The 115,343-nt window shown below is 42.4% G+C and carries 94 protein-coding genes, 1 tRNA gene and 1 pseudogene (1 of these 96 running past the window's edge); 47 read left to right on the top strand and 49 right to left on the bottom strand.

Annotated elements, in window-relative coordinates:
- Positions 1-135: 135 nt before the first annotated feature.
- From KXD93_RS24135 to KXD93_RS24145, 3 genes are read left to right on the top strand one after another with little or no spacing between them, the layout of a single operon-like run.
- Positions 136-3,621, top strand: a complete 3,486-nt coding sequence (locus KXD93_RS24135) for a SusC/RagA family TonB-linked outer membrane protein (protein ID WP_258139975.1) — start codon at positions 136-138, stop codon at positions 3,619-3,621.
- A 1-nt stretch (position 3,622) separates the two neighbouring features.
- On the top strand, positions 3,623-5,011 hold the full coding sequence (locus tag KXD93_RS24140; protein WP_258139976.1) for a RagB/SusD family nutrient uptake outer membrane protein: 1,389 nt from the start codon (positions 3,623-3,625) through the stop codon (positions 5,009-5,011).
- A 1-nt stretch (position 5,012) separates the two neighbouring features.
- A complete protein-coding gene (locus KXD93_RS24145; RefSeq protein ID WP_258139977.1) occupies positions 5,013-6,452 on the top strand; it encodes a TlpA family protein disulfide reductase in 1,440 nt (479 codons plus the stop codon).
- A 39-nt stretch (positions 6,453-6,491) separates the two neighbouring features.
- Here the strand turns inward: KXD93_RS24145 and KXD93_RS24150 are convergent, their stop codons facing one another.
- From KXD93_RS24150 to KXD93_RS24185, 8 genes are all read right to left on the bottom strand, one after another.
- The gene (locus KXD93_RS24150; RefSeq protein ID WP_258139978.1) at positions 6,492-6,791 is read right to left on the bottom strand and encodes a DUF6520 family protein; all 300 of its coding nucleotides are present in this window, start codon (positions 6,789-6,791) and stop codon (positions 6,492-6,494) included.
- A 112-nt stretch (positions 6,792-6,903) separates the two neighbouring features.
- On the bottom strand, positions 6,904-7,380 hold the full coding sequence (locus tag KXD93_RS24155; protein WP_258139979.1) for a DoxX family protein: 477 nt from the start codon (positions 7,378-7,380) through the stop codon (positions 6,904-6,906).
- Positions 7,381-7,391: 11 nt separating this feature from the next.
- Positions 7,392-10,010 carry a lanthionine synthetase LanC family protein gene (locus KXD93_RS24160; protein WP_258139981.1) on the bottom strand — a complete coding sequence of 873 codons (2,619 nt, stop codon included), beginning with the start codon at positions 10,008-10,010 and terminating at the stop codon, positions 7,392-7,394.
- Positions 10,011-10,255: 245 nt separating this feature from the next.
- Positions 10,256-12,202: a conjugal transfer protein MobC gene (gene mobC, locus KXD93_RS24165; RefSeq protein WP_258139982.1), complete on the bottom strand. Its 1,947-nt coding sequence runs from the start codon at positions 12,200-12,202 to the stop codon at positions 10,256-10,258.
- Between the two features lie 9 nt (positions 12,203-12,211).
- The gene (locus KXD93_RS24170) at positions 12,212-13,453 is read right to left on the bottom strand and encodes a relaxase/mobilization nuclease domain-containing protein (protein WP_258139983.1); all 1,242 of its coding nucleotides are present in this window, start codon (positions 13,451-13,453) and stop codon (positions 12,212-12,214) included.
- On the bottom strand, positions 13,420-13,830 hold the full coding sequence (locus KXD93_RS24175) for a plasmid mobilization protein (protein WP_258139984.1): 411 nt from the start codon (positions 13,828-13,830) through the stop codon (positions 13,420-13,422). The genes KXD93_RS24170 and KXD93_RS24175 overlap by 34 nt, the downstream gene beginning before the upstream one ends.
- A 215-nt stretch (positions 13,831-14,045) precedes the next feature.
- Positions 14,046-14,309: a hypothetical protein gene (locus KXD93_RS24180; RefSeq protein ID WP_258139985.1), complete on the bottom strand. Its 264-nt coding sequence runs from the start codon at positions 14,307-14,309 to the stop codon at positions 14,046-14,048.
- A gap of 117 nt (positions 14,310-14,426) precedes the next feature.
- Positions 14,427-15,032, bottom strand: coding sequence for an AAA family ATPase (locus KXD93_RS24185; protein WP_258139986.1), 606 nt, complete (start codon positions 15,030-15,032; stop codon positions 14,427-14,429).
- 184 nt (positions 15,033-15,216) lie between these two features.
- Between KXD93_RS24185 and KXD93_RS24190 the strand changes: the two genes are divergently transcribed.
- Positions 15,217-16,839, top strand: coding sequence for a hypothetical protein (locus KXD93_RS24190; RefSeq protein ID WP_258139987.1), 1,623 nt, complete (start codon positions 15,217-15,219; stop codon positions 16,837-16,839).
- 657 nt (positions 16,840-17,496) lie between these two features.
- On the opposite strand, the gene adhP is transcribed toward KXD93_RS24190, so the two are convergent.
- The 6 genes from adhP to KXD93_RS24220 form a co-directional block, all read right to left on the bottom strand.
- A complete protein-coding gene (adhP, locus tag KXD93_RS24195; RefSeq protein ID WP_258139988.1) occupies positions 17,497-18,531 on the bottom strand; it encodes an alcohol dehydrogenase AdhP in 1,035 nt (344 codons plus the stop codon).
- A 304-nt stretch (positions 18,532-18,835) separates the two neighbouring features.
- Positions 18,836-20,239, bottom strand: coding sequence for an NAD-dependent succinate-semialdehyde dehydrogenase (locus KXD93_RS24200; RefSeq protein WP_258139989.1), 1,404 nt, complete (start codon positions 20,237-20,239; stop codon positions 18,836-18,838).
- A gap of 363 nt (positions 20,240-20,602) precedes the next feature.
- Positions 20,603-21,571: a DUF542 domain-containing protein gene (locus tag KXD93_RS24205; RefSeq protein WP_258139990.1), complete on the bottom strand. Its 969-nt coding sequence runs from the start codon at positions 21,569-21,571 to the stop codon at positions 20,603-20,605.
- Between the two features lie 269 nt (positions 21,572-21,840).
- Positions 21,841-22,266 (bottom strand): Rossmann-fold NAD(P)-binding domain-containing protein, encoded by a 426-nt coding sequence (locus tag KXD93_RS24210; protein WP_258139991.1) that lies wholly within the window; start codon positions 22,264-22,266, stop codon positions 21,841-21,843.
- An 81-nt stretch (positions 22,267-22,347) separates the two neighbouring features.
- Positions 22,348-23,400, bottom strand: coding sequence for a response regulator (locus KXD93_RS24215; protein WP_258139992.1), 1,053 nt, complete (start codon positions 23,398-23,400; stop codon positions 22,348-22,350).
- On the bottom strand, positions 23,397-24,584 hold the full coding sequence (locus tag KXD93_RS24220; protein ID WP_258139993.1) for a PAS domain-containing sensor histidine kinase: 1,188 nt from the start codon (positions 24,582-24,584) through the stop codon (positions 23,397-23,399). Before KXD93_RS24220 ends, KXD93_RS24215 begins: the two co-directional genes overlap by 4 nt.
- Positions 24,585-24,942: 358 nt before the next feature.
- Between KXD93_RS24220 and KXD93_RS24225 the strand changes: the two genes are divergently transcribed.
- From KXD93_RS24225 to KXD93_RS24235, 3 genes are all read left to right on the top strand, one after another.
- Positions 24,943-26,670, top strand: a complete 1,728-nt coding sequence (locus KXD93_RS24225) for a glycosyltransferase family protein (protein WP_258139994.1) — start codon at positions 24,943-24,945, stop codon at positions 26,668-26,670.
- Positions 26,671-26,860: 190 nt separating this feature from the next.
- Positions 26,861-27,580, top strand: a complete 720-nt coding sequence (locus KXD93_RS24230) for an LOG family protein (protein WP_258139995.1) — start codon at positions 26,861-26,863, stop codon at positions 27,578-27,580.
- A gap of 38 nt (positions 27,581-27,618) precedes the next feature.
- Positions 27,619-28,845 (top strand): PAS domain-containing sensor histidine kinase, encoded by a 1,227-nt coding sequence (locus tag KXD93_RS24235; protein WP_258139996.1) that lies wholly within the window; start codon positions 27,619-27,621, stop codon positions 28,843-28,845.
- 9 nt (positions 28,846-28,854) lie between these two features.
- On the opposite strand, the gene KXD93_RS24240 is transcribed toward KXD93_RS24235, so the two are convergent.
- Positions 28,855-30,279, bottom strand: a complete 1,425-nt coding sequence (locus tag KXD93_RS24240; protein ID WP_258139997.1) for an MBL fold metallo-hydrolase RNA specificity domain-containing protein — start codon at positions 30,277-30,279, stop codon at positions 28,855-28,857.
- A gap of 142 nt (positions 30,280-30,421) precedes the next feature.
- Between KXD93_RS24240 and KXD93_RS24245 the strand changes: the two genes are divergently transcribed.
- The 4 genes from KXD93_RS24245 to KXD93_RS24260 all read left to right on the top strand — a co-directional run bounded on the left by KXD93_RS24245 (position 30,422) and on the right by KXD93_RS24260 (position 35,550).
- Entirely contained in the window at positions 30,422-30,850 is a 429-nt protein-coding gene (locus KXD93_RS24245) for an Hsp20/alpha crystallin family protein (RefSeq protein ID WP_258139998.1), read from the top strand.
- A 91-nt stretch (positions 30,851-30,941) separates the two neighbouring features.
- Complete coding sequence (ppsA, locus tag KXD93_RS24250) at positions 30,942-33,356, top strand: phosphoenolpyruvate synthase (RefSeq protein ID WP_258140000.1); 2,415 nt, start codon at positions 30,942-30,944, stop codon at positions 33,354-33,356.
- 64 nt (positions 33,357-33,420) lie between these two features.
- Positions 33,421-33,993 carry an HdeD family acid-resistance protein gene (locus KXD93_RS24255; protein WP_258140001.1) on the top strand — a complete coding sequence of 191 codons (573 nt, stop codon included), beginning with the start codon at positions 33,421-33,423 and terminating at the stop codon, positions 33,991-33,993.
- A gap of 66 nt (positions 33,994-34,059) precedes the next feature.
- Entirely contained in the window at positions 34,060-35,550 is a 1,491-nt protein-coding gene (locus tag KXD93_RS24260; protein ID WP_258140002.1) for a PAS domain-containing sensor histidine kinase, read from the top strand.
- A 116-nt stretch (positions 35,551-35,666) separates the two neighbouring features.
- On the opposite strand, the gene KXD93_RS24265 is transcribed toward KXD93_RS24260, so the two are convergent.
- Complete coding sequence (locus tag KXD93_RS24265) at positions 35,667-36,125, bottom strand: BON domain-containing protein (RefSeq protein WP_258140003.1); 459 nt, start codon at positions 36,123-36,125, stop codon at positions 35,667-35,669.
- A gap of 272 nt (positions 36,126-36,397) precedes the next feature.
- On the opposite strand from KXD93_RS24265, the gene KXD93_RS24270 reads away from it, so the two are divergent.
- The 3 genes from KXD93_RS24270 to KXD93_RS24280 are packed head-to-tail and all read left to right on the top strand — an operon-like array spanning position 36,398 to position 38,951.
- Positions 36,398-37,168, top strand: coding sequence for an MlaE family ABC transporter permease (locus KXD93_RS24270; RefSeq protein WP_258140004.1), 771 nt, complete (start codon positions 36,398-36,400; stop codon positions 37,166-37,168).
- Positions 37,169-37,174: 6 nt separating this feature from the next.
- Positions 37,175-37,954, top strand: a complete 780-nt coding sequence (locus tag KXD93_RS24275) for an ABC transporter ATP-binding protein (RefSeq protein WP_258140005.1) — start codon at positions 37,175-37,177, stop codon at positions 37,952-37,954.
- A gap of 4 nt (positions 37,955-37,958) precedes the next feature.
- Positions 37,959-38,951 (top strand): MlaD family protein, encoded by a 993-nt coding sequence (locus KXD93_RS24280; RefSeq protein ID WP_258140006.1) that lies wholly within the window; start codon positions 37,959-37,961, stop codon positions 38,949-38,951.
- A gap of 29 nt (positions 38,952-38,980) precedes the next feature.
- Here the strand turns inward: KXD93_RS24280 and KXD93_RS24285 are convergent, their stop codons facing one another.
- From KXD93_RS24285 to KXD93_RS24315, 7 genes are all read right to left on the bottom strand, one after another.
- On the bottom strand, positions 38,981-40,102 hold the full coding sequence (locus KXD93_RS24285) for an ABC transporter permease (RefSeq protein WP_258140007.1): 1,122 nt from the start codon (positions 40,100-40,102) through the stop codon (positions 38,981-38,983).
- A complete protein-coding gene (locus tag KXD93_RS24290) occupies positions 40,099-41,205 on the bottom strand; it encodes an ABC transporter permease (RefSeq protein WP_258140008.1) in 1,107 nt (368 codons plus the stop codon). Before KXD93_RS24290 ends, KXD93_RS24285 begins: the two co-directional genes overlap by 4 nt.
- A gap of 10 nt (positions 41,206-41,215) precedes the next feature.
- Entirely contained in the window at positions 41,216-41,965 is a 750-nt protein-coding gene (locus KXD93_RS24295) for an ABC transporter ATP-binding protein (protein ID WP_258140009.1), read from the bottom strand.
- Entirely contained in the window at positions 41,965-42,888 is a 924-nt protein-coding gene (locus KXD93_RS24300) for an ABC transporter ATP-binding protein (RefSeq protein ID WP_258140011.1), read from the bottom strand. Before KXD93_RS24300 ends, KXD93_RS24295 begins: the two co-directional genes overlap by 1 nt.
- Entirely contained in the window at positions 42,889-43,830 is a 942-nt protein-coding gene (locus tag KXD93_RS24305; RefSeq protein WP_258140012.1) for an HlyD family secretion protein, read from the bottom strand.
- Positions 43,830-45,122 carry a TolC family protein gene (locus KXD93_RS24310; protein WP_258140013.1) on the bottom strand — a complete coding sequence of 431 codons (1,293 nt, stop codon included), beginning with the start codon at positions 45,120-45,122 and terminating at the stop codon, positions 43,830-43,832. The genes KXD93_RS24305 and KXD93_RS24310 overlap by 1 nt, the downstream gene beginning before the upstream one ends.
- 213 nt (positions 45,123-45,335) lie before the next feature.
- Entirely contained in the window at positions 45,336-45,716 is a 381-nt protein-coding gene (locus KXD93_RS24315) for a hypothetical protein (RefSeq protein WP_258140014.1), read from the bottom strand.
- Between the two features lie 288 nt (positions 45,717-46,004).
- Here KXD93_RS24315 and KXD93_RS24320 point away from each other — a divergent pair.
- The 4 genes and pseudogenes from KXD93_RS24320 to KXD93_RS24335 all read left to right on the top strand — a co-directional run.
- Positions 46,005-48,380 (top strand): annotated as a pseudogene (locus tag KXD93_RS24320) (phosphoketolase family protein); the annotation flags it as partial.
- A gap of 85 nt (positions 48,381-48,465) precedes the next feature.
- Entirely contained in the window at positions 48,466-49,287 is an 822-nt protein-coding gene (locus KXD93_RS24325; protein WP_258140017.1) for a hypothetical protein, read from the top strand.
- A gap of 13 nt (positions 49,288-49,300) precedes the next feature.
- Positions 49,301-51,853 carry a magnesium-translocating P-type ATPase gene (mgtA, locus tag KXD93_RS24330; protein ID WP_258140018.1) on the top strand — a complete coding sequence of 851 codons (2,553 nt, stop codon included), beginning with the start codon at positions 49,301-49,303 and terminating at the stop codon, positions 51,851-51,853.
- Positions 51,854-51,989: 136 nt separating this feature from the next.
- Positions 51,990-52,862 carry a universal stress protein gene (locus tag KXD93_RS24335; RefSeq protein WP_258140019.1) on the top strand — a complete coding sequence of 291 codons (873 nt, stop codon included), beginning with the start codon at positions 51,990-51,992 and terminating at the stop codon, positions 52,860-52,862.
- Positions 52,863-53,112: 250 nt separating this feature from the next.
- Here KXD93_RS24335 and KXD93_RS24340 read toward each other — a convergent pair whose 3' ends face one another.
- Complete coding sequence (locus KXD93_RS24340) at positions 53,113-55,620, bottom strand: cation-translocating P-type ATPase (RefSeq protein WP_258140020.1); 2,508 nt, start codon at positions 55,618-55,620, stop codon at positions 53,113-53,115.
- A gap of 346 nt (positions 55,621-55,966) precedes the next feature.
- On the opposite strand from KXD93_RS24340, the gene KXD93_RS24345 reads away from it, so the two are divergent.
- The 5 genes from KXD93_RS24345 (at position 55,967) to KXD93_RS24365 (ending at position 60,588) form a co-directional block, all read left to right on the top strand.
- A complete protein-coding gene (locus tag KXD93_RS24345) occupies positions 55,967-57,418 on the top strand; it encodes a L,D-transpeptidase scaffold domain-containing protein (RefSeq protein ID WP_258140022.1) in 1,452 nt (483 codons plus the stop codon).
- A 20-nt stretch (positions 57,419-57,438) separates the two neighbouring features.
- Positions 57,439-58,317 (top strand): universal stress protein, encoded by an 879-nt coding sequence (locus KXD93_RS24350; protein ID WP_258140023.1) that lies wholly within the window; start codon positions 57,439-57,441, stop codon positions 58,315-58,317.
- A gap of 56 nt (positions 58,318-58,373) precedes the next feature.
- A complete protein-coding gene (locus KXD93_RS24355) occupies positions 58,374-59,387 on the top strand; it encodes a zinc-dependent alcohol dehydrogenase family protein (RefSeq protein WP_258140024.1) in 1,014 nt (337 codons plus the stop codon).
- Between the two features lie 84 nt (positions 59,388-59,471).
- A complete protein-coding gene (locus KXD93_RS24360) occupies positions 59,472-60,359 on the top strand; it encodes a universal stress protein (RefSeq protein WP_258140025.1) in 888 nt (295 codons plus the stop codon).
- A gap of 4 nt (positions 60,360-60,363) precedes the next feature.
- A complete protein-coding gene (locus KXD93_RS24365; protein ID WP_258140026.1) occupies positions 60,364-60,588 on the top strand; it encodes a hypothetical protein in 225 nt (74 codons plus the stop codon).
- A 92-nt stretch (positions 60,589-60,680) separates the two neighbouring features.
- Here the strand turns inward: KXD93_RS24365 and KXD93_RS24370 are convergent, their stop codons facing one another.
- Both KXD93_RS24370 and KXD93_RS24375 read right to left on the bottom strand, forming a co-directional pair.
- Entirely contained in the window at positions 60,681-61,520 is an 840-nt protein-coding gene (locus tag KXD93_RS24370; protein ID WP_258140028.1) for a universal stress protein, read from the bottom strand.
- Between the two features lie 82 nt (positions 61,521-61,602).
- Positions 61,603-63,237, bottom strand: a complete 1,635-nt coding sequence (locus KXD93_RS24375; protein ID WP_258140029.1) for a L,D-transpeptidase family protein — start codon at positions 63,235-63,237, stop codon at positions 61,603-61,605.
- A 158-nt stretch (positions 63,238-63,395) separates the two neighbouring features.
- On the opposite strand from KXD93_RS24375, the gene KXD93_RS24380 reads away from it, so the two are divergent.
- The gene (locus KXD93_RS24380; protein WP_258140030.1) at positions 63,396-63,608 is read left to right on the top strand and encodes an SHOCT domain-containing protein; all 213 of its coding nucleotides are present in this window, start codon (positions 63,396-63,398) and stop codon (positions 63,606-63,608) included.
- A gap of 138 nt (positions 63,609-63,746) precedes the next feature.
- On the opposite strand, the gene KXD93_RS24385 is transcribed toward KXD93_RS24380, so the two are convergent.
- The 4 genes from KXD93_RS24385 to KXD93_RS24400 all read right to left on the bottom strand — a co-directional run bounded on the left by KXD93_RS24385 (position 63,747) and on the right by KXD93_RS24400 (position 67,610).
- A complete protein-coding gene (locus tag KXD93_RS24385) occupies positions 63,747-64,121 on the bottom strand; it encodes a response regulator transcription factor (RefSeq protein WP_258140031.1) in 375 nt (124 codons plus the stop codon).
- 369 nt (positions 64,122-64,490) lie between these two features.
- Positions 64,491-65,396, bottom strand: coding sequence for an alpha/beta hydrolase (locus KXD93_RS24390; protein ID WP_258140032.1), 906 nt, complete (start codon positions 65,394-65,396; stop codon positions 64,491-64,493).
- A gap of 71 nt (positions 65,397-65,467) precedes the next feature.
- Positions 65,468-66,541, bottom strand: a complete 1,074-nt coding sequence (locus KXD93_RS24395) for an alkene reductase (RefSeq protein WP_258140033.1) — start codon at positions 66,539-66,541, stop codon at positions 65,468-65,470.
- 85 nt (positions 66,542-66,626) lie between these two features.
- Complete coding sequence (locus tag KXD93_RS24400) at positions 66,627-67,610, bottom strand: helix-turn-helix transcriptional regulator (RefSeq protein WP_258140034.1); 984 nt, start codon at positions 67,608-67,610, stop codon at positions 66,627-66,629.
- Between the two features lie 227 nt (positions 67,611-67,837).
- Between KXD93_RS24400 and gltX the strand changes: the two genes are divergently transcribed.
- Positions 67,838-69,358, top strand: a complete 1,521-nt coding sequence (gene gltX, locus KXD93_RS24405) for a glutamate--tRNA ligase (RefSeq protein WP_258140035.1) — start codon at positions 67,838-67,840, stop codon at positions 69,356-69,358.
- A gap of 152 nt (positions 69,359-69,510) precedes the next feature.
- Here gltX and KXD93_RS24410 read toward each other — a convergent pair whose 3' ends face one another.
- The 3 genes from KXD93_RS24410 to rsfS all read right to left on the bottom strand — a co-directional run bounded on the left by KXD93_RS24410 (position 69,511) and on the right by rsfS (position 72,836).
- On the bottom strand, positions 69,511-70,149 hold the full coding sequence (locus KXD93_RS24410; RefSeq protein WP_258140037.1) for a LutC/YkgG family protein: 639 nt from the start codon (positions 70,147-70,149) through the stop codon (positions 69,511-69,513).
- 109 nt (positions 70,150-70,258) lie between these two features.
- A complete protein-coding gene (gene ftsH / locus KXD93_RS24415; protein WP_258140039.1) occupies positions 70,259-72,376 on the bottom strand; it encodes an ATP-dependent zinc metalloprotease FtsH in 2,118 nt (705 codons plus the stop codon).
- Positions 72,377-72,461: 85 nt separating this feature from the next.
- Complete coding sequence (rsfS, locus tag KXD93_RS24420; protein ID WP_258140041.1) at positions 72,462-72,836, bottom strand: ribosome silencing factor; 375 nt, start codon at positions 72,834-72,836, stop codon at positions 72,462-72,464.
- Between the two features lie 47 nt (positions 72,837-72,883).
- Between rsfS and KXD93_RS24425 the strand changes: the two genes are divergently transcribed.
- From KXD93_RS24425 to pfkA, 5 genes are all read left to right on the top strand, one after another.
- Positions 72,884-73,654 (top strand): biotin--[acetyl-CoA-carboxylase] ligase, encoded by a 771-nt coding sequence (locus tag KXD93_RS24425; RefSeq protein ID WP_258140042.1) that lies wholly within the window; start codon positions 72,884-72,886, stop codon positions 73,652-73,654.
- A 90-nt stretch (positions 73,655-73,744) separates the two neighbouring features.
- Positions 73,745-74,197 (top strand): protein-disulfide reductase DsbD domain-containing protein, encoded by a 453-nt coding sequence (locus KXD93_RS24430; RefSeq protein ID WP_258140044.1) that lies wholly within the window; start codon positions 73,745-73,747, stop codon positions 74,195-74,197.
- Between the two features lie 12 nt (positions 74,198-74,209).
- Complete coding sequence (locus KXD93_RS24435; protein WP_258140045.1) at positions 74,210-74,662, top strand: protein-disulfide reductase DsbD domain-containing protein; 453 nt, start codon at positions 74,210-74,212, stop codon at positions 74,660-74,662.
- Positions 74,663-74,669: 7 nt separating this feature from the next.
- Positions 74,670-76,385, top strand: coding sequence for a protein-disulfide reductase DsbD family protein (locus KXD93_RS24440; protein WP_258140046.1), 1,716 nt, complete (start codon positions 74,670-74,672; stop codon positions 76,383-76,385).
- A gap of 230 nt (positions 76,386-76,615) precedes the next feature.
- Entirely contained in the window at positions 76,616-77,593 is a 978-nt protein-coding gene (gene pfkA / locus KXD93_RS24445) for a 6-phosphofructokinase (RefSeq protein ID WP_258140048.1), read from the top strand.
- 155 nt (positions 77,594-77,748) lie between these two features.
- On the opposite strand, the gene KXD93_RS24450 is transcribed toward pfkA, so the two are convergent.
- Entirely contained in the window at positions 77,749-78,894 is a 1,146-nt protein-coding gene (locus tag KXD93_RS24450) for an NAD(P)/FAD-dependent oxidoreductase (RefSeq protein ID WP_258140050.1), read from the bottom strand.
- Positions 78,895-79,018: 124 nt separating this feature from the next.
- On the opposite strand from KXD93_RS24450, the gene KXD93_RS24455 reads away from it, so the two are divergent.
- The gene (locus tag KXD93_RS24455; RefSeq protein ID WP_258140052.1) at positions 79,019-79,750 is read left to right on the top strand and encodes a zinc metallopeptidase; all 732 of its coding nucleotides are present in this window, start codon (positions 79,019-79,021) and stop codon (positions 79,748-79,750) included.
- A gap of 121 nt (positions 79,751-79,871) precedes the next feature.
- Positions 79,872-80,789 carry an alpha/beta hydrolase gene (locus KXD93_RS24460; protein WP_258140053.1) on the top strand — a complete coding sequence of 306 codons (918 nt, stop codon included), beginning with the start codon at positions 79,872-79,874 and terminating at the stop codon, positions 80,787-80,789.
- 60 nt (positions 80,790-80,849) lie between these two features.
- Here the strand turns inward: KXD93_RS24460 and KXD93_RS24465 are convergent, their stop codons facing one another.
- Positions 80,850-81,713: a transglutaminase-like domain-containing protein gene (locus KXD93_RS24465; RefSeq protein ID WP_258140055.1), complete on the bottom strand. Its 864-nt coding sequence runs from the start codon at positions 81,711-81,713 to the stop codon at positions 80,850-80,852.
- A 43-nt stretch (positions 81,714-81,756) separates the two neighbouring features.
- On the opposite strand from KXD93_RS24465, the gene KXD93_RS24470 reads away from it, so the two are divergent.
- On the top strand, positions 81,757-82,542 hold the full coding sequence (locus KXD93_RS24470) for an O-methyltransferase (protein WP_258140056.1): 786 nt from the start codon (positions 81,757-81,759) through the stop codon (positions 82,540-82,542).
- An 8-nt stretch (positions 82,543-82,550) separates the two neighbouring features.
- Entirely contained in the window at positions 82,551-83,024 is a 474-nt protein-coding gene (locus KXD93_RS24475) for an exonuclease domain-containing protein (RefSeq protein ID WP_258140058.1), read from the top strand.
- Positions 83,025-83,049: 25 nt separating this feature from the next.
- Here KXD93_RS24475 and KXD93_RS24480 read toward each other — a convergent pair whose 3' ends face one another.
- Positions 83,050-84,189, bottom strand: coding sequence for a BamA/TamA family outer membrane protein (locus KXD93_RS24480; RefSeq protein WP_258140059.1), 1,140 nt, complete (start codon positions 84,187-84,189; stop codon positions 83,050-83,052).
- 113 nt (positions 84,190-84,302) lie between these two features.
- On the opposite strand from KXD93_RS24480, the gene KXD93_RS24485 reads away from it, so the two are divergent.
- A complete protein-coding gene (locus KXD93_RS24485) occupies positions 84,303-85,406 on the top strand; it encodes a mechanosensitive ion channel family protein (protein ID WP_258140060.1) in 1,104 nt (367 codons plus the stop codon).
- 100 nt (positions 85,407-85,506) lie between these two features.
- Here the strand turns inward: KXD93_RS24485 and KXD93_RS24490 are convergent, their stop codons facing one another.
- The 7 genes from KXD93_RS24490 to acpA all read right to left on the bottom strand — a co-directional run bounded on the left by KXD93_RS24490 (position 85,507) and on the right by acpA (position 94,349).
- Positions 85,507-85,728 carry a hypothetical protein gene (locus KXD93_RS24490; RefSeq protein WP_258140062.1) on the bottom strand — a complete coding sequence of 74 codons (222 nt, stop codon included), beginning with the start codon at positions 85,726-85,728 and terminating at the stop codon, positions 85,507-85,509.
- A 276-nt stretch (positions 85,729-86,004) separates the two neighbouring features.
- The gene (locus KXD93_RS24495; RefSeq protein WP_258140064.1) at positions 86,005-86,520 is read right to left on the bottom strand and encodes a glutathione peroxidase; all 516 of its coding nucleotides are present in this window, start codon (positions 86,518-86,520) and stop codon (positions 86,005-86,007) included.
- Between the two features lie 87 nt (positions 86,521-86,607).
- Entirely contained in the window at positions 86,608-87,039 is a 432-nt protein-coding gene (ybeY, locus tag KXD93_RS24500) for an rRNA maturation RNase YbeY (RefSeq protein WP_258140066.1), read from the bottom strand.
- Complete coding sequence (locus KXD93_RS24505; protein WP_258140067.1) at positions 87,039-87,461, bottom strand: ATP-binding protein; 423 nt, start codon at positions 87,459-87,461, stop codon at positions 87,039-87,041. Before KXD93_RS24505 ends, ybeY begins: the two co-directional genes overlap by 1 nt.
- Position 87,462: 1 nt before the next feature.
- On the bottom strand, positions 87,463-90,798 hold the full coding sequence (locus KXD93_RS24510; RefSeq protein ID WP_258140068.1) for a DUF4175 family protein: 3,336 nt from the start codon (positions 90,796-90,798) through the stop codon (positions 87,463-87,465).
- A 234-nt stretch (positions 90,799-91,032) separates the two neighbouring features.
- A complete protein-coding gene (locus KXD93_RS24515; protein WP_258140069.1) occupies positions 91,033-92,820 on the bottom strand; it encodes a cytochrome c peroxidase in 1,788 nt (595 codons plus the stop codon).
- A gap of 89 nt (positions 92,821-92,909) precedes the next feature.
- A complete protein-coding gene (gene acpA / locus KXD93_RS24520) occupies positions 92,910-94,349 on the bottom strand; it encodes an acid phosphatase (RefSeq protein WP_258140070.1) in 1,440 nt (479 codons plus the stop codon).
- Positions 94,350-94,578: 229 nt separating this feature from the next.
- On the opposite strand from acpA, the gene KXD93_RS24525 reads away from it, so the two are divergent.
- From KXD93_RS24525 to KXD93_RS24540, 4 genes are all read left to right on the top strand, one after another.
- Positions 94,579-95,016: a MarR family winged helix-turn-helix transcriptional regulator gene (locus KXD93_RS24525; RefSeq protein ID WP_258140071.1), complete on the top strand. Its 438-nt coding sequence runs from the start codon at positions 94,579-94,581 to the stop codon at positions 95,014-95,016.
- A gap of 205 nt (positions 95,017-95,221) precedes the next feature.
- Positions 95,222-96,502 (top strand): MFS transporter, encoded by a 1,281-nt coding sequence (locus KXD93_RS24530; protein WP_258140072.1) that lies wholly within the window; start codon positions 95,222-95,224, stop codon positions 96,500-96,502.
- 91 nt (positions 96,503-96,593) lie between these two features.
- Positions 96,594-97,181, top strand: coding sequence for an RNA polymerase sigma factor (locus tag KXD93_RS24535; RefSeq protein WP_258140074.1), 588 nt, complete (start codon positions 96,594-96,596; stop codon positions 97,179-97,181).
- Positions 97,178-98,512 (top strand): porin family protein, encoded by a 1,335-nt coding sequence (locus tag KXD93_RS24540; RefSeq protein WP_258140076.1) that lies wholly within the window; start codon positions 97,178-97,180, stop codon positions 98,510-98,512. The genes KXD93_RS24535 and KXD93_RS24540 overlap by 4 nt, the downstream gene beginning before the upstream one ends.
- Here KXD93_RS24540 and KXD93_RS24545 read toward each other — a convergent pair.
- The 3 genes from KXD93_RS24545 to KXD93_RS24555 all read right to left on the bottom strand — a co-directional run bounded on the left by KXD93_RS24545 (position 98,509) and on the right by KXD93_RS24555 (position 100,015).
- Entirely contained in the window at positions 98,509-99,198 is a 690-nt protein-coding gene (locus KXD93_RS24545) for an FkbM family methyltransferase (RefSeq protein ID WP_258140078.1), read from the bottom strand. The genes KXD93_RS24540 and KXD93_RS24545 overlap by 4 nt on opposite strands.
- Positions 99,199-99,300: 102 nt before the next feature.
- A complete protein-coding gene (locus tag KXD93_RS24550) occupies positions 99,301-99,690 on the bottom strand; it encodes a hypothetical protein (protein WP_258140079.1) in 390 nt (129 codons plus the stop codon).
- A 142-nt stretch (positions 99,691-99,832) separates the two neighbouring features.
- Positions 99,833-100,015, bottom strand: a complete 183-nt coding sequence (locus tag KXD93_RS24555; RefSeq protein WP_258140080.1) for a hypothetical protein — start codon at positions 100,013-100,015, stop codon at positions 99,833-99,835.
- A gap of 568 nt (positions 100,016-100,583) precedes the next feature.
- On the opposite strand from KXD93_RS24555, the gene KXD93_RS24560 reads away from it, so the two are divergent.
- Both KXD93_RS24560 and KXD93_RS24565 read left to right on the top strand, forming a co-directional pair.
- Positions 100,584-101,126 (top strand): DUF420 domain-containing protein, encoded by a 543-nt coding sequence (locus KXD93_RS24560; RefSeq protein WP_258140081.1) that lies wholly within the window; start codon positions 100,584-100,586, stop codon positions 101,124-101,126.
- A gap of 245 nt (positions 101,127-101,371) precedes the next feature.
- Positions 101,372-102,184, top strand: coding sequence for a hypothetical protein (locus KXD93_RS24565; RefSeq protein WP_258140082.1), 813 nt, complete (start codon positions 101,372-101,374; stop codon positions 102,182-102,184).
- Between the two features lie 467 nt (positions 102,185-102,651).
- Here the strand turns inward: KXD93_RS24565 and KXD93_RS24570 are convergent, their stop codons facing one another.
- Positions 102,652-103,011, bottom strand: coding sequence for a DoxX family protein (locus KXD93_RS24570; protein ID WP_258140083.1), 360 nt, complete (start codon positions 103,009-103,011; stop codon positions 102,652-102,654).
- Positions 103,012-103,350: 339 nt separating this feature from the next.
- On the opposite strand from KXD93_RS24570, the gene KXD93_RS24575 reads away from it, so the two are divergent.
- From KXD93_RS24575 to KXD93_RS24590, 4 genes are all read left to right on the top strand, one after another.
- Positions 103,351-104,739 carry a DNA/RNA non-specific endonuclease gene (locus KXD93_RS24575; protein ID WP_258140084.1) on the top strand — a complete coding sequence of 463 codons (1,389 nt, stop codon included), beginning with the start codon at positions 103,351-103,353 and terminating at the stop codon, positions 104,737-104,739.
- Positions 104,740-105,089: 350 nt separating this feature from the next.
- On the top strand, positions 105,090-106,877 hold the full coding sequence (locus KXD93_RS24580; RefSeq protein WP_258140085.1) for a DUF6119 family protein: 1,788 nt from the start codon (positions 105,090-105,092) through the stop codon (positions 106,875-106,877).
- Between the two features lie 152 nt (positions 106,878-107,029).
- A complete protein-coding gene (locus KXD93_RS24585; protein WP_258140086.1) occupies positions 107,030-107,644 on the top strand; it encodes a hypothetical protein in 615 nt (204 codons plus the stop codon).
- Positions 107,645-108,014: 370 nt separating this feature from the next.
- Complete coding sequence (locus tag KXD93_RS24590; RefSeq protein ID WP_258140087.1) at positions 108,015-108,926, top strand: hypothetical protein; 912 nt, start codon at positions 108,015-108,017, stop codon at positions 108,924-108,926.
- Positions 108,927-109,285: 359 nt separating this feature from the next.
- Here KXD93_RS24590 and KXD93_RS24595 read toward each other — a convergent pair whose 3' ends face one another.
- Positions 109,286-110,992, bottom strand: a complete 1,707-nt coding sequence (locus tag KXD93_RS24595; RefSeq protein WP_258140089.1) for a hypothetical protein — start codon at positions 110,990-110,992, stop codon at positions 109,286-109,288.
- Between the two features lie 599 nt (positions 110,993-111,591).
- On the opposite strand from KXD93_RS24595, the gene KXD93_RS24600 reads away from it, so the two are divergent.
- Positions 111,592-111,665: transfer RNA gene (locus KXD93_RS24600), tRNA-Pro, on the top strand.
- A 334-nt stretch (positions 111,666-111,999) separates the two neighbouring features.
- Positions 112,000-114,327 carry a glycoside hydrolase family 31 protein gene (locus KXD93_RS24605; RefSeq protein WP_258140090.1) on the top strand — a complete coding sequence of 776 codons (2,328 nt, stop codon included), beginning with the start codon at positions 112,000-112,002 and terminating at the stop codon, positions 114,325-114,327.
- A gap of 432 nt (positions 114,328-114,759) precedes the next feature.
- On the opposite strand, the gene ppk1 is transcribed toward KXD93_RS24605, so the two are convergent.
- On the bottom strand, positions 114,760-115,343 hold the 3' end of the coding sequence (ppk1, locus tag KXD93_RS24610) for a polyphosphate kinase 1 (RefSeq protein ID WP_258140092.1). 1,495 nt of this gene lie beyond the right edge of the window; only the last 584 of its 2,079 coding nucleotides appear in the window; its start codon lies off the right edge, out of view; its stop codon occupies positions 114,760-114,762.

The raw sequence follows: 115,343 nt of genomic DNA on the forward strand, positions 1-115,343 counted from the left end.
TAACGAACCGCGAAGTGCCCCCGCATCTTGGAAAATGAATGGCACGACGCATAACCATGCTCAAAACAAATGTACAATTTTTACCCAAAAAAATTGGTGCAGCTTCCCGGCTGTGCCTCTAATATCCTGTTGATTATGAAGCTAACGACCCTCATTTTAGTCACGGCGATTCTCCAGGTTAGTGCAAACGCTTTTTCTCAAAAGATCACCTTGTCTGAAAAGAATTCCCCCTTGAACAAAGTCTTTGAAAAGATCAGTGAACAAACCGGTTATGATTTTCTGGTATCTACGGAGAACCTCAAACAAGCAAAATCAGTAACCATCCATGTACAGGAAGAAGATTTAAAAGCTGCGCTCGATATCATATTTTCAGATCAGCCACTATCCTTCGTCATCCAGGAGAAAATGGTGGTCGTCACCAAAAAGGCCCCGGCTTCCGCCGCAAAAAACAAAAATGATGCCGGCCTGCCAATCAAAATAAAAGGCAGGGTAATGGACACAGCAGGCACACCTTTGCCAGGGGCTACTATCAAAATCAAAAATTCTGCTAAAACTTCTTTTACCGATGCAGATGGCCACTTCGAGATAGCGGCAATAAAAGGTGATGAAGTGGAGGTTACGTTTATAGGATATGCCTCATTTACATTTATTGCAGAAAAGGACGAATCCTTCCTGCAGGTCACTTTGAGCTCAAGTACTGCTAAACTAAAAGAGATCAGCGTAATTTCCACAGGCTATCAAACCATACCAAAGGACAGAGCTACCGGTAGTTTTGCAACAGTAGATAATGAATTACTGAATCGCCGTGTGAGCCCCGATCTGCTGAGTCGGCTTGAGGGAGTAGTCCCTGGTTTGCTATTTAACCGTAATACGGCGAATAGTTCACAGGGGCTGGCAGATATAAGCATAAGGGGTAACAGCACTTTGTTTGCGAATAGTCAACCGTTGGTAGTATTGGACGGCTTTCCATATGATGGTGATCTCAGCACTATCAATCCAAACAACGTAGAAAACATTACTGTCCTGAAAGATGCGGCAGCTGCATCTATATGGGGCGTTCGTTCGGGAAACGGTGTAATAGTTATCACAACAAAAAAAGGTTCACGGAACCAATCCCTGAAAGCAGAGTTCAACGCCAATATCACCCTAAGCACCAATCCCGATCTTAAATACAATCCGAATTATTTGCCATCCAGTACGTTCATCTCCATTGAACGAAACCTTTTTAATGCAGGATATTATGATGGCGACTTGAGCAGGATAGCGCCGGTCTCACCAGTCGTTCAACTTCTGGCGGACGAGCGTGCCGGTACATTGAACAAGGCTGCCGGAGAAGCTCAAATAGCGTCGCTTGCTCAGAATGATGTCCGAAGCGATCTCAGCAAATATTTCTATCGCAAATCGGTCAGTCAGCAATATGCTTTAAGTCTAAAGGGCGGCGGAGCTAACGATGATTATTATATCAGCGTTGGGTATGATAAGGGCTTAAGCAATTTAATTAAAAATCAAAATGACAGGAAGACGATCAGCACGACTTATAATTATTATGTTTTGCCCGGTCTTACACTTTCTTCAAACATTAACTATGTCCAATCCTCATCCACAAATGACAACACTATCGGTCAGCTGACCTTCGGTAGCCACAACACCATTTACCCGTACGCAAAGCTGGCTGACGCCAGCGGCAATCCTTTAGCCATCATTCACAAATATCCTCAATCATTTCTCGATTCAGTTGGATCAGGAAAACTGCTGGATTGGAGTTATAAACCTGTAGATGAATTAAACGATGCAGACAATACCGTAAAGACGAACAGTGCAAGATTGCAATTCGGGGCAAAATATGACTTCCTGAAATACTTAAGCGCCTCAATCAACTACCAGTATTTAAGGGAAAGCAGCCACGCCGAAAATGATTACAGCCTGAATACGTATTACGCACGCAGCCTCATCAACCAATTTACACAAATCGGCAGCGGCGGTAACCTGACATACCCAATCCCTGCCGACGGCATATTGGAGCAGGGAAATAGTTTGCTGCGTACCAACACCGTGCGGGGGCAAATCAATTACCACCAAACATTTAACCCCGGTAACGAGTTGACTGCCATTTTAGGTGCTGAAATCCGCAGTACGGTGTTATCCGGGAATGGTAATACCATATATGGCTACGAGGCCACAACAGCGGCCAGTAACCAATCGATTGACTATACCACAAATTACAATTTTACTGATGGCGGTGGCGGAAAGATACCCACGATCTTATCGCTTTCACAGACAACGAACCGCTATATATCTTACTATGCCAATGCTGCCTATACCTATCTCGGCAGATATACACTATCGGCGAGTGGACGTATTGATAAATCGAATCTTTTCGGCGTAAACACCAACCAGAAGGCCGTACCGCTTTATTCCGGCGGCTTTTCCTGGAACCTGAGCAAAGAGCCTTTTTATAAGGTTGAGGCCCTGCCATATTTAAAAATCAGAAGCACCTACGGGCTGAATGGCAATGTGAATACAAATGCCACAGCTCAAACAACTATCCGGGAGTTTTACAACCTGAATCCTTATTCACCCATACCATTTGACCTGATCATCAATCCGGGTAACCCTGAATTACGATTTGAAAAGATCAGGATGATCAATCTCGGACTGGACTTCTCCTTAAAAAACAATATCATCAGCGGAGCCCTGGAATATTACCTGAAAAAAGGGAATGATCTTTTCGGATACAGCCCGCTCGCACCTTCTACAGGTCTAACTTCCTTCTTTGGGAATAATGCAGATATTGAAGGCCACGGCTTTGATATCCAGATCAATGCAAACCTAAAAAAAGGCTCATTCGGCTGGAACGCGTCATTCCTGTTCAGCCATGCTACCGATAAAGTAACCGGATATGGCACTGAGATGAGTGGTAATGACTATGTCGTTACGGGCAATGCCAGCAGCGTTACCCCGCTGCAAGGAAAAAGTTTATTTGGGATCTACAGCTATCGCTGGGGAGGATTAACGCACGACACCGGAAATCCGCAGGGCTATGATGCTACTGGGAAATTAACCACTGATTATAATGCCATTATCAATGGAACGACCCTCAGCAATATGGTGTATAACGGTTCTGCGCGCCCGTTATATTTTGGTTCGTTTCGTAATACCTTCAGTTATGGGCAATTATCCTTATCACTGAATTTTACCTACAAACTGGATTATTATTTTAGAAGACAATCCTATACCTCGTCTGCCTTGCCCTACGATGGGAACAAAGATTATTTTAAACGCTGGCAGAAACCAGGAGATGAGGTAAATACCAATGTTCCATCCTACCAACCTCCTCCGTTCGATAACTCCCGTGATGACTTCTACTACTATTCATCTGCGCTTATTGACAGGGGTGATCACATCAGGTTTCAGGACCTTACCCTGAGCTACGGTTGGGATAAAGCCAGCGTAAAGCACTTGCCTTTTTCTCATTTGCAGCTATACAGCTATATCAACAACATAGGCATTATATGGCGGGCGAACCATGATGGTTTGGATCCGGACCTCCTGGTCGGATCATATCTATCGCAGTATCCTTTACCAACTACATTTTCCATTGGATTTAAAATAACCCCTTAAAATGAAAAACTCAAGTAATATTTCTATCAAATATATTTTGGTTTTCGCGGGTTGGCTTTTAACCCTAACGGCCTGCAAGAAAGAAGATCGCTTCCTTGCCGCGAAACCTGATCAGCAACTCTTTATACCAAACACGTTGACCGATCTGGTTAACCTCATACACAACGAACAGGTTTTTAATACAACAGATCCCGGCTTGGGGGAAATAGGAACAGATGATTTCTTTGTTACAGACGCGGTTTGGACCGGATTATCGACAACAATTGACAGGAATGGCTATATCTGGGCAAAAAATGTTTATGACGCCGGGCAAAACGTATCAGATTGGAGCCTGACTTATTCGCAGGTATATTATGCAAATACCGTGTTAGACAACCTGCCTCTTATTTCCGTTTCCAAGGACCAGCAAACTCAGGCTGACGAATTAAAAGGAGATGCGTTATTCTTCCGCGGTAAAGCGTTTTATACCCTTTTACAAACCTTTTCTTTACCATATGATAGTAAGACCGCCGGGTCAGACCTCGGCATCCCGTTGCGACTGACATCAGACCTCAACCAGAAATCCGTCAGGTCCAGTATCCAGGAAGGCTATAATCAGGCGATTTCCGACCTGCAGGCATCCGTTAATTTACTGCCGGTTACAACGCCGTTTAAAACACAACCCTCACAGGCTGCTGCCAACGGTTTTCTATCACGGGTATACCTCGCTTTAGGTAATTATCAAAAGGCCCTCGATTGTGCGAACCTTGCCCTGAACCAGTATTCAACCCTGATGGATTTTAACGTCCTCAGGCCCGGCGCGTATAATATCAGTTCCACGTACCTACCGGAAGATATTTTTCATTGCGTACTGCAAAGCCATTCCGTTACTACCATCAGTTATCTGTCAATTACCGACACGCCTTTGTATCACTCTTACGCGCCTAATGATCTCCGTAAATCGGTCTTCTACCGTATCAAAAACGGCTCACCCTATTTTCGCGGCAATTATGATTATAAGTACTTCAACTATAGCGGGATCGCTACGGATGAACTATACCTGAATAAGGCAGAATGCCAGGCGAGGCTTGGTAATCCGGATGATGCGATGAATACGCTGAACTCCCTTATGGTGGCCCGCTGGGCGAAAGGGACATTTATTCCATTTACAGCAAGTTCTTCAGACGATGCCTTGATTCAGATTTTAAACGAGCGGCGAAAAGAACTGCTTTACCGCGGGCTGAGATGGACGGATTTAAGAAGGCTGAACAAAGACCCAAGGTTCGCCACCACCCTTAAAAGGATTATTAACGGGGTGACGTACACGCTGCCACCCAATGACAACCGATATGCCTGGCCCATTCCTGACAATGAAATCGCCTTAACCAATATGCCTCAAAATGAAAGATAATATGAAAAAGACACTTTACACTGTTGCCTGCTGCTTACTTATGCTGCAAGCGTCAGCTCAACAACAATATGCCACGATTACCTGTAAATTATACAGCTTAAACAGTGATGAAGCCGTAAACCTTGTAAGTGATAAATACGGAACACCGATAATTCCCGGAATTCAGCGGATCTACGCACAAAAACTGGTTAATCATGTGGCCCGATTCAAAATACCGGTGGGCAATTTCCCTATGCGGTTTCATGTAAAACTCAACCGGATTGATCTCCCACTGAGTCTCGATGTATATCGTAGGATGAATTATAATTATTATTTAGAGGCCGGTGATAACATTGTATTGACCGAATCGAACGGCAAACTGAATTTCTCCGGGAAAGGATCTTTTAAATTTAAAGTCGCCGATCACATTGATGCCCTATACTTCAAATATGATGTCCCAATCAGTCACGCAAGTTCAAATGGTTTTTGTAGCTATGCCTTTAAAGCGGATACGGCTTATTTGGAAAAAATAAAATATTTAAGGAACAACAAAACTTTGGTTAGTCCCGCCATGGCAAGGATGTTTGAAGCTGATATCTTGGGCGATTATCTCGCCAGGTTTTATGTTCTGCACTACAGTTCCAGCGAGATAATCAGACAAGTTATAGATAGCCTTCAAAATTGCCATCCAGATCTTCCTGAGAACGTAATTGATCGTAAAAGTTTATATGCGTTTAACGAATCAGCATATAGTTTCAATCTGGCATTTGGAATTAATGCACAGTACACTTATGACTCCTGTTATAGCGCCAGTAAACCAATCAATTTACTAAAAGCATACAATGATATCAAAGCCACTTATAAAGGCTTACTTAGAGAGCGCCTGGTTGTCCAGCTGCTTTATCAAAACACGAAGTCTACAACTGATTTTACCGGACTCGCCGAAGATGCGCTAAGCTATGTGAAAGCGGCTGATCTTCATGCAGCATTACAAAAACTGATTGCCAACCACCAAGTCGGAAAACAGGCTTTCAATTTTGAGCTGCCCGATACAAATGGAAGGATGCATCGCCTATCCGACTACAAGGGAAAAGTGATCCTGCTGGACTTTTGGTTTAATGGCTGCGGCAATTGTCGGGATATTGAGCCTTACCTTAAAACTATAGAAAATAAGTTTGAAGGCAAGCCGGTCATTTTTATCAGCATTAATGTCGATAAAGAAAAAGAACGCTGGTTGAGAGGAATACGATCCGGACTCTATACCACGAAGGGAGGACTTGATCTCTACACAACAGGCCGCGGTGATCAGGATGCGACTATACGCAACTTTGATGTAACGGCTTCAGGCTACCCAACCTTAATCATCATTGATAAAGATGGCAAAATGATGCGTAATCCAAAGGACCCGAGAGGCGATAACGGGGGCGACCTGACCGATTTAATCGAATCTGCTATCAGGTAAGAAGAAGTGGTTGCCTGCGGGCAACCACTTCTTTTGTTATCAATTGTATGCATCCGGCGCAGGATTTGTTTTAGTGAATTGCGCAGGATAGGTATCATCCGGCAAACTGGTGACACCACTGCTGGTTGAGGTGATGGTACAATTTAACTTTTGCGTTGGCGTATTACAAGCCACGCCTGGTCCGGACGGATGTACCGCCGTCCATTTGGCATGGGCGCCAGTAGTTTGAATGGCGTAATACGTTGTTCCAGCATTGTGTTTGGGTGCATTAAATGCAAAAGCACTGCCGATACCAGTAACTGAGACCATGGCCATCAGGCCGATTTTTAACTTTTTCATAAAATTATGGTTTTAAATTTAATCTGCCGGTTGTTACCCAGGTGCCGGTTCAAACCTGATTTCGCGCGTGAAATATCTTGTCAAGCATACTTTAGATGCATATGGTAAGTGTTCAACTATTTTTATGTTCACCAGTTGTTAATTTGAGAGACCTTGCAACTTCGATTTTATGACTGATTGCGCCGTTTTTTAAGCGGTAAAGCCCGAATGCTGCCAGGAACACAAATACTAAATTGAATACGAGGTGCTGCCACCAGCCGAGTAATTGGATAACACCGCCGCAGGTACATGGCACATAAGGAAAGAAATGAAGTAGAATAGCGCCGATGTAAAGCGAGAATGCGCTCATGAGTCCGATGAACAAATAATACCCCAACAACCTCGTCTTTTCAAAAACAAGCATTGCCGAAACGGCGATTTCTGTCGCAGGGAGCGTCCAAACAATTAATGTCGCAAACCATTTTGGGAAAGGTTGATTCTGCATCGAATGCACAAACGCGGCTATATTAACCAGCTTGCTGAAGCTGGCATATAGGAATAATAAGATCATTAGTGCTGTGATTACCTCAATTAATACTTCTTTTTTCATGACTCAATTTATTAAACTTGTAATAGCGGGAAACTAAATTTGTCCGGATCTGACTGGCGTATTAAAAAGTGCAATATGCCCGCATGTCCGTCGCAAAGGCCAACCTTTTGTTCGAGGTAATCGTCAGGATGCCAATAGTGAAAACCGTTTTTAGACCTGTTGCCTGTATGATGGAAAAACAATGCGATTTGGTTTGCCCGTTCCCGCCATTCCGTTTCGTTAAATACCAGGCCAGCTTCGATATATACCTCGCCAAGACCGGCTAAGCCGTTGGAAAAACTTGCAAAATAGCTTGAAATAAATGTCGGGTGTGCCAGCAGCGCTTCACTCGCGATTTCTTTGTACAAAGGGTCCTGAAAATATCGGTAAGCCTGAATGAAAACATAGGCAATTCCCGTAAACCCACATTCCACCCAGGGATTAGCGTTCGAAACGTTTGGGTTTACCGTCCATATATGATGTCCATTTTGCAGCGTTCTGGCTCCTGCCAGGTATGACAGCGCTTTCCGGGCAGCTTCGCCTGCTTTATGATGATCCAGTTTAGCCGCACAGGAAAACAAAAAAAGAGCAATACCTGCAATGCCGTGAAATAAGCCCGGCACCTTTACCCGAGAGTTCCTCGTATCCTCGTCATCCAGTAGCCAGGACCCGTCGGCCTCTTGCCGAGCTAATATTGTTTGAATGATATCGTTCAACCGACCATAGGCCTCGCGTGAGTTTATGTCATGCAGGTAATTTAAAATAGTCAGCCCCTGACCAGATAAGCCATTCTTTAACCCCAGGTAAATTGGTGACACATCTAATAAATCAAGCGCCGATTCAGTAGTATAATTTCCAGGCAATAATTTTGCCACTGAAAGTGCTGCAGTGGACACTATTAAGTCAATCTTACCGGGAAAGAAATTGCCCTGAACCTCGTTCTTTTTTAAATTTTCTAACTGCAGCATTTCGCGCAGGTGATGTCGCACCATACTTTCATCTTCACTGTCAAACAGGTCAGTCCTTGCATATTTAGCAAGGGCATACATCATACCCCACCGGCCTTCAGCTAAACCAAAACTTTCTGATAGCCAGTGTAATTTATCGTCAATGAAAAGCGGTGTGGCCAAAGCTTTGACGGCTTCCTTTATGGTTTGCGTACTTATGTATTGGTCAATTGAGGGCAGAGGTGAACTTCCTGCTGAACTTACATCTGATTGAAACGATTCAATCGTTTTATTAATGAAATATAATGTAGGCCTTTCTGTAGGATCCGGGTGCAGGCATGCTTCGATCAAACGACAAATCGCTTTATTGGGGAAGAAATGTTTAAGTTGTTCTGCCAAATACCAGGTGTTTTGCGTACTGAACTTTAAAGGTGGCAAGCCTGTAAATATTTTGATTAAAATCCCTCCCAGGCTGTATATGTCATCACTGTATTGCGGGGGCAAAGAATTCTGTTGCTGAGGAGAAATATATCCGGGTGTTCCAAGTAAAAATGGTGGACTGGGAAGTTGAAGTGCTATTGAGTAGCACAATTCCAGATCTGTGAGATACACTTTTCCATTAGGTAAAACAATAAAATTATCCGGATTCAAATCCCGATGCAAAAACTCCTGTCGATGGAGATTCGCAATGATGTCTATGACCTTCGTCGTCAGGGACAATAATTCGAATTGTTGGCGAGCTTCCTGATTAATCCAGTTTTTGCCTGAGAAGATCGAGGTTACGATATCGCTCAATGAAGTTCCTTCAAGAAACTCCATTGATAAATAAGTTCTATGGTCATACTCAAAAATCTCCTTTATTTGAGGCAAGGGCACCGCTCGAATTAGTTTTTTCTGCGCCTCGAACTGCCAATTCAGCCTATCCCGGATGTCCCGCCCTGAATCGTCAAAGCATTGGTGTGGATTGCCTTGTTTCAACAAACACAATTCACTATTATAAATCAGGTTTAGTTTAATGCATTTCCAAACTGATCCTTTGGGGTCATTTTTAATTTGCTGCAGGGGCAGATAACGGCGTGCTATGAGTCGGGTGGTCTTTTCTTTTTTTAGAGGCAACAGGTCATTGAAAGGCCAGTCAATTTTTCGCGCCTTTAAATGATCAATAAGAATATTTGTACCACTGACCGGTATACCTCTCCTGATTCTTAATTTTGATTCCCCGGGGATTAATGTTCCATAAGAAAGATAAACACAAGCAGAAATGCCGGCCGCATCAAGAACTTCCGGACCCTTTAAATCATTCGTCAACCCGATTAAAGTTTTGGTAAGATGTTTTACCTGGTTTACATCCATAGATATTACCGATATCACCTTACCTACAAGATCTAATCCCCTTCGGCCGTCAAGAATTTCGTTATGCAGTAACGAACCAGACGGCATGAGAAACGATACCTGAGCATTCAATAATTCACTGATAATTTGAGGGGCAGCAAGCATAAATTGCTGGCGGACGATTGAGACATGAATCAGCCAGCCTTCTTTGAGTGTATGCTTGCCAACTACGATATAAGGTTTAGTAAAACAATAGGTTATGCCTTGGTTAACAATTATTAACTCATAATCAAAAAACTCCTCAGTTTTAAGACTTGCTGGTGACGTAGTATAAACTGATACATCGCTGTCCTGATTTACTTCCCTTTTCATATGTAGGTATTCGCTTATGTTTATGACTTACACAGCATAAACTTTAAATGAATTATATGAAGTAAAATAACGCCATATATTATGACCGAAACAGGGACAAAAGGGTAGTAGAAATTTATGGGTATTAACTATTGATTAATCAGCACTTACGCATAGCGTAAGGAGAAAAAATTCATAAATGCAGTTATTTCAACTAAGCGGCCATTAAAATTATCGCAACCCTTTACTCCCTGAAGTTGTATAAACTAGGCTCGCGGCTCTTTTGAAGTAAGTTCCTGAATCACGATGTTTTGGATATCATTTTTTATACTCAAGTAATTGGCCATGAGCATATCACTATCCGTTTTTCTAATCTCCGGTATGCTCATATATCCATTCTCCTCAGTCTTAATGGCGTCATGATCATTAATGATCGAACTATGAAAAACCTTCAAGTCTATTTTGTTATCAGGGTTATCAGCAACGAGCCCGACAAATTCTCCCGACGATAACGTAGCTATCTTTGAAGCAGGTATGGCAAAATCCAGTTGTGTTGATTTACTAATTGAAGTATCCTGACTATTAATGGTTACACTTTGACGCTCCTGCATAATCTTTCCAAACCGTTCACTCAATTGTTTTGCGGTATCACCTGTAACCTGGCCTGATATAATATTGCCGACTATATTCATGATCACCTCCGCCTGTTCGCGACCATAGTCCTTTTTGAGCTGGCTATAATCTTGTACGGCGAGCGTGGTAGCAACCTTATTAGAACGTGCCGTAGCGATAAGGCTATCCATATTGTTAAAGTATATGGTAGGAAACTCATCAAAAACCAAGTTGCACTTCAGCTTGTTTTTTTGATTTACCAGCTTTATCGTTCTTGAAATATAGAGAGATAATACCGCACCGTAAACTTGCTGTTTCATTGGGTTATTACCCATGCAAATGATTTTTGGATCTTCCGGGTTATTTAGATCCAGGTTGAAATCATTTCCCGACAACACGTAATATAGTGCCGGCGAAACCAGGCGGGCCATGCTGATCTTTGCGCTGGCTACCTGCCCCTCCAACTGATCATACGCCTCGTTTTGCCAGGCAGATATAAATGGATTGATCAACACTTCAATTTCAGGTTCCATTTTCAGCAACGCAAACAGGTATTTATAATCTACCTGAGCTAATTCAATCGCGTGAGGTAGCGTACAATATTTACCATCCTGATACTTTTTCAAAAACCAAATAAGTGCAGTGACAAAATTGATCGGAGATTCTACGAAGAAGTCACCTTGCTTTTTGATCCATTCGCGATTCAACCCGAGCATAAAAGTACGGGATGATTCCATGGCATCTGTGATGTCTGTCATGCTTCCCGGCTCCAATGGATTGCAGCGGTGTTTGATCTTATCAAAATCGATAAACCAAATACTGGGCTTTTTCTTATAATTTCCTGCATGCTTTAGTAAGGCATTATAGGCAATGATTGAGAGATCAGGGAATTTAAAATCATAGATCAGCATGCTAAAACCCTTTTTAATATGCTGTGTAATTACATGCCGAATTACAAAATACGATTTGCCCGCTCCTGGTCCCCCGCAAACCAGCAGTGATCTGAACGGGTTGATTAGGTTTATCCAGCTCCGCCTTTTCTTATTTTTGAGATTATATTCAGCAGGCAGGTTTACCGAATATTCATTTTCCAGCAGGCGCTCCTCCTGTGGAAACGTTTCGTTTTCCTTATTAAAAATGTCTCCCGTTAAATTGACATTAATGATCCTGAACAATAGGCTGACCCCAGAAATGAAAAGAAGGAACCCGAGGCTTGTCACGCTGATATAAATGGCCCCAATTGCCAAAATCGACAAACGTAGACTGAATAGAATGCCGCTTAAATAATAAAACAATAAGCCGAGTATTATATAGGTTATTGCATTGGCTAAACGAACACTTTGATCTTTCTTCCCTCTACTACCAATCAGCGAGGCAATCAAAAAGACGATAGCAAGCGATTTTGTCAGCATTGAATTTCTAAAAACAGGAAGCTTATAAATGTTGACTAATATTCGATTGACAATCGGGTATGTCAAGTGCATTTGTTCAATTGCACCATAACAGCTGAAATAAAAATGAAGGATCAATATCAGTATACCTAAATATCTGGTAAAGTCCATGATCTTTCTGAGCGCTTGTTCATTTTCACCTGTTTGCATAACTTTTAATTAAAGATTTATCTTCCTACGTTTTTTCTTTTTCCGGCGTTCGAATAGGTTTTCGCTGCCAGATAGATCCGTTGGGCTAAGCAGCTCGTCCAAAATTGATCGTGAGAATTTGCTATTTGATTCAAGTGTATTTTCAATTTGAAGATCTTTTCCTTGATCGCCAATGCTTCCATAATATTGGCTGTTTGTTTCGGCGTTATTTTGTACCGTGTTAATAGTAGAAGCGGCACTGTAATTCTTACCAAGCTCACTGCCGTTAAAAACGACCTTGTTTTCAAGGTCAACATAAGTCACACCATAAATCCTGCCTTCTGCATTTTCGCGGAACATACCTTTAATACCGCGCTTTTTCAATTCATCAATGAATTGATCTTTAGTGGATGCCTTCGAAATGGCATTGTCAATTCTGGACTTGACCTTATCTTTAAAGGGCTTTCTCAAATATTCTCCTAACAGGAACCGCTCTTCCAATAATCTAAGCGTTGGTTTGCTATAAATTGCACTTGCTTTAATAGGCACACCCACCCTTTTTGCTTGGTTATCTAAAGCCCAATAACGCAACCCCGCCTTGTCGTACATGACAGATTCTTTGGCTCCGCGGTCAGCCTCTATATTGTATAGTTTCAATACCGCGTTGAACTCAGGCAGGCTCGTGAATTTGTATTGATGAATTACTTCGTTCACAATATTTGTCATCGTTCTTTTGGTATCAGTTGAACCATATACTAATGGTTTTACTTGAGCTGGGTCGATTTGCTTATTAAGATTTTTTTTGGACTCGGCCTGGATCAACCCAAATTCTAACTCTATTTCCTTTCTTGCAGGTTCTGAAACTAAGCGGCCGATATTATGCAGACTGATGCGGTTTGCATCGGCTTCAATGTTTGTCGTAACAATATGTATGTGCGGATGACCGGCATCGAAATGTTTATAGATCAAATATGGCTGGCATTCAAATCCGATCTTTTTCATATATACATCGGCTATGGCTGTCAACTTATCATCATCAATTTGCTCGCTTATATCAAAGTTTAGTGAAAGATGGACCGTATTTGTTTTAGTCCGGAAATTCCTTCCGGCTAGGTCTGTAAGCCGGAAAAGTTTATCATAAAATGATAGCTTCTCGTGACTTTTAACATAGCCGCTCACGGCAATCAATTTTGCTTTTCCGGCTTTGACCTTATTTTCATTATAGTTCAAAGCGCCGATCAGGCTCTTTCCACTTTTAATTTTTGCGACCATAGGTCAGAATATTTATTCATACGTTCTTTAATTTCGCTGATTGATGGTTCCAGTTTTCCGTTAATTATCGTTAATAAATTCATCCATAAACGTGTATCTGGGAAACCATGCGCACTATTAATATTCCGGACAGCCTGGTTTAAATTGTTGCCGATAGCGTTTAATTCACGTCTTAGCAAAGCCAGTTCCTCCAACATTTCATCCATTGATTTGTCCCGGTGAATAACAGTTACCGGCTTACCCAGGATCATCGCTCTGCCGAACTCGCTCAAATTTTGAAAAGTGGATTTTTTAAAGCTTTTATTTAGCTGTTCTTCTTCACTTGGTTTCAGGCGAACCTTGATCCACTTTGAACGATTTTCATTACCTTCTTCCATATTAAAAAGTTTAAACAAACCGACTTCGGAGGGTTTGACGATGGTCCCGAAACGACTTCGGAGTAGAGGGCAAGATTCGTTTGTGGTACAAACGTACATCTTGCTAACTGCAAAAAGACAGCAGTTTAAGTCCTCGGAAAGGTCATCAGCCCTTATCAAATCCTCCATTATTAACTAATTAAGATCCTGTCCAAATGCGCATATCGCAATGGTTTTCAAGTTCCAACCTGCGGTGCTTTTGCATCGAGAAAGAATTTAAGGGCGAGTATGTTGATGTCCTTTAAAGATAGATCTTGATCGATGCCATAGGACTTCATCCGCTTTAGCAAGCCTTTCGGTATCCATGTATTTAGCTGGGCCTCTTCTTCCTTTTCCACCTCTCTCAGTTTTACTGGGTGCACTTCCTGAATAGGCGTTTTAGGCGTATCCGACTTTAATTTGGTGGCCAGGTTACCCAACTTGTTTTTATATTCTTCCATGACTAAGCGACTATGATGTAATTACATATTTGCAATAAACCGTAAATACACAATTACATAAATCTGTATTTACATAAATGCAGAAACTTGAAATTGCATAAAACTGTCTTTATGTATTTATGCACTGATATAGTCAACGATCTCTTCCGCAAGGGAAGTGATTTCTTCTTTTGCTTTAACATCCGCTGATTGGAGGATACCGGATGTCATTGAGGAGCGCGTGATGCTTACCCGGTCATGAACCATCGTTTTTAAAAGCGGGGTTCCAAGGCTCTGCAGCAGCTCCTTTATATCTTTGGTAATAGCAGATCGTGGTTTGATCATGTTCAATACAATGCCTGCTTTTAACTGTGGATTTTTTGCCTGCGAAAATTTGATCAGGGTGAGCGTTGACCGGACTGCCATGACATCAAAAAAGCCGGCCTTCGTAGGAACCAATACAAAATCCGAAAATTGAAATAACTCGGTTAATTTGTTTGACAAGTAAGGAGGGGTGTCCACTATTATCAGGTCATAGTCTAAATTAGGAATGTCGCTGATCTGCTCAGCGGATAAAATCGCTAATCCCGGAAAATCGTCTTTTACATGATAAATACTTCCCTGTAAATCTGAATCAACTAGGGCCACCCTTAATTGATCCTGAAAGCACAATGCCAGATTAAGGGCCATCGTGCTTTTTCCTACGCCACCCTTTTGGTGCGCTACTGTGATGATCTTTGCCATATTACATAAATCTAAATCGCTGTAAATACATATTTCTGTAATTCTGTATTTTGAGAATTACATAGCAAAGGTGGCAGTAAGGTATCGCAAAAGACTCCGATGTTATCCGAGTCGGAGGCGGTTTTTTTTTGCATAAAAGAGATTTCTCAAATTGAATTTCATTTTTAAAAGCAGATATTGTTAGATGCTTCAAATCACATCCGACAAACGGTTATTTATTACTTATGGCCAAAGATCACGGGAGATTTTTTCAGGTCAACTTTATGGTTTAGTGACGGATAAATACGGTACTGGAACATTTAATGAACAACACCTGACTGCTGAAATTCTTAATTTCTGTTACGATTGGACTGCTGATAAGTTTATTCAAATCATAGTCGCAAATCAGGACACAAGATTTCTCTATTATCTTTTTGAAAATCATGAATCATCGATCCATTTATATTATAGGACGGCCGAAAAAAATTTTGATAAAGAAAAAATCAATGAAAATACGTTATCGTTAAATCGTCGCATTTTGAAACTTGCTCTTGAACAAACCTGTGACATTGATTATATAACTAATAAAGAACCTTTAACCCGCCAAGTCGTTACATCATTTGTATTGATAGTCGAAGATTTATTGTATTTGGGAGAGCGACTATTCGCATACTCTGAGCATCTCGCGGAACAGCGTATGATGGAAAACCCCATTGAAATTGTTGTAGCACCTTCTGAAGTGAAAGTGCAGCGCAACTATCATTACGATCAGGTTTACCGTATTATGGAAAAGTTTTTTCAGGAGGGATTTAAAGAGGGCCTTGTAGACAGTCAAGTTATTAAAGAGCTTAGGGCTCAGTTGGAAATTTGTATGGGAATTAACTATGATTTTGCAGGAGGGCAAATATTTCAGATGAAAAGACATCATGCGCCTGATTACCCGCTGTATCAAACAATTCAGCCGGAAGCCCTTATTCAGAATCTTATACATAATGGGGTTGATGAACAATCTGCCAGGAACTTCTATGCAGGTTTAACTATTTCCAGACATAATAAGTTAACCATTAAAAACTCAGTTTACCTGTCGGGATCTTTTCACCGATATATGTTCAGGCCTATTTTGATTTTAAAAAAGGATGGTGAAGAGAGGGCTTGGGTGGGTGACGAAAAATGGCAGGAAAGCATATTGGTAATGGCAACAAATGGTTTTCAATGGCAACTTGCACCTGAAGAATGGAAGCTAAATGACTGTTTTTTAAATTACCTATCGTCTAAACACGATGAACATGATAAGATACTTGAAAAGGAGGTTATTAAGATTTTAGATAAAAGGAAAGTATGTTACGACTATCACATAGAAAAGTTAATAAATAGCAAAGGTGTAACGATTGATATCATCGCTAACCCAGGTGAGATTGACTTCATCATTGTCGATTCTGCTGTCAAGAAAATATTAGTTACAGACTGCAAATATCATCGTGCGCGATATGAAATGACCGGATTTTCCAACGATTTCTCACATTTCAAAAAATATGAGAAGCAAATGAAAAGGAAATTAAGATACGTAGCAGATAATCTTAGTTTGATCCAGGAGCATTTCCAAAGGCTATGTAAACTACCTGACCTGGATTTGTCAGCATACAAAATAGATGGATTATTTATAGTTAATACGCCTACATTTTACATCTTCAACGGGACGGTAAAAACCATAACTATTGGACATTTGGAAGAATTTATGGAAGATGGTTATGAATTTGGCGATATTACTTTAAAAGATAAGGACAACAATAGCAAGACTATAAAACATCCCTATTTCACCATTCAATAAGAAAGGCTGATTACCTTTTGTAATTACATAATTATAGATTTATGCAATTACATATGCGACAAAAAATTAAAAATCTGTCGCACAACGAAGAATTGCGACAGATTTAGAAATTATGTGACAGATTTGAGTTATCCACTATTTAAGTCGCATGTGTTTTAAAGGATATGTAATTATGTACATATAGAATTACATAAGCAGTACGACTACTTGATCACGTAAAAAGAATCAGGAAAAATTGAAATAATGACTGAAAGTTCGGTTCCTTTTTTTGTATATTTGATCTGTAAAAGTTCTTTAAAACAACGCAAACTACCTCAAGTTATCCGGTGACTATCTCGGTGACTAATAGTTTTTAGATATTATAAATACCTGGTATTTAATGCATTAACGAAATGGTTCGGGTCCCGTCCATTCCGCTAAAAGAGCCGCAAGGCTTCGTAAAACGCTTAAATCATTTGGTTTAAGCGTTTTTTTTGCTCAAAAAATCGCATAACTACTCAGGTTTGATGGATCAGTCCGAAAGGTTGGGCCACTTTAAATCTGTAATTAAAGTATATCCGTTTAGGCAAATTTAGTCCGGGCACGGTCCCTCCGGATGCTATAGCAGACTTTTATATACCTATTGCTATCATAAGTTAACTTTTGAATAGCCCTTAGTTATGGTTTGGCTATTTCAAGCACCATCCTGCCACTTATATCTCCTTTTTTCATATCATCAAACACCGTATTGATGTCTTCCAGTTTAACAGGATTAACAGTGGCCTTAACTTTCCCCTCCAATGCAAAGGAAATGGCTTCTTCCATGTCCTTTCGTGTTCCGACGATGGAGCCTTTAATGGTTGTGCCGTTAATGACCGTGTTAAAAATAGAGAGATCAAAAGTTCCGGCAGGCAACCCGTTCAGCGAAAGTACCCCTTTACGCCTTAGCGCGCTTAATCCCTGGTTAAAGGCAATCGGCGATGGCGCAGTTACCAGTACACCATGCATACCACCTGTTTCCTTTTTAAGGTACGCGCCCGGATCTTTTTCTTTGGCATTCACGGTAAGGTCTGCACCCAGATCTTTTGCCAGCTTCAGTTTATCACCGGCAATGTCGATTGCTGCAACATGCAGCCCCATTGCCTTCGCGTACTGAACGGCCAGGTGTCCCAAACCACCAATACCGGAAATAGCGACCCACTCTCCGGGTCTGGCTGCAGTTTCTTTTAAGCCTTTGTAAACGGTGACGCCGGCGCAAATAATCGGCGCCATTTCCGTGAAATTTATATTTGGAGGAAAATGTGCAACATACCTGGAGTCTGCAACCACGTATTCCGCAAAGCCGCCGTCAACACTATAGCCGCCATTCTGCTGCGCCTCGCAAAGCGTCTCCCATCCGGTATAACAGTAATCGCAACAGCCGCAAGCACTATATAGCCAGGGCACTCCTACGATATCACCTTCCTTAATTTTTTGTACGCTGCGACCCAAAGCAACAACATAACCAATGGCCTCATGTCCCGGAATTAAAGGCATTTTCGGCTTTGCAGGCCAGTCTCCCTGGCAAGCATGTAAATCGGTATGGCAAACGCCACAGACAATTACCTTAACCAGGATCTCATTTTCACCGGGTTCCCTTACCGGCATTTCTTCAATATGCAATGGCTCTCCAAACGCGTGAATCACTGCTGCCTTCATTTTTTTAGGTATCATAAGTTTTATTTAATAGTACACAGTTATTGTATTCATTATTTATCCCGGCAATAGAAAATAGCCTCATGAATGCACAGATATAACGCTATGATCCAATCAGTTTGCCAGTACGCCGTAAAGGTCATCCATTAACAAATAATAGCGCTGACGTACATCATAGTATCAAATGATTTACATCATTAATTCTTTCTACCGTGGGGATTCCAGTCGCGGTTTACGCATCTGATAATTAAGCGGCCCTCTTAAAACAAGAAGACCCGCTGTTTGTTGCGGGTCTTCGTATTATAAACTAACCTCAGTTTAATTAATAGGCATTATCCGCCGTGGTTACACGGATCAGTTTAGCATTAACGAATTCGTATATGGCAGCAGGCGATTGCTCCCGCCCATATCCCGAATGTTTGGTGCCACCAAAGGGCAGTTCAGGCGCAATACCGGTTACATGATTGATGTATACCATGCCTGTATCAATCTGCCTGGCCACATTAATGGCCCTGTCATTATTGGAGCTGAATACGCTGCCTCCCAAACCGTAGTCTGTGGCATTTGCCAGGTCAATGGCTGCCTGCTCGTCTTTTACTCTGTAAAACATGAATACCGGGCCGAATATCTCTTCCTGGAAGGCGGCGGTTCCGGGCTGGATGTCGCAAAGAATGGTCGGCTCCATAAAGGCGCCCGGCCGATCGATACGGTGCCCGCCCGCTATCACGGTCGCACCTTGTTCAACTGCTTTTTGCACCTGTTTGATCACGTCTTCAACCGCTTTTTCACTGCTTAAAGGCGCCAGGTCGGTTTGCTCATCCATAGGGTCGCCTACCTTTAACGAGGCGAATTTAGTCTTTACTTTTTCCAGGAATACATCAGCAATGCCCTCCTCCACAATCACTCTTTTAGGCGATACACAAACTTGCCCTGCATTCCAGATGCGGCCGCGCACGGCCGCCTCTGCTGCTTGTTCCGCGTCAGCGTCATCCAGCACTACAAAGGCGTCACTGCCGCCAAGTTCCAATGTAGATTTTTTAATGTATTTTCCGGCTGCTGCTGCAATGGAAGAACCCGCAGGCTCACTTCCGGTAAGCGTTACGGCCTTAATTCTTTTATCGGCTACCAGGGCATCTATTTTGTTGCCCGGAATAAATAAGTTCTGGTAAACACCCAGAGGGAAACCCGCTTCCAGGAAAATATCCTCCATGACCTGCGCACATTGCGGCACATTTGAGGCATGTTTCAGCAGCATGGTATTACCTGCCATCAAATGAGGCGCCGCCGAACGGGTGATCTGGTAGAACGGAAAGTTCCAGGGTTGTATGCTAAGCAAAACACCAATGGGCTCATAGCTCAGAAAGGCAGAACCCTGGGGCGTTTCCAGGGGCTGATCGGCCAAAAACTTTTCACCGTTATTTGCATAATAGTCAAAAATTGCGGCACAAAGCTCCACTTCTGCGCGACTCTCTTTTACCAGCTTTCCCATTTCCAGCGTAGCCAGTTCTTCCAATTGGTTTATCCGGATGCGCATAAGGTGAGCCACCCGGCGCAAAAGCTGTGCGCGCCCCGCTTTAGGTGTTTTTCTCCATGTTTGAAAAGTGTCATCGGCCAGAGCGATCTTTAATTCGATCTGCTCATCACTCATTACTTCAAAAGATTTGACAAGTTCATTATTAAATGGGTTCACCGTTTTTATCGGTGATGTTTTAGTTACTGTTTCCATTTTATGGCTTTTTAAAGGTTAATCAAAGTTAGGAACAGCCTGTCCGGCAGAAATGACACAGAACAATTATATCAGTGAGCTTCCTCATTTGTTATTATGTTGTATCCCAATAAATTTGGTATAGATTATTAAATAAGTTACCATGAGTAAAGAACTAATGGAGTTTTCGGGTCAGATAGATGAATTATTTGACCAGATTAGCGTTGAGGCGGACGATTTCTGGGAACAGTTGACACACATGTTTATCTGATTGGAAGCTCTGAGTGGGTATTGACCGACAATTCCGCGCAGCAAATTCATCAAATAGCGCAAAACAGATTACTAAACAGATACGAAAAATGATTCAATAAGCCCGACAAGCCTTTATTGGATACGTTTTTTCTCCCGCATTTCATTTTCTATTTCAATAGCTTTGGGGAAGAGGATATTATTTTCCAGGTGCAAGTGCAGGTAAATGTCATCTTCGTACTCCTGCAACATTTTATAGAGTATCCCGTAACTATGCGGAACATACGGTGGCAGCTGGTAATTTCTTGTCAGGGTACGAAGCATCCTGAAATCTTCGGTAAGGTTTTCATGCTCCGCTTCCAGGAGGTAAACCGAAAAAGAAAGAGGGCCAAATGCAGCCTCTTTAATAACACTGCCACTCTTATACGCTTCGTTTAATGTTATGATATAGGGGAAAATATTTTGCTCTTCCTTATCCATACTTCGCATCAATAGTTTACTAATCTTCTCAAAAATCGCAACTACTTCTATAATCTCCGGGTATTTTTCACCATAGGTTTTACTTATTTTTTTTGAGAGTTCCTGAATAAACGGCGTATTGCTCTTTAAATACAAGTGGTGCAGTTTAACCATGTATTTGCACATAAACCCAATATCCCAACTTTGAAAATCCATGTCAGGCGTCAACAAGGGCTGCGTTTCGGCGGCTAACATAAGGGACAATTCGCTTGCAGCCAATCCATGTTGTTTACATACCTCTTCGATTGTTCGTTTGCCACCGCAACTAAAATCAATCCCTAAGTTTTTAAAAATCGCTGCCTTGCCGTAATCCCGGGCGACTATCTCACCAATGGTCTCTTCATCGTGTTTTTGCAATCCTTTTACAATTTTTATCTGCCAAACCAATGGCTCCTTTTTAACTGGTTCCCATCTAAATGTTTGTCCGCACTTCGCCAATAAATACTCATATAAAGGTTTGGGATCATCATCAATGCGGATAATAATTGATGATCCTGGCCTGAGTGCGTCAAACTTTTTAAATATTACAGAATGCTTTAAACCTCGTTCAATAAGGGCAACATCAACAATCTCCGGTACTTCCATTTCAAGAATTTGGTCGCAAAGCTAAGTCTGCAAACAAGCCTGGCAAATGACGAAGGTCACTTATTGCGTCATTAGTTGATATATATTTTCTGAAACCCCACTTAAAAACACTTACCGCCGGATGATTCTTTTCCGGTTGAGCGGGCCAAATCAACAAGTATTAAAATAAAAGCGGCGGGGATATTAAATTGAATAGCGCATGGTGGAATAATTGGTGTGACTGGGGATGCCACGTAATATTTGACGCTTAAATGGTCAGGGTAGCATAATTACAAGAGGCTGATTGTTCGCGGAGATGCTGGTTTTGAAGTACTCATATTTTGCTGCCATAAGTCAAGGTTTCTGATTGTTTGATCGGCAATTTCCTGCAAAGCATGGTTGCTTTTTTCTTGTAACAGATCAGATGAAATAGTTGAGATTTTAATCCCATCGATTACTGTTGCTTCCCGGTCAATAATGTTCTTTTCAGCGCAGCGTGTGACGATGTATTTTATACCCAGACCGGCCAGTTTTTCCATAACCGAAGCAGAAATACCATCATTAGTAAAAACAATAACGGCGTCTTTTCCCGCTGCGAAATTGATGGTAGCATCGCTTAAAGGATTCGCTATAAGCGTAATATCATGTTTTTTTTGATTGGCCCGCGCCAGGAATTCCTTTTCGAATGGTTCTATATCGTACGCTACTGCTTTCATTACCTATATATTTATCCGGTAAAAATACAGCTAATAGATAATGCAGGTTATGAGCGGTATCAGTAAGAAAAATGATCTGAGTCAGTTTTTCATTTTAGACAGGCGTGCCAAATCAAGTATAGTAATGGCACTGCCTTTTTTGTCAATCAGGCCTTCGTCTCTGAAATCAGATAACGTCCGGCTAACGGTTTCGGTGGCCATGCCTGCCATAGCAGCCAGGTCTTCACGGGTTATCTTGAAACTTTCATTTTCATTAGTTTGCTGGCGCGACAAACGCAGCATGGCCTCTGCCATTCTTTTTCTTACGGAATGGTAAGCCAGCTGCATCAACTGTTCTTCTTTTTCCCTGATATCATTTGCCAACAGTTTAATAAATTCCCTGGCAACCTCGGGATAAAGATGGAGTAGCTGTTCTAGTTGGTCCCGGGGTATAAGGCATAAGATACTATCTTCCAGCGCAGTTGCTGTGTCGGAATAGGGCTCATTAGCCAATAGGGCGTTAATACCAAGGTATTCATCATTGGCATAAATACCGGTCATCAGTTCCCGGCCGTCTTCAGCGAGCCTGATTGTTTTAACCTTCCCGCTGATAACGAGGTAAAGCCCGGTTCCCTTATCACCATCGTAATAAATAACCTGGTTCTTTTTAAATTGGCGCGCTTTGCGTTCCTGGATGATTTTTTTTAATTCAGCAAGGCCGTCATTCTTGCCAATCAGGTTATTTAAGCGATCTAATGACTTACTGTAGAAATTTTGCTGCAGTTCTTTTTTCTTTAGCCTGCTTTCAACGGCGTTGAGCAGCTCCATATCGTCAAAAGGTTTGGTCAGGTAATCATCGGCCCCCATTTCCATTCCCTTTCTTAGATCTACCCGCTCGGCCTTTGCTGTTAAAAACACAAAAGGCGTGGCAGTCGTTTCCGGATTTTTATTCAGCATATACAAAACGCCGTAACCATCAAGCTCGGGCATCATGATATCGCATAAAATAATGTCAGGCAGATTTTTTAAGGCGAGATCGACACCTGTTTTACCATTATTGGCCCCGAACACCTGGTATCCGGCCAGTTCAAGAATTTCCACCACGTTTTCGCGGATGTCATTGTTATCTTCGATGATCAATACTTTTTTACTCATGATATTGGAAATGTGATTGTAAAGATAGTTCCCTGGTTTATATTGCTTTCAAATTTAATCCGGCCGTTCATCAAACTGGCATAACGGGCTACGATATTTAATCCTAAGCCAGTACCTGGAATATTGCCGGTATTATGCGCCCGGAAGAATGCTTCAAACATGTGCTTCTGATCAGCATCCGGAATGCCTATCCCATTATCCTTAACGGTAATAATACAATGCTCGCTATCTAACTCTGTTAAAAATTCAATAAAAGTGTCTTCACCGGAATATTTGATGGCATTGGTGATGAGGTTGATCACACAGTTCTTCAGCAGGTTCTGGTCTAAGTTAACAATACTGCCGGTTCCGGTATGCTGATAAAGGATACTTTGGTTTTGTTTGGCTACCATCTGCAGCTCTTCTGTAATTTCTTCTGATAGCTTTACCAGGTCGAACGGTACGCAGGTTGGTTCTACCTTCCCGGCTTCCAGTTTTTCGAGCGAAAGAAAATCATTTAAGATCGCTGTCAGGTTGCCAACCGAGTTCTTGATCTTGGCCACATGCTTGTGAATATTGGCATTCTCATAAGGTAACGCATACTTCTCAATTAACGAGGCCGACAGCTGAATGGCGCTTAAAGGTGTACGGAATTCATGAGATGCCATCGAAACAAACCTGCTTTTTAACATCCCCAGTTCCTTTTCCTTCTCCAGGGAAAAACTAACCTCTTCTTTTGCGAGCCGTAGCGCTTGCACTGTTTCTTTAAGCGAATGGGTGCGGTTTTCAACCAGCTCTTCCAAATGAGCAGCGTACTCCTGTAGCTGTTGCTCTGCCTCTTTTTCCCTCGACAGGTCATGGATAAAACCCGCATAAACTTTCCGGCTGGCAAAAGGGACTTCGCTCACACCTAACCGGAAGGGAAATGTAGTACCATCTGTCCTCAGGCCGGTCACCTCCCGCCCTATGCCTATAATATGGGGTACTCCCGTACGCTGGTAGCGATGAATATATTCATCATGTTGTTGCCTATCCGGTGGCGGCATTAAAGTGGATATATTTTTTCCGATGACCGCTTCAGGGGTACATAAAAAAAGTTTGCATGCCGAAGGATTGATGGATTCAACGATGCCATGGTCATCAATCGTAATGATGCCATCTATGGCATTATCAATTATAGCTTTTAAAAGGGCCGCATTCTCCATAAACTGGTTTTATCGTTAATTGATAATCATCACAAATAACAACAATCAGTATCATATTAAAAATAATTTTTTTCACGCAAAAATGTGACCATGGTCATTTTTTTAAAGATTTTGTAGTTAAATTAGTTTCCGAAGAAGCCGCTTTCCTGATATTAGCTTTATAACGATACACCGTCGCCTACCAGATAGTGCTCTTACGTCACAAAATTCTGTAACAGTCATCATTTTATGATCAAACCAGATTCAGGAACTTTATCTCAAAATACCCCACCGCGGAATTTAACCTGAATACAGGGATCCTGTTATTAAAAACAAGGTATCAGCCCGTAATAGAGGAAAACGTTATTGATTGTCGCCTATGAAGATTGGCAGGACTCTTTACAAAATTAAAACTAACTGGCATGCGGCGTTTGGGTTTACCTTCTTAGCCCTGGCCATAATATTTTGTTTGCTTTTTTTGTTTACTGGCTACAACCAGCTCTCCCATTGGTACATAGCCGGCAGCCCGGGGTTTTACCGGCAGGATTTCTGGGGAAAAGCGTTTTTTACCCAAAGGACCAAAGCGTACGGAAATTTGTTTTGTATTGGAGGGCTCCTGGCTTCCTCTACCTTATGTTTTCTTTTGGCCAGGAATCAGCATAAGGAAAAAATCAGCATCCGGCTTAATTTCAGGGCCTGGGTCCCTATTTGTTTTTTACCGATTTGTGGAACGTTAGCCTGGCTGTGGGGAAATAGTCTGGTAAGGCCTGCTTTTGATGAGGCTTTTTCTGCCATTAATTGCGCAGGACTTCCGCCCTTTTATACTGTCTCTTACTATATGCTCCCGAATAACCATATCCTTTTTAATTTTATAAATGGGCTGGTTTTTCATTTTGCAACGGACAAAGTTTTTACCGGGCGATTAATTTCCCTTGTTTGTTACCTGTGCATTATTTTAATAATGTACAACTGGCTGGTAAGCTTACTGAAAAACAATTTCGTAGCGGTGATGATTACCCTGGTACTAATGCTCCAGTTCCCTACGTGGGGCTTTTCATTCCAGGCAAGAGGGTATGAGTTTTGTTCACTAGCTGCGTGGCTTGCCTTTTTCGCACTTAGTCAATATCGCTTATTTGGTAATGGCAGGTGGCTGAAACTTTACGTTATTGCCTGCGCGGCGGGCTATTGGTGTATTCCGGTCTTTTTATATTTCCATGTTGCCTGTACTATACTTATCATTGTTAGTGCAAATCAAAAAGAGAATGCTGCGGCAAACTTTTGGAAGGCACAATTGGTGATTGCATTAGTAGTGTTTCTGCTTTACCTCCCTGCTCTTTGTTTTTCGGGCCTGCCCGCATTGATAGCGAATAAATATGTCAGCGTGCAAACACAATCGCTGCAGACGTTTAGCAATAACTTGCTAATTACATTTAAAAGCTACCTGGAGGGTTTTTCAGGTAATTTCAATTCTGAAAACCATTTAGGTGCCGGGTTACTTTTTTTCATGCCGCTAACTTTATTCTGTTTTTACACTAACAAATGTGCATTATTGTTGGGCAAGTTTTTCATTTCTATATGGGTAGCGTGGTTGCTGGTAACGGGCATAATCCGCATATTTCCGCCGGATAGAATTATGGCGGCACAACTGAGCATCAGCCTGGCTATTAGTTGTTATACACTATGTTTGTTGGCAGAAGCTGTCATCAGAAAAACCCGGTTACGCATCCCGATTTTGATCATTGCTTTCGGCCTGCTTGCTTATTACTTTATTAGGTCTGATCAGGACAATGTAAATTACCGCCTTTATCAAAATGACATTAATGCGAATTTTACACGCATTCGCCGGGCCCTGGAATTGATACCTCCAGGCAAAAGCATCGATTTTTCAGACGAATGCTTTTACTGGCGTTACCTTTACCAAAAAAGGACAGGAACCTTAGCCAGAACAACGCCGGAATTGCCCCAGTTCTATATTCGTTCGAAAAATGATTCGTTACCACCCCGGTACCGGCGTTACCGGCTTAAATCGATTGCAGGAGAATATGAGGTTTACAAAAAGCCAGCGCCAAGGTCCACACAGACTGTCATAGATCATAAAATTCACTGACCGCCGCTAAGAGTGATCTCCATCACTTAAAATATTGACAAATACCATCTTGCATAAAATTCAAATGTGACCTCCATCATTGATTTAGAATAAAGCAAAAGCAATTTTTGTAAAGCTCATTTTGGTTTATGGAAATGCATATTCCTGGAGATCCTTCAACCACATGCTTTTACGATTTAGAAAGAATAAAATGAACAGATCGGAAATTGTTTTTTTAGATGGCCCTCAATCCAGGTGGAAGGAGTTAAAGTTTACATTTCAAACAATGACGCAGTTGATCCACGGCTTTCGGGCGCTGCATTTTATTGGTCCTTGCATTACGATCTTCGGATCGGCCAGGTTCAAAGAAGATCACCCTTATTATGCGCTCACACGTAAAGCTGCCGCTGCATTTGCCCAACTGGGTTTTACCATTTTAACCGGTGGCGGACCGGGCTTGATGGAAGCAGCCAACCGGGGTGCAAAAGATGTGGGTGGAAGATCAGTTGGCTGTAACATTCAGCTGCCAATAGAGCAACAGCCCAATCCTTACCTAGACAAATGGGTCTATATGAAACAGTTCTTCCTGCGCAAAGTACTCCTGGTTAAATACTCCTTCGCTTTCGTGGTTATGCCCGGAGGATACGGAACTTTAGATGAATACTTTGAAGCGCTTACTTTAATACAAACCCATAAGATCAAAAATTTCCCAATTATCATTTTTGGAAAAGAATATCACAAAGACCTGCTCGAACATATTGAACAGATGAGCAAAAGCGCCACAATAAGTAATGACGACGCACACTTGTTTCTCGTCACCGATAATATTGATGAGGCGGTTAAATTAATTATTGAAAAAAGTATAAAGCAATATGGCCTTAAGCCTGAAAATAAGATCAAACCATTTAAATGGCTTTTTGAACACAAATAAATCTTCCTCTCTTAACTCAACCGCAATCATTTTCAGCTATGTACAGTGCCGACTTATTAAAAGCCATTATTGAAAATGTAATAGATGGTATCCTCGTTATTGATCAGGACGGCATTATTCTGATGGCCAATCCTTCAGCCTGCAACTTGTTCGGATATCCTGTTAACGAATTATATGGCCATAATATAAATATGCTTATGCCTTCCCCGGACAGGGACCAGCACGATAAATATCTCAAACGTCATGCGTCCACCCGGGAGTCCCATATCATCGGTATCGGCCGGGAGATAATCGGACTAAAAAAAAATGGAATAGTTTTTCCCGCAAGGCTGGCTGTCAGCGAGGTTAAATATAACGGCAGGAACCTGTATACAAGTGTGATACATGACCTGACGCAGGAAAAGAAGACCGAAGAAAAATTACGGCAACATGCTGATGAATTAGAAACCGTTGTTGAGGAAAGAACCCATTTTCTGAAAAATATTGTAAAAACGCTGGAACAGGCAAAAGACGAGGTTAATACCTCTCTTTTGAAGGAAAAGGAAGTTAACCAGCTAAAAACCCGCTTTGTTTCCATGGCCTCCCATGAATTCAGAACGCCGTTGAGCAGCATTCAGCTTTCTGCCTCATTAATTGAGCATTATTATGACCGCCTGGATAAACAGAAAATATTTAGCCACCTGGGTAAAATTAAAATGGCTGTGGGAAGCCTGACCGCTATTTTAAATGATTTCTTATCCGTCGAAAAAATCGAGCAGGGAAAAGTTAACGTAGTATATCGGGAATTTGATTTAAGTGCGCTTTGCGGGGAGATTGTAGATGCCATGAGAATGCAGTTAAAAGCCGGTCAGAAAATTATCTATATGCACTCTGGCGATACTACAACTGTAATGCTTGACAGCGACCTCCTGCAGAATACCCTGCTCAACCTTGTCTCTAATTCCATAAAATATTCAAATAACGATGGATTTATTGAGGTAAAATCGGAGATCACAGCGTCCGCCTGCATAATTTCCATTAAAGATAATGGCATAGGCATCCCGCAGGAAGACCAGTGCCATTTATTTGAAGCTTTCTTTCGGGCACAGAACACGCAGGACATCCAGGGAACCGGGTTAGGACTGAATATTGTTAAGCGTTATACCGAACTTATGAATGGCTCCGTAAGTTTTGAAAGCGATGTGCAATCCGGAACAACTTTCACGCTAATATTCCCTATTAAGGATCTAAGTGTGTTTAATTTCAGTAACTCGCTAACCGCGTAACAGCTATGTTCAAACCATATTAGTTTCGATATCAAAAAGAAATTCTTTTTGATCCTGTTTAAGTATTATAGGGTTGATATGTAATTCATCCTTGATTTTCACACGTAATGCTTCCTGCGCGCATGGCTCACCATGAACAAGATAAATATGCGGGGGAACAACCTCAAAATCTCTTAACCAAGTTAGCAATTCTGCCTGGTCGGCATGAGCAGATAACCCGCCTATTTCTTTTACCCGGGCTTTTACTGCATAATACTGCCCATGAATTTTTATTTCATGTGTTTGATTCAACAATGCCCTCCCCCGTGTTCCTTCAGCCTGGTAGCCAATGATTAAAATCGTGTTTTTAGGGTCGGTAATATAATGTTTAAGATATTCCAGTACCCGTCCGCCGGTGAGCATACCACTGGCTGCCAGCACGATTTTACTTCCCTTCCGCTTAATTATTTTCTCCGTTCCCTCGTAATCCTGGTTAATCGTCAGGCCGCTGAACATCCGGCTGACTTCCTTCGGAGCTATGGTTATCCACTCCGGGTATTTCACTAAAGTTTTACTTGCCGATGCTGCCATTGGGCTATCCAGGAAAACGGGGATTTCGACAGGAATATCCTTTTGAAATTTAAGCTTGTACAAAAGATGCATCACTTCCTGCGCCCTCCCAACCGCAAAACAGGGGATAAGCATACTTCCCTTGTTAAAAATGGTGTCTTTTATAATAAAAGCCAGTTCAGCGCCGGTATTTCCTGCTCCATGCAGCCGGTCGCCATATGTTGATTCCATGATTACAAAGTCTGCTTTGGCAGCATGAACCGGAAGCGGGAAAAGTTCAGAATGGTAACGACCAATATCCCCGGAAAAAACAATTGTTTTATGATAACAATCAATTGCAACTGAACAGGCGCCCGGAATATGGCCGCCGGGATATAACTGAAATTGAATATGATCACTAAGCCGGTATGGTTTTCCCGCATCCACCGGCTCAAAATACCGCAATGCAGCCTCTACATCGGCGGTTGTATACAATGGTTTCGCGGGACTGTGCCGCGTATAACCATGTTTATTGGCTTTATGAGCATCTTCTTCCTGTAATTTTGCGCTATCCCTTAAGATCAGTTCGGTTAGGTCGCGTGTCGGCTTGCTCATGTATATTTTACCCCGGTACCCGTTTTTAACCAGCAAGGGAATATACCCGCAATGATCGAGGTGGGCGTGGGTCAGGATCATTGCACCAATTGAAGACGGATCAACAGGTAATGGCTCCCAGTTCTTTTCGCGCATGGACTTAATTCCCTGGAACAATCCGCAATCAATTAACAAGTTTAATTCCGGTGTCTTTAACAGGTGCTTAGAGCCGGTTACGGTTTCCGCGGCCCCCAACGATAACAAATAAACAGCCCGGTTATCGTTTTCTGCAAATTGATCGATCTTCATCATTATGAGGATTATATAGTTTGATATAAAGTTAAAGCGGCAATAGGTCTTAGTTTTGATATACATCACTATTTCAATTGATTGGCATCATAGTATAACTCAAGCGCGGAACAGAGATTTGTGTTAGAAAAAAAATTAAATCATTATGTCACACTTAGTAAAATCACATCGCTCTCCATCATTAAGGTCAATGATGGAGGATTTCTGGAGCACAGACAGGTTTTTTGATAAACCCTTTAACGGTGAATTATTGCCTGCGGTAAATATTCGCGAGACTAAAAATCATTACAAACTGGATGTATCAGTTCCGGGTTTTAAAAAAGATGATTTTAAGATCACCACGGAAGACGGCTTGCTGACTATAAGCGCCGAAACCAGCAATGAGCAAAATGAAGAAAAAGAAAATTATACCAGGAGGGAATTTTCTTCTTCGTCCTTCACACGCACATTTCACCTGCCTGAAAATGTAGAGGAAGATAATATCAGCGCCAACTATCAAAATGGACTGCTGGAGATCGAACTTAAAAAATCCGGAAAAAGCTCGACAGCAAAAAAGGAAATAAAAGTAGCCTAGAGAAAATCAAAACAGTACCTGCAGGAACCTAACCGCGGGTACTGTTTTATTGGCGTCCTGATCTTTTATTTACACCATAAACAACAATGAGATGGAAAGATTTATAAAAAAATTCAGCGAAACAGGTATCAGTGATATTCTTGAAGTGGGTGGTAAAAATGCTTCCCTGGGTGAAATGTTTACGCATTTAACTACAAAGGGAATACAGGTACCCAACGGGTTTTCCATTACCGCTGCAGCCTTCCGGTATTTTATCAGCTTTAACAGGTTGGAGGAAAAATTGGAAACGCTGATGAGTGGCCTGGACCGAAAGGATTTTCTGAATTTGAATAAAACAGGAGCCAAAGCCCGGGAACTGATCATGGGCGGCGTGATGCCGAATGATTTACGGATGGCCATAATAGATGCCTATGATTATCTTTTTGATAATGCAGACCAGGAAGTGGCGGTACGCAGCAGTGCAACTGCTGAAGACCTGCCCGATGCCAGTTTTGCGGGGCAGCACGAATCTTACTTAAATATCAGTGGGCATAACGCCTTGCTTTTGGCAGTGAGACGCTGTTTTGCATCTCTGTATACAGACAGGGCCATTAAATACAGGGAGGATAAAGGATTTGATCACAGCAAAGTTTTTCTCTCGGTGGGTGTACAGCAAATGGTGCGTTCAGACATTGGCTGCTCGGGCGTAGGGTTTACACTTGAGCCTGAATCCGGATTTAAAGATGTAGTGCACATAGCAGGTGTTTGGGGTTTGGGAGAAAATATGGTTCAAGGTACGGTTACGCCCGATGAGTTTCTTGTTTTTAAACCTTCCCTAAAGAGAAAATTAAAATCCATCATTCAAAAAAACCTGGGCAGCAAATGCAAAATGATGGTTTATGCCAAAAAAAACGATGAAACAAATGTAACTATTAACAAAGACACCCCCTGGGAGCTGCGTGAAAAGTTTGTTTTACAGGACAGGGAAATTGAGCAGATAGCTAATTGGGCGCTGATCATTGAGGATCATTACCAGAAGGCGATGGATTTTGAATGGGCCAAAGACGGCATCAATCACCAGCTATATATTATACAAGCCCGCCCAGAAACGGTACATAGCCGAAAAAAAACAATACAGGTAAAATCTTGCCAGATCATTGAAAAAGGCGAAGAAATGACCCATGGTGAAGCCATTGGCAGTATGATCACTGCTGGCTTTGCTAAAGTTTTATCCTCGCCGGAAGAAGCTGGCAAGCTAAAGGAAGGCGATATTTTAGTCACAGACACAACCAGCCCGGATTGGGATCCGATCCTAAAAAAGGTAGCGGGCATCGTTACCAATAAGGGGGGACGAACCAGCCACGCCGCTATTATTGCGCGTGAACTGGGCGTTGTTGCAATTGTAGGTACTGAAGATGCAACAACAGCTATCAGGGATGGCGACCAAATCACACTGAACTGTGCCGAAGGTAAAATTGGGTACGTTTACCGCGGGAAATTAAACTGGAAGGAAACGGTCACCACCGTAAGCCATGTGCATCTTCCGGAAAATGTTAAAGCACAGTTGATTATTGGCGAACCGGAAAAAGCATTTCCGTTGTCCTTTTTTCCAAACGATGGCGTGGGGTTAATGCGGCTGGAATTTATCATAAACAACTACGTACAGATCCATCCAATGGCGCTGGTAAAATTTGACCAGGTTAAAGATGAAATTGACAGGGTAAAAATTCAAAACCTGACCCACAGTTATCCGCATAAGGAACAATATTTTATTGACAGGCTATCGCAGGGGGTGGCCACTATTGCTGCGGCCTTTTATCCTAAGGAGGTTATCGTCAGGATGAGCGATTTCAAAACGAATGAATACGCCGGATTGATCGGAGGCAAATATTTCGAACCAGAGGAAGCAAACCCTATGATCGGGTTCAGGGGGGCATCAAGATATTACAATAAACGCTACCAGGAAGGGTTCAGGCTGGAGTGCGAAGCCATGAAGGTGGTAAGGGATGAGATGGGCCTGACCAATGTTAAACTGATGATCCCATTTTGCCGTACAGTGGACGAAGGAAAAAAAGTTGTTGCCCTTATGGAAACCTATGGACTTAAAAGAGGTGAAAATGGCCTCCAGATTTTTGTTATGGCGGAGATCCCCAGCAACGTATTGCTGGCTGAGGAATTTGCTGAAATATTCGATGGTTTCTCTATTGGCTCAAATGATCTTACCCAATTAACATTGGGAATTGACCGCGATTCGGCCCTGATCGCCGATTTGTTTGATGAACAAAATGCGGCCAGCAAACAACTGATTGTCTCCATGATCAAAAAAGCCAATAAACTTCATAAGAAGGTAGGATTATGCGGCCAGGCACCGAGTGACTCTGCTGCATTTACCCGCTTGTTGGTAGAAACAGGTATCGATAGCATCGCATTTAATCCCGATGCACTGCTTAGGGGAATTGAAAATATAAACCAGGCACTCATAACAGATAAAAATGTCCTTTCTGAAAGGCATTCCACTTACCATTGAAAATTTAATAACAAAGAAAGTCTTGTATAGCAAAACAAAAAATCAACATAAGTAAATGGAAACAATGGCCTTTAAAACAATGCGTAATAATATTAATCACTGGTGGTTAATATTAGTGGCAGGAATCCTGCTGCTGGGCGTAGGTGCGTGGGTCATCAAATCGCCATTTCAGTCTTATCTGTCCTTAAGCTGGGTGTTTGCAATAGGCCTTGTTGGAACCGGTATTTTTGAAATTGGCTTTGCTCTTATAAACCACCATAACCTGCGTGGCTGGGTATGGCGGCTAATCGCCGGAATATTTGATATCATTATTGGTGTTTACCTTTTTAACAATACGTTAATTACCATCGCATTTTTGCCCTTGATTATTTCCCTATGGGCCATTTTCAGGGGGCTCACGGCTGTTGGAGATGCCTTTCATATTCGGGCATACGGCTTGGGTGACTGGAGGCGCTTATTGTTTACCGCCTTTATCATTATTGCTATGGCGGCCCTGATTCTGGCTTGCCCGTCTATCGGAATCGAAAATATTTTCCTCTATAGTGGCTTTGCCATTATGGCTGCAGGCGCTTTTCGGATCTATTTAGCTTTTAAACTTCGCAAAATAAAGCAGATTTATCAGGAACTTTTCGATTGACCACAATAGTATTAATTGCTAAAGGTTGGCCTATCAATCAGTTTATAACCGTTTGTTTCAATTTATATGAATAATACAAAAGCGGGTTTAAAAGAATCCATATCAATAAATTTAATTAACCATTTCCCTGGGATATATTATCGTTACAAGCCCGGTGATAAAGCAACTGTGATATATATCAGTCAAGGCTGTTTTGATATTACCGGTTATCCGCCGGAAAGCTACCTTTATAATCAACGGATAAATTACACCGATTTAGTTTACGAGAAAGATCGCGAATACATTCAGCAAAAACGTCAAATAAAAGCAGGCGTAGACTTCGAATTAACCGAGGAATATAGAATAAGGCGGGCTGACGGTAAAATAAAGTGGGTGAAGGAGATTGCCAGAGGCCTATATAATAAAAAATCGGAGCTTAAATATATTGAGAGTTGCGTCCTGGACATTGATGCCGAGCGGACCGGAAGCCTGGCCGTTAATTCGTTAACAGCTTATCAAAAGGCGGTAAATACAGCTGCCATCGTTTCAATTACCGACTCAAAGGGACGTATTATATTTGCGAACGATTTTTTTTGCGAGATATCAAAATTTACCAGAGAAGAACTTATCGGAAAAACCCACCAGCTTATTAACAGCAAATATCATAAAAAGGAGTTTTTTGCCGGATTGTGGAAGGTTATTACGTCGGGCAACATATGGCACGGAGAAATTAAAAACAAAACGAAAGATGGCACCTACTATTGGGTCGACACTACCATTTCTCCAATCTTCAATAATGATGGTGCTATTATTCAATATCTATCCATTAGAAGTTTGATCACCGAGCGTAAAAACCTGGAGCAGGAGCGCGAGAACCTGATTAGTGAGTTAACCCATAAGTATAATGAATTGATGCAGTTCAATTATATCGTTTCTCATAATCTTCGGGCACCGATAGCCAATATGATATCGTTGACAAGATTATTATCCGAAGAAGGAAATGGTTGTGCACCGGAAGTTAAAATGTTAATTGAGTACTTGTCAAAATCTGTACTATCTGTCGATGATGTTATCCGCGATCTTTCACAAATATTGTCAGCCCGAAATCCTATACACCAAAAAGTAGAGGCGGTTAACCTTATTGATATTATTGAATCTGTTGAAAACAATCTGGAAAAACAGATCACAGAATCCGGCACCAAAATCATCGTCGATATCAATAGCAAGGCGGCACATTTTAAATCAATAAAAAGCTACATCCAAAGTATTATCTACAACCTCGTGAGTAATGCAATTAAATACAGCAATGAACAGATTCAACCGGTAATCATTATCAAAGGGGAAAGGAGCAACCGAAGGTTACGACTTTCTGTTAACGACAATGGCATCGGGATGGATTTAAACAAAGTTGGCCCACAGCTTTTTGGCCTGTATAAAAAGTTCAATTTTGATAAGGAAGGACGCGGCTTGGGTTTGCATATGACCAAAACCCAGGTTGAATCGCTTGGTGGCAAAATTGAGGTTAGGAGTAAAGAGGGTATCGGCAGCTCGTTTACGATAACATTACCGGTATGGTAAACAAGTTATATAAAAAAGGAATACGTTCAATTTCAGCCCTACAAACTCCGTAGCATAATGAAATAAGAATAACCAAAAGAACGTGAATCATCCACCTCGATAAAGAATATGTTATTTTAAGTATGTTTCCGGCGGCCAGACCCAATAAGAATGTTGTTCTGTATCAATATTATTCCCGGAAGGTGCAAAATTGCATTAAATGCAGTTTCGGCCATGTACTTAAACGGTAATTCCCCGTTCAGTGAAACACAACCTTTATCTACAGTAACCTGTATGCTGTTTTCGGGTATTGAGCTATGCCATGCCAAGGTCTCCAATATGTTTTTCAAAATCGCCTCATCTGAAGGTTTATATTTACCAGGCAACGCTACAAGAATATTGTTTGTAATCGATTTTATATCCTTTACCCGAAACGCAGCTCGCTGTGCGGTAAATTTCTCCGCATAATTATCCGCGTTGCCGGTTAAAGTAACCTCGCCGTTTTGCACGGAAACTGTAATTGAGGCGGCATGGAGGAGCGGTTCCCACCTGATTTGTTCCATTACTTCGTCTTTGATTTGCTGGTCAGTTTTCATCGCATCTTATTAAAAATTATAAATAAAAGTGCTGAAAGTCTGCAGTGTTAAAAATGACCGTTAACATCCTGTTAACTGATAGCGCGCATAATTAACCTGGCAACGATGACACTATATGAGCGCAATATTGTGATGAAAATCATTTCTTTCGATGCGTCCTGTCATTCAATAAAACCACGGAACAGGATATTTTTATACAAAATACGCCGGAAATATCAGGGCTGGATAAAGTTGTTAAACGACAACATGAACCGCAGTTAGAAATAAACAATATGGCTTTAACAGGAAGTATAAGGGAATTTTTTGATGAAACCGGTAGTGTCGCAAGGTTTACCGGGCGTTTTTTTTCAACCGGCATGAAGCCCAGGTTTGAAATTAAGGAGTTGCTTAGCCAGTGCTATATTATTGGTTATAAATCCTTGCCGTTGGTAGCCCTTACCGGCTTTATAATGGGATTGGTATTAACAATGCAACTTCGGCCATCCCTGGTTGATTACGGCGTTGAATCACAATTGCCTGTTATGGTGGGCATCGCTATCGTCAGAGAAATCGGACCTGTAATTACAGCTTTGATTTTTGCTGGAAAAATAGCGAGCAGCATTGGGGCAGAACTGGGCTCGATGAAGGTAACGGAGCAAATAGACGCCATGGAAGTGAGCGGCACTAACCCTTTTAAGTATTTAGTTGCAACAAGGGTTTTGGCAACCACTTTAATGTTGCCCGTGCTGACGATGATGGGTGATGCCATATCCTTATTTGGTGCTTATATAGGCGTAAATATCAGGTCGGTAACAAGTTTCCACTTATTTTTCACCCAGGTATTTCACAGCCTCAGTTTCGGCGACTTTTCACCAGCGTTCATCAAAACTTTTTTCTTTGGCTTTGCAGTAGGCATGATTGGCTGCTATAAAGGCTACAATTCCAGTAAGGGCACCCGTGGCGTAGGTAACTCTGCCAATTCCGCGGTGGTATTAGCCTCCGTATTGATATTTATTATTGATCTCCTGGCGGTACAGCTTACCGATTTACTTGGACTAAATTAATCTCAGATGGCAACGGCAACCAACACAGTTTCAAAAGACGTTCCTGATAATTCAAAAGACAGTCCGGTGATTGTTGTGGAACATGTATATAAACAATTTGGAAGTAATTTGGTATTGCGGGATTTTAACCTCGTTGTAAATAAAGAAGAAAACGTAGTTGTTTTAGGTAAGTCAGGTTCCGGAAAATCTGTATTGATAAAATGTATCATCGGGCTGTTAAAACCCGATAGTGGTAATATAATGGTCTTTGGAGAAAATGTCTCCGAATTGAATCACGACGACCTGGACAAGATACGAACAAAAATAGGGTTCCTTTTTCAGGGCAATGCCCTATATGATTCCATGACAGTGCGCGAGAACCTGGAGTTTCCGCTGCGCCGCCATTGGATTGGTTATTCACAAAAGCAAGTTGATGCCTTGGTAATCGAGGCGTTGGAAAATGTGGGTTTAGCACATACCGTTAATATGATGCCAGAGGAACTGTCAGGCGGGATGCTAAAGCGTGTAGCGCTGGCCAGGACAATGATTTTAAAGCCGGATGTGATTTTATATGATGAGCCAACAACCGGTCTTGATCCCGTAACTGCCCGGGAAATAGATAACCTGATCATCAAGCTTCAGAAGAAATACCATACCTCATCTATTATTATTACCCACGATATGCACTGCGTAAAAAACACTGCTGACCGGGTAGCACTACTGCTCGACGGGAAATGCTACAGCGAAGGTAAATATGAAGATTTTGAAAACTCAACCGACAAAAATATAAAACAATTTTTTGAATAATAACATGGCAAACCAGGGAGGAAATAATATTAAACTTGGCGTATTTGTACTTGCAGGACTGTTTGTACTTATACTTTCATTCTATATGATCGGTAAAAATCACAACCTGTTTGGAAGCGACTTCAGGATTAAAGCCCGCTTTTCAAACTTAAATGGATTAATGGAGGGAAATAACGTACTGTTTGCAGGAATACAGGCCGGTACCGTAAAAAGCATAGAGCTGATCAATGACACTACAATTGAAGTTACCTTGCTGATCGATAACAAAGTAAGGTCGTACATTCATAAGAATGCAGTGGCTGCTATTGGCACGGAGGGCTTAATGGGAAATAAAATTGTAAATATCCTGCCTTCAAAAACCATCAGTCCTAAAGTAGAAGAAGGCGATTTGCTTGCCGCGCAAAAAATGGTGAATACGGATGAAATGCTGCAAACCCTGTCTAAAACAAACAACAATATTGCGATCATCTCGGACGCTATAAAGGGTACCGTTTTGCGTATTAATAGCAGCGCTCTGCTGGATCTGCTCAACGATAAGTCTATTGGAGTAAGCTTAAAATCTTCATTAAAAAACATAAACAAGGCCACTGCAAATGCTAATGAAATAACCTATGGATTGAATAATATGGTTACACAAATAAAAAAAGGAAAGGGCGGCGCTGGAGTCTTACTTTCAGACACCGCCTTTGCCGGAAATCTGCAGGATGCGGTTCTAAAAATCAAGTTAGCCAGTGGCAACGCCAACAAGCTAACGCTTCAGTTAAATAGCCTTGTAGGTAATTTAAACCAGGAATTAATACATGGTAAGGGGCCGCTAAACACATTATTGAGAGACTCGGTGATGGCTAATAACCTTAAAGGCAGCATGGACAATATTCAAAAGGGAACCGATGGCTTCAATCAGAATATGGAAGCGCTGAAGCACAATTTTTTATTCCGGGGTTATTTCAAAAACCTGGAAAAGGCACAGAAAAAGAAAAACGCTGTGTCTCAGTAGTTTCCTTTCACGGGACAACCACGCCGTTGTTATCCCGATCTTTTTCTATAGTTCAATATGGCCCAACTGTTAAAAAAAACGGCAAAACCAACCAAAGCCAATATTTGATATTTTATATCTGCCAGCCCGCTGCCTTTTAGCATAACCATACGCATCACTTCAATAAAATACGACACAGGATTAAACCTGGTGATCATCTGCGCCCATGCAGGCATGCTTTCAATGGGGGTATACAGGCCGCTTAGCAGGTTGAATATCATTGTAACAAAAAAGGATACCAGCATTGATTGCTGCTGGGTTTGCGCATAGGTAGATAATAGCAACCCTAAGCCCAATATGGCCAGCAGGTAAATTGTTGCAAAAATATAAATGGTTATATAGTGGCCGAGCGGCACAATACCATAAACAAACCGGGCAATAAGCAGGCCTACTGTCAAGACTACTAGTGCAAGCATCCAGAAGGGAATCAACTTGCCCAAAATAAATTGCATTTTTTTTATCGGGCTCACATTAATCTGTTCAATTGTTCCCATTTCCTTTTCGCGAACAATATTATTTGAAGCAAAGGAGGATCCGATCATTGTTACCAGCATGACTAATATTCCCGGCACCATAAATACCCGGTAGTTCATGTTGGGGTTATACCAGTCGGCTGTAGTAACCTCAATAACCGGTTGCGGATTTAAGCGTTGCTCAGGCATCCATTGTGTTCGGATGTCTTGATTATCTCCCTGTATGATGCGCTGGATGTAAGCACCGCCCAACCCGGCTTTAACACCGTTCACAGCATCCACAGCCACAAAAAGCGAAGCCTGGTTTTCTTTAACAAGATCCCTTTCAAAATGGGGTGGTATTTCCAGGATAAGGTCCGTTTTATCCGATTCAATTGCTTTTAATCCTTGCTGAAAAGTCGGGCTATAATCCTTTAGCCTGAAGTAACCGGACGATACAACTTTATTAACCAGTTTGCGCGAGTATTCCGTATGGTCATGATCCACAACACCAAGATTGATGTTTTTAATCTCATAATCAGCTGCGAGCGGTAATATGAGTAACTGGATCATTGGCATGATAAATAATATCATGATAATTGAGGGATCACGATAGATCTGGATCAACTCCTTCCACAACAAAAATTTCAACATCCTCATGCCAGCCTGATTTTAAATTTATAAATACTTACACCAAGCAGTGCAGCTGTCATAGCGATTAAGATCATTGTTTCCTTCCATACAGCAGCAAACCCTAATCCTTTTATCATCACTTCCTTAACGATGATGAAATACCATTTCGCCGGTACTATATTGGATATGATCTGTAGCGGAACAGGCATATTTTCTATAGGAAACATAAAGCCGCTAAATAATAATGTTGGTAAAAACAGGCTCATCATTGAAGTGAACATGGCTGTTTGCTGCGTTTTTGCCGTATTGGAAATGAGTATGCCTACAGAAAGGGAAGTAATGGTAAATAAAATACTTTCGGCTATTAATAAACCTAAATTACCGGCTATTGGCACATCAAGCGCATAAACACTCAATAAAAGTATGCTTGCTATATTAAGCATGGATACCAACAGATAGGGAATGGTTTTGGCAATAATAATACGGAAAGGTTTTAATGGCGATACCAGGATGACTTCCATGGTTCCCATTTCCTTTTCCTTGACGATGGCAATGGATGTCATCATCGCACAAACCAGCATCAATACCAGCGCCATTACACCCGGAACGAAATTATAGGCGCCCTTTAATTCAGGATTATACAACATGCGGACTTGTGTTTTGATAGTATAGGGCAGGCCTTCGCCCGGATTTAAGGTTTGCTGGTAGTCATTGATAATAGATGTGGCATAATTGGTAAGGGTATTGGCTGTATTGGGATCAGAAGCATCGGCAATTAGCTGTATTTGAGCATGATTACTATGCAAAAGATCATACCTGAACCCACGGGGGAACACAATGGCCATCCTGATCTCGCCCTTGCGGAAAGTGGCTTCAATATCCTTGTAGGAGTAAACATTTTTTACCAGGTTGAAATACCGGCTTGCGGCAATTTTATCTGAAATATTAACAGTGGCTTCGTCTTTAGATTGATCAAAAATGGCAATTTTCGAATTCTTTACCTCATTTGTAAGTGCAAAGCCATACAATATGATCTGTATAATTGGCATAAACAGCAGGATGAACAGTGTTCGCCGGTCCCGCCAGATATGGAGCCATTCTTTTTTAACAAAAATCAAAAACTGTTTCATTTTCTATAGTTTAATCCCCTGTCCGTACTGCTTTCCTGGCCAACTGCAAAAACACACCGTCCATTGAAGTTGCTGCATATTGTTTCATCAGGTTAGCCGGCGTGTCCAGTGCGTCAATCCGACCGTCAACCATAATAGAAACACGGTTGCAGTATTCCGCTTCATCCATATAATGGGTTGTTACAAAAATGGTAATGCCCCTTGCAGATGCCTCATAGATCAGGCTCCAAAACTCCCGCCTGGTGATGGGGTCGACGCCACCTGTTGGTTCATCTAAAAAAACGATGGCAGGGTCATGAACAATGGCAATAGAAAAAGCGAGCTTTTGCTTCCATCCCAGGGGCAAAGCTCTAACCAATGTTTTATCCTGGCCTTCCATACGCAGTTGCCTTAGCAGTTTAGCCGTTTTTTCCTTTATTTGTTCCTCATCCAGGCCATATATCCCCGCATAAAACCGGATGTTTTCGCGAATAGTCAGATCTTCATAAAGGGAAAACTTTTGGCTCATGTAGCCGATATGTTTTTTGATCTGCTCGTTTTGTTTGTATACATCAAATCCGGCAACCGTAGCGAGCCCTGAAGTTGGTAACGACAAGCCGCATAACATCCGCATGGCCGTTGTTTTACCGGCGCCATTGGCGCCTATAAAGCCAAATATTTCCCCCTTTTGTACGTCGAAGGTGATTTTATCTACAGCCGTAAACGCCCCAAACCGTTTGGTTAATTCTTTGGCGCTTATAACTTTTTCTGTTTCCATCATTATGCCTGCATTAATGCCATAAAACAATCCTCAATATTGGGCTCAATCAAATTTATCTCTACCTCGCTGTAATTCCCTGTATATGCTATACGTTCCAGTTCTTCCTTACTGTTTTCCTGTGTTTTGAAAACCACATGATGTACCTGGCCAAATGGGTAGCAGCTTTCTACTGACGCGTCTTTTTTGATATCATTCATCAGCCTGAACATATCATTTGCTTTTACAGACCACAGTGGCTTTTTAAATTCGCCGGTAATACCTTTTGGTGTATTGACCGATAATAATTCTCCCTTTTGTATCAATGCAACCCTGTCGCACAGGCTCGCTTCATCCATATATGGGGTTGATACCAGCATAGTGATGCCTTGAACCTTCAAGCGGTACAGCATCTCCCAAAATTCCTTGCGCGATACGGCGTCAACTCCGGTTGTAGGTTCATCCAGGAACAAAACTGACGGCTTATGTATGAGTGCACAGCAAAGCGCCAGTTTCTGTTTCATCCCACCGGACAGCTGCCCGGCTTTGCGTGTTTTAAACGGTTCAATTTGCTGGTATATCTCTTTTACCAGGTCATAATTTTCTTTAATGGTCGTGTTAAAAATTGTCGCAAAGAATTCCAGGTTTTCCTGCACGGACAAATCCTGGTATAAGGAGAATTTCCCGGGCATATAACCAACGCGTTTGCGGATCTGTTTATAATCACTTATCACATCAAAACCGTCTATAGAAGCGCTGCCGCTGTCAGCCAGCAACAACGTGGTCAGGATTCGGAACAACGAAGTTTTACCTGCGCCATCCGGCCCGATCAGGCCAAATATTTCTCCTTTATCTACCGCAAATGAAATCCCTTTCAAAGCCGTTACCACTCCGTTTTTCGCAGGATAGGTTTTTACGATATTCTCGACGGTTATAGGCTTCATCATTCATTTAAATTTAACTTCCCCGTACATCCCGATCTTCAGGTTGCCATCGTTCTTTACATGAATTTTTATAGCATACACCAGGTTTGCCCGTTCATCCTTAGTCTGGATAGTTTTGGGTGTAAATTCTGCCTTGTCCGAGATCCATGTAATAATCCCCGGGTAATTTCTATATGTTGATGAAGTACTGTCAACCAATACCTTAACCCGTTGATTTAGCTTAACCTGTGCAATTTGTGTCCCGGTTATATAGGCCCGCAGGGTGATTACGGATAAATCTCCTATTTTATACAATGCCTTTCCTGCAGCCGTAACCTCACCCGCCATGGCGTATTTGGTAAGCACTGTTCCGTTGACCGGATTGGTAATATTGGTTCGCTTTAACTGATCATCAATTTGAGCTACCGATTTACGCAGTGGCTTATACTCGCTCAAAACTGTACTGTTTTGCGTGCCGGTTGTGGTTTTCTGCACTTTTATCTGTTGCTCATTAACAGCAATTTGTTTTTGGAGTACGTCAATCTGCATGTTCCAGTCATCCAGTTGCTTAGTAGTAGCGGCATCCGCTTTAATCAGCCTTTCAGTGCGGCCCTTTTCATGTAATGCGTTGGCCAATTGCGTCTTCAATATGGCTACCTGGTCTTTGAGCATCTGCACCTGGGGGCCAACATCCATTGTTTTTTGATGTAATGAATTAATAGTAGCCTCAACCTGTGCCTTCTGCAATGCAAGCGGAACAGAGTCAATAACTCCCACCACGCTATCTTTTTTAAGAACAGAGCCCTCGTTAAGGTTTAGGGATATGATTTTTCCCGGTACTTCTGAAGAAACGATCACTTCATCAACCTCAAATGTTCCGGATGCATCCGGTAAATGATCATTAAAATTGCAGGCGGTAATTCCAATTGCCAGGAGCGTGGCATATATGTATATCCGTGTTTTCATTACTGGTTCATTTGTTTTTGAAGGTTTCCGGTAGTATTCTGATAGCTGTACTGTTCCTGTAAAAGCTGTATTTTGTGAAGTATGAGGCTTTGCCGGGCCTCGTTTTCGGCATTAACTTCGGTAATGTAATCATGGGCGCTGAGTACGCCATTTTCCAATTGAGCGCTTGCTGCCTTTTTTACAGATTCGCGCAGCGCGATTATCGCATCATCTGTCTTAAACAGTTCGGTATATTTTTCGATGCCTGCCAGCTGTTGCTTTTGCGAAATCCTTATGTTAAACAGAAATGTTTCCTTCTGTATATCCAGCGTCGCCCTGTTTATGTTTAGTAACTTCTTTTGGTTTTTTAAGGTATATAAACTGCCCAGGTTCCAGCTTAATTTTAATCCGCCAATATAATACCAGGCAAAATCATTGCTGAGCTGATTTATGCCGGGGCGACCGTACCCCTCTTGTGCAAAAAACCCAAGTTTGGGCCGAAGCTGTACTTTCAAAAGCCGCTCCTGCAGGTCGTCCATTTTCTTCTGCTCTTCATAAAACAATAATTCGGGCCTGTTAATATTATCTGAAATAAGAGGAACAGGCGGTTTTTCAAGAACTGAATTTTCATTAAGAGGAGTATTAATAAACAAGCTTAGCATATTCAGATAGGCCTTCTTTGTAGCATGTAGCTCAATCCGCGATTGTTCAGCCTGCAAAAGCTGTGCTGACAACTCATCGACGCTGCTTCTATATGCAGTCCCATTTGCTACCAGGGCCTTTGCCTTATCTATCCCATTTTGAATATCTTGTTTTAAAAGACTATTTTGTTTTAACTGTTCATCGATTAATACTGATCCAAAGAATAACTGATCAACGCGATCATATAAGGCATATAATTCAACCTGCAGGTTTTGCTGCTGAATGATCGCGTTTGTTTCGGCAGTTTGTTTTTGATTTTTTATAACTCCGCCATCATAGATCACCTGGTCTATTTCACCGTAAATCTTATACTGGTCCCTGCTGTACTTTGGCAACGAAAAGCCGGGAATTGGGAGACTAAAAGGGAAACTTGTTACAGTAGACTGGTAAGTAGCCTGACCGTTTACAGATAGTACAGGCAAATAGCCTTTTGCGGCATTTGAAATTGAATATTCTGCTGTCTTTGAAATCAGGTTAACTTGCTTGATTAGCGGATAATTATTCTGCGCCAACTGATATGCCTGTTGTATGTTGAGCGTTGTTATCTCCTGCCCATATACTTTAAGGGCCGCTAAAAGCATTACAATCACTATTCCGATAATAATAATCATCGCAAGCGCTCTATTTAGCCAGTTAGTTAATTTGCTCGTGTTTGCCATCAATATCGAATTATTTGTTAATCGATGTTTACCCTAGCTCAGGCTGTAGGAAGAGGCGCGTTAGGCCAAGATTATCCCATCATAAGTTTAGATCAGTATTTATGACGGGATAATCTTGAACTTTGTTAAATCCTAAGGTAACTTACGGTTGAAAAGACCTATCCCTCACATCCAAACAGCCGCAAAGCGGTTAAATTCATGCCGCAGCTCATTAAATATTTTTTCCTCGTCCATGTACTGCTCATGTATCCGCTTGTGTTCGGCGACTATGTTTTCGGAAACAAATGCACCCGTTTTGAGAAGCTCATCCTCGATACTTTTATCATTGACATGAATCTCATGTTTTAACCCATCCAGGTAATTCCCATGGATCAGGAACTGATTTTGAAAATGTTCGATCTTTTCCCGGACTTCCCTGGCAGTATTATCCGTAGAAATTTCTTCCAGCCGTTCCTGCAGAAAACCCAGTTCCTGCTTATAAAATTCGATACCTCTTAAACAATCGTTGTTCAGGTTCTTAATGTATTTGATATTTATCTGACTCATAATGAAACAATTTTACCATTAAATCCTTGCCTCTTAAATGACAGGGAACATTCAAAAATATGATGATGGTCATGTTGTAAAATTGTGTCAAGGATGATAGGGTTTACGGCTAAACAGTATGTTCGCTATTCATTATTTTTTCGATTATCTGCGTTAATGATCTTTATCATTTTTTATTACTGATCTCATCATTTTCTTGCCCTGCCGGCAAGCCTATTTTTGTTCAAATCATTAAAATCAACGAGGTCCGGAGTTACTGAACGCTAATAAACACTAACCATTATAATTATGGAAACAGCATTGATTGCAACTGAAACTGAAGTCATATCGCCCGAATTGCTTGAAAAAATGGACGCTTATTGGCGCGCGGCAAACTACCTGTCGGTAGGGCAGCTTTACCTGCGGTATAACCCCTTACTAAAGGAACCCTTGAAATTGGAGCATGTCAAAAACATGCTGCTTGGCCACTGGGGAACAACACCGGGACAGAACTTTATCTACACGCATCTAAACAGGATCATTAATAAATTTGATCTGAATATGATCTATGTTTCCGGCCCGGGGCATGGAGGGCCGGCAGTTGTCGGCAGCACTTACCTGGAAGGTACTTATACGGAAGTTTATCCTGATATTACACAGGATGAGGATGGGCTAAGGAAACTGTTCACCCAGTTCTCACATCCGGGCGGCATTTCCAGCCATGCTTCACCACAAACACCCGGCTCTATTCATGAAGGAGGCGAACTGGGTTATTCATTGAGCCATTCGTTTGGCGCAGTGCTGGATAATCCTGATTTAATTGTAGCCTGTGTAGTTGGCGACGGTGAAGCCGAAACCGGGCCTTTAGCTACCGCATGGCATTCCAATAAATTTTTGAACCCGCTTACCGATGGAACGGTATTGCCGATCCTGCACCTAAATGGCTATAAGATTTCAAATCCCACCGTTTTGGCACGGATCAGTCACCAGGAGTTGGAGCAGCTATTTCGAGGTTATGGCTGGAACCCTATTTTCGTAGAGGGTGATGAACCCGAACAAATGCACCGGGACATGGCTGTTGCACTGGATTATGCGATTGACCGGATCAAACAGGTAAAGTACGATGCTGAGCACCTTAGCGGGACTCGCCCACACTGGCCGATGATCGTCCTCAGGTCCCCTAAAGGCTGGACTGGGCCTAAAGAAGTTGACGGTTACAAGATTGAGGGAAATTTCAGGTCGCACCAGATACCGCTGGCTGTTTCTGCAACTACACCGCCGGAACATTTGCAAATGCTGGAAAACTGGATGAAAAGCTACAAACCCGAAGAGCTTTTTGATGAAAAGGGGAAATTCAAAGCGGAATTGGCAGAACTGGCTCCCAGGGGAGAAAGACGAATGGGTGCAAATCCTCATACCAACGGCGGCCAGTTATTACACGATCTGCGAATGCCCGATTTTCGAAATTATGCAGTCACTGTTCCCTTTCGCGGTGCGGGGGGTGAAGGCGACACTTATACATGCGGTCGTTTTCTGCGCGACGTGATCAAGGAAAACCGCGAAAAGCGAAATTTCAGAATCTTCGGGCCTGATGAAACAGTATCAAACCGGCTGGACCTTGTATTTGAAGCGACTAACCGGCAATGGAACGCCCCTGTCGATCCGCATGACGAATTTCTTTCTACTGATGGTAGCGTTATGGAGATGCTGAGCGAACATCAGTGTGAAGGTTGGCTGGAGGGTTACCTGCTGACCGGCAGGCACGGCTTGTTTAACTGTTACGAAGCCTTTATCCATATTATCGATTCCATGTTTAACCAACATGCCAAATGGTTAAAGGCGAGCAAGGAACTTCCCTGGCGGCGAAATATCGCCTCTTTAAATATTTTACTGACTTCTACCGTCTGGCGGCAGGATCACAACGGGTTTACCCACCAGGACCCCGGATTTATTGACCATGTAGTGAACAAAAAGGCCGGGATTGTAAGGGTTTACCTTCCACCGGATGCCAATTGCCTGTTATCGGTAACTGATCATTGCCTGCGCAGCTACCATTATGTAAATGTAATTGTCGCCGGAAAGCACCCTGCACCGCAATGGTTGAGTATGGATGAAGCGATAGCGCACTGTACCCGCGGCATTGGGATTTGGGACTGGGCCAGCAATGACCAGGATTGCGAGCCGGATGTGGTTATGGCCTGTAGTGGAGACGTACCCACGCTTGAAACACTTGCCGCAGTGACCATATTGCGGGAGCATTTACCCGAACTCAAGATCAGGGTGGTTAATGTTGTGGATCTGTTTAAACTCGAAAAAAACACGGAACATACCCATGGCTTGTGCGACAAGGATTTCGATGCTTTGTTTACAACCGATAAACCTGTGATCTTCGCGTTTCACGGATACCCATGGCTGGTACACCGCTTAACCTATAATCGTGCAAATAACACGAACATGCATGTACGTGGCTATAAGGAAGAAGGAACAATTACAACTTCTTTTGATATGACCGTGCTGAATGAAATGGACCGGTTCCACCTGGTTATGGATGTGATCGATCGCCTGCCGCAAACCGGCAGCAAGGGAGTTTATCTTAAACAACAGCTGACGGATAAACTAACCGAACACAAACAATATATCAAAGCCAATGGTAAGGATATGCCCGAAATACTGAACTGGAAATGGGAGAGTAAACTAAAGGATGAGGACAGGCCAAGCTAACAACTGTTGAGCAATTTCCAGGCTTTACTATGAATTTAATCCTTAGTCGATGAAAACGATACTTGTTATTAACGACAACTCTGCCGGGGTAGTCAACGCTGCGAAACTTGCGTTTTTTATTGCCCAGGAAACGCATGCGAATATCGTGTTGGCGAATACCTTTAAGCTAAATAATCCTTTTGCTGAAAAAGCGATTGCAGGAAATACCGCCAGCGGGCAAGACGACCTGTTGATGACCAACCTGGGCGAATATTTAGACGCTTTGAACGACAGGCCGAATGATTTTGAGCCAGCAATCGATGAGATGGATACTTCCGCCATGGATGTCCATCAACTGGCACAAATGATCAATCAACGGGATATCTGGATGATAGTGAAAGGAGCGGCAGAGCCGTTATCATCAGAGTCCTATATAAATTTTAACACCCTACTTACCCGGGTAAGATGCCCCCTGCTCCTTGTCCCGGAAACATGGTCGTTAAAAAACATAGAACGCCTTGTATACCTTGCCGACCTGCCATATTGCCGTTTGCAAATTGTACGATACCTGGCCGGGCTGGCAAAATTATGGCATGCGGACCTGTCCATTGCCCACCTTTCTAAAGAGGAGCTGGTGGGTATGGATAAAGATTTTGACGATGAAGTCCCCGATGATGAAATCCGCAATAAGGTAAGTTATGATCAGCTCTTTTTTAATAATATACCGGAAGGGAATTTAAACACTGCGGTTGATGTGTTGATCAATGGAATGCATAATGATTTCCTGGTTATGGCTCAACATCATTTTCGTTGCATGGGCCTTGTGGGGCCATATGTAGCAGGCGGCTTGCCACCGCATATTACTGTCCCTTTACTCATTTTCCCATCTTAACAAATTTTGTTTCATGTCAAAAAGCGAAGGCGCTATCGATACCAGTTTTTGGCAATTCAGCAAAGAGCAGGCTCTTCTGCATTTGTCAGCAAGTGAGGATGGCCTTAGCAACAAGGACGCCGCAAAAAGAATAAAAGAATACGGGCCGAATAAGATAAGGACGAACGCGAATAATTCGGCTATTCTTCTATTCCTGTCACAATTTAAAAGCCCGGTAACCATCCTGCTGATCGCAGCAGCCCTGTTGTCGGCTGGTTTGGGTGACGTGGCCGATACAGCCATTATTTTAACAATCGTACTGATCAGCAGCATGCTGGGTTTCTGGCAGGAAAGAGGCGCAGCAAACGCAGTAGCCGAATTGTTAAAAATGGTATCGTTGCATTGTTCCATACTCCGCGACGGGAAAGCGCAGGAATTACCGCTGGATGCTGTAGTGCCGGGCGATATTGTGCTCCTGTCGGCAGGCGATGTCATCCCAGCCGATAGCCTGATCCTGGAATCGCATGAACTTTTCGTTGATGAGGCCGCTTTTACGGGCGAAACCTACCCTGTAGAAAAAGATGCAGGTGTTTTGCCGGCTGACACACCTTTGGCCAAAAGGACCAATGCGCTCTTTATGGGCAGCCACGTAATAAGTGGGAAAGCCAGCGTATTGGTGGTAAAAACTGGCCTTGAATCCCAGTTTGGGAAAATCTCGGCTGGCCTGCAGACCAAAGCGCCGGAAACCGATTTTGAAAGGGGTATCCGCAAATTCGGCTACATGCTGATGGAGATCACACTGGTGCTGGTGCTCGTCATATTCGCGATCAATGTGTTCCTTCACAAACCCGTGCTGGATTCTTTTTTGTTTTCCCTGGCGCTGGCTGTGGGATTAACGCCCCAATTGCTGCCTGCCATTATCAGCGTCAACCTTGCCACCGGGGCCCGACGGATGGCTAAACAGCAAGTGATCGTCAAACGTTTATCTTCTATCCAAAACTTTGGCAGCATGGATATCCTATGTTCAGACAAAACCGGCACGATCACCGCGGGTGAGGTCAACCTGAAGGATACGCTCGATAGCAGCGGGCAGCACAGCGACAAAGTATTGCAATACGCCTGGCTGAATGCTTTGCTGCAGCAGGGCTTCCACAACCCGATCGATGCGGCAATCTGCCTAGGGTATAAAGGAGCAAAGCCCGCCTATACGGTTCAGACTGAGATCCCCTATGATTTTATCCGAAAAAGACTAACCATACAAGTAAAAAACGCGAAAGAGAACTTTGCCATTACCAAAGGCGCGCTGACCGTCATCCTAAAAATTTGCAGCCAGGTTGAAGGCCGTGATGGAAAGCTAAGTGATATAACCGCTCACAAAGCCGGCCTGCTGAAACAATACGAAGCATTAAGCGAGGCCGGCTTCCGAACTTTAGGTGTGGCTTATAAGTCCGCCAGCTCTGCTAAAGATTTTACCAGGGAAGATGAAAAGGACATGGTTTTCCTTGGCTTCATTACCTTGTTTGACCCGCCAAAGGCCGGAGTGGCTGCTACGCTGGTCAAACTGAATAACCTTGGTGTCAAACTCAAGATCATCACGGGCGACAATTCACTGGTAGCGAAAAGCCTGGCGCTTCAGATCGGTATCGCCAAACCTGTTATTTTAACCGGTTCAGCAATACAAAAAATGAGCAACGCCGCTTTGATGCACCAGGCGCCGCTGACCGACATTTTTGCGGAGGTGGAGCCGAATCAAAAGGAACGCATCATTATCATTTTGAAAAAAGCTGGGCATGTCGTCGGCTTTATGGGCGACGGGATCAATGATGCGCCCGCATTGCATACAGCAGATGTTGGCATATCTGTAGATACTGCAGTGGACGTAGCCAAGGAAGCGGCTGATATCGTGCTCTTGAGCCGCGATCTGGATGTTCTGATCGACGGAATAATTGAAGGCCGCAAAACGTTTGCCAATACCATGAAATACATTTTTATGGCCACAAGCGCCAATTTCGGCAATATGTTCAGCATGGCCGGGGCATCTCTTTTTCTTCCATTTTTACCTTTGCTGCCTAAGCAAATATTACTAACCAATCTTTTGACCGACTTCCCGGAAATGGCTATAGCAACAGACAAAGTGGATGCCATAAATATTCAGTCGCCTCAACATTGGGACCTGCATTTTATAAAACGTTTCATGATCATCTTCGGCTTATTAAGCTCCGTATTTGACTATCTTACTTTTGGCGTTTTATTATTTGTATTTCATGCCAATGAAAAGATTTTTCAAACCGGCTGGTTTATGGAGTCGGTTATCTCTGCCACATTAATTGTACTGGTTGTAAGAACCAGGCTGCCCTTTTTCAAAAGCTTGCCCGGCAAATATCTTTCTATCGCAACTGTAATGGTTTTATTGTTGGTATTGACTTTGCCTGCTACGCCCGTGTGCACATGGTTTGGCTTTTCAAGGGTGCCGGGTGCCTATTTCGGATGGATGCTGCTGATAGTTATAACTTACATGATAACAGCTGAACTGGCTAAGCAGTGGTTTTACAAGCGGATCATTAGTTTAAAGGCCCTAAGGCGGTAAAGTTCAATTATTATCATGACCGAAAGGGGATCCTGGCTGCCTGATGGCGATCATGGAATATCATGATGACGGTCATATTTTCTCCCGGCTAATTGGTTTTATTTTGATTAGTTATTAAACCTTTAATGTTACGACCATGAAAAAAATTCTTGTGCTCACCAATTTGGGTGATTTAGCCAGTCACGCAGCCCTTTCCGCAATACCCCTTTCCGCTAAACTTAACACCAATATACTGCTCCTTCATTCCTGGGTGACACAAACTGCGCTTGTAGAATACCCAAATAGTTCATGGGGCATTGACACCTTGCTTTATGGCGAACGATGTAAAGATAAACTGGAGCTGCTTACGGAACACCTGCAGGCCGAAGTAGACGATCTTCCCGATGGTGTACACCACCCGTCAATTGACTGGCAGCAGGAAGATGGCAGTGTAGACCATTGTGCATCTGCCCGCTTAAAAAAGGGAGATATAGAGCTTATCATTATGGGATCGCCTGCGGGTAGTTCGCTTGATCATTTAATTTTAGGCAGCGACACCGCGCTTGTGATTAATAAGGCGGATCGCCCCGTTTTGGTTGTTCCAGCCGAACGCGGACTGGAAGAGCTAACCAAAGTTACCTTCGCCAGTGATTTTAGCGATGGGGATATAGCGGCTGTGCACTACCTTACCCGCCTTGGCCGAAAGTTTAATTTCCATCTCGAAATTGTCCACGTAGTGGTGTTCGGGCAGGATGACAGCGAAGCGATTGAACGAAGAAAAAGCTTCGAGCGGCATGTGGCCAAATTTCATTACCCAAACATTAGTTATGAAAACATTTACGGTAAGAATGTGATAGAACGGCTGCAACGCCTGTGCAGGGAAAATGGCTCCGACCTGCTGGTACTTTCTCATGATCACCGCAGTTTCTGGAACCGCCTGTTTAAAAGTACCCATAGCAGCGAGGCATTGAAAAGTCAGGAACTTCCTGTGCTTATTATCCCGGCATCATTGGATATCATCAATATTTAATGATTCAAAAAGGTATTGAGGGCATAACTGTAAATCGCAATTGCTAACATCTATTATTGATTTGCCTGACTTTAATTCTATAAGATCCGATGAATTAAAATAATTTCAATTCAGAGAGACTTGATAACCTCCCTCCCTGCAAGCTATGGAAAATGGATATACTTAACGGAACCGGAAACTGGTTCCGTTTTTTGTTGTTGATTTATATTGGTCCGCCGCATTATACCCGTTAAATTAACTGCCCTGCGGATTATGCTATCGGTCGTTTATACCGTGTTCTCCATTTAACCAGTTCATACCAGGCAACCGAACAAAGACCAACCCCAATGCTAAAGCTCAATTGCTGCATTCTCAAAGGCACGAAGCCAAAGAAGGCTGACAGTGGCTTTATATAAAGCAATGCAACAACAATAAGTGTAGTAACGCAAATGATCATAACCACCAGGTTGTTTTTATATTTTATAGTAGTGAATAACGAGTAGTAGAATGAGCGGTTTACCAGCGTAAGCAGTATATTGGCAGTTATTAAGCAGGTGAATACCATGGTGCGGGTAAGCGCTTCATTAAAGCCCTGGTTCACCGCGTAACGGTAGGTTAGTAGGGTTCCTGCTGTTATCATTAAACCCTGCAATATACTTGTTGTCAATTCCTTCCAATTAAAGAATGTCGCGCTGAATGGCCGTGGCTTTTGACACATGGTGTTTTTTTCCATCGGCTCATTTTCATAAATTATTGAGCAGGTTGGCCCCATTATCAATTCAAAGAAAATGATGTGAACCGGCGAAAATAGGTTGGGATAGGCCCACCCTAAAGCTAACGGAATAAATACAGTTAAAATAATAGGGATGTGAATGGAGATGATATACTGAATTGCCTTTTTCAGGTTAGTATATATCCGCCGGCCCATCGCGATGGCATCCACCATTTTCGAAAGGTCATCCTCCAAAAGGATCAGTGATGCAGCCTGCCTCGCAATTTCAGTGCCTTTTTTGCCCATCGCTATACCAATGTGCGCCGCTTTTAGTGCCGGGCCATCGTTAACCCCATCGCCGGTCATTGCCACAATCTCGTGCCGGGCTTTTAAAGCATCAATGATCTTTAATTTTGCATCAGGGAACATCCTGGTGAAAATATTTACCTTTTCGGTTTTCTTTTGTAATTCGGCCTGGTTTAGCAACATCAGCTCATCTCCGCTGATGCATTGTTCAAATCCATGCAGCCCTATCTGCCTGGCGATAGCGGCGGTAGTTTCAGCATTATCGCCTGTGATGATCTTAACGGAAATGCCAGCCGTATAAAAATCATTTAATACCGATTTTATATTCTTCTTGGGCGGGTCGTAAAAGGCCACCAGGCCCTTAAAGGTAAATTTAAATTCCTGCTGATTATGCGGAAATTTATTTCCTGTAAAATGCGCTTCACCTACAGCTAACACCCGATGTCCCTCGGCGGCTAGTGCTTTTATTTTTTGTTCTATTTGGTCCCTTTCACCGCTGCTTAAAGCCGAAACTGCCATTATGGCTTCCGGGGCTCCTTTGGCTGCAATAATTCTATTACTTGTTTTATCCTCAAATAAATGGGTCATCATTGGAGGCTTACCGCCCAACGGATACTCATGGATCATTTTATAATCCGGCCTTTCATCTGTAAGACATATTTTTGAATAAGCCTGGTGTAAAGCTGTTTCCATCGGATCGTAAGGAATTGGCTCACTGGCCCACATGGCCAACCTCATCATTTCCTTTTCAGCATCGCTAAGCGGCCCTTCGGCATCTGAAATTTCATTTTGTTTCAGTGTATAAACCTTCACAAGGCTCATCTTATTTTCAGTAATTGTGCCGGTTTTATCTGTACATATTACCGATGCGCTGCCCAATGTTTCAACCGTCTTCATTTGTTTTACCACTATCCCCATTTTCATTAGCCGCCAGGCACCCAGGGCCATAAATGTGGTAAAGGCTACCGGGATCTCCTCTGGCAGGATACTCATGGCCAGGGTAAGCGCTTTGATCAGGCTATCCAAAATATTAGCAGAGTGAAAATAATTGATGGCCCAAACAATGAGGAAAACAATGGTGCCGACAACCACCATCTTCTTGACAAAATTGTTGATCTGCTGTTCAAGCGGCGTCTTTTCTTCGACTATTGATTCCAGGCTTTTGCCGATCTTACCCAGCCGGGTTTGATTCCCTATGGCTGTAACTGTAGCTATAGCCAGGCCGCTTGCTACCGTAGTGCCATGAAAGATTAAATTATCAGCTGCATCGTGGTCTTTATATACAGCAAAGGATTCGCCTGTGAGGATACTTTCATTTACAGAAAAATCGTTCGACTGGAAAATCACCCCGTCTGCGGTAATGGAAGCGCCTTCCGACACCATCAGGCTGTCGCCAACTACCAGGTCATCACTTTTTATTTCCTCTACCTTCCCATTCCTGATCACCTGGCATTTGGGCTGTGAAAAATCCTTGAGTTTGTTTAAGGCATTCCGGCTCCGGGAGTCCTGGAATAAGGATAACCCCGATACGAATATTATAGCGGCGGCCAAAAATAAGCCATCGCCAGTTTTACCGCTTACAAAGTAAACACACGATGCAACCAGCAATAGGATGACCATGGGCTCTTTTACTAACCCCTTTACAGCGTCAACAAATCCATTTTCTGTTTTATAATCGAGCGTATTTGAGCCGTATTTGAGCCTTGCTGAACTAACCTGCTCATCAGTTAGTCCGTTTACGTTATAATTATTTGCTGGCATTTTGTTTTTCGGTAACGGGTGAGTTTAACTTATTGAAGTGAGAATTTAATTCAAATCAGCAATTATCCAATAATATGGATATGGGCTGCCAACTTGAACCCTACAAACACCTGTATATTGTTTTATACCAATGGATTAATGTTAAAGGTATTTCCAAAGTTGAGAAATAAAATTTAAACCGAAAATGATAGCGGTCATCGGGAGTATTGACATTGGGCATAATCTAAGTATCCCAATTGCTAAATAGCAGAAATTTGCGATAGGTCATCTTTAGTACTGACCGCGATCATTTTTCCGTGGTCTGCTTCTTGCCAACTTTACGTCATCAAGTTTAAATGATTGAGTTATGAAAAGGCCTGCTAAATTTATCCGAATTGTTCAATTTACAGGTGTTTTAATAGTTCTGTTTTTTACCGTTAAGGTTTGCGCTTCACCTTTAATTGCAAAGCCTGATACCATCCTTATTAAAGAAATTCAACGTCAGCTAGTCGCAGGGGAGACTCCGGGTTTATATTACCCTAAAAGCGTAATGCGATTTTATGGTCAAATAAACTTTCAGCCAGCCTGGATCAGGCCACAAAACGGCGAAGGACAAACCTGGCAGGCAATGCTGCTGCTGGATTGTGTATTACAGTATGGGCTTTCGCATGATGATTATCACCCAAAAGAACTACTATATGATAAACTACATAATATTTTAGACACCCCCGGAAAGGTAAGCATCAGTGAACAAGCGCGTTTTGAAATTACACTTACCGACGCTATTATTACATTAATTAACAATCTCCATTACGGGAAACTAAACCCCGAATTTTCAGCGGCATGGATTGATGCAGATAATAAGAACAGCTTTCGCGCCGAAGCCGGTTTATCTTTGGCTTTGCAGCAAAAAAAGGACTATGATTTTTTAGCGGCAATCGAAAGCCTGCAGCCAACATCAAAAGAATACCGGGATCTGCAACACCAAATGAGGCTGCTTACCGGGCTATATACAGGCGATTGTTATGACGTTCCGGAAGGGAACATCAGGCTTATGGCAATAAACATGGAACGATTAAGATGGGCAAATATCGAAGACGGCAGTTTTATACAGATAAATATTCCCGCTTACACCTTACAGTTTTTTCAACCCGATACTGTTTATCAATTCAGGGTGGCCGTTGGCAAGGCAGCTAATCCTACGCCAACCCTTAATAGTGCCATCAGCTATTTTACAACTGCCCCCGATGTGGTGATATTGCAAAAAGTATTCCTGAATACCATATTACCCAATACCATTAAGGACCTGAATTATCTCAGAGACAATCACCTCGCTATTTATAATAAAAAAGGGGAATTTATCCTGGTTGACCAGGCGAGCCTGGAAAAAATAGCGGAAAATCCTGATGACTATTACGCGCGTCATGCTTCCGGATGTGACAGAGGCCTGGGAAACCTGGTTTTTCATTTCCAAAACACATTTGAAATCAGCTTGCAGGATATGCCAAAAAAGGAATTTTTTACCCGGGACGAAAGGGCCCTCAGCAGCGGGTGTATTTGGGTGGATAATGCCGAAAAGTTAGCCGCTTTGCTATTAAAAAACGATGGCAGGGAAGACGACATACAAGCACTCCACAAAGCTGTAACTAACTATAAACGAAAAACATTTATGTTAAACAAACAAGTGCCTATAAAGGTAACCTATCTAACCTGTGTGATGAAGGAAGGGGAGCTGATCATGTATAAGGATGTTTATCACCTGGATAAAAGTTTAGAGATGGCCTTGTATAATGTGACCCAAAACCTGGTAATGCGTTAATATTTTAAATAAGATATAAAATGAAAACAATTTTAGTACCTACCGATTTCTCTGCCGCAGCAGATAATGCAGCGCGTTATGCCATGCAGATAGCTAAAAGGATGAAGACAGGTATCCAATTATGCAACGCGGTACTGGTGCCAGTAGAAGCTCCGGGAGCCGCGCAGGTTGCCTGGCCGCTTGAAGATTATACTTCGATAAAAAATGAGGTAACAATTGATTTAAGTTATTTATCCGAAATGCTGGAACTGGAAGAACGTGACGTGAGCAATCCTCAATCCTATCACCCTTTTGTGACCTACAACAGCGAGATCGGAACGGTGAAGGACGTTATCAGGAACAGGGTTGATGAACAAAAAATGCCGCTTGTAGTGATGGGCATGTCAGGAGCTGGTGGAGTAAGTCGTTTTTTCCTGGGGAGTAACAGCAGGGATTTAATTGACATCGCCTGTTTCCCGGTTTTGCTGATTCCCGCTACAGCAACATTTAAGCCCGTGCAAAAAATTGCATTTGCAACAGATTTAAGCAAAGAAGACATCGAAGTGATTCATGCATTGGCAAGTATGGCCCGGTTATTTAACGCCGAAATATTGATTACCCACTGTACAGATGAAAAGTATGAAAAAGATGTTGTTCAGCACGAAGTCGACGATTTTTTATGCGAGGTAACCAGCAAAGCCAACTACGATAAAATATACTACCGGCACGTAAAAAGCATAGACGTAGAGCATGGGCTGGACTGGCTGACCGAACATGGTCAAATTGATATGCTGGCCATGGTTCACCGGCCGCATCATTTCCTGGCTAAACTTTTAAAAGGCAGTCATACCCAAAAAATGGCACGGCATATTACAATTCCGCTGATGGTATTTCCGCCAGCGTACTGTGGCACTTTTTGAAACATAACTTTAAGGTGACCGTTACCCTTTTATACTGATTTATTTAATCTAATAAAATGACACCTCCGGATTCGATGTGGGCAATGGTTTTTGAAAAAGTTGGGCACCCTTTGGTTTATAAGCAGGTTCCTGTCCCTGAACCAACAAAAAGCCAGGTGCTGATTAAAGTAATTGCTTGCGGCGTTTGCCGTACTGACCTGCATATTGTGGACGGGGAACTTGACCATCCGAAGCTACCATTGATCCCCGGGCATGAGATAATTGGCAAAGTTGTAAAACTTGGCAGCGAGGTTAAAAGCATAAGGCTAAATGACATAGTAGGTGTGCCATGGCTTGGGTATACTTGTGGCCATTGTAAGTTTTGTAAACAGGGAAAAGAAAATTTATGCGATAACGCCTTATTCACCGGTTATACCATTGATGGCGGTTACGCAGAGTATACAGTGGCCGATGCCCGGTATTGTTTTTTGATGGACTCAGCTCATAGCAAAGCTGGATCTGCGCCCTTGCTTTGTGCCGGACTGATTGGTTTTCGCTCTTATCATATGATAGATGCTGCCGCAAACAATATTGGCCTGTATGGTTTTGGCGTTGCCGCGCATATTATCATACAGATTGCAATAGCTCAGGGTAAAAAAATATTCGCCTTTACCAGGGATGGTGATACCAAAACGCAACAGGTTGCCATGAAAATGGGGGCTCACTGGGCGGGTGGAAGCTCAGAAGTCCCCGCTGAAAAACTGGATGCGGCCATTATTTTTGCTTCTGCCGGAGAGCTTATCCCAAAGGCATTAACAGATGTTGACAAGGGCGGTGCAGTAATTTGCGGCGGGATCCACATGAGTGAAATACCCGCCTTTTCCTATGATTTATTATGGGGCGAAAGATCGGTTAAATCTGTGGCAAATTTGACAAGACAAGATGGACTGGCATTTTTTGACATCATAAAAAACATTTCGATTAATACCCAAACGGCGTTTTTTAAGTTATCGCAAGCCAATGAAGCCATTAATAAATTCCGAAACGGTGAAATAGCGGGGGCGGCGGTACTGCTTGTAGATACTGACTAAGCGCAAGTTTTTTGGTGACCTATCTCATTTTTTACCCTGCTTCTTTTGCTCAACTTTATGGTAACATATTAAAGTTGACTCATCATGAAAACAATAGCCGTACTCATCGATTTTTCTGAACGTTCAGAACACGCTGCAAAATATGCGCTGCACCTGGCAAAAAAGATCAAAGCAAATGTTTTATTGTTTAACGCGTTCCTCGTACCGGCAGATGTGCCCATGGCTGCTGCCCAGGTGGCCTGGCCTCTTTATGAGTTTGAAGAGATCAAAGCCGATGCGGAGAAAGAATTACAAAAATTCTGCGACAAATTAAAACATGGCCTTAAAGAAAGACCGTTACCGGGCGAATTTTTACCTGCAATAACTTGCCGGTGTGAAGAAGGAGCTGTGGTGAATACATTGCCAACATTGCAGGGGAGTAAAGGCATTGTGCTGTTGGTTGCAGGGACACATGGCTCTGATGCACTAACATCTTTTGTATTGGGTAATAACTGCCGCGAATTGATTGATGATACTACGCTTCCCTTATTGTTAGTCCCTGAAAATGCCTCTGTCAATGACATAGAGAAAATCGTTTTCGCCAGCGACCTGAATCTGAATGATATTAAGTATATAAACGCAGTCGCAGGTCTGGCCCAAGATTTCACTGCCGATATTATCATCGGGAATGTGAACCCGGACCTACCGGAAGATGTTAAACACAATAAAGCCGAAAACTCATTTATGCAGGAAATGGTACTTAACGTTAAGTATAAAAGAGTTAGCTACCGTAATTTTCCAAATCAAAACGTAAAAAAGGGTATCATTTGGGTTTTGGAAAATGAAAAACCCGACATGCTGGTGATGGTTCACAGGAAAAACAGCTTATTTGATTTCTTTTTCAAATCAAGTGTAACTAAAAAAATAGCGGCTAATACAACTGTGCCCTTGCTGGTTTATCCATATCCGATGGCCCAGGTACCGGTATTTTAATTATATGATGGACGGAAAATATACCGGTACAACTATGAACATAAATGTAAGCTGGCACCTGGAGCACCCGATGCCTCAGAACCCAACCTTCGACCAAAAGGTTGAGTGGCACCTGGAACACCAAAAAAATTGCGCCTGCAGGCCGATCTCTAAAAAATTGGCAGATGAAATGGCTGCAAAGGGTATTAAATTTGAACCTGCTCAATTGCTTAATGAAGTTAAGCCATGAATTCATCTCTTAACCGTAAGGAAACGGCTCCATGATCCATTTATAAGACTAAAGCCTAACCAAGCATCCTCGCAGTCGCCGGTCCATCTGGGTTATTTATTGTGAGCAATAAACAAAGGCATAGACAATTCATTCATAATAATGTCGGCCATACTCGTTTTAAATAACCTGGAAACCTGGCTTCTTCGATATGCCCCCATAACTATCAGGCTACTTTGCCCGGCTTTTCCTAAATAGGCTGGTATTTTATCCTCAGGCTCGCCTGGTAATAACACATAATCAGCATTGGGGTAATGGCACTTTACAAACTCCTTAATTAAGGGGTCATCAGGAAATATTAACGTGGTTTTTGCCCCTGTGACAGACAGCACAACCGTTTGAAGATCACGCATCCAGGGGAACATATAATTGAACATTTTAATGGCGAATACCGACGATGGCTTACCATCGTACAATAGTATAACCTTTTCAATCGCTTTACATTCCGTGGGGACCACCATAACGGGGCACTGCGTCGCTGCCAATACACTCCGGATAAATGAAGTAGGCGGTTCTTCTTTAACCGGGCTCATGGTCTCGTCTGCGCCAATCAGCAACATGTCGCTATAAATGCTTTCCTTAAGCAATTCATCAATGGCAAAGCTCTTATCATGATGGATGACGTAATTGATCCCGGCCTTGATACACGCGGCATTGAAAATGGCAATAGATTGCTGCCTGATAGCTTTGTCCTCATTCTGTAATTTTTTGATGTGTTCGCCGAATATATCCCGGTCCTTAGAACTATCGAAAACATTGTTGCTATGGTACAGGAAGTCATCCAGGAAAACCCCGGAAAGCAAAGCCTTACTACTCTCGGCCATTTTAATGGCATATGCCATCGTAGCGTGGGAGAATTTCAATCCATCAAAAATTGCGCTTATTTTTTTCATAACTAAACAATTAAAATACTATCACATTTCGGATAAAGTCAATTAGCCCTTTTGTTATAACATTTCACGGCAACAAAACCTGTTAATAAGAGCCTGTCCCCGACAGGATCATATCAGTTAACTGTTCATCCAGATGATAAATATCATCCCTGAAATTCAGCTGGTTATTGCGATCTATAAATGCTGTGAAGTAGGCGATAAAAACGGGAACCTTATGTTGTAAAGTAACATATTGTTCCTTGCCTGCGTGCATGGCTATATCCACTTTTTCCGCATTCCAGCCTCTTTGACCCTTTAGGAGAAAATTGGCCAGTTTTACGGGTTCCTGCACCCGGATACAACCATGGCTGAATGCCCTGGACGACTCCCCGAACAACGATTTGGAAGGCGTATCATGCAGGTAAATATTGTAGCTGTTCGGAAAAAGGAACTTAACTAACCCTAATGAATTTTCAGGACCGGGCAACTGCCTGATCACCGGCAACCCATCCTCGTAACCGGTGATCTCCATGTGATTAGCAGACAAAAAGCCCCGCTTCCTTTTCAAAGCGGGAATAATTTCTTTGCGTACTATGCTCGGCGGTACGGCCCAGTAAGGGCTGAATACAACATATCTAAGTGTACCGTAAAATACGGTAGTAGGATTGACGGTTTGTCCTACAACAACATTGCAGCTCCACATTAAACTGTCCGCATGGTAAACGTGTAATTTAAATTCCGGAATATTTACCGCAAGGTAGTCTGTATTCAAGCTTACAGGAAGCCACCGACTTCGCTCCATGTTTACCAGGATCTGTTTTATCCGGCTTTTTAAAGGAACGTTCAGGGCTGCTACGGTTTCTTTATTTAACAGGCCATCTACCACCAGGCCATGCCTGGATTGAAATTGTTTAACTGCGGTTACGAGTTCAATATTATAACTATGGTCCAGCGTGTCACCATGAAGATCATCCAATTTGTATAAGCGGGCTTTAACAATTGGGATTACAGCAGAAGTGTCCCCAATTTTAATACCGGTCAAAGGTATAACTATTGCTGTCCAATTATCCTGCGCGTCCAGGGAGCGGTATTTGCGGAGATAGGCCCTAAGCATTTCGTACTGCCGGTATACCGGATCTGCTGACGCCAGGCGCTTTGCCGGTTCTTTTAAAAGACTATCCAAATATTGCTCATAGTCCATTTTTTTTCTTGGTACGTACCATTTGGCTGACTGGCTCACTTCGCTGTTCATACCCTGCCAGGCCATATTTGAAAAGGCAAAGTATTGCGCGGTAAGCATCAATTCCACCTGGATGTCCGGCTCGTTTTTCCGGGAACTTGTAATGTACATTAAAGAATCAAGCTCTTTTTGATATGGCGCACTTTTATATATCCCCTCGTTTTGGAGATTTAATACCCTGTTTGATAAATTGCCAGCCTGTTCAATCAGGCGCCCGCCATCAAACCATGCATAAGCATAATTTCTCCCTTTGTAAAAAGTATTGATCTCACCGGCATAGTTCTTAAAATCCGGAAAACGTGTTAAAAATCTATTGATTTGTATACTATCGAAAACGGCTCCTGACTGACTGCTGAAACTGCCCGGAATGGTTTGGTTCCAGCCTCGCGACAACGTATCAACAGCAGTTTTTTGTTTGCCATGCTGAGCCCATACATTCTGTAAAAAGCAGAAGCTAAGAAGAAATAATAAAATATAACTATAACGCCTGTGGGCCATAATCGGGGACTCTTTAAGATCGTGCTGATATGTAAAACCTGCTTACTAAGGTAGGCGTTGCCGAATCTATATTTTATGATGAAAGTCACTATATTGACTGCTGACCATCACCTATAAATGAAAAATCACAGCCGAACTTTGAATTAAAAATCACGACTATGTTTTACACAAATAGCTTTGGGGGAATGGACCTTATATGGTGGTTCTTATGGATAACGCTGCTTTTCTGGATATTCGCAACACCCTATGATATTCCCGGTCAGCGAAAAAAGAAGGACTCACCTTTTGATATCTTACGGAAGCGTTTCGCTGCGGGTGAAATCACGAAGGAAGAGTACGAGGAAAAGAAGCAGGTACTTGAAAAGAATTGAGCGAGTTAAAACATAAGTAATACCCTGCACCACTGAGTACCTGGTGTCCATACGATATAAGCAACTTGTGCCACCTTGATTTTGGAAAAACAATTTGCTTATTATCTGATCAAAGAATAAGAATAACATTGAACATAGCTACAAAATGGCTTCCTTAAAGCAACGCGCAATTACCGCAAATAATTCTTCCGAATCAAAGGGCTTGCGAATATAGCCGCTGGCACCCATTCCAAGACCTGCCTCCACCTCTTTCCTTTCAACACTTGAAGTAAGAAATACAAATGGTATAGCAGCGGTTACCGGGTTCGTTTTCAAGCCGCTAAATACTTCATAGCCATCTGCCTCTGGCATCATCACGTCACAAAGTATAATATCAGGCACATGCTCCTGGGCTAAAATAAGCCCGCTTCTGCCATTTACTGCCAGTATTACTTTATAGCCCTCCAATTCAAGTAGTTCACACGTATTTTCCCGGATATCATTATTATCCTCTATCAATAAAATCTTTTTCATGAGTTATGATTTAGTGGAAATTTAATAATATTATTAATCCAGGGTTTGTCTCACGCCTGTTTCAACAGGCCATTACTTCCTCCAGAATATCACCGACAAAATTATAAGGTCAATTTAGATAATAATTAATGGCATTCCAAACACCAAACAACTATTGGGAATATACTAAGTTTAGAACGTTTTAATTAAACTATTTGTTTAGCTATTTTTTTAACTAAGTCTTTTATAGTCAAACAATTCGCCACTATTGATTAGGCCACGACAAAAAAATTTTAGCAAGATCGGGGTATTAAAAACGCTCCGAATTGACTAAACCAATAATATCACATATCGGGATGATTACCCGTCTTCCGCCTTAACATGTACTGATCAACCGTTTAATTTGGTTTTTAAGAATTCGCAGGCCATTTGCATTGCTTCCTGCCCCATTGTGCCCATCCCCAAAAATCCGTGCGTGTTTTCAAAATTCCTGTATACAGTTTCTACGCCAGCCGATCTTAATTTATTTGCATAGGCCTCCCCCTCATCGCGAAGCGGATCATAATTGGCGGTAATGAGGAGCGCCGACGGCAGGTTTGAAAAATTTGCTGCTCTTAATATCGAGGCTTCTTCAAACTTAGCCGGGTCAATCAAAAAGACATCCCAAAACCATTGCATCAGCTGTGCGGTTAGCACGTAATCCTTTCTGTTCTCGTCCCACGAGGCATGATCAGCGGTGTAGTGGTCGGTCACCGGGTAGGCAGCAAACTGTGCCTTAAGCTGAACCCCTGCGGCGGTGAGCTTTTGCGCCACATATAGGGCCATGTATCCGCCTGCGCTATCGCCTGCAACAGCCATGCGTTCAGGAATACCGTTAAACCGCGTTGCGTTTTCAATCATCCAAAGCGTTGCTGCCACACAGCTTTCCGGTCCTGCCGGATAAGGATGTTCAGGCGCCAGTTTGTAATCTACTGACATTACGATGGCACCCGTATTCACACAGATCTGCCTGCAAATTTCGTCGTGCGTATCAAGGCTCATGAGCACAAACCCGCCGCCGTGAAAGTACGAAATCACAGGAAACGGACCATCGCCCTCAGGGATATAAATTCTGACAGGGATCTCATCTTGTTCAATCACCATATTAATTACCTGCCCAACCACAGTCGGGTTTTCATTTTGAGGAGCCAGCTTCATCATTTCCCTGGTTTGTTCGGGGCGAAACCGGTTAAGTTTATCGTAGCCATGCTCACGGGCATAGGCAATAGTTTGCAATACTTCTTCTGAAAGTGCCATTTTGTTAAATTTTAAAGGTTAAAGCCAAATAACTTCGCTCCGTACTGTTAGTTAACAGCAGTGTGAGCGGATTAGGAATTAAATAATATCGGATAATCGGTGTATCCTTTGGCGCCGGGTGTATACAATGTTGTAAAATCCGGTGCGTTTAGTTCGGTGCCATTGGCAATACGTTGTTCCAGGTCAGGATTTGCCAGGAAGGGCCGGCCAAAGGCAATCAGGTCGGCATCACCACCATTCAATTCTGCCTCGGCTTTTTCGGCGGTGAACGTATTGCAATAGATCAGCGTACCCTCAAATTCCGTACGGACCGCAGCCAATGTTTGCTGTGGAACCTGCGGATTGATGCTAATGTGTATATAGGCAATCCCGATGCGGTTAAGCTCCCTGCTTAAATGGATATATGTTTCCTCCACGGTTTCTGCATCGTACGCCTGCAGATCGCCCAATGTGGAATTTGGAGAGATCCTCATCCCCACACGATCCTTACCTATAGCGTCGGCCACCCGTTGCGCCACCTCCAAAGCAAACCGCGTTCTGTTTTCGATGCTGCCACCGTAAGTATCCGTACGGTTGTTTACATTGGGGTTAAGGAATTGCTCTATCAGGTAGCCATTGGCGGCATGCAGTTCTACGCCGTCGAAACCGGCTGCTATTGCATTTTTGGCGGCGCTAACATATCCGTCAATTACATTAAGCACACCTTGAGTATCCAATGCTTTTGGAGTTGAGTGGTTTTGCATGCCCGCGGTATCGGTGTGGATCTGTCCCGCGGCAGGTATGTCTGACACGCCCACCAACGCTACGCCCGCTGGCAAGTTATCCTGGTGGCCAACACGGCCGGTATGCATCAGCTGCAAGAATATTTTGGTATTGTTTTTATGCACTGCCGAGGTAACAGCCTTCCAGCCCTCTACCTGTGCATTCGAAAAAATGCCGGGAATGCGGGCGTATCCCAGGGCTTCAGGTGCAGGGGCCGTTCCCTCGGTAATTATTAGCCCGGCTCCACTGCGCTGACCGTAATATTCTGCCATTAATTCATTGGGCAGGTTGTCGATAGCGCGGCTGCGGGTCATGGGGGCCATTACCAAATGGTTTTTCAATTTCAAACCTTCGCTTATATAAGGCATCAGTAACTTTTTCATATCTTTTATTTTTTGTTTTAAATGATATGTCAAAGGTCTGCAGATGGCGAAACTTAAAATAGCGCGCTACGCCTGAAAAATAGTCTTATCCGCCGGATGCGTATTTTTTTGGCTTTTGCTGATGGTGCCGCTCAAATAAACGGGCAAAGTGGCTTAAATTGCTGAAGCCAAGCTGATACCCCACTTCGCTAACAGAATAGTTTTTGTATTTGAGCAGGTAGGCCGCCTCTTCCATCCTTGCGGTTTGGTAATAATTATATATACTGTCGCCAAACACCTGCCGGAATAGTTCCTTCATCTTGGTTTCGCTCATGCCGCCCAGCTTCGCCAGTTCCGGCAGGCTGGGTGGCTGGCCCAGGTCATTGAGCACTGCAGCACGGATAAGGGTTAGTTTTTCAACATCTGCCTTATTTATCGTGCTATGTCCGGCAGCTTGCCTGCTATGCAGTTTATTAAACACATAGTACAACAATGATTCCACCTTTACGCGATAATAAAAGTTGGTGAGCAGGTTTCCTGCCTGCGGTTCCGACAATTGCTTAAGCGCCATTTGCGCTTCTGAGCTCATTCCCTCATAAAACAGGAACGATTCTTTGGGGTTAGTGATAGCCTCAATGGTCGGATCAGGCCGATCCAATTCAAGCAGGCTTTCCAGGCGAACAGCGCTAATGCCAACTACCGTAAAGTAGATCTCTGTATTTGCCGGAAATGTGATGATCGAATCGAGGTTATTAGATGCAATCTGGATGGCCAGGTCGTTATACCGGGTAAATTGCTCTTGTTTGCGGTCGGCTGTAATGAGGGTAACGGGCTCGTCATTACTATAGAAAATAACACTGATAAAACTCGCCGGATCCTTAGAGCCAATCCGTTTTAAAATAAGCTCTTCCTTCAGTTTGTATCGGTGAATAAGCAGGCGGAAGTCGTCCTTAAGATCAACCCGGCGAACAAATCCCTCGCCCAGCGACGGCGGAATCTGCAACTCATTATTGATCACCGGGACGTTCAGCGCCTCGGCAAACACTGTCATAAAATTAAGCTGGGGACGGGTAACAAATTCAACTAGCATATATGAGCAAGCCTTGTTTTATATATTGGTAAAGATGCCCATTATAAGTGAATAATTATCTTCCGTACCCGGTCTGTTTTTGCCGCAGTTATCAATTTTATCGCAGTAAATGGAGGTATGTTTAAACGCTTAACACAGTATTCTCCATGTCACCCCAAAAACACCTTACATCTTTCGTACTTTCCGGCGTTCCGTCTTTCGGACTATAACCTTATCTTTGCCGGGCTATGTCTGATAAAAAAGTTAGAGTAAGGTTTGCACCGAGTCCTACAGGTGGTTTGCACCTGGGTGGTGTACGTACCGTGTTGTTTAATTATCTTTTCGCCAAAAAAAATGGCGGCGATTTTGTTTTGCGAATCGAGGATACCGACCAGAGCCGTTATGTGGAAGGTGCTGAAGAATACATTTTAGATTGTTTAAAATGGTGCGGCATCACTCCGGATGAAAGCCCGGTAGTTGGTGGTCCTTATGCGCCCTATCGCCAAAGCGAACGTAAAGCTTTATACCGCGAATATGCCGAAAGACTGGTGCGCGAAGGCCATGCTTATTATGCTTTTGACACCCCGGAAGAACTGGATCAAAACCGCAAAGAAATCCCAAACTTTCAATATGGCCAGGTTTATCGCGATGGTTTGCGTAACTCACTTTCATTGAGTGAACATGAAGTTGAAAAACTACTTGATGCGCACACCCCGCACGTGATCCGCATAAAAATGCCGGCAGACGAAAGGGTGAGTTTTGACGACCTGATCCGCGGGCATGTAAGCTTTGAAACCAACCTGGTTGATGATAAGGTTTTATTAAAGGCTGATGGAATGCCAACCTACCATTTGGCAGTTGTTGTTGATGATTACCTGATGAAGATTACCCATGCGTTCCGCGGAGAGGAATGGCTGCCATCTGCACCCGTGCATTTACTGCTGTGGGATTATTTAGGCTGGAAGGCTGAAATGCCGAAATGGGCGCATTTACCACTGATATTAAAGCCTGATGGCCATGGTAAGCTGAGCAAGCGCGATGGCGCGCGCCTGGGCTTTCCGGTGTATGCCATGAACTGGTTTGATGCCAAAACAGGCGAGCTAACCCCGGGTTTCCGTGAGTTGGGCTTTTTGCCCGAAGCTTTTTTAAACCTTTTGGCAACACTTGGCTGGAACGACGGTACCGACCAGGAGATATTTTCCCTCGATGAGTTAATTGAAAAGTTCTCCCTCGACCGCGTTAGCAAGGCAGGAGCGAAGTTTGATTTTGAAAAGGCAAAGTGGTTTAATGCAGAGTGGATTAAGAAGTCCGAAGTCGGAAGTCTAAAGTCTGAAGTAAAAAGGGTTTTGGAGGATAAGGGAATTGTTATTGCAGATGATGCCTACCTGTTACAGGTTATCGATAAGGTAAAGGACCGTTGTGTGTTGCTACCTGATTTTTACCAGCAGTCATCCTACTTTTTTGAACAGCCTAAGGAATACGATGTAAATTCCGTTAAACCAAAATGGACCGATGCTAAAACAGATTTCTTTAATGCATTCATCAACCTGGTAAATACAACCGCAACATTTGAGCCTGCAGAACTGGAAACTGCTTTTAAGTCCCTTGCCGAAGAAAAAGGCATCAAAGCTGGTGAATTGATGCTGCCGTTCCGCATTATGCTGGTTGGTGGTAAGTTTGGTCCGCACGTGTTTGATATTGCGGTGCTGCTGGGAAAAGCAGAAACCATCGCAAGGATTGAGAAGGCGTTGGAAGTCTTTAATTCTTAAGACATTTTTACCGTTGGGCAAGTATTCCCAATTTATATAAGGAAAAAGCATCGTTACTATACGATGCTTTTTTTGCGTTATGGGGTTTGAGGCAAATCCATTTGAATCTGCACAGCTGAATTTTGGGTTAAATATCTCGGCAGAAGAAATGCCTACCCGTCCAAAAGGAAAACGAACAACTCCTTTGGTCCGTGAGCTCCCAAAACCAATGTTTTTTCAATATCGGCGGTACGGCTTGGGCCTGTTACATTGGTTATCATAGATGGCAGGTTACTGCCGTACTTGTTTTTGATAAGCTTAAGCCCATCCTTGATATCGAGCACCATTTGCGAGGTATAAGCCAATACAATATGCACCGGGGGGTAAATACTCAGCCTGCGTCCTGCCATGTTACCGTTTGACAGTAAAATACTGCCGTTACGCGCAATTAACGCTTCGCAAAGGGTAAAGCCAACCTCTGCTTCGTCAAAATCCTTGTCTGTTTCGTAAAATGGGTATTCAAAGCGGGTTAAAACTTCCTGTAAGGCAGGCTCCCAGCAGTAAATTTTACGCCATTTGCGCTCTTCGGCCAATTCCAGCAGGTTTTCAATAAAATCTACCTCATCCTCACAAAAAACAAACTGACCAGAAACGGCAGTAAATTGCTCAGCAAAAAGAACTTCATTTAATTCTTCAGAGGGCGGGTAATGCGGCAGGTCCTCAAGGTTTGGATAGGGGTTGTCCCTTTTCTCCAAAAGCGCTTTACGGATCTTTTTCAGCAGTTTTTCCTTTGGTGTAGTGATGTCCCTCATAGTTGGAGTACTTAGTCTTGAGTCGAAAGTCCCAAGTCAAACAAAAAAGTCTTAAGTCATCAGTGAATTTTTACCTTCAACTCATGACTTAAGACTTTCGACTTGGAAATTATTCCTTTCCGGTAGCTTCCTTTTCTTCAGGGTTTCTTTCAAACGTCCCTGAATGGTCGGCAATGCCTTCCGGTATTAATGCTGATGCGGCAGGTGTTTGATCGGCTTCCGGGCCGTTTACAAACTCATCGTAAGTAGTACGGTTATCAAACGGACGCTTGCCTAATATTTCTTCCAGATCCGATTGGAAAAGGATTTCTTTTTCCAGCAGCTTGTCCGCTAATTTTATCAAACCATCTCTCTTATCCAAAAGCAAATTGCGGGTCATTTCATAAACATCGCTGATCTGGTTACGAACTTCCTGGTCAATTAACTCAGAAGTTTTTTCAGAATATGGCTTGTTGAACTGGTATTCGCCCTGGGTGTCGTTAAATGATACATTACCAACCTTAGCATTCATACCATAAATGGTAACCATTGCATAGGCTAGCTTGGTGATGCGCTCAAGGTCGTTTTGTGCACCTGTTGAGATTTTACCAAAAGTGATATCCTCAGCAACACGGCCGCCCATAGTCATACACATGCCGTCGATCAATTGCTCGGTAGTATATAAAAACTGTTCCTTAGGCAGGTATTGGGCATAGCCCAACGCAGCAACGCCACGCGGAACAATAGATACCTTAACCAGCGGATCAGCATGCTCCAGGAACCAGCCCGCTATAGCGTGCCCTGCTTCGTGGTAAGCAACAATGCGTTTTTCTTCAGGAGAAATGATCTTGTTCTTTTTCTCCAAACCACCAATCACACGGTCAATCGCATCCTGGAAATCCTGCATGTCAACAGCCTCTTTATTTTTACGGGCAGCTATTAGTGCAGCTTCGTTACAAACGTTGGCTATTTCGGCACCGGCAAAACCCGGAGTCTGCGCAGATAATTTCTTCGCATCAACACCTTCAGCCAGCTTAACCGGTTTTAAGTGAACCTTAAAGATCTGCTCGCGACCGATCAGATCGGGTTTGTCGATAGATACCTGACGGTCAAAACGACCCGGGCGCAACAGCGCAGAGTCAAGAACGTCAGGACGGTTAGTAGCAGCAAGGATGATGATACCAGAATCGGTACCGAAACCATCCATCTCAACCAATAACTGGTTCAGCGTGTTTTCGCGTTCATCATTACCGCCAACAATATTGTTTTTACCACGGGCACGGCCAATGGCATCAATTTCGTCAATAAATATGATACATGGAGCTTTGTCTTTTGCCTGGCGGAACAAATCACGTACACGTGATGCACCCACACCTACAAACATCTCTACAAAGTCAGAACCAGACAGTGAGAAGAACGGCACCTGTGCTTCGCCGGCAACAGCCTTGGCAAGCAATGTTTTACCGGTACCCGGCGAACCTATTAAAAGCGCGCCCTTAGGGATCTTACCACCCAGGTTAGTATATTTTTTGGGGTTTTTAAGGAAATCGACAATTTCCATTACTTCCTGTTTGGCTTCTTCCAGGCCGGCCACATCATTAAATGTTACCGATACCTGGGCCTCTTTGTCAAACAAAGTAGCCTTTGATTTACCGATATTGAAGATCTGGCCACCCGGGCCACCACCTGCACCACCGCTCATGCGGCGCATGATGAATAACCATACCGCAACAAGCAACACGGCCATTATTATACACTGCACAAACCAGTTTGATAACAGGCTTTCGTGCCCCGGCTCAATACTAACAGAGATTTTTTGATCTTCAGTAAAGCCAAAATCTTTTTCAGCATTAGCTATAGACTGCTTAATGCCTTCATAGGTGGCATCAGAGAAGATGTACTGAGGCCCGTCGCCGTTGCCCATCTTTAGCGCACTATTATCCTTTTTAGCATCTGCATATTCAGCCTTGGTCAAACTTTCCTTTTTAATATAAACCTCGGCCATAAACAAGTCGCCGCTTCGGTAGGCCACCACCTTGTCAACGTCATGCTGTTTAAGCATTTCGCTAAACTTTTGAAAAGTTATGGGGTTTGTAGTAGTCGTATTTAAAAGGGTAGCTACAACCAGCAATACCACAACAATAATGGCATAAAACCACATAATGTTCGGTTTTGGCGGTTTGGGAGTTATTTTTTTATTCGGTATTTTCCGGATCGGTTTTGGATTTTCCAATTTATTATCTTTCATTTTTACAAGTCAAACTTACAATCTTTATTTTAAAATATTCATGGTATGATGATGACGCCCTGGTGAGCGCATTTGTTGCGGACGCTTATGCGCTTTTATACATTTTAATTTCCGCGTCGCCCCAAAGATCCTCCATACCATAAAACTCACGTTTATCGGTCCTGAAAACGTGTATAACTACATCAATATAATCCAGCAGTATCCATTCGCCGTGCTCCAGGCCCTCCTTGCGGTAAGGATCCTGTTGAGTGGCTTTGTAAATCTCATCTTCAATGCTATTTGCTATGGCTTTTACCTGTGTGGATGAATCGGCATGGCAGATCACGAAATAATCGGTCACCGAACTAAATATATTACGAAGGTCTAACCTGATAATATCATTTCCCTTTTTTTCCTGGATGCCGTGAATGGCTAATTCAGAAATATAAGCAGATTCACTTAGCGCTTTGTTTTTTACCATCAAAAAGAATTAGTTTTGAACGATTTAGTATCTATAATTATTATACTTTGCAAAATAACATATTTTCGGGATTATTTGTTGGACAAAATTTTGTAACAATTAAAGAAGTTGACTCAACAAACAATTTCCTTAAAGAATTAGCGTCAAATTCCAAGCCAGTGATTGAAGGAACGGTCATTATGGCAGAAAGTCAATATGCGGGCCGCGGGCAGCAGCAAAACGGCTGGCACGCCGAGCCGGGTAAGAATTTAACGTTCAGCCTGTTATTAAAACCGGCGTTTTTAGCCATTACAGATCAATTTGACCTTACCCGCGCTGTAAGTCTGGGGGTTTTTGACGTCTTACAGCCCCTGTTAGGGCATCAGTTACGGATAAAATGGCCCAATGACATTTACTACTCGGACCAAAAACTTGGGGGCATGTTAATTGAAAATATGATACAGGGCGGACAAATTAAGAATGCCATTGTTGGCATCGGGCTTAATATTAACCAGGAGCAATTCCCGAAAAATCTGCCAAATGCCGTGTCTGTCAAGCAAATCTTACACCGGGATTATGATTTAAAAATATTATTGTCCGAGATTTGCCGTCATATTGAAAAATATTACCTGGATTTAAAAGCCGGGAAAATTTCGTTTGTAAGGAATGAATATTTAAACCGACTATACCGGTTAAACGAAGAGAAGGTTTACCGGTCAAAGGATGGGATCTTTAAAGGAATCATCAGAGACGTTAAGGATAACGGAATATTAGTTGTTGAAAATAATAATAAAGAAGAAATTGAGTTTAGCCTGAAGGAAATTGAGTTTCTAAATTAAATGATTTTCCGGCTTCAAAAAGAAATCAGTAATCCCTGTTAAATTAGCAGAGATTTTGGACCACGTAATTTGTATTAAATAATATAAGGAATGAAGAAAGTTTTTTTAGCAGTAATTGCATTGGTTTTAAGCGTTGGCGCTAAGGCCCAGATCGAATCGCACGTGAAATGGTCGTACGCGGCAAAAAAAATAAGCGCTACCGAAGCGGTTGTCTTTTTAAAGGCCACCATTGACGACAAGTGGCACATCTACGGCCTTGACGTAAAAGATGGCGGACCAATAAAAACCTCATTCACCTTTGCGCCGTCAAAGGACTACAGTTTAATTGGCAAGCCGGTACAACCAACCCCGGTAACCAAATATGAGCCCAACTTTAAAATGGATGTTACTTATTTCGAAAAATCGGTAATCTTTCAGCAAAAGATCAAATTGAAATCAGCCAATGCGACTGCGGTAAAGGGCCAGCTGGAATTTATGACCTGTAACGATCAGAAATGCCTTCCTCCGGAAGATATTGATTTCTCCATTCCATTAGGCAAATAATCCGCCCAGGCAATGAAGCATCTTTTGACGCTGGTTATTGTGCTGACTGTTTGTGCCGGAGGCTTTGCGCAAGTAGAGAACCCGGTTAAATGGTCGTATGCGTCAAAAAAAATAAATGGTAACGAGTCGATGGTTTATTTGAAGGCCTCCATCCAGGACGGCTGGCACATCTACTCACTTACTGCAGGCGGAGACAGCCCTTTAAAAACTGCTTTTACATTTTTCCCATCAAAAGCTTATACATTGGTGGGTAAAACTATTGAGCCCAACCCGGTAAAGAAATATGAGCCGATACTAAAAATGGATATCAGCTATTTTGAAAAGTCGGTAATATTTCAGCAAAAAATAAAGCTTACAGCAGCTAACGTAACTTCAGTTAAGGGTAAACTGGAGTATATGGCCTGTAATGATCATAAATGCAACCCAAGCGAACAAATAGATTTTAATATACCAATAGGTAAATAATACGAACATGAACGGACCTGTTAAACGTTTCCCGGCAACCCGGTGCTTAATTCTTATTGCTGTTGTAGCCGCAATGTTTTTTACCGGCATAAACCCGGTTAAGGCACAAGGAAAAAAAGCAGATACTGCGGTATCTGCAGCAGACGTTCAGTTTACGGAAATAACAACCGCTGCCGATAGCGCAGCAGCCGAAGCTAAAAAGCAAATGAAGGAAGCTGCCAAAGTGCAGGCGGCAGCCAAATCAGCTTCAAAAAGCGATGATGCTCCTAAATCCCTGTGGCAGATCTTTATAGCTGGGTTTCTTGGTGGCTTCGCGGCATTTTTATTGCCTTGCGTTTATCCAATGCTGCCACTAACCGTAAGCTTTTTCACCAAAAAAGGTGGCACCAGGGCAAATGCGATAGGGCAATCAGTTTTATATGGCCTGTCTATCATTTTCATATATGTCGTTTTTGGGCTCATCATCACCATTGCATTTGGGCCAACGGCACTGAACGGACTGGCAACTAACGGAATCTTTAATATTGGCTTCTTCCTGTTATTGGTCGTGTTTGGTATATCGTTCCTGGGTGCGTTCGAGATCACTTTGCCAAGTTCATTCGCCAATAAGCTTGATGCCAATTCCGACAAAGGCGGACTTGCCGGTATATTTTTCATGGCTGCCACACTTGTAGTGGTTTCATTCTCTTGTACGGGCCCTGCCATTGGTTTGGTGTTGGTAAATGCAGTTTCAAAAGGCGAAAGGCTTGCGCCTGCTGTTGTAATGTTAGGCTTCTCGCTTGCAATAGCGTTGCCCTTTACTTTGTTTGCCATGTTCCCTTCAGCATTAAAAAGTATTCCTAAATCAGGGGGATGGCTTAATAGCGTGAAAGTTATCTTAGGTTTTATAGAAATAGCATTTGCACTGAAATTCTTATCAAATGTCGACCTGGCCTACCACTGGAACTGGTTCGACAGGGAGATCTTCCTGTCATTATGGATAGGTATCGGCATTTTAATGGTGCTTTATCTCATCGGTAAGATCAAGTTTTCGCATGATAGCGATGTGTCGTACCTGTCGGTGCCGCGAACTTTTATTACGCTTATTATACTCGCATTTGTGGTGTATATGATCCCAGGCCTGTGGGGAGCGCCATTAAAAGCTATCAGTCCATTGTTGCCGCCGCTAAGCACACAGGATTTCGACCTTTCTGCGGGTGTTGGGGGATCTGCGCCTGCTGCTGTTAATCAATCATCCATCAAAACAAAAAAATACGAGGAACTATTTAAACGGATGCCAAAGGTTAAGGGCCTTGATGAATGGTATGATTATGATCAGGCCATCCAGGTATCTAAGGAATTACATAAACCAATTTGGATTGACTTTACCGGCTGGAACTGTGTAAACTGCCGTGGCATGGAGGCGAAGGTATTGCCAAATCCGGAGGTATTAAAACGCCTGCAAAATGATTTTGTGGTGCTGCAACTGGTTATTGATGATAAAACAGATTTGCCACCAGCAGAATATACAAAATCAGCCTATAACGGAAAAACTGTAACTACGCTGGGCGGCAAGTGGCTTAACCTCGAGATCACCAAATATAACTCAAACGCCCAGCCTTATTACGTGATGATAGACGAGAATGGCAATGCCCTTGTACCGCCGCAAGGTGCTAACTTTAATGTACAGGATTACATCAAATATCTCGACAGTGGTATAGCTGCGTATAAAAATAAAAAATAGAAATTCTGTAGGGGCGTATCGCATACGCCCTAATCTACCCGGCGAGGGCGTATGCGATACGCCCTTACCATACATTATCCTGCATCCTTTTACAAAAACCCTCGCCCTGCATCAAAAAATAGTGTAAATTCGCGGAACTTTTAGAGGGGTGCACGCGCTTTGCCGTTTTACTTCGTTAAAGAAGGTATTCGGACACATTTTTACAACGCGAAATAGCGCCAATTCATACAATGACGCAGATTAAGAACATAGGGGTTTTTACATCAGGTGGTGATTCGCCTGGAATGAATGCTGCCATCAGGGCAGTAGTACGGTCGGCTATTTACTACGACATGGAGGTTACGGGCATTCGCCGTGGCTATGATGGAATGATAAAGGGCGACCTTTTCCCGATGAACCGCAAATCGGTTTCGAACATTATTCAACGTGGCGGCACCATATTAAAAACGGCCCGCAGCGAGCAATTCAGAACGCCGGAGGGCCGCAAAATAGCTTACGATAACTTAAAGAGCCATAACGTTGATGCCCTGGTTGCCATTGGTGGCGACGGCACCTTCAGGGGTGCGCGTGTGTTTAGCGAGGAATTTGATATCCCGGTTATGGGCCTGCCGGGAACCATTGATAATGATCTTTGCGGTACCGATTTTACCATTGGCTACGATACTGCCATTAATACAGTAATTGATGCCGTTGATAAGATCAGGGACACGGCTGAATCGCACGACAGGCTATTTATTGTTGAGGTGATGGGCCGCGACTCGGGCTTAATAGCTTTGCGTACAGGCATAGCTGCGGGAGCCGAAACGATTTTGATCCCCGAAAGCAAAACCGACATCAATGCGGTATTTGATAAACTGGCTAATGGCCGAAAAGATAAAACATCAAAAATAATTATGCTTGCCGAAAACGGCGAGGCAGGTGATGCCTTTGAAGTTGGCCGCCAAATAAAAGAAAGATTTCCTAACTACGATACCCGTGTTTCTGTTTTGGGTCACATACAACGCGGTGGAAGACCATCATGTATGGATCGGGTGCTGGCAAGCCGTTTAGGTGTGGCGGCAGTTGAGGCTTTAAAGGCAGGCCATAGCAATGAAATGGTGGGCTTGATCCATAATGACATTGCCTTTACCAAGTTTGAACACGCCACCAAACATATCGGCGAGATTAACCCGGACTTTTTGAAAATTGTAGAGCTTTTGTCGATTTAAGCGGACTGGCTCATTTATTAGCAGATCATGCCGAATTTATTTCGGCATCTCATATTGTTCCGGTTGCTTATCAAACTTCTTTGCAAACACACACTTAGCGCGTGGGGTGCTGAAACAAGTTCAGCATGACGGGTTGTTTATTAAGCTGACGAATATCAAATATCTTTAATCACTAGCTCTGCAACTTCCTCGCCAACCAAACTTCCCATGGCAACGCCCATTCCGTTACAGCGCACTGCGCAAAAAATGCTTGGTTCAACCTGCTTTACAATCGGGCTCAATTCTTCGCCAAAACCCATAATGCCGCTCCACCAGTAGTCAATTTCAAAATCCTGTCCCGGTAGTATCATCTCCTTCAGATAGAGTTCCAGCTTGTTTTTTACGGTATCGGTATGTCCGAAATCCCAGGTTTCCTCAGCCGCGTAATCAAGGTTGCGGCCGCCGCCGAAAAGCACACGGTTATCTATATTCCTGAAATAATAATAACCTTCGTTAAAGTGATATGTCCCTTTTAGTTTTAACCCATCAACAGGTTTAGTAACTAACACCTGCCCGCGCCCCGGGATAACTTTCAGCTCAGGAAACAGTTGATTTGCAAATGCGTTAGTGGCAAGAATTACTTTGCCTGTTTTAAAATTCCCCTGCGACGTTGAAAGATAAACATGTTCGCCCCCGCTTTCAATTTTTTCTATCTCGCATCCATTTAAAACCATTACTCCCAAATTGTAAACTTTGTTCAATAAGGTCCGCATCATTTTTCCGGTATGGATCTGACCCTCATAGGGGTTATAGATTGCATGGCTGACGTTTTTAAGGCCAAAGTCTGCAATTTTAGCATCCGCGACTGAATAAATGTCAGTTTTCCCGATGGCTTGCTGCAATAATGTGTTAAAATACGTTAATTGTCCTTCAGCTTTTTGGGCGGCCTCCTGCTCGTTATTCATAAACAGCTCATAGCCACCATGCTGCTGAAAGTCGATGTTTTTATCACCAAGGTTTTGCCGCAGCCGCTGCAACCCGCGCCATTTGTAGTCAACCATCCGCAGCACTTCTGCTTCTGATGACTTTTCCAGGTAGGCAATTTGCTCGGAAACTGTGCCGAAACACGCAAATCCGGCATTTTTTGTGCTTGCACCGGTTGGCAGAAAGCCGCGCTCGAGCACCAATATGTTTAAAGCCGGGGCATTTGTTTTTAAATGCAGGGCTGCGCTTAAACCCACCAACCCGCTGCCGATGATGATCACATCGGCATTGTCAATAAATGCGGTTCGCTCCCAGTATGAAAAGGTATTTGTTGCCAAGGTGTTCTGTTTTTTGCGGAATGCTTTTTGTTTAAGGTCTAAAGTACGGAGTCGATAGCCTTAAGTCAAAAATATAGAAAATATGCGGCTTTGACTTTGGACCCAATACTTAAGACTTAAAAATATGAATCACATATCAATGATTGCAGGATTTTACATCGGCTACAGTTCAGCCTGGTTTTTAATGATAATTATAGCCGTAGTAAGTTTTATTGTGCAATGGCGCTTTAAAAGTAAGTTTAAGGAATATTCAGAAATTAGCCTGTTATCTGGCCTTTCGGGCCAGGAAGTTGCCGAACGAATGCTGCGTGACAACGGTATTTATGATGTTCAGGTAATTTCTGTTGAAGGGCAATTGACCGACCATTATAATCCCGAAACAAAAACGGTAAACTTAAGCCCCGATGTATTTTATAGCCGGAGCGTGGCATCCGCTGCGGTTGCCGCCCATGAATGCGGGCATGCCGTTCAACATGCCAGGGCCTATAGCTGGCTCAGCCTGCGCACCGCGATGGTGCCCATAATTAATATTGCGTCAACCCTTACCCAGTGGACCTTGTTTATCGGTGTGATGCTGCTATTCTTTATCCACAGCCCCTATGTGTTAGCCATCGGTGTTATTGCGCTGGCCGTAGTTACTACGTTTAGCTTTGTGACGTTGCCGGTTGAGTTTGATGCCAGTAACCGGGCATTGGCCTGGCTGAATAACAACTATAGTGTAATGCAAACCCGCGAGGAACACGAGCAAGCTAAGGACGCCCTGTGGTGGGCCGCTATGACCTATGTAGTTGCTGCATTAAGCGCGTTGGCTACCTTGCTGTATTACGCTTCGTTTTTGTTTAACCGGAGAAACTAACAAAACTTTACTAAAAACTAATTGAACGGCCGGACTCAGAGCTTCGGTCGTTTTCGTTTTAAAGCGCCCAATCATAATCGAAGCATTAAATAAAAGTTTATAATTGTATAAATTTTTATTTATGAGAACAGTTAGCGCTTTAATGACCTTGCTTATCATGACTATTTTCGGCTATAGCCAGGCTCAATCTCCAATTTTACTTTACCCAAACGGGGTTCAAAATGCAAAACCGACCCCAAAGAGTTATGTTGAAAAAGACGACAAAGGATGGGCCAGCTTTGTAAGCATACCTACTATTACGCCATATTTTCCCGCAAAGGGAACGGCCAACGGCACATCAATAATTATATTTCCCGGTGGCGGATATTCAGGCCTGTCGATGGATAACGAAGGCTCAAGTATTGCCAATGCGTTTAGCAGTTTTGGGGTAACGGCATTTGTGGTAAAGTACCGCTTGCCCAGTGATAGTATTATGGTTGATAAAACCATAGGACCATTGCAGGATGCTCAACAAGCTGTCTTAATGGTGCGTAAAAATGCGGCTAAATGGGGATTAAAAACGGATAAGATCGGCATCATCGGCTTTTCGGCAGGTGGCCACCTTGCATCAACCGAGGGAACACATTTTGATCAGGTTGTGATTGAAAATAAAGATAACATCAGTGTTAGGCCTGATTTTATGCTACTGCTTTACCCGGTGATTTCATTTGGCCCGCAGGCGCATGTAGGTTCGCGTGAAAACCTGATAGGAAAAAAACCTGCTGCAGACCTGGTTGATTTATACAGCAACGAAAAACAGGTTACGGCCAATACACCGCCAACGTTCCTGGTACATGCCGGGGACGATACCGTTGTTCCGGTTCAAAATAGCCTCATGTTTTACGAATCGTTATTGGCCGCGAAAGTGAAGGCCGAAATGCATTTGTTTGAGGAAGGCGGCCATGGCTTTGGTTTGAACAATTCAAAATCAAAAAACAAGTGGATTGATTGGGCGAAGAATTGGATGGAGGAGAATGGTTTTTGCCCCCCGGCCCCCTGAAGGGGGAGTTTTTGAATTGCAAAGTGCCGATGCCTTATTTTCTGTTCCCCCTTTAGGGGGCTAGGGGGTCTCAACTATCGCCAGTAATTCATTCAACTCATCCACCTTTTCTGATGATCCTAAATGCTCATACGCACTGATCAAATTGCGCAATACCCGTTTAATAATGTCGGTGTTAGAACAAGGTTCATAAAACTGTTTATCGAACTTCAGGTTCAACTGCTTTAAAAACATATCTACGTCCCTTCGGCCAAATATAAAGCCCTTATTGAATGCGTTGATATAAAATAGAATGCCGCCCTCAAATTCGCTCTGCAGGCTGTCATCCAAATAAGCCAAAATAAAATGCTGCGGCAGGTTTACACCATAAATCGGAATATCCAGTTTTTGGGCGATGATAGAATAAATTATCGCCAGCGAGATCTGGTTGCCCTTTTTTGTCTCCAGCACCTGGCTTAGGTAGCTGTTTTGCGGGTCCTGGTGATTGGCGGTATTGCCACTAAAACCGTAAATATTATAAAATACGTGGTTGATTAGCTTCACCTGTTCAGCCGGGCTTGCCTCGTTCATCATCTGGATCCAGATGTCGCGCTTAATGCCCTCTATCTGGTTAATTACCTTTTGTTCATCGAGGTCGGGGTATTGGTAACGATTGATGATCAGGACACCTTGCAGCAGGTCAAACGCGCCGCTTTGGTGCCATAGCTGCAGGTCCTTTTTTACAATATCAAACTGGATCTCGTGCACCAGGTTGGCTATCCGCTCCTGCTGCACCGAATCAAATGCCTGTTCCCAGGCTTGTTCCAAATATTCAATGGCTTCAGATCCATAAGAGAGTAATTTCTGGTGAACGTGCTCAAAAATCTCCCCATCCGGATCGTCCAATAAACGTATCAATGAATTTACTTCTGTTGGATTTATCATGCTATCACGCTAAAATACTAAACGTTTGTATATTTTTACAGCCATGTTTAATTTAAGGTTCGCGAAGGATTACCTGTTGCATCGGCTTAAAGCGAAAAACAGGCACGGTGTGCACTCGCCATTTGTTTACCGGCTGATTGATAAGGTAATTTACGATTTTGATGACAAAAAAGTATACGCCGGGGTCGAGAACATCCGACAAACGCTGTTTATTGACAATAATATTATAACCGTGACTGATTTAGGCGCCGGATCGCACGTAAATAATAACCGCCAAAAGAAGATCAGCGACATTGCACATAATGCCCTCAAGCCGCCAAAGCTGGCCCAATTGCTTTACCGTTTAGTGGCCGATTTAAAGCCCCGTAACATTATTGAGCTGGGCACCTGCCTTGGCATTACCACCCTATACCTGCAAAAGGCAGCACCTGGAGCTAAAGTTTACACCCTGGAGGGCTGCCCCGAAACTGCTGGTGTGGCTAAACAAACCTTAAAAAAAGGCGAAATAAATAATGTTGAACCTGTAGTAGGTAATTTTGACGATACACTACCAGGCGTCATCAATAGCCTGGATGAGCTTGATTTTGTTTTTGTTGACGGCAACCACCAAAAGAATGCAACCCTTAATTATTTCGAGTGGTGCCTGCCCAAAGTACATGAAGACACTATGCTCATTTTCGATGACATTTATTGGAGCCCAGGCATGAAGGAAGCCTGGGCGCAGATAAAGACACATCCGCAGGTAACAGTAACCATTGATTTGTTTTGGATTGGCCTGGTATTCTTTAAGCCAGGGCAGGCTAAGGAAGATTTTTTAGTTAAGATTTGATTGCCGACATGAGCAATACATTCACCGCTATCGATTTTGAGACCGCGCAAGGAAAACGCTGGAGCATTTGCCAGGTGGGCCTGGTAAGGGTAGAAGAAGGACGGCTTGTTAACAAACTAAACCTGCTTGTTTGCCCCCCGGGGAATATTTATATGCCTGGAAATACCATGATCCACGGCATTAGCGAACGGCACACGTATAATTCGCCAAAATTTGCAAGTGTTTGGCCGCTGTTACGGCCTTACATTGAAAACGAAACCGTAGTAGCGCATAATGGCGCCTTCGATTTTAATTGCCTTTCGCAAACCCTCACTTACTACAATATTCAGCAGCCCAGGTTCACACAGCAATGCACTTATAAAATATTTGGAAAGGGACTAAAGGCCTGCTGTTCAGAACACAGAATTTCACTTAACCATCACGATGCATTGTCTGATGCCATGGCCTGCGCGCAGTTGTATCTCATACACCTTAACAGGTGATCACACGGTAAAGGTCATCCGCACATTAGAAGCTCTGCCCGAGCGCGATATAAAATCCGCTTTCTCTTTTCTCGCCGGCCGGCTGCTGACCAACGCCATAATCAAGGCGCACCGCAAGGCCTTTTTCAACATCAAAAAAGTAACGGAAGCCTCCACCATAGTTGGGCTTTAGCTGAGCCGTTGTAAATGTAGAATGAAAGACTTCACCGGTGCCAACAAATCCTGCTAAACCAAACCTGTTGGCAATGCGGTAGCGTAGTTCCGTTTGTCCGGCAATGTAATTACGGTCGCGGTAGCGGCCGCCATAGTAGCCGCGCATCAACTCATCGCTGCCCATCTGCGGCAACAAATAAAATGGTGAGCGTGCACCGGTAAGGCTCTGTTCCTGGATATCAACCCCTAAAACAAATTTGGGAGCCAACTGAAAAAACTGGGAGTATTCAATATTAAAAAAGCCTCCTGCATAGCTATTATTAGCAAAAACGCCGTGAATCACATTGTAGTAAGCATTTATTATCATGCCGCGGGTGGTATAGGTGTTGTTGTTCCGGTTATCGAAGGTAAAACTGGGTCCGACGTAAACATTTGATCCGCCTCTTTTATCCTGCACGTCGGGATCAGTATTTAAGATCCCATGCGGATTCTTGTCGTATTTATAAAAATATTTAAAAAACCCGCTTACAAAGCCGATGTAAATATTATCGCCAATCAGTTTTTCGCCATTAAAACTGTATTTGTACCGGCGTTCGTCTACAAGGTCGGCGTCTGCCTTACGGGTATTATTGCCCACCCCATAAAAATTAAATGGAAAATTGTAGTAACTGGTATTTACAGTAAAATGAAACTTGTTTTGCGGTGTCCAGTAATTGGCATTAAGGCTAAGCTTGGTTTGACCTTTTGTAGTTAAAGTTGAATAGCCGAATAAGCTGGATACCCGGGTGCCGCGATCTGTGGGGTCGGTATAAAATGAATAGAGTGCTGCGCCGCCAAATTCAACGCCGGTTTCGGGCGCCGAGCTTAATGCAGGCAATAAAACAAACCCCGGCTCACGGCTGCTATCAGGCCTGAAGTACATTTTCCTGATAAACTTCGGCAGGAAGTTCATTTGAGCAAACGCACCTTGTAAGCAAAGCAGAAATATAGATAACGTAAAAAGTTTTTTCATGTAACGTAGATGTTGCTAAGATAGCGCTTTTTGTTAATCCCCGGGCAGGTCTTAAGTAAAACTAATAGCCAACAAAATTAACTGCGTAATGTTATGAGGGTAGGTTACTTATTATGAAGGATATTATAGAAGCCTGGTCTGGGCGGATCCAGCCGCTTGTTTGGAATATAATTATTGTGGCATCGGCCGTTATAATCGGCCTGATTGTGAAGTTTACCGTTAAAGCCCTCCTTAATTATAATAAAAAGTATACCGACTATTCCCTGTTTCGCAGCATTATTACCCATTTCAGCGGCCCCATGAACCATTTTGTGCCAGTCCTTGTGTTGAACATTATGGAGCCAATGATGGTGCTTAGCCCGCAATACGACCTGATATTATCCCGAACTATCCAGATTTTGCTGATCATCTCGTTTGCCGTTGTGCTAATTAATACCATTAACATTTTTGAGGATTATGTTTACCATACTTACGATCTTAACAAGGACGATAACCTCAGGGAGCGTAAGATCCGTACACAAATGCAGTTCATTAAGCGGTTACTGGCAACTGTGATTGTGTTTATAACCATCGCCGTCATCCTGCTCAGTTTTGATAATGTACGTAAAATTGGCGCGGGTTTGCTTACCGGTGTGGGTATCGGCGGCATCATTATCGGTTTTGCAGCTCAAAAATCATTAGGTAACCTGCTTGCCGGGTTCCAGATTGCATTTACGCAGCCCATCCGGATTGACGATGTATTGGTGGTTGAGGGTGAATGGGGCCGGGTTGAGGACATCACCTTAACTTATGTGGTGCTGAACATTTGGGACCAGCGCCGGCTGATATTGCCCATTAACTATTTTATTGAAAAACCATTCCAGAACTGGACACGAACCACATCCGAGATCCTGGGTACAGTTTTCCTGTACCTTGATTATAATACCCCGGTTGATGCCTTGCGAGTAGAATTTGACCGCCTGCTGGCCGCCACTAACCTATGGGATAAGCGAGTAAAAGTTATCCAGGTTACCGATGCAAAAGAAAAAACTATGGAGATCCGGGTTTTAGTGAGTGCGAGCAACTCATCAAAGGCGTTTGATTTACGCTGCTATATCCGCGAAGGGCTGATAAAATACGTTAAGGATAATCACCCGGAGAGCCTACCGGTGAACAGGATAGTGATGACGGAGAGTGTGGCGATTGATAAGGCTAATGTACCGCCTACTGACGTATAGGTATGCTACGCCTCTCAAACAGCCCAAAGGAATAATTACAATATGGCACAACTGCAACACCGCCGACCAAAATGCCTGCCTGCATTTACCCTTCAATTAGTTATACAGCCGGCTGGCCACCTGCCGGTGTGTTGTCTTTGCGCTTTGGTGCATTTATGAACCAGGTGCAAATGGCGACAATAACGATAAGTACAGCTTCCATCAAAAGATGGATCATTGGTATGCCTACAGATTTCGTCGAGAGCAATGAACCGAGGTCCGGAAGGATAAATCCTATTAGGGGAAAGCAAAAAAATATTCGTAATATTATTAATTTTTCCATAATTGATAAGATTATTTGTGAAGTACTAAGATAATCATTCAAAACGATACAAAAAAGAAAATAAAATAGCAATATTAACTTTTGTGAAATTTTTAATTATTACTCAATTTTAATTTGCTTTTAACAACTTTCGGGAATAACACGGCCAAATTTTAGAAATTTCATATTGCGGTTTTGGAGAATTGGCCTTAATTAGGGCGATCGGCGTAGGTTAAGCAAATAAAAAAGGCTCCCGGTGTTCCCGAAAGCCTTTACGAGTGTTTTTCCCGTTGTTGCTTACAAATATTTTGTGATCTCCGGCGATAAAGGAGTTGTTGCAGAACGGAAGCGGTGAATCAAATTACCATTTTCGTCAATCAGGAATTTTTCGAAGTTCCATTTGATCTCCCCTGTAAAGTCAGGGTTTGGGGCCTCTGTAAGATATTTGAACAAAGGATCGATGTCATCGCCCTTTACGCTCACCTTTTCGCTAAGCGGGAAGGTTACGCCAAAACGTTTTTCGCAAAAAGTTTTGATCTCGCTGTTGCTGCCCGGATCCTGCTGACCAAAGTTATTTGCCGGAAAGCCAACAACAACAACCTTGTCTTTGTATTGCTCTGCAAGTTTCTGCAGTTCAGCGTACTGCGGGGTAAATCCGCATTTCGAGGCAGTGTTGACGATCAAAACTTTTTTTCCTTTGTATTGGGCCAGTGAAAAAGCTTTTCCTTCAATTGATTTCAGCTTAAATTCATAAACCGATTTTGGCGCCACAGTAACAAATGTTAAAGCGCAAATTAATGCAAGTATTTTCATGGTATTAATATATTGGTTTTAGTGTAACAGGATATACGTTGACTTTTAAAGATGCGTTGCCTCTTGTTATTGGGAACAAAAGTAAAATTAGCTAATAAAGCTTCTCCTATTCAAATAAAAATCTTCTTTTAATGTCATTTTTTTCTTGTCGGCCGGCTTTTTGTCTGTGTAGCCTACCAGGTGCAGGGCACCATGGATAATTACCCGGTGTAATTCCTCTGTTTCTGAATGATTGTATTTGAGCGCGTTTTCGCGAATCCGGTCAATAGAAATAAAAATATCGCCAACAATGGTATTTGGGATGTCCGAGTTGTCGAACGTGACTATATCAGTATAAGTATCATGGTTAAGATACTGCTGGTTTATCTGTAAAAGGTAATTATCCGAGCAAAAGATATAGGTAAGCTCCTTAAGCTTATATCCTTCGGCTTGTATGGTTTCTGTAACCCACTGCCTTACAGCAGTCTTGTTTTTTAACTTATAGGTGATGTCTTCTTCAAAAAAGCTGATGGCAGGCATTAGATCTTAAAGTGAAGTTCAACTTCATTTCCTTTGGTGTTAAATATGCACTGGTCAGCAAGGTGTTTAATTATAAACACACCGCGCCCGGTAAGGTTCTCCAGGTTCTCCGGTGCTGTTGGGTCGGCCAGGTTGTTATAGTCGAAACCGTCGCCTTCATCGGTAACAGTCCAGATAATGCGGCGGCCTTCTATGTCGGCGTTCACAATAACCTTTTTGTTTTCGTCAAGCTTGTTGCCGTGAACTATAGCATTATTCGCAGCCTCACTAAGGCAAGTCATCATATTAGCAAAGGTGTCTTCGCTGATATTGTGTTTATCGGCAATTTCTTCTATCAAATTTTCCAGCAAAGTTATGCTTTCTTGTTTTGAAGGAAGCTGTAAGGTGTAAAGTTCACCTGCTTGAACATTTGATTGGTCCATGTCATTTTGCGTTGAGTAGATCAAAGTAATATTTAATTTTTGATTTATAATAATAATTTAGTTCAGGCGGAACGGTCCGTACCTGTTCTGTTTGTTTTTCTTTGGCTTGCTGGTATTCCTGCAATGCTTTTATGTATCCCGGCGGCACATCCTTTCCTGCTTTGCTTTCGCGCTGCTGGTCCTGTTCCCGTTCTTGCTCAGCCTTCTCGGCCTCTAATAACCGGCTCTGAATTTGCTGTTGTCGCTTGATAGCTTCATCGGTTATTCTCCTGTTTACGAGATCGCGCTCCGTTTGTTCCATTTCCTTCGAAATTTTATCTAAATTTCCCAAACCGCCCGTCCCGTCCTTGTTTTCTTGTTGGTTTAGCTGCTGTAACGCCTCCCGGATCTGCTGTTGCTGACGCGCTAATTTAGCTAATTGTTCGCTTATATTTCCATTGTTACCCGAGGAACTTTTTCCCTGGTTACCCTGCTGCTGCATCTGCTCACGCGCCTTCTGCATATTCTGATTAAGCTGCTGCTGCATTTTAGCCAGCTGCCCAATTGATTGCTTTTTCCCCTTGCCTTTTCCGCTCTTCCCTTTTTTCTGCATGTTTTGCAAATTGTCCAAAGCTTCGGCCAATAACAGCGCCAGGTTGTTCATCGACGTCATTGCATATTGCTGGTTGCGGGTTGCCTCGGCCGTGCGCCTGTCGCCCAGGTTTTCAAGAGCGCCATCAATATGGCTGTTTATGCTGGTAACCTCTGTGTTCACCGTGCTCTGGATCTGCGGCACCCGCCTGCTTAAGGCATATAAGCTATCCTCGGCAGTTTTCAGGTTATCCTTTATGTTCTTCTGGTCCTGCGCCAGCTTAATATAACTGGGGTCTGTTGGGTTCATATTCTTCAGCGCCTGCATCACTCTCTCCTGGTCGAATGAACTATTAACGAGATTTTTTAACAATTCGCGTAATTGTTGTTCATCAATTGCATTTTCACTCTCTTCGCCCTCCGATTCCTTTTGCTGCATCTTATCAGCCATCTGCTTCATTTCGTCGGCCGCCTGCTTTTGCGATTTAGATGCCTTCTTGCTGTCGTTCTTTTTTAAGTCCTCCGCGCTTTGCTCCATTTTTTGCTCAATGCTCTGCTCTTCTTTCTGCGGGTCCTCAAACGGTTGTTTGTGCTCGGCCTGTTCGTTTGTCTTCTTCAAATCATCCAGCGACTTTTTGATATCCTGGAAGTCGTTATTCAACTTCTGCTGCTCCTTCTGCAATCCCTGTTGATCCGGGTTAGGTTGCTGCCCCTGGTCAGAGAGTTTTTGCTGCTGATCGGCCAGTTTGTTAAGCTGGTCAACGTTTTGATTCAACTTTTGTTCGAACTCCAACTTTTTATAAAGCTCTAACATGCGGTCAAGCTCCTTTTTCAGCGATTTGTTATCCCCCTGCATTTTTTGCAGCTCATCACGTGCTCCTTCCTTTTGTTCCTGCTCCAGCATCTCCTGCAACCGCTGCAGCATTTCTTCGGTTTTAGGGTCGAGCATATTGTTCATCAACTGCTCCATTTGCTTTTGCTTTTCGGTAAGATCCTTGTCCTGCTGCTGGTTTTCCTGGCGGTTGTATAAATTCTTTTTATTATCTGCCTGTACTTCTTTTACCAAATCATTCAAATCCTTGCGTTTTTGCAACAAATCCTGGATCTGTTTTTTCTCATCGAATGAAAGCGTATTTTTATTCAGCAGCAACTGGTTAAGTTTCTGCGAATCCTTTTCTATCTGCCCGGCAATTTTAATGGCCGATTCCATTTTTTGTTTGATGGCCTGCGTGCCGGAATTCAGTTGATCGTTAAGTTCCTTAGCATCGGGGATATTGAGGGTACGTTCCGGCGAGCGCACCTTCTTTGGTCCGTTAACACCATCGTTATCTGCAACTTCAAAATAGTAAGTAACCTGGTCACCTGGTTTTATACCCATCTCCTTCAGGTTCCAGAAATAAAAGAAGTCGGATTGCACCTGCGCCAGGTCGGCCTTAACAGGTTTTGAATATTGTTTTATATTGGCCTTATCACCAGGAGCGCCAACCGCGTAATGAAACGTTAATGACGAAAACCCATGGTCATCCTGGATGCGCCCGTTAAAATAGAGCGTTTTAAGACTTACCGAATCTTGTTTTTCCTCAACAGTAATAGCCGGCATCTCGTCGGCAATTACATTAACGCGGTAGCTTGCCGAGTCACTATGATTCACCTGAATATTAATGGGTGTTATTTTGTAGACACTGTTTTTAATGATGCGTTCCTTATGTTCAAAAACATCTGGTGTTGTTGAAACAACATTGGCACCGTTGCCATTCATGTCAAATCGCACGGCTGAAGCATTTTGGGTATGCAGCTGCCAGTTAACAACCGTACCTGCGGGAATAGTCAGATCGCCTGCGTTTTTAAGCGTTTCATTTTTTTTATGCAAGTACGCCGGATAGGTGAGTGCTACATCAAAATGCAGCAATGCCGGGCGCAGGTTTACTCTTATTTCATACGGTGCCGATGTAAAGCCATTGGCTGTTAATTTAAAAGCTGTATTCTGCTGCAAATTGGTGAACAGGTAATGAAACTTGCTAATGTTTTCCTTATCAAGCTTAAAGGTAGTGTTGGCGGTTTCTACATAAACATCATTGGGCAATTTATCTCCTTCCAGCTTAAGATCGAGTTTTAGGTCCTCACCCTGCACAACCGACAAACTTTTATTCTGCACCACAAAATTAAACGGAGCAACCGGTACAAAATATTCATTATGACGAATGAGTCTTTTTGTGCTTTCTGTGAGGATAGATGGCGCCGCCAGCGCAATAATGCAGATCACCGCGGCAGGGAACAGGATCCACTTTAAATATTTTCGGTTTTCCTTAAGGTTTATAGCCGATGGAAAGCTCACCGGTTTTAATGTTTCTATTTTTTGGTTGATGCTGGCCTCAATCAACGCGCGATGCTTCTCATCCTCGCCGGCCAGTTTTTTAAGCTGCAGGGTGTTCAGCAGCTTGTCATGCACATCGTTAAAATGTTTGCCGATGATCTCTGCCGCCTCGTCATGTGTTAATGATTTGCCCACCTTTAGCCAGGCAAGTAACGATGGCACGATCAGCCAGGCTATCAGGCCGACATTCAGCACAATAAATAAATAGAAAAGCAGCGTGCGAAACAGGATATTAAAATTGCCGAAATATTCGCTCAGGGTGATCACCACATAGGCCGAGAATAGCCCCGCGCCCAAAAATATCAGTCCCCGTAAAAAATTATTGAAATAGTACTTCCGGATAAAGATGTTGATCTTATCAATTAAGAGCTCATAATTATCGGTAGCATTCATATTCCCACACAATATAGCGTATTAAACGAAAATACTACAAATATCATATGGAACTAAGATTTTTTGGATTAGTAGAATTTTAGGATGCTTTTTTTTGAACTACGATTAAAGGATTGGAGGGGGAATATGATGCCTTTCTCTATTAAAGAGTAGTCCCTATTATTCTAAAATCAGAAAAATCCTTAAAATCTGTAAGTCCCGGTCCCTCTTATAATCCTATCAATCCAAAAAATCTTAGTTCAACGCCTTTATAAACGCAATAACCTCGCCGCTTTCCTTTTCCGTTAAATTCAATTTCTCCGGAGATAGTGTCTGGTTCTCTACCTTATAGCCTAATCCTGCGCCACCGCCTTTGTTGTAAAAATCCATTACCTGCTCAAGGGTCGTGAAAACGCCGTTGTGCATGTATGGCGCGGTGCGGGCTGCACCGCGTACGGTACTGATCTTGAATGCATGTTTAAAGGCTTCAACCTTTAGTATGTTGTATCGCCCCATATCGGTATCAATTTCCGTTTTGGCGATGGTCTTCGGCACCCCTATAACTTCGCTTTCGTTTAATGAGTACTGCGGTGGGAAAACGCCGTTAAACAGCGGCATATAATGGCAGGTTCCGCATTTTGCCTTCCCCATAAATAAATTAAACCCGTTAATTTCTTCCTGGTTCATGACCGTTTTATTACCCCGCATATATTGATCGAAGCGTGTATTCAATGATACAAGACTGCGCACATACGAGCCTATGGCATTCATTACTTCCATTGTATCTATCCCGGCGCGGTTTTTTACGGGATATGCATCGGCAAATAAGCGGCGATAATCTTTATTCTGCCAAAGCCTTTCTGTCGCCATTTTCATTGATCCGTGCATCTCATCCTTATTTCCAACAACGGTATTTGCCTGGTCTTCAAGGCTCCCTGCCCGCAGGTCGTAAAACTGACTTGGCTGTAATGCCGCATTTATTAGTGTGGGCGTATTTCTTTTAAGCGGCAAATTAGTTCCTATCACGGTGTTTTTAACAAGTCCGTCGGTAAAGGCTTTGTCGGGTTGATGGCATGTTTGGCAACTCCTGTCCCTGCCGCCTGATAGGATAGGGTCAGCAAATAATACGCGGCCCAGGGCAATTTTCTTTTCGCTGGTATATGATACCAGCCCGGGGGCATAAGCATTCACGTTAAAGGCATCCTTATCAAACAGTGTTTTTGCACCCTGGTTCAATAAGTAATTGTAGGTTATCGTTTGGATCTTTAATTTTTTCTCAAGTTCAGTGATGCTAACGGTCAAGGGGTTGCCGTATTGGGTTATAAATTTTGCACGGTCGAATGAATTAAAATCGGGATGCTGCTCAAGGTATGAACATGCCGCGCTGAATTGGTTGTTCATTTTTCCTGCATCATCATCGTCGCCATATAATATTATGGCTTGCTGCACATTCCGCAAAGCCGTTGCCGATTCGTGCATGCTTTTTAATGTAAGCGGATTATCAAAGCCACTGATGCCAAGCGCCAGCACCCGGAAGATCTCCTGTTTTGTGGCGTCAAACACCTGCCAATTAAGGATATCAACAAATTGAAACCGCCGTTTATACCGGTCAATGCCGGTTTGTAAAAGATTGAGCTGGTTGATCAGCTCTGGTTTCCTTTTCGGGTCGTATTTAGGGAATAGCAGCGACTCGATAACTTGCAGCCCGGCCGGTTCAAAGATCTGCCCGGTCATTTCAATTTCCTGTACCGGGGGCCCGTTCACAAACCTTGAATTTTGAGGATCGAAAAACTCGATGGCCCATTCCATTTTTTTATAGGCCAGCCTTGTATCCAGGAACAGTCTTTGCGCCTTTTTTTCATCAACGCTATTGCTGTTAACAGCGGCAAGCAAGTTATTTCTTGCCTGAGCAAAGCTGTCAACCTGGGCTAGGAGTGTTTGCGCAATTGCCTTTTCCGGATTAGGTTTCAGCCTCTTGCATGAATAAAATAAATAGCCCGAAATGGCGATTAAAATGGCTGCTATTATGCTAAATTTCTTCATTACTTAAAATACCAAAAGGGAACAGCTGCTGCCGTCCCCTTTTGCTTCGATAATACATTTTGAATGCGAAACAGGTTTAAGAAAAGAGTTTATTTTGCTATTAAAAAATTAAATGCGTTTGAAAACGGGTTAGCATTTTTATCGCGATCAGCAAGCGGAGTTAAACCCCATCTTTTCTCGATGAATGAAAGGATACTAACTGTTTCATATTGCGTATGGTCAACAACGCCTTGTTTTGCAAAGGGCGAAATGATAAGCGTAGGAACACGCAGACCAGGTCCCCATTTTTTGTCAATTACCGGTGGATTAACGTGATCCCAGAAACCGCCGTGCTCGTCATAAGTAATAATGATTACAGCATCTTTTCCGTTGGGACCGTTAAGCACATCGTTCACCAATTCTAATGCGTGGTTTTCGCCAAGCGCTACGTCAGAATATCCCGGGTGCTCGTTATAGGTACCCAATGGTTTTATAAATGATACTGAAGGTAAAGTACCCGCTTTAGCGGAAGCTATAAAATCGGCTTCGTCCTTCAGGTGGTCTTTTTTTGCCTGAGTTCCATCGGCATATTTTGCATAGTATATAAACGGCTGGTGATGGTACTGGAAGCTAGGATCAGGATGCCCGGCTAAAGCATCGTTCCAGCCGCCTGAATACCATGCCCATGAAATATTTTTGTCGCTCAACCTGTCGCCAATAGTTGGGTTAGTTTGGTTAGGTACAAGTTGTTCTGTTTTTGCTGTAGCGGGGTGAGGCATATTAACTGAATAGCTTGTGTTTACAACAAATCCGTCTGGGGTAACTGTTCCATCTCCGGTTATCGCGCCGTTAGCACCGGTGGTAGGAGTACCATCAGCATTTAGTTTAGCAATCATGCTGGCTGGTGCACCCGGGAATGTTGGGCTGGCAGCAGCAATTAACCATTGGTGGTTAAGAAACGACCCGCCGAATGCACTGTGGAAGAAGTTATCGCACAGGACGAATTTTTTTGCCATTGGCAGTAATGGTAAAAGGTCGGTTTTATAGTAACCCTGCGATAAAGCAGCAGAGTTGCCATTGTACAAGGCAAATTTGTCCATTTTGCCGCCGTCAATCTGCATTTGCTCCTGGTAGTAACGGTGTAAAACGTCCTGCGTAATTGCGCTATTTGGCACCAATTGATCAATATTAAAATAAGTATTCGCCAAATTAGTTGGGAACGCAACTACGGGGGTTGTACCTGTGGCGCTTATGTCCGGAACACCAGTCAGAACAGGTAGATACTGATATGCCACACCCTGGGCATCAACCTGCGTTGTATTTGCAGCCGTGGCGTTTGATAAACCGTTAGCACCTTCGAACGAACCATAAAGGTTATCAAAACTGTGGTTTTCCAAATATATCACCACTACGTGGTTTACACTGTTGATAGTAGCGCCGGTAACTATCGATTTATCTTTATGGCAACCTACAAAAGCAGTGCTTGTAAGCAGCAGCCCTGCAAGGATGGCTAAAGGCCTTTTTCTTAAAAGTAAATAATTGAATTTCATAGGAGAGAAAAATTTAATTGTCTGTTTTAATTTCAGATGTAAAAAACGCTAACCGGGGTAAACAGAATGTTATTGCCGGATGATGGTTTTATTAACCTTATGTTACCGTTGTTTACATTAAGTTAATGTCCACATCAATAATTGCTTTAAAATGATAATGTAAAGTTTACCGGGATAAATATTGATCGTATATTTGTAAGGTAAACTTATTAGTTTAACTTATTAATATATGACAGAAGATAAGGACATTCAATTTGCGTCAGAGTTGCGTAACGCAATGATCAGGGTTATAAAAAAGCTGCGCAAGGAGTCGCCATCCGGTTCCGGTCTTTCGCTTACCGAGCGTTCTACAATGGCATTGCTGCATCAAAACAAAGCCATGCTCCCCAGCGAGCTTGCCGCCAGCGAAATGATTACCAATCAATCCATGTCGCAGGTGCTGAATCATTTGTCTGAATTGGGTTTTATCACCCGCACAGCATCTGAAACTGATAAACGGAAGGTAAACATTTCGCTTTCCGAACAGGGCGAACGCGTCTTACTGCAATTCAGGCACGAGCGCGACGAATGGCTGGCCGGTGCTATTAACAGGGCCTGTACCATTGAAGAGCGGGAGTTGCTGAAACAGGTTATTGTGCCTCTCGGTAAGATTGTGGATTTGAAATGAGATCGTGTCCTAATCGTCATTGCGAGGAACGAAGCAAACTTTAAACTGTGCAGATCAGGGAACGAAAATATTTGTGGCAACCAATCAGGCCGCTGTAAGGTCCGATCAGCATAAAGGTTCGTTGATTGTCCTGTGCAGAGGTTGCTTCGTTCCTCGCAATGACGCAGGGTGTTAACAGATACGTGAATAAAAGGAATTTAATTTAATGACAACAGAAACAGTAACAACATTCAGAACATTCAGGGCTTTTAAAAGCCGCAATTACAGTTTATATTTTGCAGGGCAATCCGTATCGCTTATCGGTACGTGGATGCAGAAAACAGCGGTTAGCTGGGTAATTTACTCGTTAACACATTCAACCCTTATGCTGGGGATAACACTTTTTGCCAGCTTATTCCCTTCATTTTTATTTTCGCTGGTAGGTGGCGTAGTGTCTGACCGGTATAACCGGTATCGCGTTTTGCTTACCACACAGATAGCCTCGCTGATCCAGGCCGGGCTGCTATCCATACTGATATTTTTAAAACATTACGAAGTTTGGGAGATCATCAGCCTGAGCGTAGTGCTCGGTGTAATCAACGCTTTTGACGTACCGGCCAGGCAATCGCTGGTTTACGAGATGGTAGACGATAAGGACGATCTACCCAACGCGCTGGCTTTAAATTCATCAATGGTTAACCTGTCGCGCATTATAGGCCCGGCATTGGCCGGCATCGTGCTGGAAAGTTTTGGCGATGGTGTTTGCTTTTTATTGAATGCCCTGAGCTTTGTTGCAGTTATTGCTTCATTATTGATGATGCGCCTGCCTAAATACATCAAAAAGAATCATCCAAAAAACGTATTTGGCGAACTGCAGGAGGGCTGGGCTTATATCAAGCGCACACCTTCAATTGCCTTCGTATTGATCATGCTGGCGCTGGTGAGCCTGATGGTGTTGCCTTTCAGCACACTGATCCCTTATTACGCAAGGGATGTGTTTAAAGGCACGGCCTCAACGTTTGGCGTTATCGACAGTTTCATTGGGCTCGGAGCATTTTCGGGGGCCATTTTCCTGGCATCGCAAAAGGCCGGGGCCAATTTGAAAAAGATCCTGTTCATTAATACGCTGGTATTCGGCACGGGGCTGATTTTATTCTCGCATGAGCATACTTACGGACTGGCATTGGCCTTTGCCGTTGTGGCAGGCTTCGGTATGATGTCGCAAATTACAGTGAGCAATACGCTTATCCAAACCACTGTAGCGCCAGAAATGCGCGGGCGGGTGATCAGCTTTTACGCCCTGGCTTTTTTCGGAATGCAGCCGCTGGGCGGACTTTTGGTGGGGGTTATTTCCAAATATGTGGGTGCAGCTGATACGCTGATGTTTGAAGGTATTGCAGCCTTGCTGATAGGCCTGCTCCACTGGCGCTACCTGCGCAGGGAAAAGCTAAAACATGAGCATGATTTGGTGCTGAAGGAACAGGAACACCCTATGCAAACAGTGTAACAAAAATAATTTTATTATTTCCCAGCGTTTCGCCGTGTTGCTGCGTAATATTACCAACAGGGTAATCTAATATTGTTCCGTAATTGTCTGAATGGATCTTTTTGTTAAGCAATCAACAAAGCTTGTAAAGGGCTGTATAGCCAATGACCGCGCGGCACAGGAGGATTTGTACAAATTGTTTTATGCAGAAATGATCCGGTTATGCTACCGCTATTTTAAAACAGACGAGCTTGCAAAGGAGGCATTAAACGCAGGCTTTTTAAAGGTTTTCCAACACATCGGGAGCTTTGATTACAAAAAGGGCGATTTGCATACCTGGATAAAAACGATAATAGTACGAACCTGTATTGATTTAAACAGAAGGGAGCTAAAGTTCGCAACTGAAAAGTGGACTACAGAAGAAACTGAAGATGTATTTATATTACCCGCGGCCCTGCAAAAGCTTTACGCAGAGGACCTGGTTAATAGTATCCGCATGTTACCAGCTGCAACGCAGGCAGTGTTTAATTTATATGTTATTGACGGCTACAGCCACAAAGAAATAGGCGAACAATTAAATATTGGTGAAAGCACATCAAGATGGCACTTAGCGGAGGCCAAAAAACAATTAAGAGAGTTGCTGAGCCACGGGGCTAAAAGCAATGGTTATCCATCTGAAAAAAACAAAATAACAAAATGAAAAATTCAGCATGGTATCATAAACTCTGGCTTAAAAAGGTTAACCAATATCCTGTAAGGGATGATGCGGATACCTCGTGGGCTGATATGAGGACCTCGCTTGATGAGCATTTGCCTGTAAATATCTCTCCAAATAAAAATCGGGGCGGAAAATCAACAGGCGGCACCATTGTGTCGGTATTGGGGTTTGTTTTACCGGCCGCAGCAATGATTGGCCTGGTAACCTTTGCCGTTGTAAAACATCCGGTTAAAAATAAAATAACACCAAAGCACCAACAAAACCCTGTTGTTGAAAGTGCAGTTAAAACACAAGCTACTTATCACGACTCCGTTAACACAAAAACCGATTCAATCGCCATTAAAAAAAGCTTTGCTGCAAACAATAAAAATGTAGCTACTTTAATTTTAAATGGCACGAATGTGAGTAAACCGGTTCAGGCAGCTGTTAAAGCACCTTACATTAATAAAAATATGACTGCTGGTTATAGCTTATTAACCCCGCAGCAAAGTTTCAGCCGGCAACAGGCATTTGACCCAATTACTTCAACCCCAGGAACCGCAGCTATTGGGCACTTGTTAAACATAAGTAATTCAATACAACCCTTAACAGGCGCGAATTACCTGGTAAATGCCGGGCTGCTTAAAGCGTTAGATGCAAGCGGATCCTCCAAAATAACGGTGAATAAAGCCGGCTCGTCCAAAGTCACTAAGATCAAAAAGCCAAAGGGACCGTCCGGCAGTTCCCCATTTGAGTTTTCTGCCGAGGCTGCCCTGAATACTTCCGGAGCCGGAACTAATGTGCTGTTTGGTTTCTGGGCTGGGTATCCGCTAACTTCAAAATGGCAGCTTAACAGTGGCATTCGGGTTGATATAAACCGCACGCTTTTGGGGAATATTGTTCATCCAAGCTATAGCAGGCCCGACACCGTTGTATTTAATGTGACTGATTCAAGAAGGCTCAATGTTATCTCCGTTCCGGTTAACCTCGAATACAAGATTTCCAACACTTTAAGCATACTTGCAGGTCCGCAGATCAATTTTTCGGCAAGCCAAAGCCGGCATACCAATAAAGTAGGAAACGTTCCGCGGTATACTGACACGCTCAGCCATTCGCAATCTATTGATTCAGCGTTAAGGTATAACAGCATCAATAAAGTAACTGTTGGGATCACTGGTGGAATAAACTTCAGGGCGGGTCATTTTACTATCGAGGGCTTGTATCAGCAAAACATAACGCCTTACAGCGTTAATACAGGCTTGGGTAACTATAAACAATTTTACCATTCTTTCCAGGTAGGTATAAAGTATACCTTTAAAAAGAAGGAACACTAATTCTCTGTAAGTTTAAAAAAACAAATGTTGGGTGTTTTGAACACCGGCTCATACCTTTTTTTCTTTAACAGGTTATAAATAACTGAGCCGGACATCCGCTTCATACCGGCCTCACTTTTAACAATAACGAACAATGGCGCATGTTTACTCCAGTTAATTGCTTTTAATGCCCGTAAATTAAACCCATCCGCATCCAGGCTTAAAAAATCAATTGTTTGCCCTGCGGGCAAACAATCCTCCAGAACCCTGGCAATAGAAGTTTTCCTGGTGTTAACCGTTTTATTGACAGCGAATGACGGTGACGTAGTTTTTTGCTGCGATGCAGGATCAAGGTTATTCCCAGGTTTTGCTTTGTTAAAGGCGCTTAAAAGCTTTATTATTCGTTCCTGCTCGCGTTCCGCGCTTAAACCGGCGAGCTCCTGGCCTGGAATGAGTTTAAGGAGATTTGCGGAACCCGAGGCTGCCTCAATAACAATCCGCCGCCAGCCTTTTTGAAAAAAGTGTACTGTATCTGAAAAAGGATAACGATGATGTGTGCCAATATCTACCCAGGCGCCATTCGAGTCTTCCCTGCTTTGAAGGAGTGACCGGCAAATAAGGTTCCCCTGGTCGGTTGAATAACCGCTACCCGAAAAAGCGCTTCCGGTAGTGAATTTTCCTTTAAAGTTTAATTTAAATGTTTCCATTGAATAATGATTAAGGGTGCTTTGGCTTCTCTTAATCAAGTACGCAACGAAATAATAAATCGCTGGGCTAAAGCGGATAATTAATTTTTTATAGTCGACTTGTTAAAACGTCTTCTTCGGTTTAACAATATTATCAACCAGGTCCAGCTTTATCTGGTTAACGTCGGTAACGTATATGGCAGGTTTGCCTTTATAGTCGCCTACCGTTCCGGTAACACAAACATTACGGCCCTTAAAATCTTTTTCGGGGTGCCATTTAAATTTGGAGTTTTCGGGACCCTTTACCACAACGGTTAAAAACTTCCCGTTTTCAGCGCCGAGATATAATAAAGTTGTATTTGATCCTCCTAATGGCAGGGTGTTATAAACCTTATCACAGACCATTACGGATTGTCCGCTATGGTTTACAGCGTCCTGGGCAGCTATTTTCTTTTGCGCCGAACAGGTATGCATCAGCAGCAAAAAAGCGGGAATTAAAAGCAATGGTTTCATTAAATAAAGTTAGTGAATTTAAGGCTGATATATTAACGCAAACAACCTGCGGTAATTGTCAGCCATCTGTCTTTATTTTTCGTTAAATAAAAAAGGCCGCCTGCATTAAAAATGTGGCGACCTTTTTTGGGGGTGAGTGGTATTATCTTTGTTGTTTCACCAAAGTTGAATCCTTCTTTTTGCTGGTCGAATCCTTTTTCATTGGTTTTGTTTTCTTTTTCTTGGTAGTATCAGTTTGCATTGTTGATTTTACATTATGTGGCAATGCATATACGCTTCCGAAAGAGATTGCTGCTAAAGCAATCATGCTGATTAATTTTTTCATGGGTTTTTCAATTTTAGTATTAACAGTACAAGCAATACTGTGCCAGAAGGCAACATAACCAGTAATGCATTGATTATGTGCTATTTGTATTTTGGTTCCATTTTTTAATGTGTGGAGTTTCTCTACAGGGTGGCGATAGTTTCAGCAGGATTTCTGTTGAAGAAGTCTAAAAATGACACTTTTACCAGCCTTTCGTGCCGGGTGATTTAGCGGTCTATCTTTTTATATCCGATCTATATAGCCGGAGACGCAAAATATTGCGTCCCTACAGTTCACACAAATTGCTCAATTATTGTAACAAAAACGTTACATATACCAGCTTTTTTTCGTATCTTGGTCTCTTCATATCGCGGGAAATCTTCCCGCCAATTGTGATAAGGTTTAGGTTAAGGCATCCAAACAGCGAGTGTGAGGATGCCTTGTTTTTTGTATGGCAATTTTCTTTAAAAAACGAAGCTGTCTCAAAAGCCAAATCTGAAGATTAACTTATTAATTCACCTTGCTTTTGAAGTATTCCAATTAGAAATAGTCCTTATATTTGAAATTTCACATACAACAACAATCATTGATGGCAACTATTCAATACAAAAAAGTAAGAAACTACAAACCGCTAATATGGATTTTAACAGTTGCCATCATTTCCTTAATTGCCATTGCCTTTTCTGTGCCGAATATCACTGCATTAAAAGGTTATAACTTCTCTTACCTGCCTCTGGTCAATGCAATTTTGAACAGCTTAACATTCATCTTCTTGTTGCTATGTTTTTTTGCTATCAAGAAAAAAAACATTCCATTACATCGAAATTTTGTCTTTTCAGCGTTTACGACCACCGGCCTGTTTCTAGTCACTTATTTATTATATCATTATTCTACACCGTCAACAAAATATGGGGGTGAGGGCATATTAAAGAATATTTATTACTTTCTATTAATAACACACATCATACTTGCTGTAGTCATAGTTCCTTTGGCTTTGATCACAATAGGCCGTGGCCTTAACATGGAAGTTGCCCTTCATAAAAAAATAACCCGCTGGACGCTGCCCATCTGGCTTTATGTAAGTCTGACCGGCGTAATTGTTTACTTCATGATTGCCCCGTATTATAAATAGATTTAAAGAATCTCCGGGTTACCATTGGTAGATTATCGGCAGGTTTCGTGCAGGGGTGGCGCAGAGGCCTAATTATCATAACCGGGAATATTAATCTTTTTTGTTCCTTAGTCACTTCATATGGCGGGATTCTCCCTGCCTATTGTGATAAGGTTTCCTCTAAAATATAGCGCGGGTAACAAATTTTGAATACCTGTTTTCATGTTTGACTTTGTTATACTAAATTAGGAGCTGTAAAGCATCCCATGGCTCCTAACTTACGTTTACCGCTGCTCGTCTTTTTTATCACTTCTGTTGTGTCGGCTTTTGCGCAAAAGCAATCGCTGTACGTAGAACCTAAACAAAATAACAACAAGGGAATTAGCCCTTATAACTATGACAATACAATATATGTAGAGGGCAAAACTTACATATATGACTATATTATCGTTAAAGGAAAAGACACGCTAAAATACGCCATCACTTCTGATCCCGATGGATCAAAATCATGGAAATATGTGCCGGCATTGCGAAAAGACAGTAATACCGTGTCGTATCTTGGTATAAAAACCCTTGGTAAGATTGGTCCTATTATGATGGATAAACCGGATTATAACCAAACTGAAATATTTTTATATCATTATAGCCCTAATCTTAAACCCTTAGAAACTGAACTTACTGGTGTAATTGAAAACAAAGTGAATGTTTGGCTGCATCCTTTCCGGTTTCATGCGCTTGAAATTCTTCAATTGTCCCCTTTTCCTTATGCAAAAATTCCATATCACTTAGGTCAAACGTATTATTGGAACCTGAATATAGGTAAACAATGGCCAGAGTTTAAAGCTTTTAATTGGAAGGGCAACCTAAATTTGAAATGTAAATACGTTGTGAGAGGCAAAGAGATCTTAACCCTTCCTTTCGGCACAGTTCAGGTAATCAAGATTGAAGGCACCGCAAAAACCGAAGCCGGAAGTAGTAACCTTACTTCTTACTTTAGTGAGCAATTCGGATTTGTTAAATTGATTTATTCAAATTTAGACGGCTCATCTATCGTTTTTATACTACGGGAGATTAAGTAGTCTGCCGCATCGGGTAGGCTCTCAGATGTGGTTGCAAGCAAATAAATAAGTTTCCTCTGCGTTCTCTTAGAACACGCCTGGATGCTGGCAGCTTAGGTTTCATACTTTTTAGTTCTATTCCCCTTTCCGGCCTTTCCGCGTTTTTAATCATTATTGATTTGAGGCCATGATAATTGTACTTTATGATATAAAGCTGCCTTAGCTTATAAATCGACAAATTGAACAATCCCTTTGAAAGCCCCCGGAGATCACTAAAAACAGCAATTGTTTTACCGGCAGGTTTCGTGTAGAGGCCTAATTATCATAACCGGGAATATTATTTAGCCTATCTTTTTTGTTCCTTAGTCACTTCATATGGCGGGGTTCTTTCCGCCTATTGTGATAAGGTTTCCTCTAAAAAACACTTTAATTCTAAATCTCTTTAGAAAACTACTATAGTATTTCAGTTTGAAAATCCTATTTGCCCATTAACTAAATCTATAATATGCTACTAATGAGGACGCTATAAGAACGGCGATCAGCATAGGCAACATTTTATATTCTTTCTTGATCGTATGGTTAATGATGCCCGCTACCATTATCATGCAATAACAGACTGCTGTAATAGGCGTAAGTATTGACGCAATGCCTGTCAACCAAGGAACAATTATGCCCACGCATCCAAGCAACTCTAACACACCAAGTATGCGGATAGGGCGCAAATTGCCGTCGGGTTTGATATGTCCATCAGCTATGTGGCTTTCTCTGCTGCCAGTAATTTTACCAACACCCGGCATAATAAAAAAAGCTGCTAAAACAACTTGTAAGGCCCATATAAAAGTATTCACGATTTTCCAATTTTTTGAAACAACAAAAGTAATTAAATAAGCATTGAGGTAAGAATAATACTAGACGGACACCATAGCTAATTTTAAAAATAAGTTTCCTCTGCCTTCTCGTGGAACAAGCCTGGGTGCTATCTACAGTTTTTGCAGCTTAGGTTTCAGACTTTTAATCCTATTCCCCTTTCCCGTCCATTTACTGTTCTTCACCGGCATTGGTATTTAGGCATCCACATTATGGTCACTTTCATCAATCAGCATAAACATATCAAAAGGAAATATAAATTTAACTTTTCGTTAATGGTATTTAATTTAAACTTGTTGTTTAACTTATAAATTACATTTATGAAAATCAAACACTTACTATTCACCTTATCTACAGCGGCATTTTTCTTGTCCGCTTGTCAGAAATCAGCTGTTGCCCCGGCTTTTAACAGCCAGGTATCTGCCCGGATCTCAGCGGGAAACCTGAACAAAAGCTTAGCCATAACGCAAACCTTCGACGAAGGCTTTGAATCAGGCTCCAAAACAGCTTATGCCGATGCCAGTGTAACTTTCACCAGCGGATCATGGGATCTGAACGACGCCCTTATTGGCACAAGCACCTCCGACGCTAAAACAGGCACTAAGTCTGTCCGCATTCGCAATACAGGCACACTTGGAATGAACTTCGATGTTAGCACCGGCGCATCAACCGTAACCCTAAGCTATGCCGTTTACGGCTCGGATGGCTCTTCTGCCTTCCAGCTGTGGGTTTCATCCAATGGCGGCAGCAGCTATACAGAGGTGGGCACCACCTCTGTAACAGCAAGCAGCACAAGCCTGGCAACCGCCACTTTTACAGTAAACCAGTCGGGCTCCCTGCGTTTTCAATTAAGGAAAACTACCGGCGGCACAAACCGCATCAATATTGACGAATTTACGATAAACAGCTTTGACAGCAGCTCGGGCGGTGGCGGAACCGGCGGCGGCTCAACAGCAGATAATACAAACCTGTTGCTGGGCAACCCAAGCGGCGCGACCAGCAGCATCACAAATGCTGACAACTACCTGATCGACCAAACCTATTATACCGAAAGCTATAACCGCGACAAGGGCGAGCCAAACTGGGTGAGTTGGTATGTTGGCAGCACTACTTTAGGTTCCGAAAGCCGGGCCAATGATTTCAGGGCCGATACCAACCTGCCTACCGGCTGGTACGAGGTACAGGCAACCAGCTATTCAGGTTCGGGTTTTGACAGGGGCCACAATTGCCCAAGCGGCGACCGCACCTCAACCACGGCAGCTAACGAGGCTACTTTCTTGATGGATAACATGATCCCGCAGGCGCCAAAGAACAATGAGCAAACCTGGGCCAGCCTGGAAGAATATGGCCGCAGCCTGGTAAGCGCAGGCAGCGAAATTTATGTGATTATGGGCAGCTATGGCTCCGGCGGTACCGGCTCAGCCGGTTCTGCAACAACCATAAACAGCGGCAACGTAGTGGTGCCTTCAAATATCTGGAAGGTAATTGTTGTAATACCAAATGGCAATAACGACCTGAGCCGCATTACCTCGTCAACAAGGGTAATTGCGGTAAACACCCCAAACATAAATACCATCAGCACCGATTGGACGCAATATATAACCACCGTACAGGCAATTGAAACAGCCACAGGCTATAGCTTGTTGACCAATCTTCCTGCGGCGGTAAGAGCAGCATTGGAAACGAAAAAGGATGCGGGAGCGATATAGGTATAAAATGACAATATGATTTTTGACGCCGGGCTGGAGCCCGGCGTTTTTTGTTTTAATAGATCTAAAGCTAAGCGTTCGTCTTGTACGGTTAGCCATCCGTCGCCTGCACAATGGCTTCGCAATTAATACCGTTGTGAACATTCCGAGCAGTCATTGTGATTCTTTCTACAACGACTTGACCTTAACCTGCGTTGGTTTGGTCGACTTGTTTTTCAAATATTGTCAAATGAGTGCTATTTGAATATATAATGCTAATTGTTAGATATTTACACAGACCTTAGTTTATTTTAATATTAAACGGTACATTCACTTCCGATTTAAACCTAACCTTATTTTAACCTATATTTATGAGAATAGTACCTAATATTTTCAGAATAGATAAGTCACACAGTGTACTTAAAGACCTTTCTGATACAGATTCAATCGTTCGAACTATAATTAGTCATTCATACAAAAAGAAAGATAGGAATCTTAATGAACAAGAGCTTAAACTAACAACCTTTAATAAAGAAAGCATAGATTACTTTCTTTATTACTATCAAACCGCTGACAAAGAATCGGACTGGTCGGATTTTCTTCCAGACGAACTCAAAGATAACGCGACCTTTTTACAAACTAAAGTTAATTTGGTGCTATTCATAGACACCGAATTTGAACTTTTTGCTGTTGTCGGGGGATCCGCATTCTGGATTGTCGCAACCTTTATGGATCATCTTTTTGGACTAATTACTTATGATAGGATCATATCATTAGAAAGCGATGAAGCGATTTCCACTAAGTCGAGGGGCATGACCGGGCACAGAGTAGGATTAAACGAACAATTTAGGGATGATTATCGAATGATGAACTACCTTCAGTTTGGAAAAATACCTAAAGAATTACACATAAAATTAGCCTCTGATACTAGCTTTGCACATTTCAATTTCCTGCTTTCGAAGCCCTTGGAAAAACTCCAAATAGCAGTCGGGAAAGGGTTTAAAATCAACAAGGAAGTAGATTTCGAATACCTCAATCGGGTTATCATAGCACTATGTGATATATTGACTATGCCGCCCAAAGACTTCTTGAGCTCGTATATTCAGGTACGGGAAGGGCAATATTTAGAACATCTTAGGGGGCTGTTGATGGACAAAATATATAATAACATTCCCATAGTTCTTAAAGAAAGCAATGATCCACGTGACATCTTCGAATTCGACTTTTGTAACCCCAGTAAGATTGAAGAGTTTTACGAAGCAGAACACTATGATTTAGTAGAACGAAGTGAAACTGTTAGAAAGAAAGATGGACATTTCGCCACTGTTAGAGACAAAAATGAAATTTACCCTACGGTAATTAAAAGGGCATATGAACTAAACGGTAATAATCAACAAGGGATATTCTTCTATCTTTATGGTGTAAGTGTTCAATGCTATATCGGAAACAAGCAGACCGCAACCTCAGGGTTTATGTACCATTTTAATGCAGAGTTTTCTGTTGGTAGCGACGCGGTTTTTTTAGTTGATAGTAAATGGTATAGATTAAAAGAATCGTTTATAGAAAGCCCTATTGGTCAAACAGAGCGCATTTTAAAGAATACTAAGCTAACAAATGGAATATTATTTGAGCCCTGGACATTCGATCCTGTAAAAAAACAGTTTAGTGATGAAGGCCAATACAATTTGCTTTATGACAGATTGACTGATTACATTGTTTTAGATACAATAATTGCGGATGGAATCGAGCTTTGTGATATTCTGTTTATTTCAGGAAATGAATTATATTTAATACACGTTAAGCATAGCTTTACTTCCAGAGTAAGGGAATTAACTAACCAAATATTGATCAGTGGCCGGAGACTAAGGGAGGCAATTGCATCTAAACAATCATCGTTTTTTGATAAACTCTATGATGGATTATTAAGTAAGCAACGTGGCACCAATGGCTTAAATAGGGATGAATTTTATAACTTATTTCTTTTAAAGAAGCCCGTATACGTTTTCGCGACAGCATCACAATTAATTAATGACCTTCCTATCGAAAGTAATATGGATAAATATGACTCCAATATCGCTCGCTTTTCGCTAACGACATGCTCAGGGGAAATGCAGACCAATTATTATGAATTAAAGACATTTCAAATACCAAGAGCCTAGGTTTTGCAAATTACGCAGTTTCCTTTTTTTGTGCTTTATCAATATTGAATAAGCGGAGCTATTATGGAACACTAAAATTAAGTTGACGCATCCCAAAGAGTTTTAAAACTTTATTCTGTCACATCATATATTATCTAACATATTAAATAACTATGCCAATCGAACAAAACCGACAATCAGTACTACGCCTATTTAATGAAAATTTCTATCCCCACATCATAGGGGATTTAGATGAATTAGATAACATTCAAGCATCAACAAACAGATCCGCCTGCGCTGTCCCAACAGCCATGTTAATTTTAAGCACATTAGAAATGTTGGGATATTTGCTAAAACCTGGTGGCAGATCAGGTGCTAGCTTGAATAACATTAAATTTGCTATCAAATATAATCGCTACTATCCGCAAGCTTATTCTACTTCCACAATAAAAGATTTAGTGACAATATATAGACATGGCATGATGCATAGCTTTTTTCCTAGTAATCAGACCACTAATCAGGTTTACGGGATTCACAAATCCCCAAATACAGTGTTGATGGAAAATATCACTATTACTGCAACAACTATTAAATCACTCAATGTTAACGTTTTATCTAAAGACTTTAGGCAATACATTAATAGTTTATACAGTGAAATTCAATCAACGACAGATGGGGTTTTACTGCAAGGAATTTGTAATAAATTCCGTACACGTTATCATTCATCTTTAATAACGACAGCTACAACGACAACACAAACAACCATCCCACCAGGATCCTTAAGGTGATCATAAAAAAATGCATCCGAATCGTTAGCATGATAAATAAATTTAACTCCCGAGCTGGTTCTAATATCTGCGCTGGCCAAAAGAAGCAGGCTACTGGTGTCCCCGCAGTTAAGTAGCCGTCATGAAAGTTGCAAAGTGCTTATCCTATCCAAAAATTATTTGTTTCGTTGGGATTGCGATTAATTACACGGCAATCTGTCGGGGGGCCATAAGGCAGGGACCTTTCGGCAGCCGCGAGACTTAAAAAGACGATTGAAGCATTGATTAACTGCAAAGCTTCCTCGGCGATAATTTACTTATTAAACAAGTTCTTAAAATATGATTTTTGATTTATATATTTAAAAAAACAACTTGAAGAACATTGCAATACATGAACGTCAACAGAATCCTGGTAGAACAAATTGACTGGGATGGCACCTCGAAATCTATAGCGTTTGATAATAGAACAGGAAACGCGATGTGGATTGCTTTTCCGAATGAATACGATGAGAAAAAGATAGGCCCCTTTTATTTTAAAAATTCACTTTTTCAATCACAATTTGCTAAACAATTTAAAGCTTCATTAAAGTGGAAACTAAAGGAAGAGCAGTTCAATTCCTCTGGCGAATTATATTTCTACAAAACTCAATGGAATAGTATTCCCGTTGAAATTAACTCCAATACTTACTATGCATTATATCTTCCTGAATTTGCAATACCAAATTCAATTGAAGTCACGAACGCGGTGTTTGGCAAGGGTGTCCCAAGAAATGTCTGGAAAGATTTGGAAGTTAACAGGTATATTATATATATACTTGGGCCACATTCACAAAAATCTCTTTCATTTAAAATAGAATGTAAATTTACTAAGGATAAGGATGGATTCTCAAATAGCAAATACTCTGATAAATTTGATAGTGACTTCTACGGCCATCCTTCTGAATGGAAACACGAATTTGATAGTTGGAATTTAAATCAGCAATCATTCTTCGCACAACAGGTCATCATTAATAATAGAACGCAGGATATTTCTAAAAAAAATAACCCATGGCTATCCGGCTCGTTTTACCTTTTCGTTTTAATAGTTGTAATTATAACAATAGCAGTGATTGCTAAATTTCTTCCCTGGTATTCCCTACCAATCATTGTAATAGGAAGCATATTGATTATAGGTGTTATAGGTGCGTTGCAACTTAGGAACGATGGTGAGTTATCCGAAGATAACTTTATCAAGCTAATGGTTGCAAGCTATAAAAGATTGCCCCTCTTGCGACAAAAAAGCAATCAGAAGAAAGAATCATAAGCTACCGCTTGCCTTTACCTCATTTGTTGCTAGATGAGCGCCTGGTATAAGCCCAGCTTGCCTGACGCTCGTGACTCCTAAGTGCTACATAATATCACGCCAGACTTCGGTCGATATTAGCCAGCTTCCGGTAAACTAAACGCTCCTCGACCTGGCGCTAGTATCCTAACTGGCCAAAAAGAGGTGGACTACTAGTGCCCCCGCGTTCAGGCAGTCTTATGACCGTCACAAAATGCTTGTCCTATCCCCAAATTATTTATCCTGTTTCGTCGGGATTTCGAGTTAAATACCCGGCAATCTGACGGCGGCCACAAGATTGAAGCCTTGCTGCAGCGGCATTAATAATAACATTATGTCAATTATTGATCTAATTTAGAATTAGCTCTAAATATATCAAGAGTGACACCTATCTGAGCTTGTACAAAATTGAGCCTGGTATCACTGTTTTGTTGATTAAAAGATCCTCTAATAAAAAGTTTTGAACTTTCAGATGTTTTAAAATAACCATCTATCCAGTAGGAACTAATTCCTTGTCCTTTATTTTGTAAATAATTATCACTTAGCATTTTATTACCTAGCCAACTATAACCAAAAGAGAATTGGTAACGCGAATCAGGTAGAAATGTAAACATTAAATTAACGCCATACAAAGCCACGTTGACGGTATTCGTAGAAGCAACTGGTGTTTTAATCAGCTTGTTAGCGGATATGGAAAGGCTATCTGTTATTGAGGTACGATAAACACCTGCTTTTCCGTCTATCAATACATTTAATTTTATTTGGGGAAAACTAAAATTCAGCATGTTAACATTCAATGTAAAGCTGTTAAGTTGATACTTATATAAATCAATTGTATTTAGGTTTAACACTTTTTTCTTTTTCGAAATCAAGTTTGCTGCACTCCCTATTGTATCTGGGATGAGATTCTTATTATTATTGTCAATTTTCGAAAATCTAACAACTGGTTCCACATAAGTTAGCCCCCCGAAATATGCATACTCACTAAAGAATTTTGTTTTATCTTCTAGAAGGAATATCTTTTTTCTTCCTTCTATTTGAATCAATCCATTCGGGCTTTTACCGTCTGTTCCGATTAAATCTGTATATGATCTAACTTCTAGTATTTTAGAGCGCTTTTCTTTTTTAACAATTATGTCGTCAGAAGTCGGAGTCAACGAGATTACTTGATTTGCAGGACTATAATCTTCTTTTTCGGATTCAAGAATTGGCCTAAAATCAATTAATTCAGCGAGATTAAATTTTGCGTTCGAAATTATACACGGTTGAGGATTATTTTGGTCTTTAGTTAAAGCTGAGTAATTTGCAATATCTGCCTTTAAAAGTTCTTCCACCCTGCAAGCATCAAATGCATACATTTCATTGTCTCTCAATCTCTCTGGAGAAAATTTTCCACTTATTCCAATAGGGAAGTTATTTCTAAATTGAATACGGCCATCTTCTAATTTGTCTTTTGTTTTTTGGTCAGGAACTTTAACTGTTAAAAAGAGATTTTTTATTGTTCCGTCTTCAAATTCTATGTCGACCTGTTCGACGCTAACAATAATGCTTTTTGTGCTATTGACATCTTTATTGGTTGCATCAAGTTTATATTCTATAGTAACTGGCAAATTAGCTTTCAATAACTTAATGTGGGCTGTGTTAGGTTGGTCATCTTTAATTTCAATCCTTGCTTCGACCTTAGCAAATACACTTATTGAGGCTTCTCTTATATTAACTTTTTTTAGAGAAGTTAGAGTGGCGAAGGAATTATTAAAGGCAGCATAATATGCTTCTGCATTTTGGCTGAACAGGGTAAAGGTTTGATCGAAATTGGCGGTTGATTCGACGTTTGTAATTTCAGTTTTTACTTTTCCTGTTCCATCAATTATGATATGGTAATTAAAGACTAGATTTTTATTTGCAACTGAGTCATTTAATTGGAAGGTTCCTGTTAATTCTTTTGTCGTATTGGAATTAGTCGCAGTACTTTGGCTGTAACATACAAATACATTGAGTAAAAGGAATAGGAACAGAAACAGAGGTTTTTGAACTTTCGTGTGTTTCATTGTGAGTGATTTAAGTTAAGTATTTAAATATAAGCACTTTATTATTTAAATAGAAATAAAGTTTTGATAGAGGAATGATAAAATATGATTGGTTTAATCCCAGCCTGGCGCTAGTATCCGCACTGGCCAAAAAGAGGCGGGCTACTAATGCCGCTACGTTTAGGTATCCATCATGACAGTTGCAAAAATGCCTGTCCTCTAAAAAAATTATTTATCCCAGCCTGGCGCTAGTATCCGCACTGGCCAAAAAGAGGTGGACTACTAATGCCCCCGCGTTCAGGTAGCCATTATGACCGTCACAAAATGCTTGTCCTATCCAAAAATTATTTATCCTGTTTCGTCGGGATTTCGAGTTAAATAATCTGCCTTGTCCTGAAATAGGTTTACACAAAAAATGAAACATTCTGACAATCAACATGTTTCACAGCGTTCCGGGTGTTCCACCTATAAAAATGGAACGCCTGGAACGGCGGTATCGTAGATAAAGAAGTAATTATCATCATAGCGTAAACAATAGGAGTTAGCGGCGTTTAACACTAAGTAAGAAGTTGCACAAGTTTTTAGAAATTTCTACCGGATAATATATATTTGTACCCCTTCGGGATGTAGCGTAGCCCGGTATCGCGCCAGCATGGGGTGCTGGAGGTCGTGGGTTCGAATCCCGCCATCCCGACAGAACAATTAAAGCCTTACTCGTTGAAAACGAGTGAGGCTTTTTTATTTTGCAGCGGTTGTAAACTTTGTTTACAAAAAGCGGAGAAATAAAAAAGACGAAAAGCGCAGCGTAAGGCTTTAATTGTTGTGTCACCCCCCCTACCAGGATCAGTGCAGCTAATCCTGCCATCTCGACGATACCAAACATGGCTGAAATAAGATCTTGAAACCTGCGGCTTTAACCTGCCTGGCTTCTGTAATTGATTATAAAATACTTTATATGCGATCGATTGCACAAATCTCGGAATTGACTTATCTTCGGTCCGGTATCAATAAATAAACAATTGAAAATCATGTCAAAATTACAAAAGAGTTTGAAGCGGGCAATCTTGTTAGTGCTTGCCCTACCTACGTTCTCGCTTGCGCAAAGTTACACGAAAATTCAGGCTGGTATCAAGGCCAATATAAACGGACTTTCGGTAACTATTAAATTTTATTCACCTGTAATCGTCCGGGTAACAAAATCGCCCGTTCAACATTCATTTGATAAGTCCAGTATTTCGGTCGTAAAACAACCAGAAGTTGTTCCTGTCCAGGTTTTAACAAACGCCAATAAACTAACTATTTCAAGCAGGCTGCTCGAGGTGGAACTTAATTTAACTACCGGCAACATACGTTTTTTTGATAAAGTAAAGAATCGCACACTTCTTTCAGAAAAGGCAAGCGGGGCAGTATTTACGCCCGTTGATGATAATGGCAAACAAAAATATGATGTGCGCCAGGCATTTTTGCTGGATACAAATGAGATAGTTTACGGTTTGGGTCAGCAGCAAAATGGCAAGCTCAGCCAGCGCGATGAGAAAATATTCTTACAGCAAAACAATACCAAAGTCTGCATTCCGTTCATTCAATCTGTAAAAGGATACGGATTATTTTGGGACAATTACTCACCCACAACTTATAACGATACCAGGAACGAAACCTCATTTGATTCGGAACGGGGCGATTGTATTGATTATTACTTAATGTATGGCGGTAGTACCGATGGTGTTGTTAAACAAATGCGGAACTTAACCGGGCAGGCACCGATGAAGCCTTTATGGGCATACGGATTTATACAATCGCGTGAGCGGTATAAAACCCAGTTTGAATTGGTAGACGTATTGAGAAAATATCGTACGCTTGGCATACCAATAGATGGCGTTGTGCAGGATTGGCAATACTGGGGCGCTGATAGCGTCTGGAATGCCCAGGCATTTAACCCTGTTTCATATCCGAGACCACAGGCAATGGCAGACAGCATACACAAGATGCATGGGCATTTCTTTATTGTTTCATGGCCCGGATTTGGACCCAAAACACCACAGTTTGCCGAATTTCAGGATAAGCATATGCTTATTAATTTTGACACGTGGCCTCCGAATAGTGGTGCCAAACCTTATGATGTTTCCAATCCGGCTGCACGGGATATATATTGGTCGTACCTGAACAAAGGCATTTTTTCAATAGGACCTGATGCATGGTGGCTTGATTCCACAGAACCGGATCACATTAATGTTAAAGAATCAGATTGGAATCAACCAACCTATCTTGGCCCCTATCGCGATTGGTTAAATGCATTTCCGTTGCTCCATTCCAAAGGCGTGTATGAGCATCAACGCAAAACCAGTGAAAGCAAAAGGGTAATCCTGTTAACAAGATCAGCATTTGCAGGCCAGCAACGTTACGGTTCCGATACATGGAGTGGTGATCTTGGCTCGACCTGGCAAAATTTAAAGAACCAGATCCCCGCCTCGCTCAACTTCTCACTCACCGGTTTGCCCTATTGGAATGTTGATATAGGCGGATTTTTCGCAGGGGAATATGTTAAAGGCGGGGGGGCCCGGAACCCTGATTTCCAGGAGTTGTATGTAAGATGGATGCAGTTTTCAACCTTTACGCCAACTATGCGTTCTCACGGAACTGATGTGCCACGCGAAATTTATCAGTTTGGTGGCCGTGGAGAATGGCCATTTGATGTGCAAGAGAAATATATCAACTTAAGATACAGCCTGTTGCCATACATCTATTCTACCGGATGGGACGTAACCCACTTATCAGGATCTTTCTTACGACCACTTGCAGCTGATTTTGCAAACGATAATAAGGTACTCAACATGAACACCGAATTTCTGTTCGGGAAATCCATCTTAGTTGCACCGGTTACTGATAAAGGCGCGAAAAGCAAGCCGGTTTATCTGCCTTCGGGTACTTCCTGGTACGATTTCTGGACCGGTCAGAAAGTTTCGGGCGGGCAAATAATAGAAAAGGAAACCCCGATCGGGATCATTCCTTTATACATCAAAGCAGGATCGATAATCCCCTGGGGGCCTAAAGTTCAGTATTCATCGGAAAAGCCATGGAACGATTTGGATATTAGGATATATGCAGGAAAAGATGCCAGTTTCACGTTATACGAGGATGAAAACGACAACTACCATTATGAAAAAGGCAGCTATACAGAGATAGTATTCCATTGGAACGATAAAACCAAAACCCTAAGCATCTCCGACAGAAAGGGTAATTTTCCGGGAATGCTCAAAAAAAGGAAATTTAGCATCTACATATCTCCGGCAGAATCGACGCCCGAAAAAGGAAGGACCATTGAATATTCAGGCAAAGCAATAGCAATTAAGTTTTAATGCCAACTGCAATTATCATGTCCTGAAATACTTCTTTGCGAAGGTATCTTTTCACATTTGAAAGTGCAAATAGTACCAAGTAGAGTGAGCTACGAGATTATAGCTTAAAATAACATTGATAACCAGCGGGTTACGAACAGTGTTCGATTCCCCTACGAATCTTCGACCAAAACAAGCTTTCGTCATTCAAAAATATTCATTATATTTACATAACAAGTTCATTGACTATAAATTATACGGATAAACAGGCTTCAAAATCCACCTAATGAAAGCACATTATATGCGCCCTATTCGGTGCCCGTCCTTGTTTATTTTCGATATAACATGCTGAATATCATAGAATTAAACGGCTGGATAATCTTCTTGCCATCCCGACTTAAAAGTCAAAAGCCTTAAGACGAAAGTCTTGAGGCTTTTTTGTGGGCCATCGCGTCAGGATAGGAGAATGTTATTCGTTTGTTTTTCCATCATCAATTGATAGAAAGCCTCCTGGGTATCATCTCCACATGCTGATCCGGGCGCTATTGGTATTGATTTAAGGTGTTGGTCAATCAAACCTGATTTCCGATAAGGTGCTAACTGGAGCTTTATAAAGCTAAATATTTCCTCTTTGCAGGCTTCGTCATATACCGGGAATACGACTTCGACCCTCGATCGCAGGTTGCGCTCCATCCAGTCCGACGATCCAAGAAAAACCTTCGGCGCATTGTTGTTGTTAAAAATAAAGATCCTCGAATGTTCCAGGTACCGCCCTATAACGCGGGTTAACGTAATGTTTTCGCTAAGCCCCGGTACGCCCGGCCTTAAACGACAAATACTGCGCACGATCATCTCTATTTTTACGCCCGCATTAGATGCCTCATAAAGTGCATCAATCATCTCGCTATCTTCCAGGTTATTTAGCTTGATAATAATTTTGCCCTCACCTCCGTTTTTGGCAATCGTTATTTCGTCGTTTATCAACTCTTTAAACCTTTGTATGATGTTAAATTGAGAGACAAGCAAATGATTAAATG

It is taken from the genome of Mucilaginibacter phenanthrenivorans (assembly GCF_024721155.1).
In the GTDB taxonomy this organism is placed as follows: domain Bacteria; phylum Bacteroidota; class Bacteroidia; order Sphingobacteriales; family Sphingobacteriaceae; genus Mucilaginibacter; species Mucilaginibacter phenanthrenivorans.

Coding starts and splice junctions, on each gene's coding strand:
- KXD93_RS24135 (WP_258139975.1), top strand. CDS start 136: ATGAAGCTAACGACCCTCATTTTAGTCACGGCGATTCTCCAGGTTAGT.
- KXD93_RS24140 (WP_258139976.1), top strand. CDS start 3,623: ATGAAAAACTCAAGTAATATTTCTATCAAATATATTTTGGTTTTCGCG.
- KXD93_RS24145 (WP_258139977.1), top strand. CDS start 5,013: ATGAAAAAGACACTTTACACTGTTGCCTGCTGCTTACTTATGCTGCAA.
- KXD93_RS24150 (WP_258139978.1), bottom strand. CDS start 6,791: ATGAAAAAGTTAAAAATCGGCCTGATGGCCATGGTCTCAGTTACTGGT.
- KXD93_RS24155 (WP_258139979.1), bottom strand. CDS start 7,380: ATGAAAAAAGAAGTATTAATTGAGGTAATCACAGCACTAATGATCTTA.
- KXD93_RS24160 (WP_258139981.1), bottom strand. CDS start 10,010: ATGAAAAGGGAAGTAAATCAGGACAGCGATGTATCAGTTTATACTACG.
- mobC (WP_258139982.1), bottom strand. CDS start 12,202: ATGCAAACAGGTGAAAATGAACAAGCGCTCAGAAAGATCATGGACTTT.
- KXD93_RS24170 (WP_258139983.1), bottom strand. CDS start 13,453: ATGGTCGCAAAAATTAAAAGTGGAAAGAGCCTGATCGGCGCTTTGAAC.
- KXD93_RS24175 (WP_258139984.1), bottom strand. CDS start 13,830: ATGGAAGAAGGTAATGAAAATCGTTCAAAGTGGATCAAGGTTCGCCTG.
- KXD93_RS24180 (WP_258139985.1), bottom strand. CDS start 14,309: ATGGAAGAATATAAAAACAAGTTGGGTAACCTGGCCACCAAATTAAAG.
- KXD93_RS24185 (WP_258139986.1), bottom strand. CDS start 15,032: ATGGCAAAGATCATCACAGTAGCGCACCAAAAGGGTGGCGTAGGAAAA.
- KXD93_RS24190 (WP_258139987.1), top strand. CDS start 15,217: ATGCTTCAAATCACATCCGACAAACGGTTATTTATTACTTATGGCCAA.
- adhP (WP_258139988.1), bottom strand. CDS start 18,531: ATGATACCTAAAAAAATGAAGGCAGCAGTGATTCACGCGTTTGGAGAG.
- KXD93_RS24200 (WP_258139989.1), bottom strand. CDS start 20,239: ATGGAAACAGTAACTAAAACATCACCGATAAAAACGGTGAACCCATTT.
- KXD93_RS24205 (WP_258139990.1), bottom strand. CDS start 21,571: ATGGAAGTACCGGAGATTGTTGATGTTGCCCTTATTGAACGAGGTTTA.
- KXD93_RS24210 (WP_258139991.1), bottom strand. CDS start 22,266: ATGAAAGCAGTAGCGTACGATATAGAACCATTCGAAAAGGAATTCCTG.
- KXD93_RS24215 (WP_258139992.1), bottom strand. CDS start 23,400: ATGAGTAAAAAAGTATTGATCATCGAAGATAACAATGACATCCGCGAA.
- KXD93_RS24220 (WP_258139993.1), bottom strand. CDS start 24,584: ATGGAGAATGCGGCCCTTTTAAAAGCTATAATTGATAATGCCATAGAT.
- KXD93_RS24225 (WP_258139994.1), top strand. CDS start 24,943: ATGAAGATTGGCAGGACTCTTTACAAAATTAAAACTAACTGGCATGCG.
- KXD93_RS24230 (WP_258139995.1), top strand. CDS start 26,861: ATGAACAGATCGGAAATTGTTTTTTTAGATGGCCCTCAATCCAGGTGG.
- KXD93_RS24235 (WP_258139996.1), top strand. CDS start 27,619: ATGTACAGTGCCGACTTATTAAAAGCCATTATTGAAAATGTAATAGAT.
- KXD93_RS24240 (WP_258139997.1), bottom strand. CDS start 30,279: ATGATGAAGATCGATCAATTTGCAGAAAACGATAACCGGGCTGTTTAT.
- KXD93_RS24245 (WP_258139998.1), top strand. CDS start 30,422: ATGTCACACTTAGTAAAATCACATCGCTCTCCATCATTAAGGTCAATG.
- ppsA (WP_258140000.1), top strand. CDS start 30,942: ATGGAAAGATTTATAAAAAAATTCAGCGAAACAGGTATCAGTGATATT.
- KXD93_RS24255 (WP_258140001.1), top strand. CDS start 33,421: ATGGCCTTTAAAACAATGCGTAATAATATTAATCACTGGTGGTTAATA.
- KXD93_RS24260 (WP_258140002.1), top strand. CDS start 34,060: ATGAATAATACAAAAGCGGGTTTAAAAGAATCCATATCAATAAATTTA.
- KXD93_RS24265 (WP_258140003.1), bottom strand. CDS start 36,125: ATGAAAACTGACCAGCAAATCAAAGACGAAGTAATGGAACAAATCAGG.
- KXD93_RS24270 (WP_258140004.1), top strand. CDS start 36,398: ATGGCTTTAACAGGAAGTATAAGGGAATTTTTTGATGAAACCGGTAGT.
- KXD93_RS24275 (WP_258140005.1), top strand. CDS start 37,175: ATGGCAACGGCAACCAACACAGTTTCAAAAGACGTTCCTGATAATTCA.
- KXD93_RS24280 (WP_258140006.1), top strand. CDS start 37,959: ATGGCAAACCAGGGAGGAAATAATATTAAACTTGGCGTATTTGTACTT.
- KXD93_RS24285 (WP_258140007.1), bottom strand. CDS start 40,102: ATGAGGATGTTGAAATTTTTGTTGTGGAAGGAGTTGATCCAGATCTAT.
- KXD93_RS24290 (WP_258140008.1), bottom strand. CDS start 41,205: ATGAAACAGTTTTTGATTTTTGTTAAAAAAGAATGGCTCCATATCTGG.
- KXD93_RS24295 (WP_258140009.1), bottom strand. CDS start 41,965: ATGATGGAAACAGAAAAAGTTATAAGCGCCAAAGAATTAACCAAACGG.
- KXD93_RS24300 (WP_258140011.1), bottom strand. CDS start 42,888: ATGATGAAGCCTATAACCGTCGAGAATATCGTAAAAACCTATCCTGCG.
- KXD93_RS24305 (WP_258140012.1), bottom strand. CDS start 43,830: ATGAAAACACGGATATACATATATGCCACGCTCCTGGCAATTGGAATT.
- KXD93_RS24310 (WP_258140013.1), bottom strand. CDS start 45,122: ATGATTATTATTATCGGAATAGTGATTGTAATGCTTTTAGCGGCCCTT.
- KXD93_RS24315 (WP_258140014.1), bottom strand. CDS start 45,716: ATGAGTCAGATAAATATCAAATACATTAAGAACCTGAACAACGATTGT.
- KXD93_RS24325 (WP_258140017.1), top strand. CDS start 48,466: ATGAAAACGATACTTGTTATTAACGACAACTCTGCCGGGGTAGTCAAC.
- mgtA (WP_258140018.1), top strand. CDS start 49,301: ATGTCAAAAAGCGAAGGCGCTATCGATACCAGTTTTTGGCAATTCAGC.
- KXD93_RS24335 (WP_258140019.1), top strand. CDS start 51,990: ATGAAAAAAATTCTTGTGCTCACCAATTTGGGTGATTTAGCCAGTCAC.
- KXD93_RS24340 (WP_258140020.1), bottom strand. CDS start 55,620: ATGCCAGCAAATAATTATAACGTAAACGGACTAACTGATGAGCAGGTT.
- KXD93_RS24345 (WP_258140022.1), top strand. CDS start 55,967: ATGAAAAGGCCTGCTAAATTTATCCGAATTGTTCAATTTACAGGTGTT.
- KXD93_RS24350 (WP_258140023.1), top strand. CDS start 57,439: ATGAAAACAATTTTAGTACCTACCGATTTCTCTGCCGCAGCAGATAAT.
- KXD93_RS24355 (WP_258140024.1), top strand. CDS start 58,374: ATGACACCTCCGGATTCGATGTGGGCAATGGTTTTTGAAAAAGTTGGG.
- KXD93_RS24360 (WP_258140025.1), top strand. CDS start 59,472: ATGAAAACAATAGCCGTACTCATCGATTTTTCTGAACGTTCAGAACAC.
- KXD93_RS24365 (WP_258140026.1), top strand. CDS start 60,364: ATGATGGACGGAAAATATACCGGTACAACTATGAACATAAATGTAAGC.
- KXD93_RS24370 (WP_258140028.1), bottom strand. CDS start 61,520: ATGAAAAAAATAAGCGCAATTTTTGATGGATTGAAATTCTCCCACGCT.
- KXD93_RS24375 (WP_258140029.1), bottom strand. CDS start 63,237: ATGGCCCACAGGCGTTATAGTTATATTTTATTATTTCTTCTTAGCTTC.
- KXD93_RS24380 (WP_258140030.1), top strand. CDS start 63,396: ATGTTTTACACAAATAGCTTTGGGGGAATGGACCTTATATGGTGGTTC.
- KXD93_RS24385 (WP_258140031.1), bottom strand. CDS start 64,121: ATGAAAAAGATTTTATTGATAGAGGATAATAATGATATCCGGGAAAAT.
- KXD93_RS24390 (WP_258140032.1), bottom strand. CDS start 65,396: ATGGCACTTTCAGAAGAAGTATTGCAAACTATTGCCTATGCCCGTGAG.
- KXD93_RS24395 (WP_258140033.1), bottom strand. CDS start 66,541: ATGAAAAAGTTACTGATGCCTTATATAAGCGAAGGTTTGAAATTGAAA.
- KXD93_RS24400 (WP_258140034.1), bottom strand. CDS start 67,610: ATGCTAGTTGAATTTGTTACCCGTCCCCAGCTTAATTTTATGACAGTG.
- gltX (WP_258140035.1), top strand. CDS start 67,838: ATGTCTGATAAAAAAGTTAGAGTAAGGTTTGCACCGAGTCCTACAGGT.
- KXD93_RS24410 (WP_258140037.1), bottom strand. CDS start 70,149: ATGAGGGACATCACTACACCAAAGGAAAAACTGCTGAAAAAGATCCGT.
- ftsH (WP_258140039.1), bottom strand. CDS start 72,376: ATGAAAGATAATAAATTGGAAAATCCAAAACCGATCCGGAAAATACCG.
- rsfS (WP_258140041.1), bottom strand. CDS start 72,836: ATGGTAAAAAACAAAGCGCTAAGTGAATCTGCTTATATTTCTGAATTA.
- KXD93_RS24430 (WP_258140044.1), top strand. CDS start 73,745: ATGAAGAAAGTTTTTTTAGCAGTAATTGCATTGGTTTTAAGCGTTGGC.
- KXD93_RS24435 (WP_258140045.1), top strand. CDS start 74,210: ATGAAGCATCTTTTGACGCTGGTTATTGTGCTGACTGTTTGTGCCGGA.
- KXD93_RS24440 (WP_258140046.1), top strand. CDS start 74,670: ATGAACGGACCTGTTAAACGTTTCCCGGCAACCCGGTGCTTAATTCTT.
- pfkA (WP_258140048.1), top strand. CDS start 76,616: ATGACGCAGATTAAGAACATAGGGGTTTTTACATCAGGTGGTGATTCG.
- KXD93_RS24455 (WP_258140052.1), top strand. CDS start 79,019: ATGAATCACATATCAATGATTGCAGGATTTTACATCGGCTACAGTTCA.
- KXD93_RS24460 (WP_258140053.1), top strand. CDS start 79,872: ATGAGAACAGTTAGCGCTTTAATGACCTTGCTTATCATGACTATTTTC.
- KXD93_RS24465 (WP_258140055.1), bottom strand. CDS start 81,713: ATGATAAATCCAACAGAAGTAAATTCATTGATACGTTTATTGGACGAT.
- KXD93_RS24470 (WP_258140056.1), top strand. CDS start 81,757: ATGTTTAATTTAAGGTTCGCGAAGGATTACCTGTTGCATCGGCTTAAA.
- KXD93_RS24475 (WP_258140058.1), top strand. CDS start 82,551: ATGAGCAATACATTCACCGCTATCGATTTTGAGACCGCGCAAGGAAAA.
- KXD93_RS24480 (WP_258140059.1), bottom strand. CDS start 84,189: ATGAAAAAACTTTTTACGTTATCTATATTTCTGCTTTGCTTACAAGGT.
- KXD93_RS24485 (WP_258140060.1), top strand. CDS start 84,303: ATGAAGGATATTATAGAAGCCTGGTCTGGGCGGATCCAGCCGCTTGTT.
- KXD93_RS24490 (WP_258140062.1), bottom strand. CDS start 85,728: ATGGAAAAATTAATAATATTACGAATATTTTTTTGCTTTCCCCTAATA.
- KXD93_RS24495 (WP_258140064.1), bottom strand. CDS start 86,520: ATGAAAATACTTGCATTAATTTGCGCTTTAACATTTGTTACTGTGGCG.
- ybeY (WP_258140066.1), bottom strand. CDS start 87,039: ATGCCTGCCATCAGCTTTTTTGAAGAAGACATCACCTATAAGTTAAAA.
- KXD93_RS24505 (WP_258140067.1), bottom strand. CDS start 87,461: ATGGACCAATCAAATGTTCAAGCAGGTGAACTTTACACCTTACAGCTT.
- KXD93_RS24510 (WP_258140068.1), bottom strand. CDS start 90,798: ATGAATGCTACCGATAATTATGAGCTCTTAATTGATAAGATCAACATC.
- KXD93_RS24515 (WP_258140069.1), bottom strand. CDS start 92,820: ATGAAGAAATTTAGCATAATAGCAGCCATTTTAATCGCCATTTCGGGC.
- acpA (WP_258140070.1), bottom strand. CDS start 94,349: ATGAAATTCAATTATTTACTTTTAAGAAAAAGGCCTTTAGCCATCCTT.
- KXD93_RS24525 (WP_258140071.1), top strand. CDS start 94,579: ATGACAGAAGATAAGGACATTCAATTTGCGTCAGAGTTGCGTAACGCA.
- KXD93_RS24530 (WP_258140072.1), top strand. CDS start 95,222: ATGACAACAGAAACAGTAACAACATTCAGAACATTCAGGGCTTTTAAA.
- KXD93_RS24535 (WP_258140074.1), top strand. CDS start 96,594: ATGGATCTTTTTGTTAAGCAATCAACAAAGCTTGTAAAGGGCTGTATA.
- KXD93_RS24540 (WP_258140076.1), top strand. CDS start 97,178: ATGAAAAATTCAGCATGGTATCATAAACTCTGGCTTAAAAAGGTTAAC.
- KXD93_RS24545 (WP_258140078.1), bottom strand. CDS start 99,198: ATGGAAACATTTAAATTAAACTTTAAAGGAAAATTCACTACCGGAAGC.
- KXD93_RS24550 (WP_258140079.1), bottom strand. CDS start 99,690: ATGAAACCATTGCTTTTAATTCCCGCTTTTTTGCTGCTGATGCATACC.
- KXD93_RS24555 (WP_258140080.1), bottom strand. CDS start 100,015: ATGAAAAAATTAATCAGCATGATTGCTTTAGCAGCAATCTCTTTCGGA.
- KXD93_RS24560 (WP_258140081.1), top strand. CDS start 100,584: ATGGCAACTATTCAATACAAAAAAGTAAGAAACTACAAACCGCTAATA.
- KXD93_RS24565 (WP_258140082.1), top strand. CDS start 101,372: ATGGCTCCTAACTTACGTTTACCGCTGCTCGTCTTTTTTATCACTTCT.
- KXD93_RS24575 (WP_258140084.1), top strand. CDS start 103,351: ATGAAAATCAAACACTTACTATTCACCTTATCTACAGCGGCATTTTTC.
- KXD93_RS24580 (WP_258140085.1), top strand. CDS start 105,090: ATGAGAATAGTACCTAATATTTTCAGAATAGATAAGTCACACAGTGTA.
- KXD93_RS24585 (WP_258140086.1), top strand. CDS start 107,030: ATGCCAATCGAACAAAACCGACAATCAGTACTACGCCTATTTAATGAA.
- KXD93_RS24590 (WP_258140087.1), top strand. CDS start 108,015: ATGAACGTCAACAGAATCCTGGTAGAACAAATTGACTGGGATGGCACC.
- KXD93_RS24595 (WP_258140089.1), bottom strand. CDS start 110,992: ATGAAACACACGAAAGTTCAAAAACCTCTGTTTCTGTTCCTATTCCTT.
- KXD93_RS24605 (WP_258140090.1), top strand. CDS start 112,000: ATGTCAAAATTACAAAAGAGTTTGAAGCGGGCAATCTTGTTAGTGCTT.